Here is a 114,497-nt window from a genome sequence, read left to right as displayed (position 1 = left end):
CCGGCCGCGCCGGCCCCGGGGGTCGGGCCCGGTGCGCGCCTCGCCGACCTGGGGCTCGCCCTCGTGGCCTCGGTGGCGCTCGTGGCGCCGGTCGCACTGCCCGACGCGGTGGCGGACGCACCGGCCGTCGCCGTCGCCCTCCTGGCGGCGGCGACGTCGGTGCCGGCCGCGCGGCGCTCGAGCACCGCACCGGCCCCGTGGGTCGCCCTGGCCGTGCTCGCGCTCCTGCCGACGCCGGCCGTCCGGGACGGCGCCCTGCGCCCGGCCGCGTGGGTGCTGGTGGCGGCCCTGCTCCTCGTCCTCGCCCGGGCGGCCCGCGTCCGCGGTGACGCCGACGGCCCCGTCCCGGACGACGCCGCCCCGGACCACGCCGCCCCCGACCGCCCGGCGCGCCTCACGAGCCGCGTGTCCCGCGGCGCCCTCTCCCGGACGCTCGCCGCCGCCGCGGGGGCCCTCGTCCTGCTCGGTCCCTGGGTGTCGGCCGTCACGAGCGCGGCGGGCAGCGGCGTCGCCGGCACGCCGCCGGACGTCCGGGCGGTCGAGCTGCCCGCCGCCGCGGGGGCCGTCCTCGCGGGTGCGGCCTGGGCGTCCGTGCGCCCGCGGCGGGGACCGGGGCGCCGCTCGCCGAACGTCGGCTCCGCGGCGGCAGCGCCGAGGGTCGTCCCGAGCCCGCCCGCCCTGGCCGTGGTCCTCGTCGCGGTCCCCGTCCTGCTCGCCGTGGACGGCACCGCCGCAGGAGCCGCCCGCGCCGTGGCAGTCCTCGCCGCCGGCGCGGCGCTCGCGTGGGTGGACCGCACCCGGGGTGACGCCGTGACGGGCACCGCCGTGGCGGTCGTCGCCGGGGTGACCGCGGCGCTGCGGGACGGGCCGGAACCTGCCGACGTCCCGCTCGTCGCCGTGGGGCTCCTCACCGTGGCGCTCGGCGCGCGGTGGCTGACCCGCGACGAGCGCCGGGGGTCCTGGTCGGCCCTCGGTGCACCCGTCGCCGTGGCCCTGGGCGTGCCTGTCGTGACGCTCCTGGTCGCGCCGACACCGGCACGCTCCCTGACCGCCCTGGTCCTGGCCCTGGCCGCCACCGTCGTCGGCGCCGCCCGGCGCCTGCAGGCGCCGCTCCTCCTGGGCGCGGTCGCCGCGCTCACCACCGCTGCGGTGCTGCTCACCCCCGTGGCGTCGGGTGCGCTCGCACGCGTGGACGGCTGGGTGCTGCTCGGTGTCGGCGGTGCCGCGGTCCTCGGGCTCGGCCTCACCTACGAGCGGCGCGTACGGGAGGCCCGGGAGGCGGTGCGGGTGGTCGCGGCGATGCGCTGACGGGCGGTCGGCCCGTCACGCCCCCAGCGAGGCCAGCAGGCTCGCGGCGTCGGGGCTGCGGTCGAGCAGCTCGCCGACGTGCGCGCGGGTGCCGCGCAGCGGGTCGCGCATGGGGACCCGCTGGAGGGTGTCCGCACCGGCCACGTCGAACACGACCGAGTCCCAGCTGGCCGCGGAGATCTCCCCCGCGTACCGCGCGACCGCCTCGCCGCGGAAGTAGGCGCGGGTGTCGTGCGGCGGGTGCACGACCGCGTCCGCCGCCTCCTGCGGCGTCACGAGCAGCTCGACGGCGCCCGCGCTCACCAGCCGCTGGTACAGCCCGCGCTCGGGGCGCACGTCCGACCACTGCAGGTCCACGGCGGACAGCCGCGGGTGGTCCCAGTCGAGGTGGTCGCGCCGGCGCATGCCCTCGAGCAGGCGCAGCTTGGCCAGCCACTCCACCTCGCGGGCGCAGGACGCCGGGTCCGTGCCCAGCCGCTCCAGCAGCGACGCCCAGCGCCGCAGCACGTCCGCGGTCTGGTCGTCGCCGACGCCCCCGGTCGCGTCGAGAGCGGCCTGCACAGCGGCGAGGTACTCGGCCTGCACCTCGAGCGCGGTGAGCCGTCGGCCGTCCGCCAGCTCGAGGCGCTCGGAGAGCGTGAGGTCGTGGCTCACCGCGTGCACGGCGGAGACCGGGTCGCGCAGCGCGAGCGCGTCGACCGCCCGCACGACGTCGTTCGGGACCGCGCCGGCCTCCGCCTGCTCCACCAGCCACAGCACGAGCGACGTCGTGCCGAGGCGCACGTACGTCGCCACCTCGAGCATGGTCGCGTCGCCGATGATGACGTGCAGGCGCCGCCAGCGGGCCGGGTCGGCGTGCGGCTCGTCGCGCGTGTTGACGATCGGCCGGCGCAGGGTGGTCTCGAGGCCCACCTCGGCCTCCATGTAGTCGGCGCGCTGGGAGAGCTGGAATCCCGGGGTCTCCCCGCGCTGACCGATGCCGACCCGTCCGGCGCCGGTGTACACCTGCCGCGTCACGAGGAACGGCGTGATCCGTGCCGCCAGGTCGGCGAACGGCACGGCGCGGTCGACCAGGTAGTTCTCGTGGGTGCCGTAGGTCGCGCCCTTGCCGTCGACGTTGTTCTTGTAGAGGGCGACGTCCGGCAGGGCCGGGCTGGACGCCAGCGCCCGCACCGAGTGCAGCATGACGAGCTCCCCCGCCCGGTCCCACCGCACCGCGTCGAGCGGGTTCGTCACCTCGGGCGTCGAGTACTCCGGGTGCGCGTGGTCCACGTACAGGCGTGCACCGTTGGTGAGGATCACGTTCGCGGCGCCGGGGTCCTCGTACTCCTCCACGGTCGTGCGGGGCATCTCCTGCGGGCCGTCGCCCGAGGGCGCCGGCACGTCGGGCACGTCCGTGAGCAGCGACGGGTGCGCCGCGGCGCGCTGCAGGTGGAACCCGCGCGCGTCGTGCAGCGGGTCCTCGTCGTCGTAGTCCCACCGGGCCCGTGCGCGTCCGGCCTCGCGCGCCGCGGCGTGCACGGCGACGACGTGGCTGGACAGCAGCATCGGGTTGGCCATCGGCCGTCCCGGCTGCAGGACGCCGTACTCGGTCTCGATGCCCATCACGCGCCGCACGGTCACGCGACCACCCTAGGCGGACCGGCCGACGGGGGGCCGGTCCGCCCACGGACCGTCAGAGGTACTGGCCGGTGCTGGTGACGTTCTCGATCGTGCGGGACGTGTCGACGCCCTTCTTGCCCTGGACGATCGTGCGGATGAACACGATGCGCTCCCCCTTCTTGCCGGAGATGCGCGCCCAGTCGTCGGGGTTCGTCGTGTTCGGGAGGTCCTCGTTCTCCTTGAACTCGTCGACGCACGCGCTGAGCAGGTGGTCGACCCGGATGCCGCGCTGCCCGGTCGCGAGGAGGTCCTTGATGGCGGTCTTCTTCGCGCGGTCCACGACGTTCTGGATCATCGCGCCGGAGTTGAAGTCCTTGAAGTACAGGACCTCCTTGTCCCCGCTCGCGTACGTGACCTCCAGGAAGCGGTTCTCGTCGCTCTCGGAGTACATCCGCTCGACGACCCGCGCGATCATCGCCTCGACCGCCGCCGAGGCGGACCCGCCGTGCTCGGCCAGGTCGTCGGGGTGGATCGGCAGGTCCGCGGTGAGGTACTTCGCGAAGATCTCCCGCGCGCCCTCGGCGTCCGGGCGCTCGATCTTGATCTTCACGTCGAGGCGACCGGGGCGCAGGATCGCCGGGTCGATCATGTCCTCGCGGTTCGAGGCGCCGATGACGATGACGTTGTCGAGCCGCTCGACACCGTCGATCTCCGACAGCAGCTGCGGCACGATCGTCGTCTCGACGTCGCTGGAGACGCCGGTGCCGCGGGTGCGGAACAGCGACTCCATCTCGTCGAAGAACACCACGACCGGGTGCCCCTGCGACGCCTTCTCGCGAGCGCGGGCGAAGATGAGGCGGATGTGCCGCTCGGTCTCCCCCACGTACTTGTTGAGCAGCTCGGGGCCCTTGACGTTGAGGAAGAAGCTCCGGGCGTCGGCGACGTCCTCGCCGCGCGCGGCCGCCGCGGTGGCCGCCAGCGAGTGCGCGACGGCCTTCGCGATGAGCGTCTTCCCGCACCCGGGCGGGCCGTACAGCAGCACGCCCTTGGGCGGCTTCAGCCCGTGCTCCCGGAACAGGTCGGGGTGCAGGAACGGCAGCTCGACCGCGTCGCGGATCGCCTCGATCTGCGGCCCCAGGCCGCCGATGTCCCCGTAGTCGATGTCGGGGACCTCCTCGAGCACGAGGTCCTCGACCTCGGCGCGCGGGATGACCTCGAAGACGAAGCCGCTGCGCGAGTCGATCGTCAGGGCGTCCCCGACGCGGGCGTGCGCGTCGCGGACCTGCCCGGCGAACCGGACGACGCGCTCCTCGTCGCCGCGGCCCACCACGAGGGCACGGTCCTCGCCGAGCATCTCCTTGATCGTGACGAGCTCGCCGACCTGCTCGTACCCGCCGGCCTCGACGACCGTGAGCGCCTCGTTGAGCATGACCTCCTGGCCCGGGCGCAGCCGCTGGACGTCGAGCGTCGGGCTCGCGCCCACGTGCATCTTGCGGCCCGCCGAGATCACGTCGACGGTCCCGTCCTCGCGCGCCGACAGGAACGTCGCGTAGGTGCCGGGCGGCTTGGCGAGGTCGTCGACCTGGCGCTTGAGCTCGAGGATCTGCTCGCGCGCGGCGACGAGCGCCTCGCTCAGGCGTTCGTTCTTCGCGGCCAGCACCGCCAGCTCGCGGTGCAGGTCGTGTCCAGGGGCAGCCGGTTCGGTCATGGTGGTCGGCCCTCCGTTCCGCGTCGCGCTGCGTCCTTCCGGTCCGCGTGCACGCCGCTGTGCCTGCTGGTCCGACGACCCTAACCGCCGCTGTCAACCGTGGCGCCGCCCGGGCGGGGTGCGCGCACGCCGTCCCGGAGGGTGGGACGGCGGCGACCGCGGGCGTGGTGTCAGGTGTCCGTCGGGTCGTCCGGGACGACGTCCGTGGCGGCGCCGGACGCCTCCGCCGCGCTCGCGTCGGCGGCCAGGTCCTCGGGCGCGACGTGCAGGTCGCGGCGCACCCGGCGGACCTTCTTGTCGGACACCTCGCGCTCGCCGAGCGCCTCGGGCGACCAGAGCTCGGTGTCGGCCGCGGGGGCACCGTCGTCGGCGACCGGGTAGGAGCCCTTCGCCGGGCGGCGCTTGCGCTGCGGCGGCTCGACGCCGTCCGCGAGGCGGCGCGTGGTGAGCAGGAACCCGGTGTGCCCGATCATCCGGTGCTGCGGACGCACCGCCAGGCCCTCGAGGTGCCAGCCGCGGACCATCGACTCCCACGCCTCGGGCTCGGTGTAGCGCCCGTCGGCGCGCACGTCCTCGGCGAGCCGGGACAGCTGGGTCGTCGTCGCGACGTAGCAGACGAGCACGCCACCGGGCGCGAGGGCGACGGCGACGGCGTCGAGGTTCTCCCACGGCGCGAGCATGTCGAGCACGACGCGGTCGACGGTGCCCGGTGCCGCGAGCCCGGGCAGCATGTCCGCGAGGTCGCCGACCGTGAGCGTCCACGCCGGGTGCGGGCCGCCGAAGAACGCCTCGACGTTGCCCCGTGCGATCGCCGCGAAGTCCTCGCGCCGCTCGATCGACAGCACGCGCCCGCCGTCGCCGACGGCGCGCAGCAGCGACAGCGTGAGACCGCCGGAGCCGACCCCCGCCTCGACGACGGTGGCGCCCGGGTACACGTCGCCCATCGTGACGACCTGCCCCGCGTCCTTCGGGTAGACGACGGCCGCGCCGCGCGGCATCGACAGCACGTAGTCCGACAGCAGCGGGCGCAGCGCCAGGTACTCGACGCCCGACGTGTTGCGCACGACGACGCCCTCGGGGGCGCCGATGAGCTCGTCGTGGCGGAAGTAGCCCTTGTGGGTGTGGAACGTGCCGTCGGGCTGGAGCGTGATGGTGTGCAGCCGCCCCCGCGGGTCGGTGAGCTGGACGCGCTCGCCGACGCGGAACGGTCCGCGGCGCTGGTCGGCCCCGGTGGGTGCGGGCACGGGCGCGTCGTCGTGGGTCACGGGGGGCGAGTCTAGGTGGCCCGGCGCACGCGACCGCACCGGTGCGCGGCGGCGTCCGCCACGCGACGGCCGGCCGGTGGCTCCGTCAGGAGCGCAGCGCGGCCAGCACGTCGGCCGTGCGCACGAGCGCGACGACCTCGCCGTCCACGACGGCGGCGACCACGGGCGCGTGCTCGGTGGCCGCGCCGAGCGCCTGCAGGAACGGCTCGCCGACGAGGCTGCCGTCCACGACGGCACCGACGGGCAGCGGCGAGCACACGGCCCCCACGGTCGTGGCGTCGGCGAGCGCGTCCGGGACGCGGACGTCGGCCTCGTGGTCGACGTACGCCGCCGGGCGCCGGTCCGGTCCGACCACGACCACCTCCTGCGCCCCGGCGCGGCGCGCGGCGGCGCGCGCGTCCGCGAGCGAGGACTGCGCGCCCACGGCGACGGCGGGACGTCCGACCAGGCGCACGCTCAGCGCCTCCACGACGCGGCCGGTGCGGGCGCCGCGGATCGCGGCCGACGCGCCGGCCCACAGGAACGCCCCGAGCAGCGCCGACCAGCCGACCGACCAGAGGCTGGGCTCGCGGCCCTCCAGGAACGGCCGGGCCAGGGCGACGGCCGGCACCCCGACCGCGACGACGCGACCGACCCACCCCGCGACGACGGCACCCCGGTGCCGGTCGCCGGTCCCGGCCCAGACGGCCGCCTCGAGGACGCGACCGCCGTCCAGAGGCAGGCCCGGCACGAGGTTGAACGCGCCCACGAAGGCGTTCGTGGTGGCGCCCGCCAGCAGGAGCGCCGTGAGCACGGTGCCGTCGCCGCCCATGAGCACCTCGAGCACGCGTCCGTCCGCGTCGGCGAGCGCCGGCAGCAGGTGCCCGCCGGTGCTGACGTGGGCCGCGAGCAGGAAGCCGCCGGCGAGCACGAGGTTCGAGACGGGGCCGACGACGGCGACGAGGGCGGCGGTCGCCGCGGTGGGGGCGGCGGCGCCGAACGTCGTGTGCCCGCCCATGAGCGTGAGGACGAACGCCTGCGGCTGCTGCCCCCGGGCGCGGGCGACGAGCCCGTGCGCGAGCTCGTGCACGAGCACCGACGCGAACAGCAGCACCACCGACACGGCCGCGACGGCGTACGTGGCCGAGCGGGGCAGGCCCGTCAGGCCCTGCACCGCGGGGGCGTACAGGAACGTCAGGACGGCGACGGCGACGAGCCAGCTGGGCGCGAGGACGACCGGTGCGCCGGCGACGTGCCCGAGGACCCAGCCGGACGGGCGCGCGGGACGCGGGGTGCTCACGGCGTCAGCCTACGGTCGGGGCCCCGGGCGCCCGCGTGCAGCGGGCGGACGGGGCTGTCGGTGCCGGCGCCTACCCTCGTGCCCGTGGCCGTCGACACCGAGACCTCCCCCGCCCCCGCTCCCGCCGAGGCGGCCGCCGTCGACGTCCGGGCGGCCACCGACCCGCACGAGCCGGACGCCCGCCCGTCGGTCCCCGGGCTCTCGCCGTCGCGGGCGAACGACTTCCTGCAGTGCCCGCTGCTGTTCCGCTTCCGCGTCGTCGACCGGCTGCCGGAGCCGCCCTCGCTCGCCGCGGCGCGCGGCACGCTGGTGCACGCCGTGCTCGAGGCGCTGTTCGAGCTGCCGGCGGCCGAGCGCACGCCGGAGGTCGCGCACGCGCTGGTCCCGGTGCACTGGGAGGTGCTGACCGCGGAGTCCGAGGCGTACGCGTCGCTGACGTCGACCGACGAGGAGCGCGCCGAGCTCGTGGCCTCGGCCGAGCGCCTGCTCACGACGTACTTCACGCTCGAGGACCCGACCCGGCTGGAGCCGCGGGCCCGCGAGCTGCGCGTCGAGGTGGAGCTCGACGACGGTCCGCGCCTGCGCGGGGTGATCGACCGTGTCGACGTCGCGCCGAACGGCTGGGTGCGCGTCGTCGACTACAAGACGGGCCGCTCGCCCCGGCCGGGCTTCGAGAGCAGCGCGCTGTTCCAGATGCGCTTCTACGCCTACGTCGTGTGGCGCACGCGCGGGGTCCTGCCGAAGCGGCTGCAGCTCGCCTACCTCGGCGACGGCGTGGTGGTCGCGCACGAGCCGACCGAGCCGGAGATGCACACGCTCGAGTCGCGCGTGCGCTCGATCTGGAGCGGTATCGAGGAGACGGCGCGCACGGGCGACTGGCGCACGCGGCGCTCGCGGCTGTGCGACTGGTGCGCGTTCCGCGACCGGTGCCCCGAGTTCGGCGGCACGCCGCCGCCGGTGCCGGCCGGTGCCGTCGAGCGCTCGATCGGCGTCGTGCCGCTGGAGCAGGGCACGCCCTGACGCGCCGCGGCCTCGGGGCGTCGTCGAGGACCCGTCAGGGCGCGCGCAGGTCCAGCGTCTCCCCCGCGGCCACGCGGGACAGCACGCCCAGGTCGACGCGGTCCAGCGAGGCGGTCCGCGTCACGCCGGGCGGCGGCGAGATCGGGGCCACCGCCTGCACGGCGACGACCCGCGCGCCCGAGGCGACGGCCGACGCGATGCCCGACGGCGAGTCCTCGACGGCGACGGCCCGTGCCGGGTCGACGCCGAGCAGGCGCGCCGCGGTCAGGTAGGGCTCGGGGTCGGGCTTCGGGCGGCGCACGCGGTCCCCGGCGACGACGACGTCGAACACGCCCACGGCCGCCGCGAACGGCTCGGCGAGCACGCTGAACGACGACGTCACGAGCGCCTGCGGCACCCCCGCCTCACGCAGCGCCTCGACGAGCTCGCGCGCACCCGGCTGCCAGGGGATGCCGGCCGCGACTGCCGCGCCGACCGCGCTGTTGAGGGCGTGCGCGATCTCCTCGACCTCGAGCGCCACGCCGCGCGCCTGCAGCGCGGCCGCGCACACCGCCATGGAGCTGCCGACCATCCCGACGGCGTCCGCGTGCGTCCACACGCCCCCGTGCGCCTCGACCAGCTCGACCTCCGCGGCCATCCAGTGCGGCTCGGTGTCGATCAGGGTGCCGTCCATGTCCCACAGGACCGCCGCGGGCGCGGCGCCGGGCAGGGACGACGGGGCGGCGGGAGCGTGCTCGGTGCTGGTCAGCGGGGCCTCCGGGACGGCGCGGACGACGCGGCCGCGAGGGTGCGGCCGGGCGCGGGGACCCGCCCAGGCTAGCCGTCGGTCGGGGACCACCCGGCCCCGGGGTCTGCGCTGCCGCGAGACCCCGCCGAGCGGTGCCCGCGGGCCCCGCCCCGGGCGCCCGCCGCACCTCGTCGGGCAGCGCGCCCTAGGCTGGGCCGGTGACCGAACCGACCGGAGCCGACCTGCCGGCGCGCGAGACCGTGCTGCTGGCGGCCTTCGAGGGCTGGAACGACGCCGGTGGCGCCGCCACGGCCGCGCTGGAGCACCTGCACGACGTCTGGGACGCCGACCAGGTCGACGAGCTGGACCCCGAGGAGTACCACGACTTCCAGGTGAACAGGCCGGTCGTCGGGCCCGGCCCCGACGGCACGCGCGAGATCACCTGGCCCACCACGGCCGTCGCCGTCGCGTCGACGCCCCGCACGGGCCGCCGTGTCGTCCTCGTGCACGGCATCGAGCCGTCGATGCGCTGGCGCCGCTACTGCGGCGAGCTCCTCGACATCGCCGAGGGCCTCGGCGTGCGGACCATCGTCACGGTGGGCGCGCTGCTCGCGGACGTGCCGCACACGCGGCCGATCCCGGTAAACGCGACGAGCGAGGACCCCGAGGTCCGCGAGCTGCTCGGCCTGGAGCCGAACACGTACGAGGGTCCGACGGGCATCGTCGGCGTGCTGCAGCACGAGGCCGCCTCGCGCGGCCTGCAGGCGCTGTCGCTGTGGGCGGCGGTCCCCCACTACGTGGCCGCACCGCCGTCCCCGAAGGCCACGCTCGCGATCCTGCACCGCATCGAGTCGCTGCTCGGCGAGCCGGTCCCGCTGGCCGACCTGCCGGACGACGCGGTGGCCTGGCAGCACGGCGTCGACGAGCTGGCCGGCGACGACAGCGAGATCGGCGAGTACGTGCGCCAGCTCGAGGAGGCGAAGGACACCGCCGAGCTGCCCGAGGCGAGCGGCGAGGCGATCGCGCAGGAGTTCGAGCGCTACCTGCGGCGCCGGGACAAGGGCACCGGGGGCTGAGCCGCCGGCGGCCTCAGAGCCGCACGCCGAGCAGCGCGTCGACGGTCCGAGCCACGACGCCGGGGGCCCCCTCCTCGACGGGTCCGCCGCCCTCGAGCGCGTCCTGCGCCCACGCGTCGACGGCGGCCAGCGCCGTGGGCGTGTCCAGGTCGTCCGCGACCGCGGCACGCACGGCCGCGAGCACGGGGGCTGCGTCCGGGCCGCCGTTGCCCGACAGCGCCCGGCGCCACCGCGCGAGGCGCTCCTGGGCAGCGGCCAGGTCGGCCGACGTCCACTCCCAGTCGTCCCGGTAGCGGTGGGCGAGCACGGCCAGCCGCACCGCCATGGGGTCCACGCCCTCGGCGACGAGACGGGAGACCAGCACCAGGTTGCCCAGGGACTTGCTCATCTTCTGCCCCTGGAAGCCCACCATCCCGGTGTGCAGGTGCACGCGCGCGGCCGCGCCGCCGTCGAGGACCCGCAGGTGGGAGTCGCTGCACTCGTGGTGCGGGAAGACGAGGTCGGACCCGCCGCCCTGCACGTCGAACGGCACGCCGAGCCCGTCCGCCGCGATGACCGCGCACTCGATGTGCCAGCCGGGCCGTCCGCGGCCCAGCCCCGGCGCGTCCCAGGCGGGCTCGCCGGCGCGCTCGGCCCGCCACAGCAGCGGGTCGAGCGGGGACCGCTTGCCCGGCCGGTCGGGGTCGCCGCCGCGCTCGGCGCTCAGCGCCCGCATCGTCGCCTCGTCCAGCCCGGCGACGCTGCCGAACGCCGGGTCGACCGAGAGGTCCGCGTAGACGTCGTCACCCTCGGCCTCCGGCGTGGGCACGCGGTACGCCGCACCCGCCTCGAGCATGCGACGCACGCCGTCGGCGATCTGGGGCACCGTCTCCACGACCCCCCGGTACACGTCGGGGGGCACCACGCCGAGCGCGGTCATGTCGGAGCGGAACAGCGCGCTCTGGTCCTGCGCGAGCTCGCGCCAGTCGACGCCCGTGGCGGTCGCGCGCTCGAGCAGGGGGTCGTCGACGTCGGTCACGTTCGACGCGTAGGTCACCGACCGGCCGGAGTCGAGCCACGCGCGCACGAGAACGTCGAACGCGATGTAGGTCGCGGCGTGCCCGAGGTGGGTGGCGTCGTACGGCGTGATGCCGCAGACGTACAGGGTCGCCTCCGGGCCGGGTGCGGCCTCGACGAGACGTCCGCTCGACGTGTCCCGGACGAGGACCGGACCGCCCTCCCCGGGCAGCTGCGGGATCTGGGGGGCGGGCCAGGTGAGCACGCCGGAAGCCTAACCGGCGCCCGCCGGGCCCCGGCCGCGCGTCAGGCGTTGGCGGGCGCGCTCACGGGCTCGAGCACGCCGGTCAGCAGGAGCAGCACGACGACGAGCGCCAGGCCGATCCGGTAGTAGACGAACGGCGTGTAGCTGAACGTGGAGACGATCTTGAGGAACGCGATGATGACGACGTACCCGACGACGAACGCGACGAGCGTCGCGACGAACGTCACACCGAATCCGGGGGTGCCGGCCTGGCCGAAGTCCCCGACGCTCTTGGCCAGCTGGTAGAGCCCGGACCCGAACACCGCGGGGATCGCCAGCAGGAACGAGTACCGCGCCGCCGCCTCCCGGGTGTACCCCATGAGCAGGCCGCCCGTGATCGTGCCGCCCGACCGCGAGACGCCCGGCACGAGCGCGAGCGCCTGCCAGAAGCCGAACGCGAGCGCGTGCCGCGGCGTCAGCTCCTCCAGCGGGCGCTGCTTGGCGCCCCGACGGTCGGCCCAGCCGAGCAGCAGGGCGAACACGACGAGCGTGAGCGCCACGAGCCAGAGGTTGCGGAACGGCCGCTCGATCGCGTCCTGGAACGCCAGGCCGAGGACCACGATCGGCAGCGTGCCCAGCGTGATGAACCAGGCCATCAGGGCGTCGTGGTCGGCGGGCCGGCCCGCGGGCATGCCGAGGCGGGACCGCAGGTCCGTGCCGTACGCGCCGCGGACCGCCGCCCACCAGGCCAGCACGATGCGCTTGATGTCGCGGCGGAAGTACAGGAGGACGGCCGCCTCGGTGCCGAGCTGCGTGATCGCGGTGAAGGCGGCACCGGGGTCGCCCGCGCCGAGGAGCTCGCCGACGATCCGCAGGTGTGCGCTGGAGGAGACCGGGAGGAACTCGGTGAGCCCCTGGACCAGACCGAGGAGGATGCCGTCGCCCGTACCGATGCCCGTCGCCACGAGCGGCAACACTAGCGGCGGCCGGCAGGTGCGCCGGCCGCTCCGCCGCGCGCACCGAGCCCGCACGCGGCCGTCACGCGGCACGCACGACCGGGCGACGCGGCCCCCGGCGGCCCGCGGCTAGGGTGGCGCCCCATGGAGCACCGTCGGCTGGGCCGCACCGGGCTGCGCGTGTCCCGGCTCGGCCTCGGGACGATGACGTGGAGCCGCGACACGGACGACCACGAGGCGGCGGAGCAGCTGCGGGACTTCGTCGACGCCGGCGGCACGCTCGTCGACACGTCGGCGTCCTACGCGGACGGCGGCTCCGAGCAGCTGCTGGGTGCGCTCCTCGGTGACGTCGTCGACCGCGACGACGTCCTGCTGTGCACGAAGGCCGGCGTGCGGCGCACCTCGGCCGGCGCGACCGTCGACGCCTCGCGGGGCGCCCTGCTCGACTCGCTCGACGCCTCGCTGCGTCGCCTGCGGACCGACCGGGTCGACCTGTGGCTCGTCACGCCCGACCCGCGCACCCCGCTGGAGGAGACGGCGTCGGCGCTGCGGTACGCGGTCGCCACGGGCCGCGCCCGGTACGTGGGACTGTCCAACCACGCCGGGTGGCAGGTGGCGCGCGTCGGGACGCTGCTGGAGCCCGAGCCGGGCCTGGCCGCCGTCGAGGCCGAGTACTCGCTGCTGCAGCGGGGCGTCGAGCGGGAGGTGCTGCCGGCGTGCGAGTCGCTCGGCGCGGGGCTGCTGGCCTGGTCACCGCTCGGGCGCGGCGTCCTGACGGGCAAGTACCGCCGGACGATCCCGTCGGACTCCCGGGCGGCGTCCGCGCACCTGGCGGGCTTCGTGCAGCCGTACCTCACGGCCGACGCGTCGGGCGTGGTGGACGCGGTCGTCACCGCCGCGTCCGGCCTGGAGCGGGCGCCGCTGGAGGTGGCGCTCGCGTGGCTCGCAGGCCGGCCGGGTGTCGCGAGCGCGATCGTGGGCGCGCGGACGGCCGTGCAGCTGCGCGCCGCGCTGACGGCCGAGGACCTCGAGCTGCCGGTCGAGATCGTCTCGGCGCTCGACGAGATCACCGCCCCTGCGGTGGGCTACCCCGAGCGGCCCGGGGTCCGCTGAGCCGCCCTCAGGCGTCCGCGTCCGCGAGCTCGTCGTCGTCGAGGTCGACGTCCGACTCGTCGTCGAGGTCGTCCTCGTCGAGGTCGTCGTCGTCCTCCTCGGCCAGGTAGAACGGGGTCGCCTCGCCGTGCACGGTGCCGAGCGCGTCGTCGTAGACCTCGAAGGCGTCGGCGAGCACGTCGTACGCGTCGTCGACGGCCGGGTCGTCGTCCCCGTGCTTGGAGACGACGGCGGTGTAGTGCGCCTCCAGGGCGGCCACCAGACGGTCGAGAGCGGCTCGCGGGTCCACGGTCATGCGACGACCGTAGCGCCGCGCGAGGCACAATGGCAGCGGACCACGGTCCCGCGCTGCGGGCGGGGTCCCGACGGGGAGGACGACACGGACGGGGTGAGGCGTATGGCGCAGCGGCGCGCACCGGCTGGGCGCAAGGACTGGGTGACCCAGGGCGGTCAGTGGGAGTACCGGGTCCTGACGATCCCGCGGACGACGTCCACCGGCGACGCCCGACGCCTGCTCACCGACGAGGCCGAGTACGGCCGGTGGGAGCTCGCGCGCACCCGCCTGTACGCCGGCGGGGAGCGCCGCGTGTGGCTGCGGCGCAAGATCATCCGCGTGCGGTCCACGCTCGCGTCCTCGGCGGGCTGACCGCCGCACCGCACGCCGCACCGCACGAGTGCTCCGCACCCGCCGATCGGCGGGTGCGGGGCATTCGTGCGTGCTGCGGGCGACCGGCGTCAGCAGGTCGCGAGCAGCCGGTCCAGCACCCGCGTGCCGAACCGCAGCGCGTCGACGGGCACGCGCTCGTCGACGCCGTGGAACATGCCGGCGAAGTCGAGGTCCGCCGGCAGGCGCAGCGGCGCGAACCCGTAGCCGGTGATGCCCAGACGGGACAGCGACTTGTTGTCCGTGCCGCCGGAGAGCATGTACGGCAGCACGTGCGCCTCGGGGTCCTCAGCGGTGACGGCCGCGACCATCGCGTCGACGAGGTCGCCCTCGAACGGCACCTCGAGCCCCGTGTCCCGCACGATGTCCTCCACGCGCACGTGCGGCCCGGCCAGCGCGGCGACCTGGGCGTCGAACTCCTCCGACCGCCCGGGCAGGAAGCGGCCGTCGATCGCGGCCGTCGCGGCGCCGGGCACCACGTTCTCCTTGTAGCCGGCGGCCAGCCGGGTGGGGTTCGTGCTGTGCCGCAGCGTCGCGCCGACGAACCGGCTCGCCGGCCCCAGCGCGTCGACGAGCGCGTCCAGCGACGCGGGGTCCTCCGGGTCGAAGCGCAGGCCCGTGAGGTCGGCGACGCCCTCGAGCAGCGCCCGCACCGTCGGCGTGAGCTGCACGGGCCACGGGTGCCGGCCGATCCGGGCGACCGCCTCGGCGAGGTGCACCACCGCGTTGTCGGTGTGCACCTGGCTGCCGTGCCCGGCGCGTCCGGAGGCGACCAGGCGCAACCAGCCCAGCCCCTTCTCCGCGGTCTGCAGCAGGTAGACGCGCTGCCCGGCGACGTCCACGGAGAACCCGCCGACCTCGCTGATCGCCTCGGTGGCACCGGCGAACAGCTCCGGCCGGTGGTCGACGGCCCAGCCGGCGCCCAGGCGGCCGCCGGCCTCCTCGTCGGCGAACATCGCGACGACCAGGTCGCGCGCGGGGCGGCGTCCCTCGCGGACCATCTGGCGGACGACCGCCAGGATCATCGCGTCCATGTCCTTCATGTCCACGGCGCCGCGGCCCCACACGAGGCCGTCGCGGACCTCGGCCGCGAACGGGTCGACGCTCCAGTCGGGCGCGTGCGCGGGGACGACGTCGAGGTGCCCGTGCAGGACCAGGGCCGGCCGGCTGCTGTCGGCGCCCTCGACGCGGACGACGACGCTCGCGCGCCCCGGCTCGCTCTCGAACAGCTCGGGCTCGAGGCCGACGTCCTGCAGCAGCCCGACGACGTACTCGGCCGCGGCGCGCTCCCCCGGTCCGGTGCCGTCGCCCGGGTTGGACGTGTCGAAGCGGATGAGGTCGCGGCAGAGGTCGACGACCTCGTCCTGCGCCGTGGGCACGGCCGGCGTCGCGTCGGTCATCACGCGTCCGCCCGGTCGAGCCCGCGGCGGACGAGCAGCGGCGTGATCTCCGGGTCGCGCCCGCGCAGGTCGCGGAAGGCCTGCAGCGGGTCGACCGAGCCGCCCCGCCCGAGCAGACGCGCGCGGAAGGTGTCCCCGTTCTCGCGGCGCAGGCCGCCGTTCTCGGCGAACCACTCGACGGTGTCGGCGTCGAGGACCTCCGACCAGATGTAGGCGTAGTAGCCCGCGGAGTAGCCGCTGCCGAACACGTGGTTGAAGTACGACGTGCGGTAGCGCGGCGGGACGGGGGCGAACGCGACGCCCGCGGCCTCCAGCGCCGCGGCCTCGAACGCCTCGACCTGCGCCGGGTCGGTCGGCACCTCCTCGGGCGTGAGGCGGTACCAGGCCTGGTCGAGCAGCGCGGCCGCCAGGTACTCGGTGGTGGCGAAGCCCTCGCCGTCCTGCCGGGCGTCGAGCAGCGTGCGGACCCACTCGGCCGGCATCGGCTCGCCCGTCTCGTGGTGCACGGCGTACTGCGCGAGGACCTCCGGGTCCCACGCCCACATCTCGTTCACCTGCGACGGGTACTCGACGAAGTCGCGCGGCACGTTCGTGCCGGCCTGCGACGGGTAGCGCACCCGGGCGAGCAGGCCGTGCAGCGCGTGGCCGAACTCGTGGAAGAGCGTGACGACCTCGTCCCACGTGAGCAGCGTGGGCTGGCCCGCGGGCGGCTTGGGCACGTTGAGGTTGTTCACGACCACCGGCAGCTCGCCGCGCAGGTCGGACTGGTCGACGAGCGTGTTCATCCACGCGCCGCCCCGCTTCGACGGGCGCGTCCAGAAGTCCCCGAGGAACAGGCCCATGCCGGAGCCGTCCGCGTCGAACACCTCGAACACGCGCACGTCCGGGTGGTAGCCGACGAGGTCGTGGCGCTCGGCGAACGTGAGCCCGTACAGGCGGTTCGCCGCGAAGAACACGCCCTCGGTGAGCACGCGGTCCAGCTCGAGGTACGGGCGCAGCGCCGACTCGTCGAGCTGGCGCTTGTCCTGGCGGACCCGCTCGGCGTAGTACGACCAGTCCCAGGCCTCGAGGGTCGCGCCGGGGTGGTCGGCCTGCAGGGCGGCCTCGAGCTCGGCGGCCTCGGCGCGGGCGTTGGCGACCGCGGCGGGCGCGAGCCGCGTGAGCATGTCGGCGACGGCCTGGGCGGAGCCGGCGGTCGCGTCCTCGGCGACGTAGGCGGCGTGGTGCTCGTACCCGAGCAGGCGGGCGCGCTCGGCGCGCAGCCGGACGAGCGCGAGCAGCGTCTCGCGGGTGTCGTTCTCGTCGCCCGTCGCGCCACGCGTCACGGACGCGCGGTGGACCCGCTCGCGCAGGCCGCGGTCGCGCAGCGTCGCGAGCACGGACTGCTGCGTGGGCAGCTGGAGCTCGATCAGCCACGCGCCCTCGTGGCCGCGCTGGGCCGCGGCCTGTGCGGCGGCGTCGCGGGCGTCCTGGGGCATGCCGTCGAGCTCCGCCTCGTCCGTGACGAGCACCGCGGCGGCGTTGGCCCCCGCGAGGAGCTTGCGGCCGAACGCGGCGTCGAGGCTCGTGATCTCCGCGTTGATCGCGCGCAGCCGCTCCTGGTCGGCCTCGGGCAGGCCCACGCCGGCGCGGGCGAAGGCGCGCCGGGTGCGGTGCAGCAGCCACGCCGTGTCCGGCGCGAGCTCGGTGCCCTCGAGCGACGCGGCGAGCGCCTCGACACGCGCGTGCAGGCGGGCGTCCAGCCAGATCGCGTCCTGGTGTGCGGCGTACAGGGGCGCGAGCTCCTCCTCGATCGCCTGCAGCCCCGGCGTCGAGTCGGAACCCGCCTGGTTGTAGAAGGCGGAGGCGACGCGGTGCAGCAGGTGGCCGGAGCGCTCGAGCGGGACGAGCGTGTTCTCGATCGTGGGCTCGGCCGGGTCGGCGGCGACCGCCTCCACCTCGCGCCGCTGCTCGGCCATGCCGGCGAGCAGCGCGGGGAGGTAGTGCTCCTCGCGCACCTCGCGGAAGTCCGGCAGCCCGTACGGCAGCTGCGAGGGACGGGCGAACGGGTTGGTCGGGTCGAGGGCGGTCGCGTCGGCGGCGGAGGTCATGCGCCCATCGTCACAGATGCCGGGCGGGGGGCGTGCGCACCGAGCACCGTGGCGAGCGGCGTCGCGGGCAGCGCGTGGGCGTCGGCGACGGCGCTGCTGAGCAGCGCGCCCGCGTGCGTCGTCAGGCCGGCCGCGAGCGCCGGGTCGTCCGAGACCGCCGCCCTCCAGCCCCGGTCCGCGAGCGCGGCCAGGTACGGCAGGGTGACGGCCGTCAGGGCGCGCGTCGAGGTGACGGGGACGGCGCCGGGCATGTTGGCGACGCAGTAGAAGACGGACCCGTGCACCCGGTACGTCGGGTCGTCGTGCGTCGTGGGGTGCGTGCCCTCGAAGCAGCCGCCCTGGTCGACGGCGACGTCGACGAGCACCGAGCCGGGGCGCATGGCGGCGACGAGGTCGTCGCTCACGAGCCGCGGCGCGCGCGCACCGGGCAGCAGGACGGCACCGACGACGAGGTCGGCGGTGAGCAGCTCCTGCTCCACGGCCCACGCCGAGGACGCGAGCGTGCGGACGCGCCCGCCGAAGCGGGCGTCGAGCTCGCGCAGGCGCGGCACCGACAGGTCGAGGACCGTGACGTCGGCGCGCATGCCCACGGCGATCTCGGTCGCGTGCGTGCCGACCGTCCCGCCGCCGAGGACCACGACCTTCGCGGGGGCGGTGCCCGGGACGCCGCCGAGCAGGACGCCCCGCCCGCCGCCCTCACCGGCCATGAGGTGGTAGGCGCCGACCTGCGTCGCGAGCCGACCGGCGACCTCGCTCATGGGGGCGAGCAGCGGCAGCGTGCCGTCGGGCGCCTGGACGGTCTCGTACGCGACGGCGGTCGTGCCGGCCGCGAGGAGGGCGTCCGTGGCGGGCCGGTCGGCGGCCAGGTGCAGGTAGGTGAACAGGACGAGGTCGTCGCGCAGGTACCCGTACTCGGCGGGCACGGGCTCCTTGACCTTGCAGACGAGCGGGGCCGACCACGCCTCGGCGGCGGTCGCGACGACACGTGCGCCGGCCCGCTCGTAGTCGGCGTCGGGCAGGTGCGAGCCGGCACCGGCGCCGGTCTCGACGAGCACCTCGTGCCCGGCCCGCACGAGCCGGTCGACGCCGGCGGGGGTCACCGCCACGCGGTGCTCGCGGTTCTTCGTCTCCCGGGGGACGCCGATCTGCATGGCGGGTCTCCTCCTTGTGCGGGCGCGGGTGGCGCGGCAGTGCGGCGTCGGGGGTGTGACGCCGCTCACCCCAGTCTGCCGGTGCCGTGCGCCCCGCGGGGGCCGACGGCGCGCACCGCGCCTACCGTGGCGGCCATGACCCGGACGTCCCGCCCCGGCGAGCCCTCCCCCGCGGTGCACCGCAAGGCGCGGGCGGACGCCCCGGCCGGCTTCTTCGCGTGCGAGGCCGCGGGCCTGGAGTGGCTGCGCGTCCCGGGCGGGGCCCGGGTCGTCGAGGTGCTCGACGTGGCGGACGACCACCTCGACCTGGTGCGGCTGGGGTCGGTGCGGCCGGACCCGGCCGCCGCGCGGGCGTTCGGCGCCGCCCTCGCCCGGACGCACGACGCGGGGGCGGCGGCCTTCGGTGCACCACCGCGCGGATGGTCCGGGGACGGCTTCTTCGGCCCGCTCGACGCCCCGCTGCCGATGCCGTGGGGTGCGCACACGTCCTGGGGCGCCTTCCTCGCGGAGTGCCGGCTGGAGCCGGCGGCGTCGGCGCTGCGCGCGGCGGGACGCACCGCACCGCAGGACGACGCCGCGTTCGCGCGCCTCGCGGAGCGGCTGCGCGCCGGCGCGTGGGACGACGACGACCCGCCGGCGCGGCTGCACGGGGACCTGTGGTCCGGCAACCTCGTCTGGACGCCCGACGGCGTGACGCTCATCGACCCCGCGGCGCACGGCGGCCACCGCGAGACGGACCTGGCGATGCTCGCACTGTTCGGGCTGCCCCACCTGGACGAGGTGCTCGCCGGCTACCAGGAGGTGCATCCGCTGACCCGCGGGTGGCGCCACCGCGTGACCCTGCACCAGCTGTACCCGCTCGCGGTGCACGCGCTGCTCTTCGGCGGCGGGTACGTGCCGCAGACCCTCGCCCTCGTGCACCGGTGGGCGGGCACCTGAGGGACCCGACGCTCAGGGAGGGCTCAGGAGCGCGGGCTAGCCTCGACGGGTCCCCGGACGACGCCCCCGGTCGTCCGGGGCGCAGACCCAGGAGGTCCCCATCCGCCCCATCGTGCTCGTCCACGGCACCCGTACGTCCTCGGCGATCTGGCAGGCCCAGGTCGCCGCGCTGCGCCAGGGCGGCCACACCGCCCACGCGATCGACCTGCCCGGCCACGGCGCGCGCAGCGGGGAGCGGTTCACCCTCGAGGGCGCGCTCGCGGCGATCGACGACGCGGTCAGCGCGTGCACCGTGCCGCCGCTGCTGGTCGGCCTCTCCCTCGGCGGGTACGCCTCGCTCGCGTACGCCGGGCGGCACGAGGGCAAGCTCGCGGGCGTCGTCCTCGCCGGCTGCTCGACGGAGATCAAGGGCAAGCCGCTGGGCCTGTACCGGCACGCGTCGACGCACGTGACCCGGTGGCTCGGGCTGGGGCAGGGCACGTGGCACGTCGTGGCCGACATGCTCGCCGCGCTGGCGGGCTACTCGCCGCTGCGGGACCTGCGCCGCCTCCTCGTGCCGGTGTGGGTGGTCAACGGCCGGCGCGACCCGCTGCGCCTCGACGAGCGGCGGTACCTGCGCGCGCTGCCCGGCGTCCGCCTCACCGTGGTGCCGCGCGCCGGTCACGACGTCAACAGCCACGCCCCGGCCGCCTTCAACCGCGTCCTGCTCGACGCGCTGCACGAGCTCGCGTCCCGCGTCCCCACCCCGGTCCCCGCCTGACCGGCCCCTCCTCACCCCGCGGCGGATAGGGTCGCGGCGGGCGTGGAGAGGAGCGTGCCGGTGGAGCGGATCGCGGTGCTGTCGGACGTGCACGGCAACATGACGGCGTTCGACACGGTGCTGCGCGACATCGACGCACGCGGCATCGGCACGGTGCTCAACCTGGGCGACGTCGTCGGCAAGGGACCCCGGGGCTCCGCCGCCGTCGCGCGCAGCCGCGAGCGCTGCGCGGTGACGGTGCGGGGCAACTGGGACGACTTCCTGCCCCACCCCGACACGGTCCGCGACGAGGCGCTGACGTGGTGGCACGACGAGCTGACGGCCGAGGACAGGGCGTGGCTGCGGGGCCTGCCGCTCGTGCACCACCTGGACCTCAGCGGTCGGCGCATCCGGCTCCTGCACGCCTCGGCGCGCTCGGTGCACGTGCGCGTGCACTTCCACCACACCGTCGAGGAGTTCGACGGCGCGTTCGCCACGACCGAGCTGACCGGCGACGGGCCGGCGCCGCAGATGGTCGGGTACGGCGACGTGCACGACACGTACGTCGAGACGCAGGACGGGCGCACCCTGTTCAACGTGGGCAGCGTCGGCAACCCCCTCGACGAGCCGACGGCGTCGTACGTGGTGCTCGAGGGCGAGCCGGGCGGGGACCGGTCGGCGCCGTTCGCGCTGCAGGTGGTGCGCGTGCCCTACGACGTGGAGGCGGAGATCGCCGTCGCGCGCGACCTGCGCATGCCGCAGCGCGAGGCGTACGCCGTGGAGCTGCGCACCGCCGTGTACCGCGGCCTGCACGCCGAGCGGGGACTGCGCGCGGACGACGTCTGAGGGACGAGGCGGCCGCCGCTGCTCAGCGGTCCGCGGCGCCCAGGAACGTGCGCAGCGCCGAGACGAAGGCCTCGGGCTGCTCGGAGTGCACCCAGTGCCCCGCACCCTTGAGCGTCACGAGGGTCGTGCGCGGGAACAGCCGGCGCATCGCAGGGCCGTGCTCGGGCCGCACGTAGTCGGACCGGTCCCCCGCGACCCACAGCACCGGGTGGTCGAAGACGGCGTCGCCCGTGTCGGGGAACCCGCCGATCGTCGCCAGCTCGCGGCGCAGCAGGTCGAGGTTGGCCTGCCACCGGAAGCCCGCGCCGTCGGCGCGCAGGTTCTGCAGCAGGAAGCCCCGCACGCGCGGGTCGTCCACGCGCTCCGCGAGCCGCTCGTCCGCCTCGGCGCGGCGGGTCAGCGTGGCCAGGTCGAGCGCGGCGAGGCTGTCGAGCAGGTGGGCGAACTCCCCCAGGGAACCGCCCGACGCGGGGGCGATGTCCGCGACGACGAGCCGGTCCACCAGCTCGGGGTGGCGCAGCGCCAGCAGCATCGCGACCTTGCCGCCCATCGAGTGGCCGACGACGTGCACGGGGCCGTCGGCGGCGAACCCCTCGCGCAGGTGGGCCGCGACCAGGTCCGCCGTCTCGCCGTAGTCGAACCGCTCGGTCCAGGCCGAGCGGCCGTGGTTCGGCAGGTCGACCAGCAGCGACCGGTACGCCGGCACGAGCGCCTTGGCGACCTGCGTGAAGTTGCGCCCCTGCCCGAAGAGCCCGTGCAGGAACACGACCGGCGCCCCGGCGTCCCCGACGGTGGTCGTGCTGACGGTGCCGGACGCGGTGCTGCTCACGGGCACCGAGCCTAGGCGCTGCCGAGGGCGGATCCGCCGTCGGCAGCGCGGTCCGCGAACCCGCGCCCCACAGGCGCAGGGTGGGGGCATGAGCACCTCCACCGCCACCCGCCCCTACGACGACGAGCTGCTCGCGCGGCTCGCGTACGAGCGCATCGTCGTCCTGAGCACCGCGCTCGACGAGCACAACGGCCACCGCATCGCGGCCCAGCTGCTCCTGCTGTCCGCCGAGGACCCCCGCACCGACGTCACGCTGTGGATCAGCTCGCCGGGCGGCTCGGTGCCGGCGATGCTCGCGATCCACGACGTCATGCGCCTGATCCCGAACGACGTGCGCACGGTCGCGGCGGGCATGGCCGCCAGCGCCGGGCAGTTCCTGCTGTCGGCCGGCACGCCGGGCAAGCGGTTCGCGCTGCCGCACGCACGCGTCCTGCTGCACCAGGGGTCGGCCGGCATCGGCGGGTCCGCCGTCGACGTCGAGCTGCAGGCCGACGACCTGCGGGCCACCCGCGACACGGTGCTCGGCCTCGTCGCGCAGCACACGGGCCAGCCGGTCGAGCGGATCCGCGAGGACTCGCTGCGGGACCGCTGGTTCAGCGCCCAGGAGGCGCTGGACTACGGGTTCGTCGACGCGGTCGTCGGCTCGCTCGCCGACGTCCGTCCCGCGGCGGTCGCACCGCGCGTGGGGGTGCGGCCGTGAGCACCTACACGATCCCCTACGTGACCGAGCGCCGCGCCGGCGTGGAGCGCACCTCGGACGTGTTCAGCCGGCTGCTGTCCGAGCGCATCGTCTACCTCGGCACCGAGATCGACGACGGCGTCGCGAACGTCCTCGTCGCGCAGCTGCTGCACCTGGAGTCGGAGAGCGAGCTGCCGATCCAGCTGTACGTCAACTCCCCCGGGGGGTCGCCGTCGGCGATGCTCGCGGTCTACGACGCGATGCAGTACGTGCGGGCGCCGGTCGCCACCACGTGCGTCGGGCAGGCGGCCGGTCCGGCGGCGGTGCTGCTCGCCGGGGGCGCCCCGGGGCGGCGCGCGATCCTCGCGCACGGGCGCGTGGTGCTGCACCAGCCCTCGACCCGCGGGCAGGGCACCATCCCGGACCTGATCCTCGCGGCGGACGAGGTCGTGCGCGTGCGCGGCCAGCTCGAGGAGGTGCTGTCGCGGCACACCGGCAGGGACGTCGCGACGCTGCGCCGCGACACCGACCGGGACCGCGTCCTCACCGCGGAGCAGGCCGTGGCGTACGGGCTGGTGGACGAGGTGCTGGCGACCCGTCCGCGCTGACCGGGCCGCGGCGTCAGGCGGCCAGCAGGTGCGCGCCCGGCGGGGCGCCCGCCGGGCGGGCGACGGTCACGGCGGGCTGCGGCGACGACGTCAGGGTGAGCACCGCCCGCCCGGCGCGGCCGGACGCCGCGGGCGCGCCCAGCGCGTCCACGATGCCCTGCGCCAGGTCCACCAGCGTGAGGCCGAGCGCGTCGGTCAGCGCGGCGAGCACCTCCGACGACGGCTCCTTCAGCCCGCGCTCGACCTCGGACAGGTACTGCGGCGACAGCCGCGCGCGCTCGGCGACGTCCGCCAGGCGCAGGCCCTGGCGCTCGCGCTCCGCACGCAGCAGGGCGCCGATGGTGCGGCGCCACGCGGTCGGGCGCCGACGGTGCGGGACGAGGGCGACGACGTCGTGCGGCATGGACCGACGCTAGCCGTGGGAACCGGGTGGCGGCGGGGCGCTCCGCTGAGGGCAGAACGGCGAGCGGCGCGGGGCGCAGCGGGGCGTACCGGCACGGTCCGGGCGCGGGCGACGTGACGTCCGTCCCACGACTCGGACAGGTGCTCAGGTCACCCGTCCAGGTGACGATGGGAGGGCGAGCGTTCGACCATCCGAGGACACCGCATGCACCCCGCACTCCCCCGCCCCGCCCGCCCCGCCCGCCTCCTGACCCTCGCCACGACCGTCGCGACCGCCCTGCTCGCGTCGGTCGCGCTGGCCGTACCGTCGCACGCGATGACGTCGCCCCCGTCCGACCGGCTCACGTCCGGGCAGCAGCTCGCCCCCGGCGCCGTCCTGCGCGCCGCCGGCAGCGAGCACGAGCTCGCCGTGCAGGCCGACGGCGACGTGACGCTGCGCCTGGCCGGGCGGGTGCTGTGGCACACGGGCACCACCGGCCACGCCGGCGCACGGCTCGTCCAGCAGCCCTCGGGCGCCCTGGAGGTCGTCGCGCCCGGTGGGGCGGTCGTCTGGAGCACCGGAACCGCCGCCGCGGGCGCGCGTTCCGTGCTGAAGCCCGAGGGCGTGCTCTACACCATCGACACGGCCCACCGCGTCGCGTGGAAGAGCACCGTGGACGGTCCCGCCCTGCGCACCACCGGCAGGGACCGCGTGCACAGCGGCGGCCTGCTGCTGCCCGGCGAGTCGATCACGAGCCCCGACGGGTCCGCGCGGCTCGTCATGGGCACCGACGGCACGCTCGCGGTCACCGCGGGCGGCCGCACGGTGTGGCAGGCCGTCACCGGGCGTCCCGGTGCGTCCGCGACCGTGACGCCCGGCGGCGAGCTGCGGGTCACGGCGCCCGACGGGACGCGCGCGTGGTCGTCCGGCACCGCGTCCGCCGGCGCGCGGCTGGTCGTCAAGGACCACGCGCGCGCCTACCTGATCGCGTCGACCGGCGAGGCGGTCTGGTCGACGCCGACGCCGACCACCGCGCCGACGACCGAGCGCGTCCCCGCCGTCGTGCACCTGCCGCTGCCCGAGCCGCTGCCCGGCCCGTCCACGTCGACCTCCGGCAGCACCCTCGACGGCGGCACCGGCCTGCGCACGTACCGGACCTACCTGTCGTCCGCGCCGCCCTACGTGGACCCGACCTCGCCGGTCGCCGAGGCGGCCCGGGCCGCCCGCGACGCGGGCCGCACCGCCGAGGCCGACCTGCTGGACAAGGGCGCCGCGCACGTCTCGTCCCGCTGGCTGAGCCCCGCCGACTCGACGGCGACCGTCCGCGCGTACGCCGCCGCCGCCCGCGCCGCGCTCCGCACCCCGGTCTTCGTGACCTACGCGATCCCCGACCGCGACTGCGGCAACCACTCCGCCGGCGGGTTCGCCACCGCGGCCGAGTACTCGGCGTGGGTGGACGCCGTCGCCGCCGGCCTGGTCGGTGCGCGCGCCGTCGTCGTCGTCGAGCCGGACGCGCTGCTGCACCTCGAGCGCTGCGGGGACCGCGACGAGCGGCTCGCGCTGCTGAAGCGGTCCGTGCGCGCCTACGCCGCCGCCGGTGCGGAGGTCTACCTGGACGCCGGCAGCAGCAACAGCTTCGGCTGGGGCACCGCCTCGCTGCAGGAGATGGCGCTGCGCCTGCGGGCCGCCGGCGTGGACCAGGGCGCCGGGTTCGCCGTCAACACCTCGAACTTCCAGCGCACCGAGCACGAGGTGGCCTACGGCACCTACCTGTCCGCGCTGCTCGGCGGCGCCGCGTTCGTCGTCGACACGTCCCGCAACGGCAACGGGCCGCTCGCCGGCCCGGAGGGCACCGTCTGGTGCAACCCGCCGGGGCGCGCGCTGGGCACCCCGCCGGGCGCGACGCGCACGGGTCCGCACGTCGCGAACCTGTGGGTCAAGACCGTCGGGCTCTCGGACGGCACGTGCAACGGCGGCCCCGCCGCCGGGCAGGTGTGGGAGGAGTACCTGATCGGGCTGGCGTCGGCCGCGGCCTGGTGACGCCGCGGGTGCCGGGTGACGCGGACGGCGTCACCCGGCCTCGGCGTCCGGTGCGACCCCGGCCACCGGGGTCGTGCGCGACCGGCCCGACCCGTCCTTGAGCACGACGTACGCGACGTCGACGTGCGGCTCGAGCGCGCTGAACTTGTCGTTCGGGGCGCCGATGACGAGCTGGAAGCCCAGCCCGCGCCACGCGCCGATCGCCCGGCCCGTGAACCGGGCGTCGGCCTTGATGAGGGCCTCGTCGAGGAACACCGGCGCGTAGCGGGGGCGCTCCGCGCCGGCGTCGCCGAGCTGGTAGCGCAGCGCGGCGCCGACGATGAACGCCACGAGCTCCTGCGACTCGCCGCCGGACTTCTCGCCGATGTGGTCGTACAGCGCGACGTGGTTGCCGTCGAGGTCGACCTTCTCCGCCGACAGGCGCACGTGCCTGCGCACGTCGACCAGGTCCGCGAAGTCGGGCGACGTGCGGCGGATGCGGTCGACGACCTTCGCCATGCGCGCGTAGCGGCGCTCCCGCTCCGCGTCGGTGGCCTCCGTGGCGAGCAGCTCGCGCAGGTCGCGCAGCTCCTTGCGGAAGCGGGCCACGACCGCGGACTGGGTGTCGCGGGCGTCGATGCGCAGCCGGTGGTCGTCGTCCGCGAACGGCAGGTCCGCGAGGATCTCGTTGACGGGGCCGATGCGCTCCTTGATCTCGCGCACGGACCGGGCGAGCGCGTTGTGCAGGTCCGTGAGGTCGTTGCCGGACAGACGCAGCAGGCTCTTGCGCCACTCCGCCTCGAGCTCGTGCAGCCCGTTCGTCTCGAGCTCGGTGAGGATGCGCTCGAAGTCCGCGTACGAGGTGTCCGGGTCGGTGCCGAGGTTGGGGTCGTGCCAGCGCTCGACGAACGTCTCGAAGGTCCGCCGCAGGGCGTCCCGCGCGTTCGCGACCGCCTGCTGCGCCGCCTGCCGGTCCGCCCGCAGCACGTCCGCGGCGCGCGCGACGACGGCGTCGAACGCGGCGAGGACGGCGACCGGGTCACCCTGGTCGCCCGCCGGCCGGGCGTCCGGCGCGTCGTCCAGGAGCGCGTCGAGGTAGGCGCGGTGCGCCGGGTCGAGGGTCGTGCCCGCCTGCTGCGCCGCGTCGAGCGCGAGCTGGGCGGCGTCGACCTCGTCCGTCGTGGCGGACCAGCGCCGCTCGAGCTCCTCGGCGTCGCCCTTGGTGCGCCCGAGCCGCTCGGTCAGGTCCTGCACGAGGACGTCGAGCTCCGCGGCACGTCCCTGCAGGCGCACCACCTCGGGGTTGCCGGCGGTGACCTCGGTGACGACACGGTCCCAGCGGGCCCGCTCGGCCTCGACGGCGTCGACGTCGACCTGCTCCCACGTCACCTCGAGGACCGTCGCGTACGCGCGCAGCGCGGCCTCGTGCCGGTCCATCCGGGCGCCCGCCTCGGCGACCTGCGCCTCCGCGAGGGCCAGCCGCTGCTCGGCGCGGGCGACCTGCTCCTCCAGGTGCGCCAGGCGGCGGGTGTTCGTGAAGCCGAGGACGTTCGCCCGTCCCTGGCCGCCGTGCGCGCCCCGCGTGCCCTCGGAGACCTGGCCCGTGCGCGTCAGCGCCTTCGCGTGCTGCGCGAGCTCGCCCGGGGTGTCGACGCACACGTACGCGTACCGCGACGCGAGCTCGCCCTTGAGCCAGCCGGTGAAGGGGCTCGTGCGGTAGTCGAGCCGGCCCGGGAGCGTGCGCGCGTCGACGCCGGCGTCGTCGCGCAGCCCCGTCGGGACGCCCTCGAAGCGGATCCGCCGCCCGACCGGCACCGTGTCGATCGCGCGCCGGAACGCCTGCAGGTGCGCCACGTCGATGAGCAGGAGCGTCGCGAACCCGCCCAGGGCGAGGTTGAACGCCTCCCGCCACGGCTCGTGCTCCGTGCGGACCTCGACGAGCTCGGCGACGAACGGCAGGTCGTCGACGGTGAGCCCGGCGGCGGCGGCGAGCGCGGCCCGCGCCCCGTGCAGGTCCTCGGGCAGGTTGTCGCGGCGCCGTGCGGCGGCGGCCACCTCGCCCCGCAGGGCCTCGAGGTCGGCGGCGGCCTCCTTGCGCTCCGACATCGCGTCGAACAGCGCCCGCCGGGCCGACTCCTTCGCGTCCGTGTCCTGCAGGGCGGCCTGCCCGCGCGCGACGAGGGCCTCGAACTCGGCCTGCGTCCCCACGCCCGTCCCGAGCGCACCGGTGAGCACCTCGTCGAGGCGACGACGGGCGCGGCCGACCTCCTCCAGCCGGGACCCGACCACGCGCAGCTCACGCTGGGCACGGGCCAGCTGGTCCCCGCCGGACGCCCAGAGCGTCTCCCGCACGCCGTCGAGCTCCGAGCGCGCGGCGTCGATGCGTGCGCTCGTCTCCAGGGCGAGCCGCTGGGCCTGCCCGTGCCGCCGCTGCAGGTCCGCCTCGACGTCGCGCACGAGTGCGAGCCGGCGCTCGTCGCGCCACAGCGCGGCCGGCGAGCCCGCGTCCTCGAACCGGCCGATCGCCTCGATGACGCGCAGCCGCTCGGCGCCCGCCTCGATCGCGGCGCGGTGCTCGCGGATCGGCTCCAGCGCCCGCACCTGCTGACGGGCCGTGACCATCTGCTCGCGGGTGCCGCTGAGCTTGTCGAACTGCTCGACCACGGCGTCCGCCGTCGCGAACGTGTCGGGCTCCTCGAGCACCATCGCCTTGTACAGCGCGTCCACGGTCGTGATCTGCTGACCGGCCTGGATGCGGCCGAGCAGCGCGACGGCCTTGCCGCCGTCCCCCGACGCGCCGATGCCGAGGGAGGTGTGCAGCCGGGCCGTGAACTCCCGGTCGGTGTCGAAGCACGCGAGCCCCGTCGCGGTGACCGCCGGGCGCGCGAGCCGCTGCGCGGCGGCCGCCTCCAGCTCCCGCAGGTCGAACGCTCCGTCGACGGTCGCGCGCACCGCGACGACGTCCTCCAGCGTGCGGGCCGCCGACGGCACGTACCAGGCCCGCACGGCGGTCAGCTCGGCCCCGGACTGGTCCGCCCACGTCATCGCGATCGCCGTCCACGTGTCCCGACCGTCGCCGCGCAGCACGCGCTCGCGCGTGCCGTCGTCCGTGCGGGACTCGTCGAGCTTGCCGCGCGCGTAGGACAGGATGTTGCGCTGGTCCTTGCCGCGCGGGCGCCCGACGACGCCGCCGTTCGAGGCGCCGTTGAACGGCGTCGTGTGCGGCATGAGCAGCGCGATGTACGCGTCCATGAGCGTGGACTTGCCGGAGCCGGACCCGCCGGACAGCAGCGTCGCCGTCGACGCGAGGCGCACGCGGTGGTGCCCGTCGTAGCCGCCCCAGTTCACCAGCTGCAGGTCGCGCGCGACCCACTGCTGCCCCGTCGACGCGGACGGGACGAGCCCGAACAGCGTGTCGACCATCGTCATCGGGCCACCTCCGTCTGCGCGCGCAGCCACGTGCGCAGCTCGCCGAGCCGCTCCGTGCTCAGCACGATCTCCACGAGCGGCGACACCCGGTACCGCCCCTCGGACTCCTCCTCGACGATGCCCTCCTTGGCCAGGCGCGCGACGGCGGCGCGGATCTCCCGCTGGTGCGCGGCGACGTTCGTGTCGTCGGCGTCGAAGTACGTCAGCGCGGTCTGCTCGATCTCCTCGACGTCCACCCGCACCGACGTCTGCCCGGCGCCCTGCCCACGCTGGTAGACCGTGCGCAGGTGCACCAGGACGAGGGTCTCGGCGCGGCTGTAGGCGTCGTCGCGCAGCAGCACCGGCACGTCGAGCTCCGCCGAGCGGACCTGCTGCTTGTACGCCACGCCGCGCTCGTGGTCGACGACGAGCCGGACGAACAGGTCGTGCAGGCGCGACTCGACGACCTGCTGGTTCTCCAGGAGCGTGCGCCACTGGGCGGGGCTGCGCTCGGCCAGCAGGAAGCGGCGCTGCAGCAGGCGCACGAGCACGCGCCGCACGTCCGCGTCGAGCGTGCCGGTGTCGCCCGCGAAGAGCTCGGCGGGGTCCTCCTCCATGGGCACGGGGGCGATGAACGCCGCCTCGCGCTCCTCGGCCGCGACGTCGCCGGACGCCTCCTCGACGTCCGTCACGTCCGTCGTCTCACTCATCGTCGTCCCCGATCCGCGTGGTCACCGCGCCGAACGCCAGGCGCCGCGCCGTCCCGTCGGGGCGGACCGCGTCGACGAACGCGACCTCCCCGGTCTCCGTCATGCCGTGCCGGTGCGCGATCTCCAGCAGCCCGAGCAGGTCCACCGGCCGGCGCGCGTCCGACGGCGCCGACCGGAACGCCGCGGCGACGTCGGCCGTCCCGTCCGCGCCCGCGGACGCGTGCAGGTGCGCCTCCAGCTCCGCGTAGTGCGGCCCGCCCCACGCGCGCGCCTCGTCGTGGGCGGCGACCGCGTCCAGCTCGTCGTCCCAGTCCGTCAGCGGTGCGGGCGGCTCCGGCGGCCGCGGGTCCCCGACGCTCTGGCGCAGGTGCTCGACCTCGGCGACGGGCAGGCGGCGCAGCGGCTCGACCGGCTGCCCGCGGCGCGCACCCGGCACCCACTCCTGCAGCCCGGCCATCACGTCGCGCAGCAGCGCGTCGACCTGCCGGTCGCGCAGCGGGTCGTGGTGACGCACCTGTGCGGTGATGACGTAGGACGCCTCACGCTGCGCGGCGAACACCTGGTCCAGGCCCTGCTCGATCCGACGGACGATCTCGCGCAGCTCCGTGCGCTGCTGCGCCGGCAGCCGACGTGTGAAGCGGTGCCGCAGGACGACGTCGATCTGCCCCGCGAGCGCGTCGAGGCGCTGCGGGTCGCCGATGAGCCGCAGGGCCCCCGCGAAGGCACGCCCCTCGGCGGTCGACTCCATGACGTGCTCGCCGCGCTCGAGGTACTCGCGCAGCACCGCCCCGGTGGGGCGCTCGTCCTGGCGCAGGGCCGTCACGACGTCGCGCTGCATGGCCTTGATGGACTCCGCGACGCGTGCGAAGTCCGCGGGCAGCTCGCGCACGAGGTGCAGGACGTTCTCCGCCTCCTCGAGCAGCGTCTCGTCGTCGACCGGGTCGACCGTGCCGGTGCGCTCGAGGCGGGCGAGCTCCTCGCGCAGCCGGGCGATCTCGGCGTCGAGGCGGGCGATGCGCACGAGCACGTCCGGGTCGGCGTCCTGGGCGAGCCGCTCGACCGCGTCGAGGAGCGTGCGCACGCGCGACTGCGACACGCGGGCGCGGGCGCCTCCGGCGCGGCCCGCGACCTCCAGCGCTCCGACGGCGTGCGCGGACAGCCGGTAGGCCTCGACGTCGTCGTCGAGCACCTGCCGCACCAGCCACCCCGCGTCCGCCCACTGCCGGCACAGGTCGCGGGCGGACCCGGCCGGCAGGTCGTCGCCGTGCCCCGCGGCGCGCAGCTGGTCCAGGGCGTCGGCGATCTCCGTGTGCGCGTCGGCGACGGGCACGGTGGGGCGCTCGGCCGTGAACAGGACCGACAGCAGGGACACCACGAGGGGCGCGTGCCGCTTGTGCAGCAGGTCCAGCATGGGGTTCCGGAACGCGCGCACGGCGCCCAGGTACGCCCCTTCGGCACGAGTGATCATCGGCGGACAGCGTAGGCGGCGCCGGGCACCCGCCAGGACCACGGTCCGGCTCTCGCCGGGGTCGCGCCGCGGGGCGAAAGCGCGCGAACGGGACCGATCAGGCGTCGTCCCGCACGACCGGCTGGCGCAGGATCGTCCGCAGCCGCTCGGGCGCGGTCCGGCGGGCGTCGCTGAGGTAGACCTCGTGGTGCCGGCCCGTCATCCGCAGGCCGTGGTCGGGCACGAAACGGTCGTGGATCTCGGCCAGCACCGGGCCCTCGGCGTCGTAGGGGCCGACGTGCAGCGTCTGGACGCACAGGCCCTCGTCGAGCCGCTCGAGGCGCAGGGCGTCCAGCACGGGTGCGCCGCCCTTCGCCGCGACCCTGGCGCGGGCGTCCTCGACGTGCTCCGCGGCGATCCAGTCGGGCACGAGGATCATCGCGGTCCAGCTCCAGCGGGACTTGTCGCGGGAGGTGGTGAACGCCGCCATGTCGTCGGACCACCACAGCGCCTCGAGCGGCATGACGACGTGGTCGCGCCCGAGCTCGCGCCGGCTGAGGAACTTGAGCGTGTACGCCACCGGGTAGAGCGTGCGCAGGGCGTCCTGGTACTCCGGCGCCGTGTTCGGGTCCCCGTGGCCGTCGACCATGAGGTACTGCAGCGGCGGGACGGTGACGAGGGCGATCTCGCCCCGCCGCGCACGGTAGGACGGGATCTCCCTCTTGAGGTCGACCGTCACGCCGCACCCCCCGCCGGGTCCACCGGTGCGCGCTGCACGATGACGACGGTCATGCGGGTGTCGGCCCACGACGTGTGCTGCTCGCCGGGCACCCACCGCACGAGCGACCCGGGGCCGACCGGCCGCTCGACGTCGTCGTCCCCGGCCACCCGCCCCTGCCCGGACACGACGAAGAACACCTGCTCACGACCCGCCGGGTGCCGCGGCAGCGAGGCGCCCGGTTCGAGGACGGCCAGGTCGACGCGGACGCGCTCGGCCGACGTCCCGGCGCTGAGCATGCGCATCGCGACACCGGGTGCCCCGTCGAGCGCGGCGAGTTCCCCCTGCTCCACCTCCATGCCCCGCAACCTAGCCGCGACGCGCGCGGCGCAGCACCCCCTACCGCCCGCGGGCCGTGCGCAGCGCCACGAGCCGGTCGGCCGCCGCGGCGAGGTCGAGCCCGTTGACCGCCACGACCCGGGCGAGCGGCTCGGCCGGCACCGCGGCGAGGCCGGAGACCGCCCCCGCCATGCCGGCCGCCATGGACGCCACCGTGTCGGCGTCCCCGCCCCCGCCGGCGCCGAGCACCGCCGCACGCCAGGGGTCGGCGTCGGCCCGCACGAGGCACGCGAACGCGGCGGGCACGGACTCCACCGCCGCGACCGACGTGCCGATCTCGGTGTCGAGCCTGCGCAGGAAGTCCTCGTCGTCGTCGACCGCCTCGGCCAGGTCGAGCGCCGCCTCGAGGGCCGCGGGCACGCCCGGCCCGGCGGCGGGTGAGCCGCGGCGCGCCGCGACCTCCGCCGCGGCGAGGCCGCGCGCGACGTGCGCCGCGAGACCGGCCGTCGGTGCGGCGAGCGCCGAGCTCACGACGGCGGCGACCGCGGTCGCGGCGGCGAGCGCCTCACTGGTGTGGTGCGACATCACGCACGTCTCCTCGACGGCGTCGACCAGCGCCCCGAGGTCGTCCGGCGGGACGACGACGCCGACCGGCGTGATGCGCATCGCCGCACCGTTCGTGCGTCCGCCGCGGCCGGTGGTGCGCGGGTCGGCGCCGGCGCGCAGCAGCGCGAGGGCGGCGGCGGTGCTGGGGCCGATGACGGCGGCGGCGCGGGCGCCGGCCGCGTCGACCCAGGCGAGCAGGTGGCGCGTCACCACCTCCGCCTGCGCCGCACCACCGGTCTCGACGAGCGCGTCGACGAGCATGAGCGTCTGCTCGGTGTCGTCCGTGACGGTGCCGGCCGGCACGCCGCGCTCGGTGCCGGGCAGCAGGCGGTCCACGCGGCCGTGCTCGGCGGCGATCCGCTCGCGCGTCCACCCCTCGACCGGCATGCCGAGCGCGTCCCCGAGGGCGACGCCTGCGAGGCAGGCGTGCGCGCGGTCGCGCAGCAGGTCTCCGTCCGGGTGGGTCACGGCACCGGCTCCCTGCGCGGCGCCGCGCGGGGCGGTCGGCCCGACGAGGAGGGGACGCGCCAGCCGGGCCGCTCGTCCCCCCGGTAGGCGAGCCACGAGCCGACCGCGACCGCGCTCCCGAGCAGCAGCCCCGCGACGACGTCGGACGGGTGGTGCACGCCGAGGAGCACCCGGTCCGCGGCGGTCACGGCCGCCACGGCAGCGGCGACGGTCGGCACCAGCACGCGCCCCCGGCGGCCCAGCAGCGGCCACGCGACGACCGTGAGCACGACGCCCGCGGTCGCGGCCATGTTCGCGTGCCCGGAGGGGAAGCTGAACCCGCCGGCGTGCGCGAGCGGGTCGTCGTGGACCGGCCGGGCCCGGTGCACGACGAGCTTGACGGCCGCCGTCGTGCCCCACGAGGCGAGCAGCGTGACCGCCCCCCACAGCGCACGCCCGGGCAGCTGCCGACGGCGCCACACCCAGGCGCACAGCGCGCACCCCGCGAGCACGAGCCAGACCGGCTGCGTCACCTCCTGCCACACGACCAGCGCGGCGTGCAGGGCGGGCGCGTCACGCGTGGCGTCCGTCGCCGCCGCCACGGCCCGCACGTCGAGGCGGTGCACGGTCGACGACTCGGCGCGCACGGCCCACGCGACGGCCGCCACGGGCACCGCGAGCACGGCAGCCGACGCCACGGCCTGCGCCGCCCGCCGCCACGCCGACCCGGCCTGCGGCGCGGTCGGCGTGTCCCCGTCCCCCGGCACCCGCCGCTCCCCCGTCATCCCGCGAGAGTAGGTCGGTCCTGCGCTACCGGCAGGTCCGCGGGCGGACGGCGCCGACGCGCGCCCCCGCGGCGAGCTCACGGCCGCGTGCGCGCCACCGTCCGCGCGATGCGCACCCCGGTACGCCGACCCGTGCACCAGCGTGCCGGCGAAGTCCTCGACGCCGGGCCAGGCGGGCGGCACCGGCGTGTGGTTGTACCCGGTCGCGACGACCACCACGTCGCTCGCGAGCGCGTCGCCGTCCGCGGTGCGCAGTCGCCGGCCGGTGCCCGACGGCTCGACCTGGACGACCTCGACACCCGTCCGCACGTCCAGCCCGTGGTGAGCCGCGTACCGCTCGAGGTAGCGCACCAGGTCGTCGCGGGCGACCCACCGGCCGTACGCCCGCGGGGATGGGCAGGCCGGGCAGGGCGGACCACCGCCGCGTGGTGTGCAGGTGGAGGCGGTCGTAGTGGCGCCGCCAGGACGCGGCGACGACCGGCTCCTTCTCCAGGACGAGCGCGTCGACGCCGCGGGCCCGCAGCGCGGCGGCCACCGCGAGACCGCCCGGCCCCACCCCGATCACCAGCACCTGAGCCGCCACCATCGCCGACCTCCTCGTCGGTCACGCTCCGGCGGGGCAGGCGCGCACCGGCTCCATGACGGCCGTGCCCGGCAGGACGCGGCTACGACGTGCCGACCGCCGCACTCCCCTCCATCATGAGCACGCCGGCACCGACGCCGGCAGGGCCGGCACCGAGGCCGGACGAGGCGGGACGGTCGACGATGACGAAGCTACGCACGATCGCCCTCGCGGCGGCCGCCCTCGGCGCCGTCGTGCTGCTCACCGCGGCCGTGGCGGAGGACCCCGCGCTGTGGGCCTCCTGGCCGGGCGCCGTCGTGCGGTACTGCGGGTTCTGCACCCTCGCCGTGGGGCTGTACGCGCTGGCGGGGCGCATCGACCGCCGGCCGGCGCGACGCTGAGGCGGTCCGGCCGCCGCTGTCGACCCCGCCGGCGGTCGGCGGTGCGGTGGTCGCGCGGCAGGAGGGCGACCCCGTGATCCGGGGGTACGTCGTCGGCACGGTGCTCGTCGCCGTCGTCGTGGACGTCCGGCCGGTGCGTGAGCTCCGGCGCGACAGGCAGGCCCGCGGACGCCGCTGACCACCGGGGCCCGCGACGAACGACGACGGCCCCGACCGTGTGGTCGGGGCCGTCGTCGTCGCTGTCTCAACGAGTGTCCGGAGGGGGACTTGAACCCCCACGCCCTATACGGGCACTAGCACCTCAAGCTAGCGCGTCTGCCATTCCGCCACCCGGACGAGTGGACCTCGGCGACCCTCGCGGGCCCCTCGGCGCGGCAGAAAACATAGCACGGCGCGGGCGTGATCCTCGCATCGGCCCCGGAGGCACGGCGCACGGGTGACGGGACGGCAGGCAGCCCGCGTGCGCCGCCGCGCCGGTGACGTGCGCCGGGGGCAGACTTCGGGTGAGGGACATCCACGACGGGCGGAGGCAGTGCATGGCCGACGTGACGAACGCCTCCCGCCCCCGGGCGGGCGCGGTGAGCCCCGTCGCGCGACGGGTGGCGGGCGGACGGCGGAACCCCCACGTCGTGGGCGCGGACGAGCCGGCGCCGCGGTGGCTGCGGCAGGCGGCGGGGGTGTCGTGGCGCCTGCTCGTCGTGGTCGCCGCCGTCGTGCTCGTCTTCTACGCCACCTCGCGCGTGCAGCTGCTGTTCATCGCCGTCTTCCTCGCCCTGGTGTTCACCGCGGTGCTGCGCCCCCTCGTCGACGGCATGTCCCGGGTCATGCCCCGGGGGCTGGCGACGGCGCTCGCCCTGCTCGCCGGGATCCTGTTCTTCCTCGGCATGCTCACGTACGTCGGGTTCTCGATCGCGACGCAGTGGAACGACCTGGCGCGGCAGTTCGAGACCGGCATCGACCAGATCACCGACTTCCTCGAGAGCGGCGCGCTGCCGTTCACCATCACGAACGACCAGATCGTCGAGTGGATCGACAACGGCGTCGCGTGGGTGCAGGAGCACGCCGGGGACATCGCCTCGCAGGCCGCCGCCAGCGCGGGCTCGGTGGTCGAGGGGTTCACCGCCCTGGCGCTGGCGACCTTCTGCACCGTGTTCTTCCTCGCCCGCGGCACGCAGATGTGGACGTGGTTCCTCAACCAGCTGCCCGTGCGGGTGCGCGAGACCTGGGTCACCGCCGGCGGGGCCGGTTGGTACACGTTCTCCGGGTACACGCGCGGCACGGTGATCATCGCCATCACCGACGGCGTCCTCGCGTTCGTGCTCCTGACGGTCCTGGGCGTGCCGCTCGCGGCGCCGCTGGCCGTGCTGGTGCTGATCGGCGCCTTCATCCCGCTCATCGGCGCGCCCGCGGCCATGGTCGTCGCGATGATCGTGGCGCTCGCCGCCAACGGGCTGTGGAGCGCGGTGTTCGTCGGGATCGGCATCGCGCTGATCGGCCAGCTCGAGGGGCACATCCTCCAGCCGCTCATCATGGGCAAGCAGGTGTCGCTGCACCCGGTCGTGGTCGCGCTGGCGGTCACGGCGGGCACGCTCACGGCGGGGATCCTCGGCGCCGTCATCGCCGTCCCCCTCGTGGCCGTCGCGTGGGCGATCTACTCCCGGCTGCGCACCCTCGACCCGCCGATGGACGAGGAGGACGCCGCCGACGAGACCGAGCCCGGGGACGAGGCGCCGGACGAGGACGCACCCGGCCCCCGCGGCACGCCCGTCACCTCCGGCTGACGGCCCCGCTCTCCACCCGGCCCGGTCCCACCGGTCCTGGTGCACGGCGGCCGGCGGCGTCACTGGAAGTCCCGCGACGCGGTGCGCACCTTCAGCGACAGCGGGCTCAGGTGCTCGGCCACGAGGTTCGTCGCACCGTCCGCCTTCTCCAGCCGCCCGCGCACGACCATGGCCTTCGCGGTGCGGGCCGTGCGCCGGAACCGCTGCCACAGCCCCGGCGAGCACACGACGTTCAGCAGACCCGTCTCGTCCTCGAGCGACAGGAACGTCACGCCCTGCGCCGTGCCGGGCCGCTGCCGGTGCGTCACGACGCCGGCGACGGCCACGCGACGCCCCTCCTCGGCGCGGAACACCTGCTCGACGCGCAGCACCCCCGCCTCGTCGAGGCCGTCGCGGACGAACTGCGTCGGGTAGGAGTCGACCGACACGCCCGTCGCCCACACGTCCGCGGTGGCGACCTCGACGTCCGCGAGCCCCGGCAGCGTCGGGGCGCGCACGCCGACGGCCACGCCGGGCAGCGTGTCCGGACCCTCCTGCGCCAGCGCCCCCGCCGCCCACAGCCCCGCCCGCCGGTCCACGCCCAGCCCGGCGAGCGCCCCGGCGGTCGCGAGCGCCTCGAGCTGCGCCGTGCTCAGCTGCACGCGCTGCACGAGGTCGTGCAGGTCCGCGAACGGCCCGTGCCCGGTGCGCTCCTCGACGAGCCGGCGCGCGAGGTCCTCGCCGATCGTCCGCACGGACGACAGCCCCTGCCGCACCGCGAGCGAGCGCGGACGGTCCGCGCCGGTGCCCGTGCGCACGCCCGGCCCCGCGACGGGGCCGGTGCCGCTGGGCGTCGGGACGAGCCGCGGCTCGCCGCCCGGCGGGGGCGGGCCGACCCGCTCGACGACCGCGAGCGCGTCGGACGCCTGCACGTCGGGCCGCAGCACCTCCACGCCGTGCCGGCGGGCGTCGGCCACCAGGCTCTGCGGGGAGTAGAAGCCCATCGGCTGCGCGGCGAGCAGGCCCGCGTAGAACGCGGCCGGGTGGTGCACCTTGAGCCACGCGCTGGCGTACACGAGGAACGCGAACGAGTACGCGTGCGACTCGGGGAACCCGAAGTCGGCGAACGCCTTGAGCTTGTCGAAGATCTCCTCGCGCACACCGGGCTCGATGCCGTTGCGCGCCATGCCGTCCATGAGCCGGCTGCGCAGCGCCTCCATGCGCTCCATCGACCGCTTCGAGCCCATCGCGCGGCGCAGCTGGTCGGCCTCGGCGGGCGTGAAGTCCGCGACGTCGATGGCCATCTGCATGAGCTGCTCCTGGAACAGCGGCACGCCGAGGGTCTTGCCGAGCGACTTCTCCAGCAGCGGGTGCAGGTAGCGCACGGGCTCGCGGCCCTTCACGCGCGCGATGTACGGGTGCACCGACCCGCCCTGGATGGGCCCGGGGCGGATGAGCGCGACCTCGACGACGATGTCGTAGAACCGCCGCGGCTGCAGGCGCGGCAGGGTGCCCATCTGCGCCCGCGACTCGACCTGGAAGACCCCGACCGTGTCGGCGGCGGACAGCAGGTCGTACACGTACGGGTCCTCGTACGGCAGCGCGTGCAGGTCGAGCACGACGCCCTCGTGCTTCTCGACCTCCGTGAAGCCCAGGCGCAGCGCGGTGAGCATGCCCAGGCCGAGCAGGTCGAACTTGACCAGCCCGGCGTCGGCGCAGTCCTCCTTGTCCCACTGCAGGACCGTGCGCCCCTCCATGCGCGCCCACTCCACGGGGCACACCTCGATCACGGGGCGGTCGCACATGACCATGCCGCCGGAGTGGATGCCCAGGTGCCGCGGCAGCCGCAGGAACCGCTCGGCGAGGTCGATGACGTGGTCGGGGATGTCCTCGCTCTCCGCCGCGGAGGGCGGCAGCACGTCCGGGACGACGTCGTGGCGGTCGGCGGTCGGCCGTCCGGGCACCTCCGGCGCCGGGCCGACGGGGCCGGCCTTCGTCAGGTGCCACCACGACGTCGGCCGCTCGGGGCCGCGCAGGCTCCCCCACCGCTCGATGGATCGGCTCCACGCGTCCTGCTGGCCCACGTCGTACCCGAGCGCGCGCGCCGCGTCCCGGACCGCCGAGCGCGGGCGGTAGGAGATGACGTTGGCCACCTGCGCGGCGTGCGTGCGCCCGTGCGTCGCGTAGACGTGCTGGATGACCTCCTCCCGGCGGGCGGACTCGATGTCGACGTCGATGTCCGGCGGGCCGTCGCGCTCGGGGGCGAGGAACCGCTCGAACAGCAGCCCGTGCCGCACCGGGTCGACCGCGGTGACCCGCAGCACGTAGCAGACCGCCGAGTTCGCCGCCGAGCCGCGTCCCTGCGCGAGGATCCCGTTGCGCCGGCAGAAGTCGACCAGGTCGTACACGACGAGGAAGTAGCCGGGGAAGCCGAGGTCCTCGATGACGCGCAGCTCGTGCTCGAGCTGCGCGTACGCACCGGGGACGCGCTCGGACCCCGGCGGGCCGTAGAGCTCGTGCGCGCCGCGGCGGACGAGCTCGCGCAGCCAGCTCGCCTCGGTGTGACCGGGCGGCACGGGGTACGGGGGCAGGCTCGGCGCGACGAGCGAGAGGTCGAACGCGCACTCGGCGGCCAGGTCGGCGGCCGTCGCCACCGCGTGCGGGTGGCGCCGGTGCAGGGCGAGCATCTCGGCGGCCGAGCGCAGGTGGGCGGTCGGCGCCGCGGGCAGCCAGCCGTCGAGGTCGTCGAGGGAGGACCTTGCGCGCACGGCCGCGAGCGCCTGCGCGAGGTCGGCGTCCCGCGGGGTCGCGTAGTGGACGTTGCCGGTCGCGACGAGCGGCAGGCCCGCGTCGGCCGCGAGCGCGGCCAGCGCGTCGGCGCGCTCGGCGTCCCACGCGTCGCCCGTGGCGGACGTCTCCACCGCCACGTTGTCCCGGCCGAACAGCGCGACGAGCCGGTCGAGCTCGCGGCGGGCCGCGTCGGGACCGCCGGGCGCGACGCCGCCGACGCCCGACGGGTCGCCGCCCGCGAGCGCGCGCCGGACCGCGCCCTTGCGGCAGCCGGTGAGCACGAGCCACTGCCCGGCGGCCGTGGCCGCGAGGTCCTCGAGCCGGTGGTCGGCGGCGCCCTTGCGTCCGGTGCGCAGGTGCGCCTCGCCGATCGCGCGGGACAGCGACCGGTACCCGTCGGGCCCGCGGGCGAGCACGAGCAGGTGGGTGGCGCGCGGGTCGGGCGTGCCGGTCGGGGCGTCGAGCACGGGCACCGGTGAGGTGCGGCGCTCGCGCGCGTGCCGGCGTCCGTCGGGGGCGGGCAGGTGCAGCTCGGCGCCGAAGACCGTCGGCAGGCCCACCGCGCGGGCCGCCTGCGCGAACCGCACGACGCCGTAGAGCCCGTCGTGGTCGGTCAGCGCGAGCGCGTGCAGGCCGAGCCGTGCGGCCTCGGCGGCGAGCTCCTCGGGCTGGCTCGCGCCGTCGAGGAAGCTGAACGCGGAGTGCGCGTGCAGCTCGGCGTAGCGCGGCGCACCGGTGCGGGCGGTCTCAGTCATAGTCGGCCTCGCACGTCCAGGCGCCGTCCGCCCACGTGAGCAGCACGGCACCGCCGTCCTCGAACGCGACCTGCACGTGCGCGCGCACCTGCGGGGGCCGGCCGGGGTGGTTCCACCAGCGGTCGGTGAGCAGCCACGGGCCGGCCCACCCGGCGACGGTGCGGGCGCCGGCGCCGGCCGGCGCGGACGCGGGCGGCCACCGCACCGCCACGGGCGGGCCGCTCAGGCTCCCCCGCCGGTCGACGACCACGGGCACGCCCGCCCCGTCGCGCACGTCGACGCGCACCGGCACGGTCAGCACCGTCGCCGGCGCCGGGTCGGGCAGCCGTCCCGGCCACGGCAGCGCGGCCTCGCGCGGCGGTGCGCTCTGCTCGCCCCACGGCCGCACGTGCACCTGGTCGTGCACGTCCCGCCCGCCCTGGAGCGTGGCGGTGAGCACCCCGGCGCCGCCGACGATGCTCTGCGCGCGCTCGAGCGCGCGGTGCGCGCGCAGGTCGCCGCCCGACGGCCCGCCCCACAGGCGGCTCTGCTCGGCGCCGGCGGGGGCGACGTCGAGCGCGGTGAGCACGAGCCGCACGAGCGCGACGGGCTGCTCGTCCTCGGGCTCGACGTCCGGCAGGTCCGCGACGGGGTCGGCGTCGAGCAGGTCGAGCAGGTCGCCGCGCGCCCCGGCGCTCCCCCGCGGGCGTGCGCCACCCCGACCCGGTCGCCCGGCGCCGACCGCGGCGCCCCGGTCGCGTGCGGTCGCGACCGCGCTCGCCGTGAGCCACCCGTCGAGCTGCCAGCGGATGCGGTCGGTGATGCGCGCGGCGGTCAGCCCGCCCCAGCCGCCGAGGTCGGTGCGCCACGTGCGCACGAGCTCGGTGCCGTCGTCGGTGCGCGCGCTGACCTGGAGGCGCCCGCACGTGACCGACCGCGCGACGAGCTCGTCGTGCAGCTGCTCGGCCAGGCGCCGGCCGGCGAACGTCGCCGCGTCGACGCGCTCGACGGGCGGGTCGAGCACGGCGGCGACCTCGAGGTCCGCCTCGGGACGCCGGCGTGCGGGTGGCCGCTCGTCGAGCCCGCGCGCGAGCGTGTGCGCCCACGAGCCGAGCCGGCCGAACCGCGCGTGCACGTCGCCCGGCGGCAGGGCGGCGAACGCCCCGAGCGTGCGCAGCCCGAGCCGGTGCAGCAGGTCGACGAGCGCGGACACCTCGACCGCCGCCTCGGGGGTCACGGTCGCGTGCACGAGCTCGGTCACACCGTGCGGGGCGAGGAACACCGGGGACGCCCCGGGCTCGACCACCGCCCCGGTGCGCGCCGCGAGGACGGCCGCGAGCAGCCCGTCCGCGGTGCCGACCCCGCACTCGTGGCCCGTGCCCCGCGCGACCGCGTCGACGAGCCGCTCCGCGAGCGTCTCCTCCGTGCCGTGGTAGCGCGTGGCACCGTCCGCCGGCAGCAGGAGCAGCCCGGGACGCACGACCTCGACACCCGCGACGACGGTCTCCGCGGCGGCGGCCACCGGCTCGAACAGCCGCACGTCCCGGGCGTCGTCGGCGTGCAGCAGCACGAGCCCGGGGCAGGCGGCCTGCGCCTGGCGGCGCCGCATGCCGCGGCGCACCCCCTCGGCGCGGGCGAGCGCCGACACGGCGGTGACGCGCCGGCCGTCGTGCACGGCGGCCGGCAGGTGCCCGGGCACCTCGTCCGCGGTCGTGGCGGCGACGACGGGCCAGTCGGGCACCCAGACGACCGTGGTCCTCGTGGCCATCAGCCCACCAGCCGCAGGCCGACGGGACGGTCCTGCACGGGGCGCGGGGCTCGCCCCGGCCCCGCGGGCACGCCGTCGCCCGGCGGCGGGAACGGCAGCACGACGTCCACGGCGTGCGGCACGGCGGCGCTCCCCCGGCCGGTGCGTCGCACGCGCAGCTCGCGCGTGCGCAGCCGGCCGTCACCCGCACCGACCCCCGTCCAGCGTGCGTGCTCGACGGCGAGCACGACCGCGGCGCCCGGCCACGCCACGGTCGGCAGCAGCACCGAGCCGCGCTCGCGCGCCCGCGCGGACAGCCGGCGCCGGTCGGCGTCGGTGAGCACGGCGGCCGGGCCGACGAGCACCACGTCGACGCCGTCCAGCAGGGCGCCGAGCACCGTCGCGCTGTCCGCTCCGGGCGCCGGCACGACCGCCAGGCGGGCGAGGTCGACGCCCGCCTGGGACGCCGCGAGCAGCCCGAGGTCCGGCTGGCCGACCGCCGCCGCCCAGGCACCGCCGGCACACGCGTGCGCGACCACGCCGAGGGCGAGGGACGTCGACCCGAGGACGGCCGTCGTCGCCCCGCGACGCAGCCCGTCGGGCAGCACGGTCGCCAGGGCCGGCGGGACGGGCAGCGGCGGGCGCTCGGTGGTGAGCAGCGACGTGCGCCGCTGCCCCTCCGGCGCGGCCACCGGCCGGTCGTCGGCGCCCCCTGCGCCGACGACCGACCGGCCCGGGACCCGGCCGGCCCCGGTCCCCCGTCCGGCTCCGGCCGGGTCGTCCACCGCGTGCACGGGCACGCGGTCGTCCGTGGCATCGTGGTCCCGGCCCGCGTCCGCGGCCCCGGCCCGCGGGAGCGGCACCGACCACGCCGCGTGCTGCGCCCGCACCGTCCGCGCCCCCGTGCGCTGCTCCGCGGCGGCGAGCGCCGCACGCGCCCGCTCGACCCGCTCCGCGGTGCTCGCACCCACCACGTCCACCTCCCGCACGCACCGGCCGCGTCGCGGCCTTTCGAACACGTGTTCGATCATGCCAGTAGACGCCGACACCGGCGGGGTGTCAATCCGCCGCCGGTGGGGGCGGCACCGGCCCGCTCGTCGTCCGGGTGCGGCGTGACCGGCACCGGGGCGAGGATGGGTCCGACCGCCCGGCGACCGGCGCCGGGCCGACCCGGAGGTCCGGCGTGACCGCCTCGCTCACCCGCCCCGTCGCCCCCGAGCCGTACGCGCTGCTGCCCGCCGCCCCGGGCTTCACCGTGACGAGCGAGGACTGGGTGCACGGCGAGCGCATCCCCGACGTGCACACCAACACCGAGGCCGGCGAGAACGTCTCGCCGCAGCTGTCGTGGTCCGGCTTCCCGGACGGGACCCGTGGCTTCGCCGTCAACGTGTTCGACCCCGACGCCCCCGGTGTCGCGGGGTGGTGGCACTGGACGGTGCTCGGCATCCCCGCGTCCGTGACGTCGCTCCCGCGCGGTGCCGGCACCGAGGACGGCGCCGGCCTGCCCGCCGGGGCGTTCCAGCTGCGCGGCGACGACGGCGTCGCGGCCTACCGCGGCAGCGCACCCCCGCCCGGCGACCAGGTGCACCGGTACTACGTCGCCGTGCACGCCCTGGACACCGACGACCTCGGTCTCACGCCGGACACCCCGCCCGGTGCGGCCAGCGCGGCGCTCGTGTTCCACACGCTCGCGCGCGGCGTCCTCATGGCGACGTACCAGCGCTGACCGCGGGCGTCGGCACGTCGGCGGCGGCGGTTAGCCTGCGTCGCATGACGACCACCACGCTCGGCTCGCTCACGTGGGAGCGCGCCGTCGACCGCCCGGACCTGCTCGCCGCCCCGACCGCCGCCGCGGTCGCCGCGTGGGCGGCCGCCCACCCCGCCGTCGCCGACGCCGTGCTCGTCGCGGCGATCGACCCCGGGCTCGCGGACACGGCGGCCATGACCGAGGCGTACGACCTGCCGCTCGCGGCGTCGGTCAACTGCGTGCTCGTCGCGGGTCGCCGCGCCGGCGAGGAGAAGGTCGCCGCGGCGCTCGTGCGCGCCACGACGCGCGCGGACGTCAACAACGCGGTCAAGCGCCTGCTCGACGTGCGCAAGGCCTCGTTCCTGCCGATGGACCGCGCGACCGCCGAGTCGGGCATGGAGTACGGCGGCATCACCCCGCTCGGCCTGCCGGCCGGCTACCGGGTCCTCGCCGACGCGTCCGTCGCCGCCGACGACCCGGCCCTGGACGGCACGGTGGTCATCGGCAGCGGCATCCGCGGCTCGAAGATCGCACTGCCGGGCGCGCTGCTCGTGCGCGCACCGGGCGTCGAGGTCGTCGAGGGGCTCGCGCTGGCCTGACGCCCGCCCGCGCGACCCTTGCGCCCGCCGTCAGGACCGCGATGCCCAGCGGCACACCACGCCCAGGCACGGCGGCCGGTACCCGTTCCCGCGTGCGACGTTGCCCCCGAGGTCGGTGGCGCCGGGCGCGTGGACGCCCCACCGCGCGTTGTGCCGCACGTCGTTCCCCCCGATCGCGACCAGCGGGTCGGCCGGGTCGAGGTGGATGCCGTCGCCGTTGAGGCGGAGCACGTTGCCCTCGATCCTCGACGCCTCCCTCCACGCGCCGCGGTGCGTGACCCCGGTCCCGTTGGCCTGGAACGTGCTGCCCTCGACCACGGAGGCCAGCAGCCCCAGCACGACCCCCGTGCCGTTGGCCGTGAACCGGCTCCCGCTCACGGTCAGCGTCCCCGTCTCGGCGTCGACCGCGACCTCCGACCCCACGAACTCGTCATCCCGGAGCGTCGCCATGGCCCCGTACGCCGCCCGGACGCCGACGGTGTTGGCGACGAAGGTGGAGCCGGACACGTCCGCGTCCGCCTCGACGGCCACGACCGCCAGCTCGTTGCGGACGAACCGCGAGCGCGTGACGGTGCCCCCGCCGCCGTCGAGCACGACCGCCGTCGCGTTGTCCGCGAAGGTCGTGCCGTTCACCCGGACGGTGCCGAACCACGCGGCCAGGACCGCCGTGCCGTTCCCCGCGAACCGCGACGCGGTGACGGTGGTCACCTTGCGGTGGTCTCCCGTGCCCGGCTCGCCCGACACGTCGAGCCCTTCGGCGTTGTCGCGGAAGGTCATGCGGTCGACCGCGAGCGGCCCCCGCGGGGCGCTCGTGACGACGACCGTGCCGACGCCGGTCGCCCAGCCGGCGACCGTCCCCCCGCGGACGGCGGCCGTGCCCGCGGTCGCGACCTCCACGCCGACGCCGTGCCCCGGCCCGCGGAGCGTGTGCCCGCCCAGGTCGAGACTCACGCCGGGGGCCAGCCGCAGGCCGGGGCCGTCCGCGCACGTGAGGTCCGCGGCCAGGACCGTGTCCCGGGTCAGCGTGTCGCCGCACGCCGGCGAGGCGGAGGACGCGGAGGCCGGTGGCGCCGCGAGCACGGCACCGAGAGCCAGGGCGAGGGCGGCGAGACCGGCACGAGCACGCATGGTTCCCCCCCAGGGCGTGCGCGGCCACGGTGCCGCGTCCCTCCGAGCCTGCTGCCAGGTGCCGCGCGGTGTCGACCCTCTCGCCCCGGTTTCGCCCGGTCCGCACCGCGCGCCCGCGGTCAGGCCGACGGGTCGGGCCGCACGCGCCGCAGCGCGGCGTCCAGCGCCCGGTGCGCGTCCTCGGGCGTGAGGCCGAGCTGCTCGGCGACCAGCGCGAGGGTGTCGGCCGCGGCGTCGAGGTCGGACGCGGCGGCGGACCGGGACACGCGCCGGCGCACGACCGTGCCGCGCCGGCCGGCGGTCTCGACCAGGCCGTCCCGGGCCAGCGCCTCGTAGACCCTGTTCACCGTGCCCCGCGCGAGGCCCAGGTCGGCCGCGAGGTGCCGGATCGGCGGCAGCGTGCTGCCCACCGGCAACCGCCCCGAGACGATGAGGCGCTCGATCTGCGCGCGCAGCTGCTCGAAGACGGGGACGGGCGAGGCCGGGTCGACCTGGACGATCACGGCGGACCGCCTCGGGCGCGCCGCACGCTCACGCCGCGGCGGCGCCGACGGGGGCCGCCGGCACGAAGGTGTGCGGCGGGCGGGGTCGCGCGCGGTACAGCTGGACGAGCGCGAGGACGAGCAGCACGGGCACGACGACGGCGAGCACCGCGGTCACCGCGGTCTGCCGCGCCTCCGCGGCGGCGCCGCTGAGCGCCCACGCGAGCCCGACGGCCCCTGCGGCGAGCTCGAGGCGGGCCAGGGCGCCGGAGGCGAAGGCGCGGATCCGGTCGTCCACCTGCGCGGCGACCGGCGACAGGAGCGGGCGCCGGCGGTCGACCACGGCGGCCCGGGCGACCTCGGCCGTGCCGACGAGCACGGCCCCGGCCGCCGCGCCGCCCAGCGCGGGCCCGACTCCCCCGGTGACGGCGGCCACGACGCCCACCACCAGTCCCCCGGCGGCGAGCAGACGTGCCGCCCGCACGGCCGCGCCACCGCGCGGGCGCGGGTGCGGCGCGAGGGAGGCCACGACCGGCCCGGGCGGCAGGGCGGACCGGTACACCTCGGCCGACAGCGCACCGGCGACGACCCCCGCGAGACCGCAGAGCAGGACGTCCCCGAGCGGGCTGCCGGGCGTGGTGCCGAGGCGGATCGCGTCCTGGGCGGTCAGCCCGTACGTCACGGCGAGCAGGACGCCGAACCACCCGCCGACGGTCCGGTGCGCGCGGTGGCGGTGCAGGTAGCGCCGGTAGACGTCCGCCACCGCGGGGTCGGGCAGCCGACCGCCGGCGAGCCAGGCGACGTCCCGGTCCTCGACGCGCACGCGGCGCGCGGCGACGAGCACGAGCGCGAGCACCAGCACCGGCAGGACGAGCACGCTCGCGACCCTCATGGGCACCTCGTCTCGACGGGCCGTTTGGCACAGTACGTTGTGCCAATGGTGGCACCCCCGACCCCCGCCGTCGAGGACCCGACGCTCACGTCCCTCGTCCCCCGCCCCTCGCGGTGGCGCGACGCGCTGCTCGTCGTGCTCGCCCTGACGGCGCTCGTCGCGGCCGGCTGGCTCGGCACCGCGAGCCGCCTGGAACTGCGCGGGCAGTCCGGCGCCGGCGAGCTCCTCCGCGACGGCCGGGTGGTCCAGGCGGTCGAGGTGAAGGGCTGGGTGGTCTCCGGCACGCGCGTCGTCTCCGCCGACGCGCCCGCCGGGACCCGCGTCGCGGGCGTGTGGGTCCTCGGCGCCGACGAGCCCGACCCGTTCGTGGAGGTCGCGGGGCTGCACGACGCCCTGGAGGCCCGGCAGGCGGCCGACGACCCGGGGACCCTGCCCCGCGCCGTCCCGTCCGCGGGGCTGCGCCTGCTCGTGCTCCTGGACGTCGAGGACTGCGCGCTGCTGGCCGACGACGCGCCGGCCGCACGGGATCACGACGGCGCCGTCGACGTCCGTTCGCCGCTGGGGTCGACGCACCGCGTGCACCTCGCCGCCTTCACCTGGCCGCGCGAGGACCTCGAGGCCGCGGGCGCCTGCGACTGACGGCGTCGCCCGGGTTCAGACGCGCGTCGCCCAGAACGCGACCGCCGCCGCGGCCGCCACGTTGAGCGAGTCGACCCCGCCGGCCATCGGGATCCGCACCACGCGGTCCGACGCGGCGACCGTCCGTGGCTTCAGCCCGTCCCCCTCCGCACCGAGCACGAGCGCGAGCCGCTCGGGCGGGTCGGCGACGAGCTCGTCGAGGGTGATCGCGTCGTCCGACAGCGCGAGCGACGCGACGACGAAGCCCAGCGGGCGCAGCGTGTCGACACCGTCGGGCCACGGGTCCACCCGCGTCCACGGGACCTGGAACACCGTGCCCATCGACACCCGCACCGAACGCCGGTACAGGGGGTCGGCGCAGCGGGGCGTCACGAGCACGGCGTCCACGCCCAGCGCGGCCGCGGAGCGGAACGCCGCCCCGACGTTCGTGTGGTCGACGAGGTCCTCGAGCACCGCGACGCGCCGGGCACCGCCGCCGTCACGAGCACCCGCCAGCACCTCGGCCACGGGCGGCAGGACGGGCCGGTGCATGGCCGCGAGCGCGCCCCGGTGCACGTGGAAGCCGGTGATGGCCTCGAGCACGGGTTCCTCGGCCACGTAGACGGGCACGTCGTCCCCCGGCACGTCGGCGAGCATCGCCGTGACGTCGTCCAGCCAGCGCGGCGCGAGCAGCACGGACCGCGGGCGGTGCCCGGCACGCAGGGCCCGGCCGAGCACCGTGGAGCTCTCGGCGATGTAGAGCCCGTTCTCGGGCTCCAGGCGCGTGCGCAGCGCGACGTCGGTCAGGGAGACGTAGTCGGCGAGGCGGGGGTCGTCGCGGTCGGTGACGGGTCGGACGTCGGGTCGTGCCACGGCTCCGATCCTCCCAGGGCCGTCGGGGTGCGCCGGACCGCGCGGCCGCCGAGCACGGCCATGACGAGGCCGACGGCGGCGACCACGGGCACCAGGACGAACGCCTGGTGGCTGCCGACCTGGTCGGCGACGGCACCGAGCGCGAACGGTGCGACGCCGACGGCCAGGGCCCCGGCGAGGGTCGCGTGCGACTGCGCGCGGTCCCGGCGTCCGGGCGACGCGGCGAGCAGCAGCGCCACGGACAGCGGGTACTGCGCGCCGTACCCGAAGCCGGCGACGACGAGCCCGGTGAGGGCGACGGCCGTGCTGGTCGCGGTCCACAGGACGGCCCACCCGCCGACGGAGATGACGAAGGACGCGGCGAGCAGCGTGGCCGGGGCGACCCGCAGCGACAGGGGGCCGATGACGAACCGCATGGCCGTCATGCCGGCGGCGAGCCCGGCCGTCGTCGCCGTGGCGATGCCGGCCCCCGCGGACGTGCGCTCGAGCACGAGGTCCGTCGCCCAGAACGTCGTCGCGAACTCCAGGGACGTCGCGGCGACGAGCGCGGCGAGGAAGAAGGTGCCGGCGTGCGACCGCGGCCCGCGCCGCGCAGCCGCGGCGTCGTCGGGTGCGGCGAGCGGCGCCGGCTCGGCGGGCTCCGCGGCGGCGGGGCCGGGCCGGTCCAGGGCGGGCGACCGCGGGAGGCGCGCGACGAGCAGCGCCGTCGCCACGCCGAGGACCGCGGTCACCACGACGCCGGCCCGCCAGCCCCAGCCGATCGCGACGCACGCGCCGACCGCGAGCGGACCGAGCAGCCCGATCCCGGACCCGACGCCGTTCGCCTCGGCCAGGGCCGCGGACGACGTCGGGCCGTGGTGCGCGGCGAGTGCCACCTGGGCGGTGGCGATGAGCAGGTTCCCGCCGACCGCGGTGACGAGCATGCCCAGCAGCGTCACGGGCAGCTCACGACCCAGCAGCAGCCCGGAGAGCCCCACCGCGACGACGAGGGCCGCGACGACGAGCGTCGTGCGACGCCCGAGCACCCGCGCGGCGCGCGGGATCAGCGGGGCGGCCACGAGCCCGCCGGCGGCCATCGCGGTGCCGTGCAGCCCGGCCTGCGCCGCGCTGACCCCGAGCTCGTCGCCGAGCAGCGGGACGCTCGGGTTGAAGCTGTAGAGCAGCCAGCCCCACACGACGAACGGCGCGTACAGACCGAGCGTCAGGCGGTCGCGCACGAGCCGCGGCGCGGCCGGCGTGCTCACCGGGGCACGACCACCGTGGTCTGCGTGTCACCACCCTCGGCGGGCAGGACGACCTCGTGGCGCACGCCGTCGACCTCGACGACGTAGCGGCCGGCGAGGCCGCGCAGCTGGACGGCGCCGTCGTCGTCGGCCGTGACGTCGGTCGGCCGCAGCCACCACTCGCCCTTGACCATGCCGTGCAGCGCCTCGTAGGACGGCTTGGGCGTGCCGTCGGCGCGCACGAGCCCGCCCGGGGCGTTGAGCCACATCCCGTGATCGGACAGGCCCCAGTAGGTGATGGCGTCGACCTGGGGGTGCGCGAGCAGCGTGCGGTAGTGCTCCTCGACCTCGCGCGCCTGGCGCTCCTCGCCCTCGGGCGTCGACGGCCACTCGTCGACCTGGTGGTCGTTGAGGTCGTCGTAGTGCGCCGGCATGAGGTCGCCGGACAGGATCGTGGTCTCGGTGAAGTGCATCCGCAGGCCGAAGCGGGAGAACCTCTCGAGGACGTCGAGCGTCTTGTCCCGGCCCCACGCGCCCTGGTGCATGTGGCTCTGCAGGCCGAGCGCGTCGATCCGCACGCCCGCGGCGAGCGCCTCCTCGACGAGGTGCTCGTAGTCGGCCGACATGTCGAAGTCGTTGAGCAGCAGCACCGCGTTCGGGTTGGCGGCGCGCGCCTCGTCGAACGCGAGCTGGATCATGCCGATGCGTCCCACGGTCTTCGCCACGCCGGTGACCGCGTTGTCGTCCTTGGTGAAGACCGGCATGATCACGACCTCGTTGATGGCGTCCCAGACGTCCACGAGACCCGCGAACTCGCCGGCGTCGCGCTGCACCCGGGCGCGCAGCAGCCGCAGCACCTCGTCGTCGGGCAGCGGCTTGAGCCAGTCCGGCTGCACGGTGTGCCAGACGAGGGGGTGCCCCTTCACGATGACGCCGTGGTCGCGGTAGTGCTCGGCCGCGGCGCGCAGGGCGGCCGTCCGCGGGCTGCCCTGGGTCGGCTCGAAGGTCCCCCAGTAGAACGGCAGCGTCGCGAGGTTGAAGACGTCGCGCCACAGCTCGTCGAACCGGGCGAGCAGCTCGTCCTGCCCCGGGGCGAGGGCACGCCCCCCGGGCAGCGCGGCGGCGGCGCGCTCCACCTCGTCGAAGCCGATGTTGCCGAACCAGAACGCGTGGTCCTGCTGCTCGGCCCGCACCGCGGCACCGGCGAGCGGGCGTCCCGACGGGTCGGTGAGGCGGACCGTCAGGCTCCGGACGCGGTGCGCGAGCGCGGGGTCGTCGACGACGGGGGCGTCGGCGCGGGCGGGCAGGGCGGGCGTGGTCGACAACGGGCTCCTCCTCGAACTCATCGAATCGTTCCGGGTGCAGCATCGCGTGCGTCTACATCGTTGTCCAAACGGGCAGGCGGTCCGCTGCGGGGCCTGGTGAGCACGCCCTAGTCCAGCGGGGCGGCCGCCGCGGCGAACTGGCTCTCGTACAGCCGCGCGTACGCGCCGTCGGCCGCGAGCAGCTCCTCGTGGGTGCCCTTCTCCACGATCCGCCCGTGCTCCATCACGAGGATGACGTCGGCGTCGCGGATCGTGGAGAGCCGGTGCGCGATGACGAACGACGTCCGTCCCGTCCGCAGCGTCCCCATCGCCTGCTGGACGAGCACCTCGGTGCGGGTGTCGACCGACGACGTCGCCTCGTCGAGGATGAGGATCGCCGGGTCGGCGAGGAACGCGCGCGCGATCGTCAGCAGCTGCTTCTCCCCCGCCGACACCGCACCCCCCTCGTCGTCGATGACCGTGTCGTAGCCGTCGGGCAGGGTCCGCACGAACCGGTCCACGTGGGTCGCCACGGCCGCCTCGACGACCTGCTCGCGCGTGGCCCCGTCGACGCCGTACGCGATGTTGTCCGCGATGGTCCCCTCGAACAGCCACGTGTCCTGCAGGACCATGCCCATCTGGCGGCGCAGGTCGTCGCGCGTGAGGGTCCTCGTGTCGACGCCGTCGAGGGTGATGCGGCCGGAGTCGACCTCGTAGAACCGCATGACGAGGTTCACCAGGGTCGTCTTGCCGGCGCCCGTGGGCCCGACGATCGCGACGGTCTGGCCGGGCTCGGCGACGACGCTCAGGTGCTCGATGAGCGGCGTGTCGGGCTCGTAGCGGAACGACACGTCCTCGAACGCGACGCGGCCGCGCACGGGCGGCTCGACGCGCGCCGGCGTCGCCGGGTCGGGCTCCTGCTCGTCGGCGTCGAGCAGCTCGAAGACGCGCTCGGCGGACGCGACCCCCGACTGCAGGAGGTTCGCCATCGAGGCGATCTGCGTCAACGGCTGGGTGAACTGGCGGCTGTACTGGATGAACGCCTGCACCTCGCCGAGCGTCATCGCCCCCGACGCGACCCGCAGACCGCCGACCACGGCGATCACGAGGTAGTTGAGGTTGGCGAGGAACCCGAGCGCGGGCTGGATGATCCCGGAGATGAACTGCGCCCGGAAGCTCGACTCGTAGAGCTGCTCGTTGCGCTCCGCGAACGTCCGCGCGGCCTCCGGCTGACGCCCGAACACCGTCACGAGCGCGTGCCCGGTGAACATCTCCTCGATGTGGGCGTTCAGCTGCCCCGTCGACGCCCACTGCTGCACGAACTGCGGCTGCGAGCGCTTCGCGATGGCCCCGGCGACGGCGACCGAGAGCGGCACCGTGACGAGCGCGACGACCGCGAGCAGCGGCGACAGCCAGAACATCATGCCGAGCACGCCCACCACGGTGAGCAGCGACGTGACGAGCTGGGACAGCGTCTGCTGCATCGTCTGCGCGACGTTGTCGATGTCGTTGGTCACGCGGCTGAGCAGCTCGCCGCGCGGCTGCCGGTCGTAGTACGACAGCGGCAGCCGGGAGAGCTTCTCCTCCACGTGCGAGCGCATGCGCCGCACGGTGCGCTGCACCGCGAGCGCCGTGAGGCGGCCCTGCAGCCACCCGAGCACGAACGACGCCACGTACACGACGAGCACGACCAGCAGGATCGCGCCGAGCCGCCCGAAGTCGACGCCCTCGCCGGGCACGACCCGCTCCATGCCCGACACCATGTCGGCCAGCTGGTCCTGGCCGGACGCCCGCAGCGCGTCGACGGCCTCCTGCTGCGTCGCCCCGGCGGGCACGACCTGCCCGAGCGCCCGGGAGACCACGCCGTCGAAGAGCACGTTCGTCGCGTCCCCGAGGAGCTTGGGGCCGGCGACGGCGGCGGCCACCGACAGCGCCCCGAGGACGAGCACCGCCACGAGCCGCGCACGCTCGGGCCGCAGCACGACGAGCAGGCGCCGCAGCGACCCGCGGAAGTCGAGCGACTTCTGCCCGGGCATCCCGAGCCCCATGCCCATCGGGCCGCCGCGCGGACCCGCGGGACGCGGTGGGGCACCTCCCGGCGGAGCGGCCGCGGGGGCGCCCGAGGGCGCCGCACCCGCCGTCGTCCGCTGGCCGGGTCCCGCCGTCATGCCGCCTCCTGGGCGCTCAGCTGCGAGTGGACGATCTCCTGGTACGTCGCGTTCGACGCCAGCAGCCCCTCGTGCGTGCCGTCGCCGACGACGCGCCCCTCGTCGAGGACGAGGATCCGGTCCGCGTGGCGGATGGTCGCGACGCGCTGCGCGACGACGATCACCGTCGCGTCGCGCGTCTCGGGCACGAGCGCGGCGCGCAGCGCGGCGTCGGTCGCGTAGTCCAGCGCCGAGAACGAGTCGTCGAACAGGTAGAGGGACGGACGCCGCACCAGGGCCCGCGCGATCGCGAGCCGCTGCCGCTGCCCGCCGGAGAGGTTCGTGCCGCCCTGCGCGACGGGTGCGTCGAGGCCCTCGGGCAGCGCCTCCACGAACGACCGCGCCTGGGCGACGGTCAGCGCGTGCCACAGCTCGTCGTCGTCGGCGTCGGGCCGGCCGAACTGCAGGTTGCTGCGCACCGTGCCGGAGAACAGGTACGGGCGCTGCGGCACCAGCCCGATGCGGGCCCACAGCGCCTCCGGCTCGGCCTCGCGCACGTCGACACCGTCCACCAGCACCTGCCCGCCCGTCACGTCGTACAGCCGCGGCACGAGGTGGAGCAGCGTCGTCTTGCCGGCGCCGGTCGAGCCGATGATCGCGGTCGTGCGGCCGGGCTGGGCTGTGAAGGAGACCCCCTGCAGCACCGCGTGCTCGGCGCCGGGGTACCGGAACTCGACGTCGCGCAGCTCGAGGAGGCCGGTGCGCGGGCCGGGGGCGCCGTCGGCGGAGGCGGCGCCCCGTGTGGTGGCGAACGGCACGGGGTCTGCGGGCGGGACGACGCTCGGGCTGGTGTCCAGCACCTCGGTGATCCGCTCGGCGGAGACGACGGCCCGCGGCACCATCACCGTCATCATCGAGGCCATCATCACGGCCATGAGCACGAACATGATGTAGCTGAGGAACGCGACGAGCGACCCGATCTGCATGTCGCCCGCGTCGACCCGGCGGGCGCCGAACCAGACGACGGCGACGCTCGAGGCGTTCATCACGAGCATCACCGCGGGGAACAGCAGGGCCATGAGCAGGCCGGTGCGCAGCGACGCCTCGTACAGCAGGTCGTTGGCCACCTCGAACCGGTCGCGCTCGCGCCGCTCGCGCACGAACGCCCGGACGACGCGCACACCCGTCAGCTGCTCGCGCATCACGCGGTTGATCCCGTCGATCCGCTCCTGCACCCGCCGGAACCACGGCACCATCCGGCGCACGACGAGCGCCACGACGCCGACCAGCACGGGCACGACGACCAGGAGCAGACCCGACAGGACGACGTCCTCGCGCAGCGACATCACGACCCCGCCGACGAGCATGAGCGGCGCCATCACGAGGAACACGAACGTCATCAGCACGAGCATCTGCACCTGCTGCACGTCGTTCGTCGTGCGGGTGATGAGGGTCGGCGCGCCGAAGCGTCCCATCTCCTGCTGCGAGAACGCCTGCACGCGGTCGAACAGGCGCGCCCGCACGTCCCGCCCGAAGGCCATGGCCGCCCGCGCGCCGAACCACACGGCGCCGACCGCGGCGACCACCTGCACGAGGCTCACGGCGAGCATCACGCCGCCGATCCGCCAGATCACCGCGGTGTCGCCCCGGGCCACGCCGTCGTCGATGATGTCGGCGTTCAGGCTGGGCAACCACAGGGTCGCGAGCACCTGGACGAGCTGGAGCACCAGCACCGCGAGCACGGCACCCCGGTAGGGACGCAGCTGCTCGCGCAGCAGCCGCATGAGCACCCTGCGCACCTCCTCGCGTGGACCGCGTCACACGCTCCCACGGGACGAGCGCGGGGCCAACCGCCTTTCCCGGCCGTCCGCTCTCAGCGGACGAGCGCGCTGCTCAGGCACCTGCGGGAACCCCACCGCCCGGGGCCGCGGGGCCGTCGCCGGACCCGGACCCGGACCCCTGGGGCCGGTCGACGCCCGGTCGCTGACCCCGCTCGGCGTCCGGGTCGAACCGCAGACCGGTCAGCGTGCCGGCGCTCGTGGCGTCCGCGGTCGCGGCCGCGGACTCCCGCCGCGCCTCCTCGAGCGCCTCCCCCGGGTCCTTCAGGGTGACCGGGGGCAGGTCGTCGGCGGCGAGCGGCGAGTCCCCCGCGGGGCGGGTGCGGTAGCGGTCGCCGTCGCCCTCGCCGCCCCCGGCGAACCCCTTGGACAACCAGCCGAGCGCGCCGCTGAGCTCCGCCGGCAGGAACCAGAGCTTGTTCGACGGGCTGGAGGCGACCTTGGGCAGCATCTGCAGGTACTGGTACGCCAGCAGCTTCGGGTCGGCGTCCCCGCGGTGGACCGCGTCGAACACCTGCAGGATGGCCCGCGACTCGCCCTCGGCCCGCAGGATCGCCGACTGCGCCTCGCCCTCCGCCCGCAGGATCGCGGCCTGCTTCTCGCCCTCCGCCGTGAGGATCTGGGACTGCTTCACCCCCTCCGCGGTCAGGATCGCGGCACGGCGGTCCCGCTCCGCGCGCATCTGCTGCTCCATCGACCCCTGCACCGACGCGGGCGGGTCGATCGCCTTGAGCTCCACGCGGTTGACGCGGATGCCCCACTTGCCGGTCGCCTCGTCGAGCACCCCGCGCAGCTGGCCGTTGATCTGGTCGCGGCTGGTCAGGGTCTGCTCGAGGTCCATCGACCCGATGACGTTGCGCAGGGTCGTCACCGTCAGCTGCTCGATGCCGGTGATGTAGTTCGCGATCTCGTAGACCGCGTCCTTGGGGCTCGTGACCTGGAAGTAGATGACGGTGTCGATGCTGACGACGAGGTTGTCCGACGTGATGACCGGCTGCGGCGGGAACGACACCACCTGCTCACGCAGGTCGACGCTCGCCCGGACCCGGTCGACGAACGGGATGAGCAGGTGCAGGCCCGCGTCGAGCGTCTTGTTGTAGCGACCGAGCCGCTCGACGATCATCGCGACGGCCTGCGGCACGATCCGCACGGCCCGCACCAGGGCGACCACCACGAAGACGAGGACGAGAGCGAGGACCACGACGAGGGCGATCTGCCCCGGGTCGATGTCGGACATGGCACCCTCCGCGGGCTGCCGCCGGCGACGGCGGCGGACGCGACCCGGCCTTCCCGGGTCCGTGGTCAGGCGGGAGCGGCGCCGGCGGCCGGCGGGCCGTCGGTGCGCGGTGCGGGCGCCGACGCGGCGACGACGGCCGTGGCCCCGTCGATGCGGACGACCGTGACGGGGGTGCCGGCGGGCAGGGCGGTGCCGTCGGCGGTGCGCGCGGTCCAGACCTCGCCGGCGAGCTTCACGCGGCCGCTCGCCGCGTCGACGTCGGCCACCACGACAGCGGCACGGCCGACGAGCGCCGCGGCGTTCGTCTCCGGGAGGTCGACGCGCCCGCGCAGGTGGCGCAGCAGCCACGGCCGCAGCACGAGCAGCAGCACCACGGCGGTCACGGCCGCGACGAGGAGCTGCACCGCCACGGGCGCGCCGAGCGCGTACGCGAGGCCCCCGGCGAGCGCCCCGACCGCCAGCATGCCGAGGACGAGCTCGAGCGACAGCATCTCGAGCACGCCGAGCAGGAGCGCCCCGCCGACCCACCACAGCCAGCCCATGCCGCCACCCCTGCCGCGTCGCCCGTCGTCGGACCCAGCACGATCGTAGGCCGTGGGCGTCCGCGCGGCTCCGGGAGCGCGCAGGGGTGGGCGGAAGGGCTGGGCAGCGGGGCTGCCTCGCGGGGCCTCAGTGGCGGGCGCTCGCCCCCGCGGTGACGGCGTGCGCCGACCAGCGGCCGTCGCCGTGCTCGAGGCGCAGCGGGACGTCGAACGTGCCCGAGAGGTTGTCGGCCGTGAGCACGTCCTCGATGGGACCGGCGGCGAAGACCTTGCCCGCGCGCAGCAGCAGCAGGTGCGTGAAGCCCGGCGGGATCTCCTCGACGTGGTGCGTGACGAGGACGAGCGCGGGCGACCGCGGGTCGCGGGCGAGCTCGGCGAGCGCCGCGACGAGCTCCTCGCGGCCACCGAGGTCCAGGCCCGCCGCGGGCTCGTCGAGCAGCAGGAGCTCGGGGTCGCTCATGAGCGAGCGCGCGATCTGGACGCGCTTGCGCTCGCCCTCGGAGAGCGTGCCGAAGAACCGCTCCGCGAGGTGCGCGACGCCGAACGCCGCGAGCAGGTCGTTCGCGCGCGCCTCGTCGAGCTCCTCGTACGCCTCGCGCCAGCGGCCGGTGACGCCGTAGGCGGCCGTCAGCACGACGTCCTTCACCGTCTCGCCCGACGGGATGCGGTCGGCGAGCGCGGCGCTCGACAGGCCGATGCGCGGGCGCAGCTCGAACACGTCCGTCGCACCGAGGCGCGCACCCAGCAACGTCGCCGTGCCACGGGTCGGGTGCATGCGGCCCGAGGCGACCTGCAGCAGCGTCGTCTTCCCGGCACCGTTGCGTCCCAGGACGACCCAGCGCTCGCCCTCGCTCACCTGCCAGGTCAGGTCGTCGAGGATCGTCGTCGTCCCCCGGCGGATCGTCACGGCCTGCAGGTCGAGCACGCTGGTCATGTCCACAGACCCTAACGTCGCTCGCGTCCGCCCGGGGCCATCGGGCGGGGCGCGGCGGTCACGTCGCGGACGTCACAGCTCGATCGAGTACATCGTCGAGGAGTGGACCACCTCGTACCCGAGCCGGGCGTACAGGCCGTGGGCGCCCGACGGGTTCTCGGTGTCGACGCCCAGCTCGGCGTACTCGATGCCGTCCGCCGCGAACGCGCGCATCGCGGTCGCGAGGAGCGCCACCGCGACCGCGCGTCCCCGCCACGCGCCGCGGACCCCGAGCAGCTCGGTGTAGCCCGAGCTGTAGCCCGCCACGGCCCAGTCCTGCTCGTACCGGCCGGACAGCGTGTAGCCCACGACCTCGCCGTCGTCCGCGACGGCGACGAACGACCACGACGGCGCGAACATCGCCCGGTGCTGCTGCCACTGCTCGGGGGTGCGCGGCTCGCTGCCCCAGTGGTCCGCGAACGCCTCGTTGTGCGCGAGCCGCACCGCGTCGTCGAGCTCCTCCGACCAGGGCACCACGCGCACGCCCTCGACCGCCGGGACGTCGGGGAGCGCCGCCTGCAGCGGACGACGCATCTCCGTGTAGTACCGCACGGGCGTGAAGCCGGCCGCCTGGTAGAGCCGGGCCGACGCCGGCGCCGTGTCCTCGAGGTACGCGGCGATCCGGGCGGGCAGCTCCTTGCCCGACGCCGCGAGCACCTGCCGCGCGCGTCCCTCCAGCCACGCCACGAGCGCCCGGCCGATGCCCCGCCCCCGCCAGAGCGGGTGCACGCCGCCCGAGACGAACGCCCGCACGACGCGGGTGTCCCCGGGCGCGGAGTCCACCTGCGCCCAGGCCCGCATGACCCCGTCGGCGTCGAGCCCGACGAGCGTGTCCCGGTCGAGGTCGCGCCACTGCGCGGACAGCTCCTCGGCCAGCTCCTCCGCGGAGGTGCGGAACGGCTGCCCGTCGGCCTCCTCGACCAGCTGCACGAGCCGCTCGAGCTCGGGCGCGTCGGCGACGGTCAGCGGGCGCCACGCCAGACCCAGCGCCGGGTCGGGAGGGTCGAGCCGGGCGGGTGCGGCGACGCGCTGGGCGAGGGGCGCCGGAGCGGGCGCCGTCGACGTGTCGGTCATGGGCACAGCCTCCCGGCCGGAGCACCGCCGTGGCCAGCGCTTTGCGGCCCGTGCCGAGCCGGCGCGGTCCGCCGGGCCGGTCGGCCGGTCGGGTCAGCCGTGCCGGTCAGGCGTCGATGCGCGAGCGGTCGAGCGCGTGCGCGCCGGCCACGATGAAGTCCTTGCGCGGCGCCACGTCCGACCCCATGAGCAGCTCGAAGATCTCCTCGGCCCGCTGGGCCGCCTCGACCGTCACGCGGCGCAGGGTCCTGTGCCGGGGGTCCATCGTGGTCTCCGCGAGCTGGTCGGCGTCCATCTCGCCGAGGCCCTTGTACCGCTGGATGTCGTCCTTGTAGCGACGGCCCGAGCGGTCGAGCTTCTTGAGGGTCGCCGCGAGCTCGGCCTCCGAGTACGTGTAGACGTACTCGTTCTTCCGTGAGCCGCCACCGATGATCTCGATGCGGTGCAGCGGCGGCACCGCGGCGTACACGCGCCCGGCCTCGACGAGCGGCCGCATGTACCGGAAGAACAGGGTCAGCAGGAGCGTGCGGATGTGGGCGCCGTCGACGTCGGCGTCGGTCATCAGGACGACCTTGCCGTACCGCGCCGCCTCCAGGTCGAAGGTCCGCCCGGAGCCGGCCCCGATCACCTGGATGATCGCCGCGCACTCGGCGTTCTTCAGCATGTCCCCGACGGACGCCTTCTGGACGTTGAGGATCTTGCCGCGGATGGGCAGGAGCGCCTGGTAGTCCGAGCTGCGGGCCAGCTTGGCGGTGCCGAGCGCGCTGTCGCCCTCGACGATGAACAGCTCGCTGCGCTCGACGTCGTCGATGCGGCAGTCCGCCAGCTTCGCGGGCAGCGAGGACGACTCCAGGGCCGTCTTGCGGCGGGAGATCTCCTTCTGCTTGCGCGCGGAGATGCGTGCGCGCATCTCCCCCACGACCTTGTCGAGCAGCGCGGCGGAGTGCGCCTTGTGCTCGCGCTTGGTGGACGTCAGCACGGACGTCAGCTCCTGCTCGACCACGCGCGCGACGATCCCGCGCACGGGCGCCGTGCCCAGCACCTCCTTGGTCTGCCCCTCGAACTGCGGCTCGGCGAGGCGGACGGTCACGACGGCGGTGAGGCCCGCCAGCACGTCCTCCTTCTCGATGCGCTCGGAGGAGTCCTTCGAGGAGACCTTCAGGCGCCTCGCGTTCGCGGTCACCTGCGCGCGCAGCGTCTTGAGCAGCGCCGCCTCGAACCCGGCGAGGTGGGTGCCGCCCTTGGGCGTCGCGATGATGTTGACGAAGCTGCGGACCTCGGTGCCGTAGCCCGTGCCCCAGCGCAGCGCGACGTCGACCTCGCAGGTGCGCGAGACCTCCTGCGGGGTCATGTGCCCGCGGTCGTCGAGCACCGGGACGGTCTCGGTGAACGTCCCGCTGCCGGTGAGGTGCCACACGTCCGTCACCGGGGCGTCCGGAGCCAGGTGGTCGGCGAAGTCGACGACGCCGCCCTCGTGCAGGAACGTCTCCTCGTGCGGGCCGTGCTCGCCGGGCGTGCCGGGGATGCCCCGCTCGTCGCGGACGGTCAGCGCCAGGCCGGGCACGAGGAAGCTCGTCTGCCGCGCGCGGGTCACCAGCTCGTCGTACGAGAACACGGCCGACGACAGGAAGATCTGCCGGTCCGCCCAGTAGCGCACGCGGGTCCCGGTGCGCGCCTTGGCCACCTTGCCCACGACGGCCAGCTCGGAGCCGGAGACGAACGGCTCGAACGGGGAGTCGGGGCTGACGCCCGCGCTGTCGTCGAACACCCCGGGCTCGCCGCGGTGGAAGCTCATGCGGTGCGTACGCCCGTGGCGGTCGACCTCGACGTCGAGGCGGGCGGACAGCGCGTTGACGACCGAGGCGCCGACGCCGTGCAGGCCGCCCGAGGCGGCGTACGAGCCGCCGCCGAACTTGCCGCCCGCGTGGAGCTTGGTGAACACGACCTCGACGCCGGTCAGGCCCGTCTTCGGCTCCACGTCGACCGGGATGCCGCGTCCGTTGTCGCGCACCTCCACCGACTGGTCGGCGTGCAGCACGATCTCGATCCGGTCGCCGTGGCCGCCCAGTGCCTCGTCGACCGAGTTGTCGATGATCTCCCAGAGGCAGTGCATGAGCCCGCGGCTGTCGGTCGTGCCGATGTACATGCCCGGGCGCTTGCGGACCGCCTCCAGCCCCTCGAGCACCGACAGGTGCCGAGCGGTGTAGCCGGGGGTCGAGGAGGTCGTCGTCACGCGGCGATGGTAGCCGGGGGGGCCGACAGCACCCGCGTCGCCATGCCGCTGCGCACGCGCACGCAGGCGGACGAGTGGTGCAGGTCACGATCGTGTGACGTCGGATCACGATCTTGTACGCAGAGAGCGAACCTCGCGCTCTCGGCGGCATGCATCCGGGGTCCTGATGGTTGTATGGAAACGTGACAGGGACGACCATCGACAACACGGCCCCGCTGACGGCTGCCGACCGCTGCGACCGCTGCGGCGCGCAGGCGTACGTCCGCGTCGTGCTCCCGGTCGGCGAGCTGCTGTTCTGCGCGCACCACGCGCGTGAGCACGCACCGAAGTTCGCCGCCGTCGCGACGCATGTCCAGGACGAGACCGACCGCCTCCACGCCGAGTACGGCGCGGGAGCCAAGGCACTGTCCTGAGCCAGAGCGCCACGGCGCACCACCGACCCCACGAGGGCCCGGACCGGAAGGTCCGGGCCCTCGTGCCGTTCCGGGACCCGAGAGGGTGCCGGACCGGGCACCCGCCGGCCGGCCGCTGCCCGGCCACGGCGCCGTGGCTGTCCCTCCCAGGCCCGTGCGCGCCCCTCTCGCGGCACCCGCGCCGGTGAAGGCACGGCGGCCGGCACCACGACGACGGCCCCGCCACCGCAGCGCGGTGACGGGGCCGTCGTGGTCGCCGGGTCGGCGCCCGGTCAGTCGAGGTAGTCGCGCAGGACCTGCGAGCGCGACGGGTGACGCAGCTTCGACATCGTCTTGGACTCGATCTGGCGGATGCGCTCACGCGTGACGCCGTAGACCTTGCCGATCTCGTCCAGCGTCTTCGGCTGCCCGTCCGTGAGCCCGAAGCGCATCGAGACCACACCCGCCTCACGCTCGGAGAGCGTGTCGAGGACCTGGTGCAGCTGCTCCTGCAGGAGCGTGAAGCTCACCGCGTCCGCGGGCACGACCGCCTCGGAGTCCTCGATGAGGTCGCCGAACTCGCTGTCGCCGTCCTCGCCGAGCGGCGTGTGCAGCGAGATCGGCTCGCGGCCGTACTTCTGGACCTCGACGACCTTCTCCGGGGTCATGTCGAGCTCCTTCGCCAGCTCCTCCGGCGTGGGCTCGCGGCCCAGGTCCTGGAGCATCTGGCGCTGCACGCGGGCGAGCTTGTTGATGACCTCGACCATGTGGACGGGGATGCGGATGGTCCGCGCCTGGTCCGCCATCGCACGGGTGATCGCCTGCCGGATCCACCACGTGGCGTACGTCGAGAACTTGTAGCCCTTGGTGTAGTCGAACTTCTCGACGGCGCGGATCAGACCGAGGTTGCCCTCCTGGATGAGGTCCAGGAACAGCATCCCGCGGCCGGTGTAGCGCTTGGCCAGGGACACGACGAGTCGCAGGTTCGCCTCGAGCAGGTGGTTCTTGGCGCGACGGCCGTCCTGCGCGATCCACTGCAGCTCGCGGCGCAGCTTCGGCTCGATGTTCGGCGTGTTCGCGAGCTTCTCCTCGGCGAACAGACCGGCCTCGATGCGCTTGGCGAGCTCGACCTCCTGCTCGGCGTTGAGGAGGGCGACCTTGCCGATCTGCTTGAGGTAGTCCTTGACCGGGTCGGCGGTCGCGCCCGCGGTGACGACCTGCTGCGCGGGCGCGTCGTCGTCGTCGGCGTCGGAGTAGACGAAGCCGATGTCCTCGGTCGTCTCCTCCTTCGCCGCGGGCGCCTTCTCCGTCGACTCCTCGACCGTCTCGGTCTCGGTCTCGTCCGACTCCGTGGCCTCGGCGTCCGGCGTCTCGACGTCGATCTCCTCGACCTCGTCGATCACGACGTCCGCGTCGTCGATGTCCTCGACCTCGTCGACCGCCTCGTCGTCGGCGGGCGCACCCTTCTTCGGGGCCGCCTTCGCGGGCGCGGCCGCAGCCGCCTTCGGACCGGTCGACTTCGCGGCCGGCTTGGCCGTCGACTTCGTGGCCTTCGGCTTCGTGGCCGTGGCGGTGCCCGACTCGGCACGCGTGCCCTCGGCGACGGAGGCGCGGGCGGCCGGGCGGGACTTGGCGCTCGTCGCGGCGACCGCGCGACCGGCGGTGCCGAGGTCGTTCACCGTCACGCCGGCGGTGCCGAGCCCGCGCACGACGGCGCGCAGGCGCTTGGCGCCCTCGACGCCGGCGGCCTCGCAGGCGGCACGCACGGAGTCGGTGTCGACGCTGCCGTGGGTGTGCCCACGCCTCACCAGCTCCTGCAGCGCCGGGTGCTGGAACTCGCGCGGGAGTGCGGGGTGCGGGGTCTGGGACGTCACGAAGGACCTTTCGTCAGCACGGCGACCGGATCCGAGAGGAAGGGCCCGCAGGACCGGAAGACAGACGGATATTGTACCGACCACCTGCCAGGCGCAGCGCGCGCGTCTCGGCACGGCACGCGGTGCGCGCCGGATGTCGTGGGGATTCAGGTGTGCCAACGCCGGCCGGGCCGGGAAGATTCCCGGCGCCGCCTGGTGCGGGTCAGCGGGCCGCCGGCTTCACCGTGAGGACCGGGCAGGGCGCGTCGAACAGGACGCGCTGCGCGTTCGCCCCGAGGATCAGCTTGCCGACCGGGCTGCGCCGGCGCAGCCCGAGGACGACGAGCTGGGCGCCGACCTCCTCCGCGGTCGCGATGAGGTCGTCGGCCACGTCGCCGCCCGCCAGGAGGCGCACCTCGTGCTCGACGCCCGCGTCCGCGAGCTCCTGGCGCACGCCCGCGAGCGCGTCCTCGGTCTCCGCCCGACGCTCGGGCGCCTCGTCGGGGCGGACGCTCGCCACCACGACGACCGGTGTGGAGCGCAGCCGCGCCTCGTCGACCGCCGCATCGAGCGCCGCACGCCCCTCCGGGGTCGCCAGGTAGCCGACCACGATCCCCATCGCGCACCCTCCCTCACGGACCACGCTGGCCTCGGGCGCGACGCTACCGGAGCCGGGGCCGGCCCACGACCGGCGGGCGTCACACGTGTCGACGCACCCACCCGGGCGGGAGGCCCGCCTCGAGCGTCCGCGCGAGCAGGAGGGCCAGGCGGTAGCCCTCGTCCGCGACCAGCGCGCGCTCCAGGAGGAGCGACGCCCGCGCCCCGTCGCCGCGCCACCACGCCAGGAGCCCGAGCAGGGTGAGCGCCGGGGACTGCGTCGTCGTCCGCCCGTGGGCGACGAGCTGCTCGAGCACGGCCTCGTGCCGGCGCGTCGCCGGCGGCGGCGGGACACCGGCGCCCGGGTCGACGACCTTCGCCATCGCCGCGCCGAGGAGGCGGTCGTCGACGGCCGCGGCGCACGGCCCCGCGAGCGAGCGCTCCGCGAGCCGACCGGTGCCGGGCACCAGCGTGACCAGGACCGCGTCGCGGACGCGTCGGTCCGACAGCCCCGCCTCCACGCGGCCGAGACGGCTGAACGTCGTGCGGGCGTCGGGCACGGGTCGCCCGGCACCGTGGAGGACCGGTCCCTCCGGGCCCGGCGGGGACGGTGCGAGGCCCCCCAGGGCGACCTCGTCGCGCCACGCCCGCAGGGACGCCAGCCGCCAGGCCGCCAGCGCGTCGTCCCCGCCACCGGCGGCGCGCAGCCGCGCCGCCTCCCACCGTGCGCGCACCCGCCCCACGGACCGGCGCGCCTCGGCCGGCGCGGGCGGGATGCGCGCGACGTCCTCGCGACGCTCGGCGACGACGGATCCCGCGAGGACCATCTCGGCCCCGACGCGGGTGCCGCGCAGGTCGTCGAGGGGTCTGCCGCCCGGAGGGCAGCAGTCCGCGCTGCACGCGAGGCACCGGTAGGCGCCGTTCGCGACCAGGAGGGCGTCGACGGGACCGACCGGGACGTCGCAGGCCTCGAGCAGGTGGGCTGCGGCGCGGCGGGCGAGCTCCTCCCCCTCCTCGCGGTCGGTGTAGGCCACGAGCAGGACGCGGTCCGCGCCGTCCCGCCCGAGGTGCTCGGCGAGGGCGCGTGCCAGGCGAGGTCCGTCGTCGGCCGGTGCGAGGTCGTCGAGGTCGACGCGCACGACCAGCCCGAGCCGTCCGCGGGGGCCGCGCAGGCCGACGGCGACCGCGCTCTCGTGCGGGCGGAACCCGAGCCGGTGGGGGACGTAGGCGAGGAGCTCTCGGGGGTCCTCGAGGCGGAGCGTCGTGTGATCCATGCGGCCAGCGCACCGCACCGGCGGGCGGTGCGGAGGTCGTGCCGGCCCTGGCTGTGGGCCGCGGTCCGGCGGGCGCGGGTGTGGTCGGCTCGGGGGCCGCGGCTAGCCTGTGCGCCGTGCCGCACCCGACGCCCCGGTGGGCCGCCCGCGCGGCGGCCTCGTCCCTCGTCGCCGTCGGCCTCCTCACCGGCTGCGACGGGGAGCCGTCCCCCTCGCCGTCCACGTCGACCGCGCAGCCGACGGCCGCGCCGTCACCCTCCGAGAGCCTGCTCACCGACGAGATCGGCCGGCACAGCGCGGTCGGACGTCTCGCCGACGACTTCCCGGCCGACCTGGTCCCGGTGCCCGCCGGGGCGGAGGTCCTCGTGTCGTCCGCCGTCCCCGGCGCGGACGGCACCCTGCAGATCAGCCTCAACGTGCGGACCGAGCAGGACCCGGCGGGACTGCTCGAGGCGGTGCGCGGGCCGCTCCTCGCCGCCGGGTTCGTCGAGGCGGCACCCGTCGCGCCGGAGCCGGGCCTGGCGGCCCAGGTGACGTTCTCCCGGTCCGACGGCGCGGAGCTGCTCGTCGTCGGCGTGCTCGACCGCGAAGGCGTCCGGACGATGACGCTGGGCGGGACCGTCCGCGCGCCCGCACCCTGACCCGGCGCCTAGGGTGGGCGGCGTGACCGATGCGCCCCCGCACCCGGACCTCGTGGACCTGCGAGCCGGGGTCGACGCCGCGCTGGCCCGGCACGTCCTGCGCCTGCGGACGGTCGTCGCCGCCGTCTCCGCGGACGGTGCGCCCCTCGTCGACGCCGTGGAGCGGATGGTCGCCGGCGGGAAGCGGCTGCGCGCCGCGTTCTGCTACTGGTCGTGGCGAGCGCACGGCGGCACGCCGGGGAGCACCGAGGAGGCCGCGGTGATGCGGGTGGGGGCGGCGCTCGAGCTGTTCCAGGCCGCGGCCCTGTTCCACGACGACGTCATGGACGACTCCGACACGCGCCGGGGCCAGCCCGCGGCGCACCGTGCGTTCGCGGCGCACCACGCCGCCCGAGGACTGCTCGGCGACGGGGAGCGCTTCGGCGCCGCCGCCGCGATCCTGCTCGGCGACCTGGCGCTGGTCGCGAGCGAGCAGGAGTGGGCGGAGGCCGAGCGCGACCTCCCCCCCGTGGCGGCACGGGCGGCACGGGAGGTGTTCGACCTGATGCGCACCGAGGTCACGGTCGGGCAGTACCTCGACGTCCTCGCGCAGGCCCTGCCCTGGGGCGACGACGCCGGCGACGAGCGGCGTGCGCGCGAGGTGCTGCGGGCCAAGTCCGCCCGCTACAGCGTGGAGCACCCCCTCGTGCTCGGGGCCGCCCTCGCGGGCGCCGACGCCGCGGCCCTCGACGGCTGCCGGGCGGTCGGCCTGCCCCTCGGCGAGGCGTTCCAGCTCCGCGACGACCTGCTCGGCGTGTTCGGCGACCCGGCGGCCACCGGCAAGCCCGCCGGCGACGACCTGCGCGAGGGCAAGCGCACGGTGCTCGTCGCCCGCGCCCTGGGCCGCGCCCGGGCCGCCGGGGACGAGGCCACGGTGGCGGCCCTGACCGGCGGGCTCGGCGACCGCGGGCTCGACGACGCGCACGTGCGCACGCTGGCCGGCACGATCGCCGCGACGGGCGCGCCGGACGAGGTGGAGCGCCTCATCGAGGAGCTGACCGCGCGCGCCTTCGCGGCCGTCGACGAGCAGGGCTGGCCGGAGCCGGCGCGCAGCCAGGTCCTGGCGCTCGCGCGCGCCGCCGTCGACCGCCGCGCCTGACCGGCCCGAGCGCTAGAGCAGCGCCTGCGCGATCCGTCGCACCTCGGTCTTGCGACCTTCCCGCAGCGCGGCGACCGGCGTCGCGCCCAGCGCCTCCTCGTGGGTGAACAGCCACACGACGGCGGCCTCCTCGTCGAAGCCGGTGTCCGCCAGGACCGTGAGCGTGCCCTGGAGGGCGGCGAGAACGGTCCACGCGGGGGCGTCCTCCGCGCGGCCAGGAGCCGCCGGGTTGGCGAGGTGCCCCGGGACGAGGAACGCCTCGGGGACGCTGAGCACGGGCGGGTCGCCGCGACGCACTCCGACGATGCGGCGCTCCTGCAGCATCCGCCGGACCTTGCCGGCGTCCGTGCCCAGGCGCTCGGCGAGGTCGGGGACGGTCAGCCAGGCGTCGACGAGGTCGTCAGGGTGCGGTGCGCTCACCCGGTCAGCCTACGACCCGGGGCGCCACACGCCTGTAATTCGCCCAGCGCGCTTTCCCTCCCCCTCCCCATCCTCTAGCGTCGTGTTCTGTCACACCAGTCACACGCGCCACAGGAGCCTCCTGTCGCCACATCCGGGGGGGAACCCGATGCCCGCAGACGCACGACGCCGTACGCACCCGGTGGCCCGAGTCGCCACCGGCACCGGCGCGACGCTCGCGCTCGCCACGGTCGCGCTCGCCGCCACCGGCACGGCCGGCCACGCCGCCGACAGCTACACCGTCCGGGACGGGGACACGCTCTCCGCCATCGCGAAGCGCTCCGGCACCTCCGTGCGGGCCATCGCCGCCGACAACGCCCTCGCGGACCCGTCGCGCATCCGCGCCGGGCAGGTCCTGCGCCTGCCCTCCGCCACCGCCGCCGCGCCCGGGGCGAGCGTCACCGCCGCTCCTGCGAGCGGCACCTACACCGTGCGCACGGGCGACACCGTCTCCGCGATCGCCGCGCGGCACGGGACCAGCGTCCAGGCCGTCGTCGCCGCGAACGGCCTCGACTCGCGTGCGTTCATCCGCGCCGGGCAGACCCTCGTGCTCCCCGGCGCCGGCGGCGCCGCACCGGCTGCCCCCGCCCCGGCCGCAGCCGCCGCGACGGGCGGCACCTACACCGTCCGCAGCGGCGACACCGTCTCCGCGATCGCCGCACGGCACGGCACCACCGTCCAGGCCGTCGTCGCCGCGAACGGCCTCGACTCCCGCGCCTTCATCCGCGCGGGGCAGACCCTCGTGCTCCCCGGCGCCGCCGCACCCGCCGCGGCCGCCGCACCCGCCGCCGTCACCTCCGGGCTCGTCGGCAACACCTTCGCCGGCCGGACCTACCCCGAGCACGTCGTGGCCTCCGCGAACCAGAACAAGGCGAACCTCCTGGCCGCCGGCGTGCCGTCCCGGGACGCGATGCAGGCGAAGGTCGCGGCCACGGCGCGGTCGATGGGCGTCGACCCGGCCCTCGCGCAGGCGATCGCGTTCCAGGAGTCGGGCTTCAACCACAGCGCCGTCTCCCCCGCGAACGCGATCGGGACGATGCAGGTCATCCCGTCCTCCGGCGAGTGGGCCTCGCAGATGGTGGGCCGCCCGCTCAACCTGCTGCACCCGGACGACAACGTCGTGGCCGGCGTGGCCATCCTGCGCTCGCTCGTGCGCTCCTCGCCGGACCTGCCCACCGCGATCGCGTCGTACTACCAGGGCGCCTCGTCGGTGAAGCGCAACGGCATGTACGCGGACACCCGCCGCTACGTCGCCAACGTGCAGACCCTGATGACGCGTTTCCGCTGACGGCACGGCTCCCCGGATCCTGCGGCACCCGCCCGTAGACTTCCGCGCGTGGGAGCCACCGTCACCGATCCGCTCGTCGGCCGTCTGGTCGACGGCCGGTACGAGGTCGTCTCGCGCATCGCGCGCGGAGGCATGGCGACGGTGTACCTGGCCGTCGACCGCCGGCTCGACCGCGAGGTCGCGCTCAAGGTCATGCACCCCCACCTCGCGGAGGGGGCCTCGGGCAGCGCCTTCGTCGCACGCTTCCGCCGGGAGGCCCGCACCGCCGCCCGTCTGACGCACCCCGGGCTCGTCGGCGTCTACGACCAGGGTGTCGACGGCGACACGAGCTACCTGACGATGGAGTACGTCTCCGGCACGAACCTGCGCCGCCGCATCGCCGAGCAGGGCTCGCTGACGGTGCGCGAGTCGCTGCGGGTGCTCGAGTCCGTCCTCGACGCGCTCGCCGCGGCGCACCGCGCCGGGCTGGTGCACCGCGACGTCAAGCCCGAGAACGTCCTGCTCATGAGCGAGGACGACCGGGTGCGGCTCGGGGACTTCGGGCTCGCACGCGCCGTCAGCGAGGTCACGTCCACGACCACGGGCACGGTGCTCGGGACCGTGGCGTACCTCGCGCCCGAGCTCGTCACGCACGGCGCGAACGACGCCCGCACCGACGTCTACGCGTGCGGCGTCCTGCTGTTCGAGATGCTCACGGGGCGGCAGCCGTTCACCGGCGAGACGCCCATCCAGGTCGCCTTCCAGCACGTGAACGCCGACGTGCCGGCCCCGTCCTCGCTGGTCGACTGGCTGCCGTCGGAGGTCGACGAGCTCGTCGGCGCGCTCGCGGCGCGCGACCCCGACGACCGCCCGGTCGACGCGACGGCGGCCTGCCAGCTGCTCCGCCGCACGCGCGCCGGGCTCGACGACGCCACGCTCGACCGGCGCGCGGACGTCGCCCCCACGGCAGCGCCCCTGCTGTCCCCCTCCGCGCACGAGGACGACGACCTCACCACCGCGACCGGAGCCGTGACGACCCGGTTCGACGTGTCCGACCGGGCCGGCGGCACCGTCGCCCTCCCCCTCGGTCTCGGCGGTGCCGCCACCGTGACCTCCCCAGGCCCGGGAGGCGACGACGCCCCCGCCCGTCGCCGCCGGTGGCTCTGGCCGGTGGTCGTCGCCGGTGTGCTGGCCCTGCTGGGCGTCGGCTCCTGGTGGTACCTCGAGCACGGCCCCGGGGCGTACACCGAGGTGCCCGTCGTCGACGGGGCCGCGGAGGCCGCAGCCGTCTCCGCGCTCGAGGGCGCCGGGCTGCGCCACGAGCGCGCCGAGGCCTTCCACGACACCGTCCCGGCGGGCTCGGTCGTCTCGACCGACCCGGCCGGCGGCGACCCGGTGCGCAAGGACGGCAGCGTCACGTACACGGTGTCGAAGGGCGTGGACCTCGTCGACGTGCCCGACGGGCTGGTCGGCGCCGAGCAGGCGGCGGCGGAGGCCGCGCTCGAGGGGGCCGAGCTCGCCGCCGAGTACGGCGACCCGGAGCACAGCGACGACGTCCCGCGCGGCTCCGTGCTGCGGGCGACGCTGCCCGACGGCACGCCGGTCGAGGCGGGCACTCGGGCGAAGCGCGGCAGCGGGGTCGTCCTCGTGCTGTCCGACGGGCCCGCGCCCGTCACCGTGACGTCGGTGGTCGGCATCACCGTCGAGGCCGCGACGGAGCAGCTCGCCGCGGACGCGCTGACGGTGGAGCCGACGGAGGCGTTCTCGGACACCGTGCCGGCCGGGCAGATCATCGAGCAGGTCCCGCCGGGCGGCGCGACCGCGCACCGCGGGGACAGCGTGCGCGTCACGGTGTCGAAGGGACCGGAGACGGTTGCCATGCCCGACCTGACCGGCAAGCAGTTCGACGCCGCGCAGAAGGACCTCGAGGCCCTGGGTCTGACCGCGCGCCGCGAGAACGTCCTCGGCGGGCTCTTCGGCACGGTGCGGCAGCAGAGCGTCCCCGCCGGTGAGCAGGTGCGCAAGGGCACCGAGATCACGCTCACCGTCGTCTGACCCTGGCCGCCACCCGCGGCCGGTCAGCCCCCGGCGGGCGTCGCTGCCTTTGCGGCTGCACCCGAGCACGACGAAGGCCCCGACCCTGAGGTCGGGGCCTTCGTCGTGGGACGGGGAGCGGCGCGGGTCAGGCCCTGCGGAGCAGCTCCACGACCTGGAACGCCATCTCCAGCGACTGCTGGTGGTTCAGGCGTGGGTCGACCAGCGTCTCGTAGCGGCGCGCGAGCCCCGCGTCGTCGATCTCCTCCGAGCCGCCGAGCACCTCGGTGACGTCGTCGCCCGTGAGCTCGACGTGCAGCCCGCCGGGCACCGTCCCGAGAGCCCGGTGCACCTCGAAGAAGCCGGCCACCTCGTCCATGACGTCGCTGAAGCGGCGCGTCTTGTAGCCGGTCGCGGACGTGATGCCGTTCCCGTGCATCGGGTCGCACACCCACGTGACGGGACGGCCGTCGGCCGTCACCTTCTCCACGAGGGCCGGCAGCAGCTCCCGGACCTTCCCGGCGCCCATGCGCGTGACGAACGTCAGCCGCCCCGGCTCACCGGTCGGGTTGAGGCGGTCCATGAGCGCGATCGCGTCGTCGCCGGTGCTCGTCGGGCCGAGCTTCACGCCGATGGGGTTCTGCACCCGCGCGAAGTAGTCGACGTGCGCCCCGTCGAGCTGCCGGGTCCGCTCCCCGATCCACAGGAAGTGGGCCGAGCAGTCGTACGGCAGGCCGGTGCGCGAGTCGACGCGGGTCAGCGGCCGCTCGTAGTCGAGGAGCAGGCCCTCGTGGCACGCGAAGAAGTCGACCGTGCGCAGCGCGTCGAAGTCCGCTCCGCAGGCGGCCATGAACCGGATGGCGCGGTCGATCTCCGCCGCGATCTCCTCGTAGCGGGCGTACGCCGGGTTCGTCGTGAAGCCCCGGTTCCACTCGTGCACGCGCAGCAGCGACGCGAAGCCACCCGTCGTGAACGCCCGGATGAGGTTCAGCGTCGAGGCCGACGTGTGGTACGCCTCGAGCAGCCGCTGCGGGTCCGGCGTGCGGGCCTCGGGCGTGAAGTCGTACCCGTTGATGATGTCGCCGCGGAACGCCGGCAGCGTCACGTCGCCGCGCGTCTCGTCGTCGGAGGACCGGGGCTTGGCGTACTGCCCCGCCATCCGGCCCATCTTCACCACGGGCAGGCTCGCGCCGTACGTGAGCACGACCGCCATCTGCAGGATCGTCTTGATCTTGTTGCGGATGTTGTCCGCCGTGGAGTCCGCGAACGTCTCCGCGCAGTCACCGCCCTGCAGGACGAACGCCTCCCCGCGGCCGGCGGCCGCAAGCTGCGCCCGCAGCGCGTCCGCCTCGCCGGCGAACACGAGCGGGGGCAGCGTCGCGAGCCGGTCGCGGACGCGCCGCAGCTCGGCCTGGTCCGGCCAGCGCGGCTGCTGGAGCGCCGTCAGCCCCTCCCAGGCGTCGAGACCCTCGACGACGCGCGGGTCCGGCTCGACGCTCATGAGTGGCTCGCCGGGACGAGGGGCTGGCCGATGTCCTCGAGCAGCGCGCCGAACCAGGGCTGGGAGACGTCGAACGCCTTGCCCCCCGCGATCCGCGGGAACTCGATGGCCCGCAGCCGGTCGCCCTGCTCCTCGTCGTGACCGATGACGCCCGACTCGGCGCGCAGCGCGCACTCGACGGCCAGGTCGGTCATCGACTTGATGAGGCGCAGGTCCTCGGCGTTCGGGGCGGCCGCGCGCGAGTAGTAGCCGGACTTCTGCACCATGACCTTCTCGGCGCCGAGCTTGGCGGCGAACTGCTTCGCGAACCACTGGCCCGGGTTGATGGTGTCCAGCTTCACGTGGCCGAACGGGTCCCGCTGCACGGTCTCGCCGGCCGACTCCAGCTGCTCGACGATCTCGTGCATGCCCGCACCCTCCGACAGGAAGATGTTGACGTTGCCCTGCTCGTCCATGATCGTGCGCAGGCGGTCGGCCTCGGCGTCGATGTCGAGCGCGAGCTCGGGCAGGAAGACGGCGTGCACGTCCCAGCGCTCGCGCGTCAGGCCGATGCCGGGGACCCACTCCTGCTGGTCGAGCCACTTGCGGTACTCGGCGGCCGCGGCGGCGGTGAGCCACCCGCAGTGCCGGCCCATGACCTCGTGGACGATGAGCATGCGCGGCCCCGAGCGGTGCTCGCCGATGATGTTGGCCGCGAAGCCGGCGGCCTCCTCGGCCGCGGTCCACGCGCCGAGCGACTGGCGGATCGGCACGACGTCGTTGTCGATCGTCTTGGGCAGGCCGACGACCGTGAGCTCGTAGCCGTTCTCGTGCAGGTACGCCGCCAGGTCGGCCGCCGTGGTGTTCGTGTCGTCGCCGCCGATCGTGTGCAGCACGTCGACGCCGTCCGCCTTGAGCTGCTCGGCCGCGACCCGCAGCGGGTCCTCGCCCTCCTGCACGAGGCCGCGCTTGACGCAGTCGGCCGCGTTGGTGAGCTTCACGCGGGAGTTGCCGATGGGCGAGCCGCCGAAGCGGTGCAGCACGCCGGCCTTCGCGCGGACCTCGGGCGTCACGACGACCTTCTCGCCGAGCAGGAGGCCGTGGTAGCCGTGCTGGTAGGCGATGATCTCGACCTCGGGGGCGATCTCCGTATAGCGCTCGATGAGCCCCCCGACGGCGGAGGACAGGCAGGGAGCGAAACCGCCGGCGGTCAGGAGGGCGACGCGACGGACCGACATGGGAGGCACCTCTCGTAGGACGAGCACGGAACTGCGGCACCCGCGTCGGCGGGCCTCGCCCAGCGTGCCTCCCGGTCCGGCCGGGGCGCGGGACCGAGGTCCGGGCGCGGCGGCGGGGGGACGTGCTGCACGGTGGACGCACCGGCGAGGTGCGCGCGACCCCGGCACGCGGCCGGGACCGGCGTCATCCTACTGACGTCGCGCCGCCCTCCTCGGGCGGGCCCGGAACCTGGACATCGGGACGGGGGCGTCCGCCGGGGGCGTCGGGCAGGCGCGCCGCGTCGACGGCGTCGGGCTTGCCGGTCGCGATGCGGGCCTTCTGCGTCGCCGCGTACACGTCGACGTACTCCTGCCCGGACAGGCTCATGATCGCGTACATGATCTCGTCGGTGACCGACCGCAGGATGAACCGGTCGTTCTCCATGCCGCGGTAGCGGCTGAAGTCGAGCGGCTCGCCGATGACGACGCCGATCCGCATGACCTTGGGGATCTTCTGCCCCAGCGGCTGCGCGACGTCCGTGCCGACCATCGCCACGGGCACGACGGGCGCGCCGGACTCGAGCGCGAGCCGGGCGATGCCGGTCTTGCCGCGGTACAGGCGGCCGTCGGGGCTGCGGGTGCCCTCGGGGTAGATCCCGAACAGGCCGCCGTCGCGCAGCCGCTTCAGGCCGGTCCGCAGGGCCGCCTCGCTCGCCTTGCCGCCGCCGCGGTCCACGGGGATGGTCCCGACCCCGCGCATGAACCCGGCCGTCAGGCGGCCCTTGAGCCCGCGCCCGGTGAAGTACTCCTGCTTGCCGATGAACACGATCTCGCGCTCCAGGACGAGCGGGAGGAAGAACGAGTCGATGACGGCGAGGTGGTTGCTCGCGAGGATGGCGGGCCCGTCGGCGGGCACGTGCTCGGCGCCGCGCACCCAGGGGCGGTACACCAGGCGCAGCAGCGGCCCGACGAACACCCGCTTCATCAACCAGTAGAACAACGTGTCTCCTCGTCCCGACGCCCGCGCCGACGCCGCGTGGGCCCGTGGTCACGGGCGCCGTGCCGACCTGCCGCCGACCCGCGGGGGCCGGCACGTCGGGTCCGACTCTAGAGTGCTCCCATGGCCGCACGCCCCGACGACGCTGCCGGTGCCGACGACACGTCCCCCGCCGACGGGGCCGCGCGCGGCGACCGTGCGCCCGCCGGGGGCGCCGGCGACGGGGGGCACGACGTGCCCGCCGCACCCGGCGGGGCCCAGCCGGTCCCCCCGGACGACGACGCCGTCTGGGCGTCGATCGTGGCGCGTCTGCAGGACGTCGACCGCGCCGGTGACGAGGGCGGCACGGGCGCGACCGGCCGCGTGGTGCGGCCCGTCGCGGAGGACCCGCCCGCGCCCGACGCGACCGCCGCCCCGTCCGGCACGCCCGACGCCCCGCGCCTGAGCGGCCGCGACTGGGACGGCACGGAGCAGTACGACGCGGCCGAGGACGTGGTGGACGAGGCGGAGCACTTCGTCCCGCCGGACCCGGGCCCGGTGCTCGGGGGCGACCCCCTCCTCACGATGGCGTGGGCCGCCGCCGCCGGGGTGCCGCTGTTCCTCCTCGTCGCCGTGGTGCTGTGGCGGGACGCGCCGTCGCTGCTCATGCGCGCGGCGGTCGGCCTGTTCGTCGTGGCCGTCGGCGTCCTGGTGTGGCGCATGCCGCACCGCCGGGACCCCTCCGACGACGACCCGGGTGCCGTGGTCTGACGCCGTGGTCCGACGGGCTGCGGGTCAGACCCGCGCGAGGTCCGCCGCGCCGACCATCCCGGCGTCGTTGCCCATCGAGGCGATGAGGATCGACGCCTCCGGGCGGTAGCCCCGTGCCGACAGCTGCTCGGCGAACGCGTTGCGCGCGGGCGCGAGCAGCAGGTCGCCGGCGGCGCTCACGCCTCCGCCGAGCACGAAGATCTCCGGGTCGAGCAGCGCCGCCACGGTGGCCGCGCCCTCCCCCACCCAGCGCGCGACGTCGGCGAGCAGGTCGACCGCGAGCGGGTCGCCCTCCTGCGCGCACTGCGTGACGAGCGGGCCGGTGATCTTCTCCGGCCGGCCACCGGCCAGCTCGATCAGGCGCACCGCGCGCTCGGGCTGCGTGATCGCGGCGGCCTGCGCGTCGCGGACCAGCGCCGTGCCCGACACGTACTGCTCCCAGCAGCCCTCGTGGCCGCAGCCGCAGTAGTGCCCGCCCGGGACGACCCGCATGTGCCCGATCTCGGCCGCGACGCCCCAGGCGCCGCGCACCAGGCGGCCATGCGTGACGATCGCGCCGCCCAGCCCCGTGCCGAGCGTGAGCATGACCATGTCCTGCACGTCGCGCGCCACGCCGTAGCGGAACTCGGCCCAGCCGGCCGCGTTCGCGTCGTTCTCGACGACGATCCGCAGGGACGGGTCCCCGATGAGCTCGCCCACCTTGTCGCGCAGCGGGTAGTCCCGCCACGCGATGTTGGGGGCGAACAGCACGCCCGAGCGGTCGGAGGCGACGAACCCGGCCGCGGCGAGACCCATCTCGTGCACCTCGTAGGAGCCCGAGAGCTCGCGGTACACGTCGGCGATCGCCGCGTCGATGCTCGCGACGTCGTCGGGGTCCGTGTCGCGCCGCGTCTGGGCGACGATGACGCCGTCGTCGTCCACGACCCCGGCCGCGATCTTCGTCCCGCCGATGTCGACACCGATCGCGTGCATGTCCTGGTCCGCTCCTGCCGTCGTCCGCACCCGCGACCTCCGCGCGCGCCCGGACCACGCTAGCGGTCCGTGGTGGCAGCGCGTGCACGCGCCCGTCGGGACGGGGGCGGCGAGGCCCTCCGGCGGACGGGCGACGCGACCCGGTCGGGTGCTGCGGTCCAGGGCCGCAGGTCCCATATGCTCGTCGCACCCGTCGCCCCCTGCCACTGGAGTCAGCATGGACGAGGTCCACACGCCCCTGCTCGTCGAGACCGACGCCGCGGACAACCTCAACGACCTGCTCGCCGCGCGGGTCCGCGCCACGCCGGACCGGACGCTCATCGAGCGCCACACCGCGTCGGGCGCCTGGGAGCCGGTCACGGCGCGCGAGTACGACGCGCACATCGTCGCGGTCGCGAAGGGACTCGTCGCGCGCGGCGTCGAGCCGGGCGACCGCGTCGGCATCATGTCCCGCACCCGCTACGAGTGGTCGCTGCTGGACTGGGCGGCCTGGGCCGCCGGCGCCGTGCCGGTGCCCCTGTACGAGACGTCCTCGGCCGAGCAGGTCGAGTGGATCCTCACCGACGCGGACGTCAGCCTGCTCGTCGTCGAGACGCCCGCGCACGCCGCCGTCGCGGCGGAGGTCCGTGAGCGCACGCCGTCGCTGCGCGAGGTCCTCGTGATCGACGAGGGTGCGGTCGAGGCGCTGGTGGCGGCCGGCGTCGACGTGGCCGACGAGGAGATCGCGCGGCGGCGGGGGCTCGCCGCGCGGGACGACGTCGCGACGATCATCTACACCTCGGGCACGACGGGCCGGCCCAAGGGCGTCGAGCTGACGCACGGCAACTTCTCGCAGCTGACGACGAACGCCGTCGAGAAGCTCGGCGAGGTCGTGCAGACGCCGGGGGCGCGCACCTTCCTGTTCATGCCGCTCGCGCACGTGTTCGCGCGCTTCGTGCACGTGCTGACGATCCCGGCCGGTGCCGTGCTCGGCCACTGGCCGGACACGAAGACGCTCGTCGAGGGCATCGGCACGTTCCGGCCCACGTTCATCCTGTCCGTGCCGCGCGTGTTCGAGAAGGTCTACAACTCGGCCGAGCAGAAGGCGGCGGCCGGCGGCAAGGGCGCGATCTTCCAGCGCGCCGCCAAGACCGCCATCGTCTACTCGCGGGCCCTGGACACGCCGTCCGGCCCGAGCCCCTGGCTGCGTCTGCAGCACAAGGTCGCCGACGTCCTCGTGCTGTCGAAGCTGCGCAAGGTGCTCGGCGGCCAGGTCGAGTGGGCGATCTCGGGCGGCGCGCCCCTCGGTGAGCGGCTGGGCCACTTCTACCGGGGCGTCGGCCTCAAGGTGCTCGAGGGCTACGGGCTGACCGAGACCACGGCACCCGCGACCGTGAACCTGCCGAGCATGACGAAGATCGGCACCGTCGGCCCGCCCCTGCCGGGGACGTCGCTGCGGATCGCGCCGGACGGCGAGATCGAGATCAAGGGCATCCAGCTGTTCCGTGGCTACCACAACAACGCGGCGGCGACCGCGGAGGCCATGCACGACGGCTGGTTCCGCACGGGCGACCTCGGCACGCTGGACGAGGACGGCTGCCTGCGGATCACGGGCCGCAAGAAGGAGATCATCGTCACCGCGGGCGGCAAGAACGTCGCGCCCGCCGTGCTCGAGGACCGCCTGCGCGCGCACCCGCTCGTGAGCCAGGTCGTCGTCGTCGGCGACCAGCGGCCCTTCATCGGTGCGCTCCTCACGCTCGACCCCGAGGGCGTCCCCGGCTGGCTCGCCGCCCACGGCAAGCCGCCGATGTCGCTCGCCGAGGCGGCCGAGGACCCCGACGTCCTCGCCTCGCTGGACAAGGCCGTGGAGCGGACGAACCGCGCCGTCTCGCGCGCGGAGTCGATCCGCAAGTACCGGATCCTCGACCGCGACCTGACGATCGCCGACGGCTACCTCACGCCCAAGCTGAGCGTGCGCCGCGCGGAGGTCCTGAAGGACTTCGCGGCCGACGTCGAGGCGCTCTACGAGGGAGCGGGCGAGCACTGACCCCGCCCACGCCTCCACGCGGCGCCCCCCGCCCCGCCCGGGCGGGGGGCGCCGCCGCGTGGAGGCGTCAGCCCCGGCGCACCCGGTCGACCAGGACCGCGGAGGGCAGCACCCAGGCCCCGGCCGCCTCGACGTCGCGGGCGACCTCGCGGTCGCTGGTGACGACGACGAGCACGCGGCCCGCCGGTTCGGCGGTCACGAGCCGGCGCAGCAGGTCGTCCGCGATCTCCCCGGACGAGAACAGGACGCGCACCCCCCGCTGGAGCGGCGGGGCGGTGTGCCCCTCCGCCCCGTCGAAGCAGCACGTGACCTCCGCCCCCGTCCGCGCGGCGAGCCGCGCCAGCGCGTCGACGAGGACGCGCCGCTGGTCCGCGAGCGGGAGCGCCGGCCAGCCGGTCTTGCTCACGTTGTAGCCGTCGACCAGCAGGTGCGCACGCGGCATCCGGAGCAGGTCGTCGAGCAGCGCCGGGTCGTCCACCGCGCGCCCGCGGGAGGTCGGACGCACCGCCGGCGCGGTGGGTGCCGACGCCACGAGGTCGGCCGGCGTGCGGTCGACGGGCGGCAGCGCCAGCTCGGCGCGCAGGCCCGCCGCCGCGTCGACGAGCGTGTCGAGCAGCAGCCGGGTGCGCGCGTCGGCGAGGGCACGCCCGGTCCGCACCTCGTCGCGGGCCACGGCGCGCTCGGCGGCGGCGGCACGCTGCGCCTCCTGCGCGCGGGCGGCCTCGGCCTCGGCCGCCCGCCGCTCCTGCTCCGCCCGGGCGACGTCCGCGGCCGCCTCCTCGGCCAGCCGGCGCGCGTCGCTGCGGGCCCGGTCGGCGTCCGAGCGCAGGCGCCGCAGCTCGCGGCGCAGCGCGACGAGCTCCTCGCGCGCCGACCGCTCGGCCTCCCGGGCGAGACCGAGTGCGGTCCTCAGCTGCTCCACCTCGCGCCGCAGCCCCTCGCCGCCGGCCGCCGCGTCGTCACCGGCGCCGGAGCCGTCCTCGCCCGCGACGGGGACCAGGTGCCGCCACGGGCGGCCCTGCAGCCACGCCGCGGCCGCGGACCCGAGGCCCACCCGCTCCTCGTCCTCCTCGCTCGCCTCCTCCGGCTCCTCCGCCGACCAGACGCGGGCCACGCGCGCCCGGAAGGCGGCGTCCTCGCACAGCGCGGTCCACAGCGGCACGGCGCCCGCGGTCGCTCGGCGGCGGGGTGCGAACCGCCGGACGGACTGCAGCGCGGGAGGCACCTCGACCGGTTCGGTCCGCCCCAGGACGTCGGCGGCGACGCGCACGAGCAGACCGCGCAAGGGGGCCGGGACGTCGCCGTCCTCGCCGGCCGCGCCCGACGTCGCGGGTGCGGGGCGGGACCGCGCCCGTGCGGCAGGTGACCCGCCGGACGCGTCATCGGCGGGGAGCATCGGACCAGCCTAGGGTCGGCGCGGCGGGCCTGCCGTGTCGGACCCCCTGGGTACCGTCCCCGCCATGTCGAGCGTGCGCCGTCTGCGTCCCGTGTGGGCCGAGGACCCGGGGGCGGCGCCGCCCCCTCCGGGGCACCCGGTCCCGGGTGTCGCAGTCCAGCCGGGCCTCGACGAGCTCGGCACGCCGCTGTCGGACGTGACGTTCGTCGTCGTGGACCTCGAGACGACCGGCGGGCGCGCCGGGGAGGACGCGATCACGGAGATCGGCGCCGTGAAGGTCCGCGGTGGCGAGGTGCTCGGCGAGTTCCAGACCCTCGTCGACCCCGGCGGGCCGGTGCCCCCCTTCATCCAGGTCCTCACCGGGATCACGACGTCGATGCTCGTCGGCGCACCCCGCATCGAGGAGGCCCTGCCGAGCTTCCTGGAGTTCGCCCGCGGCGCCGTGCTCGTCGCGCACAACGCCCCCTTCGACGTCGGCTTCCTGCGGGCGGCGGCAGCGCGGTGCGAGCGGGCGTGGCCCGGCTTCCAGGTCGTCGACACGGTGCGGCTCGCGCGCCGGGTGGTCCTGCGCGACGAGGCCCCGAACCACAAGCTGTCGACGCTCGCCGCGCTGTTCCACGCCGACGTCACCCCGAACCACCGGGCCCTGTCCGACGCACGCGCGACGGTCGACGTGCTGCACGCGCTGCTCGGCCGCCTCGCGCCGCTGGGCGTCACCTACCTCGAGGACCTCGCGGGGGCGGCGGACCCGGTGCCCTCGGACGTGCGGCGCCGCCGGTCGCTGGCGGACGCCCTGCCGGACGCGCCCGGGGTGTACCTCTTCCGCGGACCGCGCGACGAGGTGCTGTACGTCGGGACGTCGACGACCTCCCTGCGCCGCCGCGTGCGGACCTACTTCACGTCGGGCGAGAAGCGCGCCCGCATGACCGAGATGGTCCGGCTGGCCGTGCGGGTCGACCCCGTGGTGTGCGCCACGCCCCTCGAGGCGCGCGTGCGCGAGCTGCGGCTCATCGCCGAGCACGCGCCCCGCTACAACCGCCGTTCCCGCGCGCCGGAGCGGATGCCGTGGGTCCGGCTCACCGACGAGCCGTACCCTCGCCTGTCCGTCGTGCGGGACGTCCGCAGCGGCACGGCCCACATCGGTCCCTTCGCCTCCCAGGCGACGGCGCAGCAGGCCGTCGAGGCGCTGCAGGAGACGTTCGCCGTCCGCCGGTGCACGGGCCGCCTCCCGCTCGTCCCCGCGGCCGGTGCGCACGCGTGCGTCCTCGCCGAGCTCGGTCGCTGCGGGGCGCCCTGCACCGGACGCCAGGACCACACGGCGTACGGCCTCGTCGCCGAGGAGGTGCGGGCCGCGATGACCGGCGACCCGGCCGCCGTCGTGGCGGCCCACGCGGCCCGGATCCGCACGCTGGTGACGCAGGAGCGCTTCGAGGAGGCCGCGACCGTGCGGGACCGCCTGCTCGCGTTCACCCGCGGCGCCGCACGCGCCCAGCGGCACCGTCCCCTGGCGGAGTGCGCCGAGCTGGTCGCCGCACGGCGCACGGACGACGGCGGCTGGGAGCTCGTCCTGGTCCGGCACGGACGGCTGGCCGGCACCGCGCGGGTCGACCGCCGCACCGACCCCCGTCCCGTCGTCGACACCCTGCGCACGACGGGCGAGCACGTGCCGGCGCCGACCGCGCCGGCCACGGCGGCCCACCCCGAGGAGACCGACCTCGTCCTCGCGTGGCTCGAGCAGCCGGGGGTGCGCCTCGTCGAGGTCGACGGCACGTGGGCGTCGCCGGCGCGGTCCGCCCAATCGGTGCGTGACGCCGTGGCGGCGGTCGCCGTCGACCTCGTGACCCCGCGGCCGCCCCTGCTCGACGAGGTCTCCCCCGCCGCGACGCCCGCCACGGGTGGGGCGCGCGACGGCGCCGTCCCGCCCGTGCGCGACGGACGCCGCACGGCATGATGGCTGCCATGCTCACCGCCATCGTGCACATCGACTGCGACGCCGACCGGATCCCGGAGGCGGCCGCCCAGATCGCCGAGATCGAGGGGGTCAGCGAGGTCTACTCCGTCACCGGCGGGGTCGACCTCATCGCGCTCGTGCGGGTGCGCGAGCACGAGCGGCTCGCGGACGTCATCGCGGACCACGTCAGCAAGGTGCCGGGCGTGCTGCGCACCGAGACGTACATCGCGTTCCGCGCGTACTCGCGGCACGACCTCGAGCAGGCGTTCGCCCTCGGCCTCGAGGACTGAGCCCTCAGCCGGCGGCGGCCGCCCGCCACCGCTCGAGGACGTCGGCGGCGCGACCGTCGTCCACCGCGCGCTCCGCGATCGCCCGCGCCGAGAGGAGCCGCTCCACGAGCGAGCCCTCGGCGGTGCCGGGCAGCGTCCCGTCGGCGACGAGGGCCGCCGCGGCGTTCAGCAGGACCGTCTCGCGCACGGGCCCGGGCGCGCCGGCCACGAGCGCCCGGACCACCTCCGCGTTGGCCCGCGCGTCCCCGCCGCGCAGCTGCGCCACCGTCACGGGTGCGACGCCGGCCGCCTCCCAGTCGACGAGCTCCTCGCGCACGGCACCGTCGCGGACCTCCCAGAACCGCGTGGGCCCCGTCGACGCGACCTCGTCCAGGCCGTCCGACTCGCCGCGGAAGACGAGGGCGTCCCGGCGCCGCCGTGCGAGCACACCGGCCATGAGCGGCGCCATGGCCGCGTCCCCCACGCCGATGGCGCTCGCCGTGGGCTGCGCGGGGTTGGTGAGCGGGCCGAGGAAGTTGAAGGCCGTGGGGATGCCGAGGTCGCGCCGAGGCACGCCGGCGTGGCGCATCGACGGGTGGAAGGCGCCGGCGAAGCAGAACGTGATGCCCACCTCCGCGGCGAGCGCGGCGACACGCTCGGGCGGCAGGTCGAGCCGGATGCCGAGCTCCTCGAGCACGTCGGCGGTGCCCGTCGACGAGGACGCCGCGCGGTTCCCGTGCTTGACCACCGTGAGGCCGGCGCCGGCGACGACGAGCGACGCCATCGTCGAGATGTTCACCGTGTGGAGGCGGTCGCCGCCCGTCCCGACCACGTCGACCGACCGGCCCGGCACCTCGAAGCGGCGCGCGTGCGCGAGCATCGTCGCGACGAGCCCGTCCAGCTCCTCGGCCGTCTCCCCCTTCGCCCGCAGGGCGACGAGGAAGCCGGCGACCTGCGACGGGGACGCCTCGCCGCTCATGATGCGGTCCATCGCCCACGCCGTCGCGGCGGCGTCGAGGTCCTGCCCCCGCACCAGCGAGGTGAGCAGGTCGGGCCAGGTCGTCGCGGCGCTCATCGAGCGACGGCGCGCTCGCGCACGAGCCGCGCGACGGCGTCGTGCAGGACGACCGGGTCCAGCGGGCGGCTCACGACCGCGTCGGCATGCGACCAGGACGCGAGCCACGCGTCCTGGGGGCGTCCGGTGAGCACGAGCACGGGCGGGCAGTCGTAGACCTCGTCCTTGAGCTGCCGGCACAGGCCCATGCCGCCGACCTTGTCCGCCTCCCCGTCGAGCACGAGCAGGTCCAGCGACCCCGCCTCGGCAGCGGCGACGGCCGCGGCGGCGGTGGCGACCTCGACCCACTCGAGGTCCGGCTCGCCGCGGCCGAGCCGGCGCCCGACGGCCAGGCGCACCTGCGCCCGGGCCTCCACGTCGTCGCTGTACAGCAGGATGCGCGGCGCGCGCGCGGCGTTCTCCGACCCTGCGGTGCTCATGGCCCGGCCCCTCACTCCTCGTCGACGTGCTCGGGAGGATCTTGGCACGAGGACCCCCGCGGACGGGGAGGGTCGCGGTAGCGTGCGGCGCGGCGGTCGAGGTACCCGCAGGACGTCGCCGGCGGCCGCGGACCCGGACGAGGTGACGGTGTGACATATACCCACCCGCCGCACCCGGGCCCTACGACCCACGCACGCGCGGCGTCAGCCATAATGGCGACGTGTCGACCGCAACGGCTGCCTCGCGCCCCGCGCCCCATGTGACCGTGAACCGCCCGAACCCGGTGTCGGTCGGCACGATCGTGTGGCTGGCCAGCGAGCTCATGTTCTTCGCCGGCCTCTTCGCCATGTACTTCACGATCCGGCAGGCGGTGCCCGAGGAGTTCGCGCTCCAGACGGAGAAGCTGAACCTGCCCTTCGCGCTGGCGAACACGACGGTCCTGGTGCTGTCGTCGGTGACGTGCCAGATGGGCGTGTGGGCCGCCGAGCGGCTCCAGCCCGTCCGCAGCGGCTCGCTGCTCCAGTTCTGGCGCTGGGGCATGAACGAGTGGATCACGCTCACCTACGTCATGGGCGCGATCTTCATCGGCGGCCAGGTCTACGAGTACGCCGAGCTGGTCCACGAGGGCCTGACGATCTCGTCGTCGCCCTACGGCTCCGTCTTCTACATGACGACCGGCTTCCACGGCCTGCACGTCGTCGGCGGCCTGCTCGCCTTCCTGTTCCTGCTCGGCCGCTCGTTCACCGCGAAGCGGTTCACGCAGCACGAGGAGACGACCGCGATCGTCACCTCCTACTACTGGCACTTCGTCGACGTGGTCTGGATCGCGCTGTTCGCGGTCATCTACCTGGTCCGATGACGACGGCGGCGTCGTCGCCGCCACTGCCCCACCCCGCACATCCCCCGACAGCGAGACGAGGACCGATCCGTGAAGGCACTCGCAGCCCGCAGGCACGACCGGCGCGCGCCGGTGGTGCTCCTCCTGCTGGCGCTGCTGCTCACCGGCGCCCTGTACGCCGTGCTGGCGCCGACCTCCGCCGACGCCGCCGCCCCGACGGCGACGGCCGACCAGGTCGAGCTCGGTGAGAAGCTGTTCCAGGCCAACTGCGCGACCTGCCACGGGCCGGACGCGACCGGCACGGACGAGTACCCGTCCCTCGTGGGCGTCGGTGCCGCCTCGGTCGACTTCCAGGTCGGCACCGGCCGCATGCCCGCGCAGATGAACGGGCCGCAGGTCCAGGCCAAGCCGGTCCAGTTCGACGAGGAGCAGATCGCCGCCCTCGCCGCCTACGTGGCGTCGCTGGGCCCCGGCCCGTCGGTCCCCACGGCCGAGCAGGTCGACCCCGCCCTCGGCGACCCGGCCAGCGGCCAGTCGCTGTTCCGCACGAACTGCGCCATGTGCCACAACGCCGTCGGCGCCGGCGGTGCGCTCACGCAGGGCAAGTACGCGCCCAACCTGTGGTCGACCAGCCCGACGCACGTGTACGAGGCCATGGTGACCGGGCCGCAGTCGATGCCCGTCTTCAACGACGCGACGCTCACGCCGGACGAGAAGCGCGACATCATCGCGTTCCTCGAGCTGCAGGGCGACGGCTCCCCGGGCGGCATCGACCTGGGCAGCCTCGGGCCGGTCAGCGAGGGCCTGTGGGCCTGGGTCGTCGGCATGGGCCTCCTCATCGGCGCAGCAGTCTGGATTGGAGCACGGTCCTCGTGAGCACCCCCCACGGTCACGGCCAGGACGGCGGGCACGAGTCCCCCGACTTCGCGGGATCGGACCTCGTCCTGCGCGAGGGCGACGCCACCCCCGAGAAGTTCCAGAACCCGGGCTTCGGCCCGCACCGCCCCCGCAAGGGCGACGTCGACCCGGCCGCGAACAAGAAGTCGGAGCGCCAGGTCGTCGCGCTCTTCGCGATCTCCATCCTGGGCACGATCGGCTTCATCGCCGCCTACTTCGCGCTGCGTCCGGGCGACACCGTGACGTCGATGCGGAACTCGAACCTCGCGCTCGGGCTCGGGCTGGCCTTCGCCCTGCTCGGCATCGGGCTCGCGGCCGTCCACTGGGCCAAGACGCTCATGAACGACCACGAGAAGTTCGAGCACCGGCACGCCCAGCGCAGCACCGACACCGTCCGTGCCGAGGCCGTGCAGGCCCTCAAGGACGGCGCCGAGGACTCGGCGATCGGTCGGCGCGGCCTGCTCAAGGGCGCACTCGTCTCGTCGCTCGCGCTGTTCCCGCTCACCATCGCCCTCCCGCTCATCGGCGAGGTCGGCGAGGACTGGAACATCAACAAGTTCAAGCGGACCCTGTGGGCACGCGGCAAGCGGATCGTGCTCGACCCCACCGGCCAGCCCATCCGGGCCGCCGACATCACCATCGGGTCCGTCGTGCACGTCATCCCCGAGGACCTCGACGAGTCCGAGGCGCCGCTGGACGAGAAGGCCAAGGCCATCGTCCTGCTCATCCGCCTCGACCCGCGGGACATCGTGTCCGAGCAGGGTGAGGGCTGGTCCTACGACGGGATCGTCGCCTTCTCGAAGGTCTGCACGCACGTCGGCTGCCCCGTGGCGCTCTACGAGCAGCAGACGCACCACCTGCTCTGCCCGTGCCACCAGAGCACGTTCGACGTGGCCGACGGCGCCAAGGTCGTCTTCGGTCCCGCCTCTCGGCCGCTGCCCCAGCTGCCGATCACCGTCGACGACGAGGGCTACCTGGTCGCGCAGAGCGACTTCCACGAGCCCGTCGGTCCGAGCTTCTGGGAGCGACTGCGATGAGCACCACCACCTCCGCACCCTCGCGCGGCGCACGCGCCGCCGCAGGGACCGCGGACTACCTGGACCAGCGGACCGGCATCGGCACCGCGGTCAAGGAGTTCGCGCGCAAGATCTTCCCCGACCACTGGTCGTTCCTGCTGGGCGAGATCGCCCTGTACAGCTTCATCACGCTGCTCATCTCGGGCGTGTTCCTGACGATGTTCTTCGTCCCGAGCATGACCGAGGTGCACTACCACGGCCCGTGGCCGGCGCTGGACGGCGTCGAGATGTCCGAGGCCTTCGCCTCGACGCTGCGGCTCTCGTTCGAGGTCAGCGGCGGTCTGCTCATGCGGCAGATCCACCACTGGGCGGCCCTGATCTTCGTCGCGTCGATCGTGACGCACATGATGCGCGTGTTCTTCACGGGTGCCTTCCGCAAGCCGCGCGAGATCAACTGGCTGGTCGGGTTCATCCTCCTGATCCTCAGCCTCGCCGCCGGCTTCTCGGGCTACTCGCTCCCGGACGACGTGCTCTCCGGCAACGGCCTGCGCATCACCGACGGGGTCGTGCGCTCGATCCCGATCATCGGCAGCTACCTGTCGTACTTCATCTTCGGCGGCGAGTTCCCCGGGCACGACATCATCCCGCGCCTGTTCACGGTGCACATCCTGCTCGTGCCGGGCCTGATCCTCGCCCTCATCGCGCTGCACCTGTTCCTGGTCGTGCTGCACAAGCACACGCAGTACCCCGGGTCCGGCCGCACGAACGCGAACGTCGTCGGGTACCCGCTGTTCCCGATCTACGTCGCGAAGGCGGGCGGCTACTTCTTCATCGTGTTCGGGATCATCGCGCTGATGGGCGCGACGATGTCCATCAACCCGGTGTGGAACTACGGCCCGTACGACCCGTCCCCCGTGTCCGCCGGCGCCCAGCCGGACTGGTACATGCTCTTCCTCGAGGGATCGCTGCGCCTCATGCCCGGCGGCGGCACGGAGTTCGTCATCGGGGGCGACAACGGCTTCACCGTCTCGCTGAACGTCCTCGTGCCCGCGGTGGTCGTGCCCGGCGTGCTGTTCATGCTGCTGGCGCTCTACCCGTTCGTCGAGGCGTGGGCGACCGGTGACAAGCGCGAGCACCACGTGCTGGACCGTCCGCGCAACCGGCCGTTCCGCACGGCGTTCGGCTCCGCCCTGCTCATGGCGTTCTTCATCCTGGTGCTGGCCGGGTCGAACGACCTCATCGCCACGCACTTCCACCTGTCGATCAACGACATCACGTGGGTGTTCCGGATCCTGTTCTTCGTCGGCCCGTGGGCGACGTTCGTGATCACGAAGCGCATCTGCCTCGCGCTGCAGCGCAAGGACCGCGAGCTCGTGCTCCACGGCCACGAGACCGGTCAGATCGTGCGCTTCGCGTCCGGCGAGTACATCGAGGTGCACAAGCCCCTCGACGCGCACGAGCGGTGGCTGCGGGTGCAGCACGACGCGGTGCGTCCGCTGGAGATCGAGCCCGCCGAGGACTCGCGCGGCGTGCGCCGGCCGGGCTACCGCAAGGACCGGCTGCGCCAGCGGGTCTCCCGGATGTTCTACGAGGACCGCGTGGAGCCGGTGACCCCGGCCGAGCTGGAGTCCGCGCACGCCCACGGCGGCGGGGACCACGACTCGCTCGGCTCGGTGCACCAGGAGCACGCCCAGGTCGGCGCGTCCGCGCCCGCCGGGGAGCCGGCCCCCACCGGCGGTGGCTCGCGCCTGGTCGCCCCGGTGGACGAGACTGGCGACGACGTGCGGAAGAAGTGACCCCGTACGGCCGTTGACCAGGTCGGACATGTCGCACGCGGTGTCCCCCCACCACGGTGGGGAGGCACCGCGTCGGCATACCAGGACGCCGCAGCACGCGGCTGCGGCCCGACGCAGGAAGGCATCAGATGGCTGACTACACGCTCCCGGACCTGCCCTACGACTACGCGGCGCTCGAGCCGCACATCTCCGGGCGGATCATGGAGCTGCACCACGACAAGCACCACGCCACCTACGTCGCCGGCGCCAACACCGCGCTGGAGAAGCTCGCCGCCGCGCGCGAGGCCGACGACCTGGCGGCGGTCAACCTGCACGAGAAGAACCTCGCCTTCAACCTCGGCGGGCACGTCAACCACTCGGTGTTCTGGCAGAACCTCTCCCCCGAGGGCGGCGACCGCCCCACGGGCGAGCTGGCGGCCGCGATCGACGAGTTCTTCGGCTCGTTCGACGCGTTCCAGAAGCACTTCGCAGCGAACGCCGTCGGCATCCAGGGCTCCGGCTGGTCGGTGCTGGCCTGGGACTCGGTCGGCCAGAAGCTCGCGATCTTCCAGCTGTACGACCAGCAGAGCAACTTCCCGCTCGGCGTCGTCCCCGTCGTCATGCTCGACATGTGGGAGCACGCGTTCTACCTCGACTACGTCAACGTCAAGGCGGACTACGTCAAGGCGTGGTGGAACGTGGTGAACTGGGCCGACGCGGAGCAGCGCTTCACGCGCGCCCGTACCCAGACGGCCGGGCTCATCGTCCCGACGGTCTGAGCCGACCGCAGTCCGTCCGACGGCCGCGTCCCCTTCCGGGGGCGCGGCCGTCGCCGTTCCGTGCCCTCGGGGCGCCCGTCCCGGCCCTTCGGCGGCCGCGGCCACGGCACTGGCCCCCGGGGGACCGGCTCACCTCACGGGGCGCGCGCCACGGCGAGGCCGAGGTGCTCGTCGGGGGCACGGGCGCCATCGGGGAGGAGGTCGTTCCGCGCGTAGAACCGCCGCGCCCTCGGGTTGTGCTCGGCGACCCACACCTGGGCCGGCACGTGGCGCGGCAGCACCACCACGTCGAGCAGCGCCTGACCGACGCCGGTCCCGTGGTGCGCCGCGAGGACGTAGAGCAGGTACAGCTCACGGTCCCGCACGGGCGGGTGCTCCCCCACCCGCCGGCCCAGGTCCGCGAAGGCGATCCCCACGACCGTGCCGGCCACCTCGGCGACGGTGACGACACCCTCGCCGGTGAGCGCCAGCCGCGCCACGTCCCCGTCCTCCGCTGCAGCGTGTCCGACCGCCGGTGGTCCGCCGGCAGCAGCGGGGCGTACGTCTCGACCCAGGACGCGTGGTGCACGGCCGCCCCACGCCCCCGAGGCGGCCCCGTGACGACGACGGCCCGCCACGACGAGTCGTGACGGGCCGTGCGTACGGGGGTGAGCGCCTCAGTGGGCGTGCTGCCCCCGGGAGAACTCGAACACCCAGCCGACGAGGCCGATGGCCCCGAGCAGCAGCGCCGGGACCATGAGCCACCAACCCACCGCCATGGCGAGGAACGCGACGGACGCCGCGAGGCCGATCACGAGCGGCCACCACGACCAGGGGCTGAAGACACCCTGGTTGCCCGCGCCCTGCTCGATCTCGCCGAGCTCGTCGTCCTCCGGTCGGGCGTCGATACGACGCGCCAGGAGGGCGAAGTACCCGCCGATCATGCCGACCAGGCCGCCGACGAGCGGGATGCCGACCGTGCCGACCGCCTCGCCGCCGCTCCAGAAGGCGTAGATCAGGCCGACGGGGACGAAGAACATGATGCCGTAGAGGAAGAGCCTCGCCTCGAACTTCACCGCTCGTCCTCCCGTCGCTCCTGGATGTCCTCCGGGCGGTCCTCGACGACGGTCGCCGACGAACGCTCCTCCTCACCGGTGCCGCTGGCCACGCGCTGCTCCGCCTGCTCGCGCTGCCCGGTGCGCTGCGAGGTCCAGTCGAGCGGACCGGCGTCGGCCGGCTCCACCTGGTCCATGGCGGCCACCTCGGGGTGGTGCAGGTCGAACGCGGGGCGCTCCGAGCGGATGCGCGGCAGCGACGTGAAGTTGTGCCGCGGCGGGGGGCAGCTGGTCGCCCACTCGAGCGAGCCGCCGTAGCCCCACGGGTCGTCGACCATGACCTTGGGGGCACGGCGCCAGGTGACGTAGACGTTCCAGAGGAACGGCAGCGTCGAGGCGGCGAGGATGACGGACCCCACGGTCGAGAGCTGGTTCATCCACGTGAACCCGTCCGCGGGCGAGTAGTCCGCGTACCGGCGCGGCATGCCGACCACGCCCAGCCAGTGCTGGACGAGGAACGTCATGTGGAAGCCGATGAACAGCAGCCAGAAGTGGAGCTTGCCCAGGCGCTCGTCGAGCATCCGCCCGGTGAACTTCGGCCACCAGAAGTAGAAGCCGGCGAACATCGCGAAGACGACGGTCCCGAACACCACGTAGTGGAAGTGCGCCACCACGAAGTAGGTGTCGGACAGGTGGAAGTCGAGGGCCGGGCTGGACAGGATGATGCCGGTCAGGCCGCCGAAGAGGAACGTGACGAGGAAGCCGATCGACCACAGCATCGGCGTCTCGAACGTGAGCTTGCCGCGCCACATCGTGCCGATCCAGTTGAAGAACTTCACTCCGGTCGGCACGGCGATGAGCATCGTCATGAACGAGAAGAACGGCAGCAGCACGGACCCCGTGACGTACATGTGGTGCGCCCACACCGTCACCGACAGCGCGGCGATCGCGATGGTCGCGTAGACGAGGCCCTTGTAGCCGAAGATCGGCTTGCGGCTGAACACCGGCAGGATCTCGGTCACGATGCCGAAGAACGGCAGCGCGATGATGTACACCTCGGGGTGCCCGAAGAACCAGAACAGGTGCTGCCACAGCAGCGCCCCGCCGTTCTCGGGGTTGAAGATCTGCGCGTCCAGACGCCGGTCGGCGCCGAGCGCGAACAGGGCCGCGGCCAGCGGCGGGAACGCCATGAGCACGAGCAGCGACGTCACCAGGATGTTCCAGGTGAAGATCGGCATCCGGAACATGGTCATGCCCGGCGCGCGCATCGTGACGATCGTGGTGATGAAGTTGACGGCACCGAGGATCGTGCCGAAACCGGTCAGCGCGAGGCCGAAGACCCACAGGTCACCGCCGACGCCGGGTGAGTACACGGTGCTCGACAGCGGTGTGTAGGCGAACCACCCGAAGGACGCCGCGCCCTGCGGCGTCAGGAAGCCCGCGGCGGCGATGAGGCCGCCGAAGAGGTAGAGCCAGTACGCGAACATGTTGAGCCGCGGGAACGCCACGTCGGGCGCGCCGATCTGCAGCGGCATCACGATGTTGGCGAAGCCGGCGAACAGGGGCGTCGCGAACAGCAGCAGCATGATCGTGCCGTGCATCGTGAACGCCTGGTTGTACTGCTCCTTGGACTGGAACAGGTCCATGCCCGGCGTGAACAGCTCGGCGCGGATGAGCAGCGCCAGGATCCCGCCGATCGCGAACCACACGAACGACGTGATCAGGTACATGTAGCCGATCGTCTTGTGGTCGGTGGAGGTGATCCACCGGACGACCGTGCGGCCGAGGGTCTGACGACGCGGCGCCAGGCCCGGGATCCGCTCTGCCTGGGCGACCATCAGTTCTCGTCCTCCCCCGCGACCTCGTTGAGGTCGTGCTGACGGCTGTAATCGAGGCTCAGCGCGCCGGTCTGGCCCTTCTCGCGGAGCTCGTCCATGTGGGCGTCGTACTCCTCCTGCGAGACGACCGCGACGTTGAAGAGCATCGACGAGTGCTCCTCGCCGCAGAGCTCCGCGCACTTGCCGCGGTAGAAGCCCTCACGCGTCGGCGTGACCTGGAACGTGTTCGTCACGCCCGGGATCATGTCCATCTTGTAGAGGAACTCGGGGATCCAGAACGAGTGGTTCACGTCCCGCGCCTCGACGATGAACTCCACGCGCTGGTCGACGGGCAGGTAGAGCGTGACCTGGCGGTCCAGCGTCTCCTCGTCCTCACCGATGCCGCGCGCGTGCTGGCCCGTCTCGTAGACGTCGTCGTCCAGGTAGTTGAAGTCCCAGCTCCACTGCTTGCCGATGACCTGGATGTTCACGTCGGGCTCGGCGGAGGTGTCCTGCATCGCCATGGTGTCGCGGTTCGTGTAGTAGAACAGCACGCCCACCATGATCACGGGCAGGATGATGTACATGACCTCGAGGGGCACGTGGTAGCGCAGCTGCACGGGCAGCGTGTCGTCGTCCTTGCGCTTCCGGTAGACGGCGACGCACCAGAGGATCAGGCCCCAGGTGATGATGCCGACGATCAGCGCGGCGATCCACGAACCGACCCACAGCTGGACCACGCGACCGGTCTGGTCCGTGACCTCGTGGTCGGAGTCGCCGGGGAGCCAGCCACGCTGGACCGTCTCGGAGCAGCCGCTGAGCACCAGCACGACGGCCGAGGCCAGCAGGGCCGCGGTCACGCGCCGGGCGCGGCGGGGGGAATCCGGGTGCACGGGGGGCCTTCCACTCGCGTCCCTGCCGACCGCGCCCCGTACCGGCGCGCGGTCGTGCGGGACCTTCGTCCTCGACCCGAGCAGCCTAGCGCGCCGTCGGCGGGGTGACGTGCCGCGGCGCTCCTTTGGCGACGGGGTGTCAGCACCGTCACACGTCGCCCCCGGGCGCGGCGGCACTAGCGTGCGCGACGTGGAGCCCTCCGACGCCCCGACCCGCGCCGTCCTCGACGTCGCCGGCCACGCCCCCCTGCGCCCGCGCGCACGCGCCGCGCTGCTCGAGGCGCTGGACCAGGGGTGGGCCGACCCGCGCCGTCTCTACGCGGAGGCACGGCAGGCGCGGCTGCTGCTGGACGGCGCCCGCGAGGCGATCGCCGCGGCGGTCGGCGCCCGGACCGAGGAGGTCGACCTCTTCGGCACCCACACCGCGGCGCTGCACGCCGCCGTGCGCGCGGTCGCGCGAGGCCGCCGCCGCCACGGCGCCGACGTGGTCGTCGGTGCCGTCGAGCGGGCCGCCGTGCACGCCGCGGCGGCGTTCGTCGCCGGACGCGGCGACGGTGCCGTGCGGACGGTGCCGGTCGACGGCAGCGGCCGCGTGGACCCCGACGCCTTCGTCGCCCGGGTCGGGACGGGGACGGCCCTCGCGGCGCTGCAGCACGCCAACGGCGAGGTGGGCACGCTGCAGCCCGTCGGCGTCGTGCACGAGGCGGTGCGCCGCCACGGCGTCCCGCTGCTCGTGGACGCCGGCGCCAGCCTGGGGCACGTCGAGGTCGGCCCGGCGTGGGACCTCCTCGCCGCCGACGCCGGCGACTGGGGTGCGCCGCCCCTCGGCGTGCTCGTGACGCGCGCCGGCGTCCGCCGCTCGCCCGACTGGCCGGAGGACGAGGACCGGTGGTCCCCCGGCGGCGTGGCCGTCCCGCTGGCCCTCGCCGCGGCGGTCGCGCTGCAGGACGCCGCGGCGGACCGCGTCCGGGCCGACCGGCACCGTCGCGCGCTCGTCGACGTCGTGCGCGCACGGGTCGCCGCCGAGGTCCCGGACGTGGCGGTCGTCGGCGACCCCGACGACCGGCTCCCCCACGTCGTGACGTTCTCCTGCCTCTACGTCGACGGGGAGGCGCTCGTCACGCGTCTCGACCGCCTGGGGCTGGGCGTGGGGTCCGGCTCGGCCTGCACGTCGAGCGCGCTCGAGCCGAGCCACGTCCTCGCGGCGATGGGCGTCCTCACGCACGGCAACGTGCGCGTGTCGCTCCCGGTCGACGTCCGCGCCGAGGACGTGCACCGGCTGTGCGACGTGCTGCCGGCCGTGGTGGCGCAGGTGCGCACCGACGCAGGCGCGGCGGGGCTGTGAGGCGGTCGTGAGCGGGTCGGGGAGCACGGGGCCAGAGCCGGGCGGGCCGACCGAGGTCGACGCGCGGAGACTGCGCTGCCCCGCGCCGGTGCTGCGGGCCGCGGCGGCCTCGCGCACGCTCCCCCCGGGGTCGCTGCTGCGGGTGCGGGCGACCGACCCGGCCGCCGCGGTCGACCTGCCCGCGTGGGCCCGGATGCGCGGCCACGCCCTCGTGTCCGTCGAGCGGGGCGAGGACGACGTCGTCGTCCTCGTGCGCCTCGCCGGCTGACCACGGCATCTCCGAGCCCCCGACGCGGACGGGCCCGCGACCGGTGCGGTCGCGGGCCCGTGCGTCGACGCGGGTGCCGAGGGTCAGGCGAACGAGCCGCCGCAGGCGCAGGAGCTGCCCGCGTTCGGGTTGTCGATCGTGAAGCCCTGCTTCTCGATCGTGTCCGCGAAGTCGATCGTCGCGCCCTCGAGGTAGGGGACGCTCATGCGGTCCACGACGACCTCGACGCCGTCGTAGTCCTTGGTCGCGTCGCCGTCGAGCAGGCGCTCGTCGAAGTACAGCTGGTAGATCAGCCCGGAGCACCCGCCGGGCTGCACGGCCACGCGCAGGCGCAGGTCGTCGCGACCCTCCTGCTCGAGCAGCGTGCGCACCTTGTCGGCCGCCACGTCCGTGAGCTGGACGCCGTGGGTCGCGGTCTGCGTGGTCTCGCTCATGTCACTCCCGGTTCAGCCAGAGACGGTCCTCGACGGTGCGCAACACCGCCGACCGGGCCGTTGTTCCCGCCCAGCGTACGCCCGTGGGCCGGACGCGTCCGTGACGTCCGACGCGCCACGTCACGCCGGGGACCACGTGCGCGCGACACGGGCCGTGCGCGCGGCCAGCGTGCCCGCCGGGTCCGCGAGCGCGGCGGCGACCTGCTCGGGACGGTCCGAGACGGCGTACGCCGCGGTGACGCCGGCCTCGGACAGCTCGCGCCGCCCGACCAGCACCTCGCCCGAGACGACGACCGTGGGCACCGCGGCGGGCAGCGCGCGCGCGGCGACCTCGGCCACCACCTTGCCGTGCAGCGACTGCCAGTCCGTGCGCCCCTCCCCCGTCACGACGACGTCGTGCGCCGCGATCCGGGCGGACAGGTCCACCGCGTCCGCGACGAGGGCGGCGCCGGGGATCAGGCGCCCGCCGAGCAGCGCGAGCGCGAACCCCGTGCCTCCCGCGGCGCCGGCGCCGGGCAGGCCGGTCCAGCGGTGCGCCGGCGCGGGACGACCGGGCGCGGGCGCGAGCAGGTCGGCCCGTCCCGCCGCGGTCCCGAGCGCGGCCACGGCGGCGTGCGCGAACGACCCGAGCGCACGCTCGAGGTCCTGGGCCTGCTCGGGGGTCGCGCCCTTCTGCGGCGCGAAGCCGGCCGAGGCGCCCTGCAGGCCGAGCAGCGGCACGTCGACGTCGACCGCGGCGACGAGGTCCACGCCGCGCAGCGCGTCGCGCAGCGCGGGCAGGAACGCGAGGTCCTGCGCGCGCAGCTGCCCGAGCCCGCCCCCGCCGGCACGCAGGGCGGGCGGGACCCGGTCCGCGGCGCCCGGTCCCAGCAGTGCGTCCGCGAGCGCCGCCAGCAGGCCGGCGCCGGCGTCGTTGGTCGCCGAGCCGCCCAGTCCGACGACGACGCGGCGGGCACCGGCGTCGATCGCGGCCGCGACCAGCTCGCCCGCGCCGGCGCTCGTCGTGCGGGTGGGGTCGCGCCGCGCGGGCGGCACGAGGCCCAGGCCGAGGGCGTGGGCGGACTCGACGTACGCCGTCGCGCCCACCCGGAGCACCGCGGCCGGCGCCGGGTCCCCGAGCGGGCCCGTGACCGTCACGGCGTCGAGACCGCCGCCGAGGCTCGCCCGCAGAGTCGCGACGAACCCGGGGCCGCCGTCGGCGAGCGGGCAGGTCGTCACCTCGTCGTGCGGGGCTCCCGTGCGCCAGCCGGCGGCGAGGGCGTCGGCCGCGTGCGCCGCGGTGAGCGAGGTGCCGAAGCAGTCGGGGGCGAGGAGGACGCGCACGGGGTGATCGTGGCACGGCCGGTCGACGCGGGTGGGCGTCCCCAGGACGTGCCTCCACGCGCGCGGACGGCTGTGGGATCATGCCGCCGTGAGCCTGACCCTGCCCGCGACCGGCACGTTCACCGAGCCCGCACCGTCCACGCTGCTGCTGCTGGGACGGGGCGCGGACCTCGCCTCCGAGCGCGGCGTGGAGTGCGCCGGCGCACTGCCGGACCCCAGCGACCCGACCCTGGTGGAGCGCGCCCGCGTCGCGCGCGCCGCCCTCGGCGACCGGGCGTTCGTCCTCGGTCACCACTACCAGCGCGACGAGGTCATCGCCTTCGCCGACGTCACGGGCGACTCCTTCAAGCTCGCGCGCGAGGCGGCGGCCCGGCCGGACGCCGAGTTCGTCGTGTTCTGCGGCGTGCACTTCATGGCCGAGTCGGCCGACATCCTCACGTCCGACGCGCAGCAGGTCGTCCTGCCGGACCTCGCCGCGGGCTGCTCGATGGCGGACATGGCCGCCATCGACCAGGTCGAGGACGCCTGGGACGTCCTCGTCGACGCCGGGGTCGCCGACGACACGGTGCCCGTGACGTACATGAACTCGACCGCCGCCATCAAGGCGTTCACGGGCCGCCACGGCGGCACGGTGTGCACGTCGTCCAACGCGCAGGTCGCGCTGCGCTGGGCGTTCGAGCGGGTCGGCGGCCTCGAGGGCCGCGGCAAGGTCCTGTTCATGCCGGACCAGCACCTCGGCCGCAACACCGCGGTGCTCCAGCTGGGTCTCTCCCTCGACGACTGCGTCGTCTACGACCCCCGCAGGCCGGGCGGGGGGCTCACCACCCAGGAGCTGCGCGACGCGCGGATGATCCTGTGGCGCGGGCACTGCTCCGTGCACGGGCGCTTCTCGGCGCGCAACGTCGAGGACGTGCGCGCAGCGGTGCCGGACGTCACGGTCCTCGTCCACCCCGAGTGCCGGCACGAGGTCGTCACGGCGGCCGACATGGTGGGGTCGACGGAGTACATCATCAAGGCGCTCGACGCCGCCGAGCCCGGCTCGTCCTGGGCGATCGGCACGGAGCTCAACCTCGTCCGGCGGCTCGCGAACGCCCACCCCGAGCTCTCGGTGCACTACCTCGACTCGACGGTGTGCTTCTGCTCGACCATGAACCGGATCGACCTGCCGCACCTCGTGTGGGCGCTCGAGGAGCTCGTGGCGGGCCGGGTGCCGAACCGCATCGTCGTCGACCCGGACGACGCGCACTGGGCCCGTGTGGCCCTCGACCAGATGCTGGCCCTGCCGGGCCACTGACGTGCGCCGGGGGCACCGGCGGCCCCCGCGTCAGGAGCGAGAGGACGGGCCGCGCATGAGCACGCAGGGGCCGCTGCGGGTCGGGGTCCTGGTCTTCGACGGGGCCGAGGAGCTCGACGTCGTCGGGCCCTGGGAGGTGCTGGCGTCGTGGGCCGCCCACAGCGCCCTGCGTCCCGAGGTGCTGACGTTCTCGCTGGACGGCGGCGGTGTGCGGTGCGCGAAGGGCCTGAGCATCGTCCCCGACACGAGCGCGGCCGCCGTCGGGCCCCTGCACGTCCTGGTGTACCCGGGCGGCCGGGGCGCCCGGACGCTGATGGCGGACGAGGAGCACCTCGCGTGGGTACGGCACATGCGGGCGACGACCCCGCTGCTCGCCAGCGTGTGCACGGGCGCGCTCGTCTACGCGGCGGCCGGCGTGCTCGCGGGCCGGCCCGCCACGACGCACTGGGCGTCCCTCGACGCGCTGGTGGAGGCCGACCCGAGCGTGCTCGTCGACACCGAGGCACGGTTCGTGGACGACGGCGACGTCGTCACGTCGGCCGGGGTCTCCGCCGGCATCGACATGGCGCTGCACCTGGTCGCGCGGCTCGAGTCCGCGGAGACGGCGCGCGGCGTGCGGCGGGGCATCCAGTACGACCCGGCCCCGCCCGTCTGAACCCGGTCGGACGCCGCCGGGACGCTGCGGCGGGGCGCGGTTACCCGCGGGTACGGTCGGGCTCGTGACCCGCACCGTCCAGCTCGCCCTCGCCACCGCTCGGCCCCGCCGCGCCGTCCTCGGACGCCACGTCCTCGAGCCCTCCGTCACCCGCATGCGGGTGCGGCTGAGCGACCTCGACCTGTACCGGCACGTCAACAACGGCGTCTACCTGCAGATGATGGACGTCGCACGCTCGAACTACCTCGCGGACCTCGGCGCGTTCGGCCTGCTCGCGGAGCGCGGGTGGTACCCCGTCGTCGCGGCCTCCACCGTCAAGTACCGCCGTTCCCTGACCTGGGGGCAGCGGTTCACCATCACCACCCGCGTGCTCGGGTGGGACGAGCGCGTCGTGTACCTCGAGCAGGTCTTCGCCCGGGGCGAGGAGCACGTCGCGCGCGGCTGGGTCGCGGGACGGTTCCTCGCCCGCAGCGGCGCCCGCGTGGCCGCTCCGGACGTGGTGGCGCTGCTCGACGCGGAGCAGGTCGCGAGCCCTCCGCTGCCGGACGAGGTCGCCGCCTGGGCGCGGGCGGTCGACGTCGCGCACCGCTGAGCCGCGGGGCACCGCCCGCGACACGCACGGCCCCGCGGGGCGGCGGCACGTCGCGGGCGGCGGGCGTCAGGCGCCGGGCGCGAGCGACGCGAGCAGCAGCGCCTCGGCCAGCACGACGCGCTCGAGCTCGCCGAGGTGGACCGACTCGTTGGCGCCGTGCGCACGCGAGTCGGGGTCCTCGACGCCGGTCACCAGGATCGCGGCGTCGGGGTAGACGTCGAGCAGGTCGCTGATGAACGGGATCGAGCCGCCGACGCCGACGTCGACGGACGGCGTCCCCCAGGCCTCCCCGAGCGCCCACCGCGCGGTGCGCGCCGCCGTGGAGTCGCCGGCCGCCCGGAAGGCGCGGCCGAGCTCGCCGTCCCGCACCGTGACGTGCGCGCCGAACGGTGCGTGCGCGACGAGGTGCGCCTTGACCGCCTCCAGGGCGGCGGCCGGGTCCTGCCCCGGCGCCAGCCGGACGGAGAGCTTGGCGGACGCCCGCGGCGTGATCGTGTTGGAGGCGCTGGCCACCCGCGGCGCGTCGATCCCGATGACGCCGATCGCCGGGCGCGTCCACAGGCGGGCCGTCAGCGGCCCGGTGCCCGCGAGCCGCACGCCGGGCAGGACGCCCGCGTCGGCGCGCAGCGCGTCCTCGTCCATGTCCACGGCCGGGTCGTCGGCCCGGACGAGCCCCTCCACGGCCACGTCGCCGTGCTCGTCGTGCAGGGTCGCCAGGAGGCGCGCGAGCAGCGTCGGCGCGTCGAGGACCGGGCCGCCGAACATGCCCGAGTGCACCGCGTGGTCGAGCACGGCGACCTCGACCACGAGGTCCGCGAGGCCGCGCAGCGAGGTCGTGAGCGCCGGCACCCCGACCTTCCAGTTGCTGGAGTCGGCGACGACGATGACGTCGGCCGCGAGCAGCTCGCGGTGGGTGCGCAGGAAGTCGACGAACGTCGGCGACCCGATCTCCTCCTCCCCCTCGACGAAGACCGTCACGCCGACGCCGAGCTCGTCCGCGAGGACCCGCAGCGCGCCGACGTGGGCCATGACCCCGGCCTTGTCGTCCGCGGCACCGCGGCCGAACAGCCGGTCGCCCTGCCGCGTCGGCTCGAAGGGCGCCGTCCGCCACTCGGCCGCGTCGCCCGGGGGCTGGACGTCGTGGTGCGCGTAGAGCAGGACAGTCGGGGCGCCGGCGGGCGCCGGCCGCCGTGCCACGACGGCGGGGGCGCCCGACGTCCCGTCGGCACGCGGCACGCGCAGCACCTGGACCTCGGGCACGCCCGCACCGCGGAGCAGCTCGGCGACGGCCGCCGCCGACGCCTCGACGTGCGCCTGGTCGAACTCGGGGTTGGACACGCTGGGGATCCGCACGAGGGCCTCGAGGTCGGCGCGCACGCCGTCGAAGAGGTCCGCGGTGCGCGCGCGCAGGGCGTCGACGCGGGCGGCGGGCAGCGGGGAGGGGGTACCGGTGGGTGCGGGGCTGGACGTCACGCCCAGGCACGCTACTCGACTACCCTGGGCGGGTGTTCGGACGCAAGCAGGACCCCCCGCTGACCACCCCGGCGCCGACGCCGGAGCAGACCCCGGCCGACGAGGTGCGGACCGGCAAGGGCCGTCCGACGCCCACCCGCAAGGCGGCGGAGGCGCGCAACCGGCGACCGCTGGTCCCCGAGGACCGGCGCGCCGCCGCCCGCTCGGCCAAGCAGAAGGTGCGCGAGCAGCGCGAGCTCGAGTACCAGGCCATGCGCACGGGCGACGAGCGGCACATGCCGCTGCGCGACCGGGGCCCGGTCCGGCGCTACGTCCGCGACTACGTCGACGCGCGCTGGAACCTGGGCGAGTTCTTCCTGCCGACGGCCGCGGTGTTCCTCGTGCTGCAGATGGTCACCGCCACCTCCGCGCCGACCGTCGCGTTCGCCTCGCTCGTGATCCTCTACGTCTTCATCCTCGCGATGATCGTGGACGCGTGGCTCATGTGGCGGGGGCTGAAGCGACGTCTGCGCGCGCAGTTCGACGCGTCCCAGATCCCGACCGGCATGGCGATGTACGCGGTGCTGCGCGCCTTCCAGGTGCGGCCCTCGCGGCTCCCGAAGCCGCAGGTCAAGCACGGGCAGCGCCCCGCCTGACCGCTCACGCCGGCACGTCCGGCGTCCCGGCCGTCAGCGCGCGACGGGCTCGGCGGGCACCTGCGGAGTGCCGCTCGGGGGCGGCACCGGCACCGTCAGGCGCGGCAGCAGCACGTGCACGAGCGGGCCGATCGCCAGCGCGTAGGCGAGCGTGCCCAGGCCGAGCGTGCCGCCGAGCGCCCAGCCGACCGCGACCACGACGACCTCGATGGACCCGCGCACGAGCCGCAGCGGCCAGCCGGTCCGCGCGACGATGCCGGTCATGAGCCCGTCGCGCGGCCCCGGGCCGAGCCGGGCGCCCACGTAGAGGGACGTCGCGAGCGCGTTCGTGAGGACACCCAGGGCGACGAGGCCCGCCGCGGCCGGCAGCGGCAGCGGATCCGGCAGGTGCGCCGCCAGCGCGAGGAACGGGTCGAGCAGCGCCCCGATGACCACGACGTTCGCCACGGTGCCGATGCCCGGGCGCTGGCGCAGCGGCACCCAGCACGCGAACACGAGGAACGACAGGGCCACGGTGACCGTGCCGAAGGACCAGCCCGTCACCCGCACGACGCCCTGCGACAGCACGTCCCAGGGCATCGAGCCGAGCTCGGCGCGGACCAGCATGACGATCGACGCGGCGTAGAGCACCAGCCCGCCGAGCAGCTGGACGGTACGGCGCACGGCGGTCCGTGGGCGGGGGGCGTCGGTCACCACGCGCGACCTCCGAAGGGAACGTGCCGCGACGGCGGCGGTGGACGGTGACCGAGCCCGTCGGCACGGACGGCGCGCGCGAGCGCGACGGCCAGGGCGACGACCCCGAGGACGGCGAGGACGAGGAACAGGGCCATGCTGCGAGAGTGGCCTGCCACTGGCCTTGTTCTCCATAGCCACTTCGAGGATAGTGGCTGCATGAGTGTGGTCTCGCCGGTCGACCGCCGCGTCAACGGTCCCCGCCTGCAGTCGCTGCTGGGGGCGTGGGAGCACCGCGGCCCCGCCTACCAGGCGCTCGCCGACGGTGTGCGCGGCCTCGTGCGCACCGGCGCGCTCCCCCTGGGCACCCGCCTGCCCGGCGAGCGCGAGGTCGCCGAGGCCCTCGGCGTGTCCCGCACGACGGTGACCGCCGCGTACGACCTGCTGCGGGACGAGGGCTTCCTCGTCAGCCGCCGCGGGTCCGGCACGGTCACGACGCTGCCGCCCGGCACCGGCGACCGGGCCCCGGCGACGCTGGGGACCGTCGACGACGCCCTCGTCGACCTGTCCGCCGCCGCACCGACGGCACCGCCCCAGCTGGCCGAGGCGTGCGCGGCGGCGCTCGACCAGCTGCCCCGGCACCTCGACCACACCGGCTACCTGCCGCTCGGGCTGCCGGCGCTGCGCCAGGCGATCGCGGACCGCTACACGGCCCGCGGGGTGCCGACGCACCCGGACCAGGTGCTCGTGACCACGGGGGCGCAGCAGGCCATCCACCTCCTCATGGCGACCCTCGCAGGGCCGGGCGACCGCGTGGTGGTCGAGCACCCGACGTACCCGCACGCCATCGACGCCGCGCGGGGCGTCGGTGCCCGGCCCGTGCCGGTCCCCGTGACGGAGGACGGCCTCGACGTCGAGCTGCTGGCGTCCACGGTGCGCCAGACCTCGCCCCGGCTGGCGTACCTGGTGCCCGACCACCACAACCCGACCGGGACGAGCCTCGACCCCGAGGGCCGTGCGCGGGTGCGGGACCTCGCGCGGCGCACGCGCACCGTGGTGGTCGGCGACGAGACCCTGACCGACCTCGCCCTCGACGGCCCGGCCCCCGCGCCGTTCGCCGGCGGGCCCGGCGACGACCTCGTCGTCTGCGTCGGCTCGGCCTCGAAGTCCTTCTGGGGCGGCCTGCGCGTGGGCTGGGTGCGCGCGCACCCGGACCTGGTCGGGCGGCTGGCGCAGCGGCGGGCGCACGTGGACATCGGCTCGTCCGTGCTGGACCAGCTCGTCACGACGACGCTCCTCGACCGCGCGGAGGAGGTGCTCGCCGCCCGGGTCGTGGCGGTGCGCGAGCAGCGCGCGACGCTGCTGGCCGCGCTGGGCGAGCGGCTGCCGCAGTGGCGGGTGCCTGTGCCGGCCGGCGGCCTGTCAACCTGGGTCGACCTCGGGGCACCGGTGTCGACGGCGCTCAGCGCCGTGGCGCACGCGCACGGCGTCCGGATCGTGCCGGGAACGGCCTTCGGCGTCGACGGCACGTTCGAGGACCGCCTCCGGGTGCCCTTCTCGCAGCCGCCGGCGCAGCTGCGACGCGCGGTCGACGGGCTCGCGGCCGCGTGGGCCGTCCTCGACCCCGCCGCCACGGGCGGCGCGGCCCGGACGGCGCCCGCGCTCGTCTGACGCCCTCAGACGGGCGGCAGCGGCAGCGGAGCGCCCTCGTCCCGGCCGTCGTGCTCGAGCACCACCGTGCGGACGTCCTGCGCGGCCAGCCCGCGCCAGTGCTCCCCCAGCCACTGCTCGGCGTCGAACCGCGCGAGGAACACGGGGCTCGTGGGGCGGTCCAGCTCGCCTCCCGCCGCGGCGAGCAGCCGCCAGCGCCAGCGCGGCCGCACGGTCACGGGCGCACCGCCGCGCGGGCCGCGTCGGACGCGAGGGCGCGGGCGATGCGCGCGGCGTACGCCGGACCCTCGTAGATCAGGCCGGTGTACCCCTGCACGAGCGTCGCCCCCACGGCGAGGTACTCCTGCGCGTCGGCCGGCGTGCTGATCCCGCCGACGCCGATCACCACGGCCTCCTCACCGAGGCGGGTGCGCAGCCGCGCCACGACGTCGAGCCCGCGCGCGAGCACCGGCGGCCCCGAGAGGCCCCCGGGCCCCAGGTCGTGGGCGATCGTGGTGTTCACGGCGACGACGCCGTCCAGGCCGAGCTCGGCGACCAGGTCGGCGACCGCGTCGACGTCCTCGTCGGACAGGTCGGGCGCGATCTTGACGAGCACCGGCACGGGCGCGCGGCCGGCCGCCGTGGTGGCCTCGTCCGCCGCGACGCGGGTGGCCTCGAGCACCGGCCGCAGCGCGTCGACGGCCTGCAGGTCCCGCAGGCCCGGCGTGTTGGGCGAGGACACGTTGACGACGAGGTAGTCGGCGTACGGCGCGAGGCGCCCCGCGCTGGTGGCGTAGTCGGCCGCGGCGAGCTCGGGCGGCGTCACCTTGGTCTTCCCGATGTTGACGCCGACCACCAGCCGCCGTCCGGCCGGTGTCGCCCGCAGCCGGCGCAGCCGCTGCGCGACGACGGCGGACCCCTCGTTGTTGAACCCCATCCGGTTGCGCAACGCACGCCGGTCGAGGACCCGCCACAGCCGCGGCCGCTCGTTGCCGGGCTGGGCCTGCGCGGTCACGGTGCCGACCTCGACGAACCCGAAGCCGAGCATCGTCATGCCGCGGACGCCGTGCGCGTCCTTGTCGAAGCCGGCGGCGAGGCCGAAGCGCGACGGGAAGCGCCGACCCCAGACCTCGACCGCGCCCCGGGACGGCGGCGCGAGCACCGCGGCGACCGCGTGGGAGACGCCGGGGACGGCCGCGACGGCGCGGATCAGCCCGAACGCGAGGCGGTGCGCCTGCTCGGGGTCCAGGCGGCGCAGGACGAGGTCGAAGAGCAGGCGGTACACGCGACCAACCTAGTCGAGCGCGCGGTCGCCGCCGTGGCGGTCCGGCCCGCGGGCGTCGCGCGCCCGTCCCGTGCGCCACAGCCAGGCGACCCCGAGGAACGGCAGCACGAGCGGGACGTAGCCGTAGCCCCTGCCGAACCCCGACCACACCGTCTCGTCCGGGAAGTCGCCCACGTCGACGAGCGACAGCGTCCCGACGACGAGCACGCCGACCGCCTCGACCAGCACGGTCGCCCACGCGAGCCGTCGCCGGTCCGTGGCGAGCGCGACCGTCGCGACGACGTAGACGAGGCCCGCCACGAGCGAGAGCACGTACGCCAGCGGCGCCTCGGCCAGCTTCGTCGTCACCTGGTAGAGGCCGCGTGCCGTCGCCGCGAGCGCGAGGACGCCGTAGACCGCGACGAGCAGCCGTCCCGGCCCGGCGCCCGTGGCCCGGCCCCGTCGCGACGCGGTCGCGCTCATGCGGCCCCCCAGATCTGCAGCAGCCGGTACTCCAGGAACGCGACCGTCAGCGTCGCGACGAGCAGCACGACCGAGCTCCACCGGGTCCGCTCGGCGAAGGCCCAGGCGGCCGCGATGGGCAGCACGATCAGCTGGGTGACGACGTACCCCCAGAACAGTGCGCCGTCGACGTCCCCGGCCCCCGTCGCGAGCAGGATCCCGGCGACCACGGCCTGCAGCACGAGCAGACCCTCGACGACGGCGCCGGCCCAGAGCTGGCGCAGGACGACGGCGCGGTCGCGGACGACGAACCAGCCCGCCCACGCCGCGAGCGCGGCGCACGTGGCGACCACGAGCCAGAAGAGGGGGACGAGCACGGTGCCCCACCGTACCCGCGGGCGGTCGGCGCACACGCACGTGCGGCGCCCGGACCGCCTCGTCCGGCCCGCCGTCTACCATCGACGCGTGATCTCGCTGACCAGCCAGGACCCCGCCCGCCTCGCCGTCGACGCCCTCGTGGTCGCCGCCGGTACCCGTGACGGCGCCGTCGAGCTGCTCGACGGCGGTGCCCTCCCGGCGGACCTGCGCGCGGCCCTCCTGCGGGACGCGCGCACGCTCGCCCTCACGGGCGCCCCCGACGAGGTGCGGCGCGTACCCGCTCCGGGCCTCGCCGCCTCGGTGCTCGTCCTGACCGGGGTCGGGCCGGCGGACGCGCTGGGGCCGGAGACGCTCCGTCGCGCCGCGGGCGCCGCCACGCGGGAGCTCGCCGGCACGTCGTCGGTGGCGCTCGCGCTCCCGGCCGACCGTCCCGAGGAGGTGGCGGCCGTCGCGGAGGGCGCGCTGCTCGGCGCCTACACCTACACGCGGTACCGCACCGGCGACGGCCCCGAGGCGGCGCAGCCCGTGGCCCGGCTGCAGGTCGTCACGCCGCGGGCGAAGGACAAGGCCGCGACCGAGGCGCTCGCCCGCGCCGAGGTGGTCGCCGCGGCCGTGCACGGCACGCGCGACCTCGTCAACGCCGCGCCGAACGACCTCTACCCGGCCGCCTTCGCCGACCTCGCGAAGGCCGCCGTGAAGGAGGCGGGCGTGCGCGGCCTGAAGATCTCGGTGCTCGACGACAAGGCGCTCGCCGCCGGCGGGTACGGCGGCCTGGTGGGCGTCGGCCAGGGCTCGGCGCGCGGCCCGCGGCTCGTCCGCGTCGCGTGGGCGCCGTCGCGTCCGCGGGCCACGGTCGCGCTGGTGGGCAAGGGCATCACGTTCGACTCCGGCGGCATCTCCATCAAGCCGGCGGCCGGCATGGAGGCCATGAAGTCCGACATGGCCGGCGCCGCCGCCGTCCTGCACACGGTGCTCGCGGCCGCGCGGCTCGGCCTGCCCGTCGCCGTGACCGGCTGGCTCTGCCTCGCGGAGAACATGCCGTCCGGGACGGCGCAGCGTCCCTCCGACGTGCTGACCATCCGCGGCGGCAAGACCGTCGAGGTGCTCAACACCGACGCCGAGGGCCGGCTGGTCATGGCCGACGGGCTCGTCGCGGCGGTCGAGGAGGGTCCCGACGCGGTCATCGACATCGCGACCCTCACGGGTGCCCAGATGGTCGCGCTCGGCCACCGCGTGTCGGCGGTCATGGGCACGGACGACGTGCGTGCCGAGGTGGTGAGCGCCGCGCAGGACGCGGGCGAGCAGTTCTGGCCGATGCCCCTGCCGGCGGACCTGCGTGCGGGCCTGAAGTCGAAGGTCGCCGACATCGCGAACATCGGCGACCGCTTCGGCGGCATGCTGACCGCGGGCCTCTTCCTGCAGGAGTTCGTGGGGTCGACGCCGTGGGCGCACCTCGACATCGCCGGGCCGGCGTTCAACGAGCGCGCGGCGCACGGCTACACGCCCGTGGGCGGTACCGGCGTCGGCGTGCGCACCCTGCTGCGGCTGCTCGAGCAGCGCGCCTGACGGCGCACGCCCGGACGTGCCGGCGCCCCGGTCGCACCTCGCGGCCGGGGCGCCGTCGTCCGTCCTGGGGACCGCGGCTCAGCCGCGCTCGGCGGCGCGCCGCTGACGCTCGATGCGCTGCCGGGCGTTCCAGTCCCGCACCCGCTGCGGGTAGCCGGTGCGCTGCACGTCGTACACGGGGATGCCGAGCTCGCGCGCGAGCGCCGCGGCCGTCCGCTCGTCGGGCACCTTGCGGCGGGTCCACTCGCCGTCCGTCGCGACGAGCATGACGGTGGTCTGCGTGACGTTCGTCCGCGGCTCGACGTAGGCCTCGACGCCCACGCGCGTCGCGACGAACTCCGCCAGGTAGGCCAGGGTGGCCGCGCGGGCCTCCTTCTCGGGCACCGCGTCCGGCGCGGCCGCGGACGCGCTGCGCCGGCGGCGGGAGAACAGACCCATGACCGGCAGACTACCGAGCGCGCCTGGACGCCACCTGGACTCCCCCGACCCGGGCTCGGGACCGCCGAGACATGGGACGACTGTCGCCCGACTCACACGCCGCACCGGTGTCGGCGGGTTCGTGCCCGGTCAGCGGGGATGCCAAGATGGGGCGGCAGCCCGATCCCACAGCCTGCGAGGAGTAGCACGTGGCCGACACCGGCACCGCTTTCGACATCGTCGTCCTGGGCGGAGGCAGCGGCGGCTACGCAGCCGCGCTGCGCGCCGCCGAGCTCGGCAAGACCGTGGCCCTCGTCGAGGCCAGCAAGGTGGGCGGCACCTGCCTCCACAACGGCTGCATCCCGACCAAGGCGCTGCTGCACGCGGCGGAGGTCGCGGACAACGCCCGCGAGGGCGAGGCCTTCGGCGTGCACACGCACCTCGAGCGCATCGACATGAACGGCGTGAACAAGTACAAGGACGCGGTCATCGCGCGCCTGTACAAGGGGCTGCAGGGCCTGATCAAGTCCCGCAAGATCGAGGTCGTCGAGGGCTGGGGCAAGCTCACCGGCCCGAACACGGTCCAGGTCGGCGACCGCACCCTCACCGGTGAGCACATCGTGCTGGGTACCGGCTCCTACGCCCGCTCGCTGCCCGGTCTGGAGATCGGCGGGCGCGTCATGACGTCCGACCAGGCGCTCCAGCTCGACTTCGTGCCGAAGTCGGCCATCATCCTCGGCGGCGGCGTCATCGGCTCCGAATTCGCCAGCGTCTGGAAGTCGTTCGGCGCGGACGTCACCATCATCGAGGCGCTCCCCCACCTCGTCCCGAACGAGGACGAGGCGCTGTCGAAGGCGTTCGAGCGCGCGTTCCGCAAGCGCGGCATCAAGTTCAACCTCGGCGTCCGCTTCTCCGGCGTGACCCAGGACGACGACGGCGTGCACGTCACGCTCGAGGACGGCAAGACGTTCGACGCCGACCTTTTGCTCGTCGCCGTCGGGCGCGGGCCGAGCACGTCCGACCTCGGCTTCGAGGAGCAGGGCATCACGCTCGACCGCGGCTTCGTCATCACCGACGAGCGCCTGCACACCGGCGTCGGCAACATCTACGCCGTCGGGGACATCGTCCCCGGCCTGCAGCTCGCGCACCGCGGCTTCCAGCAGGGCATCTTCGTGGCCGAGGAGATCGCGGGCCTCAACCCGCCGGTCATCGTCGAGTCGGGCATCCCCCGCGTGACCTACTCCGAGCCCGAGGTCGCGTCGGTCGGCCTGACCGAGGCCAAGGCCGTCGAGGTCCACGGCGCCGAGAACGTCGAGACGCTCGAGTACAACCTGGGCGGGAACGGCAAGAGCCAGATCCTCGCCACCCAGGGCTTCGTCAAGCTCGTCCGCCAGAAGGACGGGCCGGTCGTCGGTGTGCACATGATCGGTGCGCGCGTCGGCGAGCTCATCGGCGAGGGCCAGCTCATCGTGAACTGGGAGGCGTACCCGGAGGACGTCGCCGCCCTGGTCCACGCCCACCCGACGCAGAACGAGGCGCTCGGCGAGGCCTTCCTGGCCCTCGCCGGCAAGCCGCTGCACGCCCACAACTGACCTGGATCGAAGGAGATACGAGCGGTCATGTCCGAGAACGTGCAGCTCCCCGCCCTCGGTGAGTCCGTCACCGAGGGGACCGTCACCCGCTGGCTGAAGCAGGTCGGCGACACCATCGAGGTCGACGAGCCGCTGCTCGAGATCTCGACCGACAAGGTCGACACCGAGATCCCCTCGCCCGTCGCGGGCGTGCTCGAGCAGATCCTCGTCCAGGAGGACGAGACCGTCGAGGTCGGCGCCACGCTGGCCGTCATCGGCTCGGGCGACGGCGCCGGCGCGTCCGGTGAGGCACCCCAGCAGGCCGAGCAGGCCGCGCAGGACGAGCCCGCGCAGCAGTCGCAGGTCGAGGAGACCGCGGCGGAGACGTCGGCCGTGCAGAGCGTCGAGGAGCACGAGGACGCCCCGGCGCCGTCGGAGTCCTCGCAGCCCTCCGGCGACGCGCAGCCGTCGGCCGGTGCGCAGCCGTCGGCCGGTGCGCAGGGTGGCGAGGAGGTCCGCCTCCCCGCGCTCGGCGAGTCCGTCACCGAGGGCACCGTCACCCGCTGGCTGAAGCAGGTCGGCGACACCGTCGAGGTCGACGAGCCCCTGCTCGAGATCTCGACCGACAAGGTCGACACGGAGATCCCCTCGCCGGTCGCCGGCACGCTGCAGGAGATCCGCGTGCAGGAGGACGAGACCGTCGAGGTCGGCGCCGTCCTCGCGGTCGTCGGCTCCGGCGCCGCGGCGCCGGCCGCGCCCGCTCAGCCGGCGCAGCCCGAGCAGGCGCAGCCCGAGCAGGCGCAGACGGCGCCCGAGCCCAAGCCGGCCGCCACCCCGGAGCCCGCGCAGCAGGAGCCGGCGCAGGCGCAGGCGGCCCCGCAGCCGGGCGGCTACGAGTCCCCGGCGCCCGAGGTCGAGTCCGCCCAGGCGGCGGGCCAGACCCCGGCGGCGCAGGAGGCGGCGGCGCAGCAGCCGACGTCGCAGCAGTCGCAGCAGTCCTCGGGCGCCACGGCCGGTGGCTCGTACCTCACGCCGCTCGTCCGCAAGCTCGCGGCCGAGAAGGGCGTCGACGTCGCCTCCCTGACGGGGACCGGCGTCGGGGGGCGCATCCGCAAGGAGGACGTCCTCGAGGCCGCCCGCAAGGCCGAGGAGGCCCGCAAGGCCGAGGAGGCCGCGAAGGCCGCCCCCGCGCCCGCGGCCGCCGCCCCGGCCGCCGCCCCCGCGGCGGCGAAGGCCGCGCCGCCCGCCGTGTCGCCGCTGCGCGGCACGACGGAGAAGGCGAGCCGACTGCGCCAGATCATCGCCGAGCGGATGGTCGAGGCCCTGCACACGCAGGCGCAGCTGACCACGGTCGTCGAGGTCGACGTCACGAGGATCGCGCGCCTGCGGGCGCGGGCGAAGGCGGACTTCGCCAAGCGCGAGGGCGTCAACCTCACGTTCCTGCCGTTCTTCGTCCAGGCTGCGGTCGAGGCGCTGAAGACCTACCCCAAGGTCAACGGCGTGCTCGAGGGCACCACCATCACGTACCACGGCCAGGAGAACGTCGGCATCGCGGTCGACACCGAGCGCGGCCTGGTCGTCCCGGTGATCCGTGAGGCCGGCGACCTGAACCTCGCGGGCATCGCCCGGAAGATCAACGACCTCGCCACCCGGACGCGGTCGAACAAGATCACGCCGGACGAGCTGAGCGGCGCCACGTTCACGGTCACGAACACCGGCTCGGGCGGCGCGATCATCGACACGCCGATCGTCCCGGGCGGCACGTCCGCGATCCTCGGCACGGGCGCGATCGTCAAGCGCCCCGTCGTGGTCAAGGACGCGGACGGCGAGGAGGTCATCGCCATCCGGTCGATGTGCTACCTCTGCCTCTCCTACGACCACCGCCTGGTGGACGGCGCCGACGCGTCGCGCTACCTCACGGCGGTGAAGAACCGTCTCGAGGAGGGCGCGTTCGAGGCCGAGCTCGGCCTCTGACCGCCAGGTCGTCAGCACGCGGGCCGCGCACCCCTCGGGGTGCGCGGCCCGCGCCGTACCGGGAGGGTGTGCACGTGAGCGGTGGCATGCGCGTCGTGGTGGCGGGGTCCTCGGGGCTGATCGGGACGGCGCTCGTGCGTCACCTGACGGACCGGGGGCACGAGGTGCGCCGGCTCGTGCGGCGCTCGCCCCGGGGTGGGGACGAGATCGGCTGGGACCCCGTCGCGGGGACCATCGACGCGGACGCGGTCGCCGCCGCCGACGCCATGGTCGACCTGGCGGGTGTGAACGTCGGCAGCAGGCCGCTCACGCCGGCGCGCAAGCGCGAGGTCGTGGCGTCGCGCGTGCAGACGGCCGGGCTGCTGGCGCGAACGCTGGCGGCGCGCGACGACGGGCCGCGCGTGCTGCTGCAGGCCTCGGGCATCGGCGCCTACGGGGACCGCGGGGACACGGTGCTCACCGAGCAGGAGCCGCTCGGGCGCACCTTCTTCTCCGACGTGGTCCGGCGCTGGGAGGACGCGACGCGCCCGGCGGAGGACGCCGGGGTGCGGGTCGTGCACCTGCGCACCGGCGTGGTGCTCAGCCCCGAGGGCGGCGCGCTCGGCCGGCTGCTGCTGCCGCTGCGTGCCGGCGTCGCGACCCGGCTGGGTGACGGCCGCCAGTTCTGGAGCTGGATCAGCCTGCCCGACGAGGTCGCGGCCATCGAGCACCTGCTCACCGCTCCGGTGCACGGTCCGGCGAACCTGGTCGCCCGGGCGGACCGGCACGCGGTCCTGCTCGACGCGCTGCGCCGCGCGTTCGGTGCGCGGCTCACGGTGCCCGTGCCGGCTGCGGCCGTGCGCGTCGCGCTGGGGGACTTCTCGAGCGAGGTGCTGGGGTCGATCCGGGCCGACCCGCACGTGCTGCGCGAGTCGGGCTTCGTGCCGCAGCACGGCACGCCCGACGAGGTCGCCCGCTGGGTCAGGACGGGCCGGCCGGCTCCCTGACGTCCCAGACGCGCCAGCCCTGGTCGGTGCGGCGCAGCACGAGCTCGACCGTGCGCTCGCCGGTCTCCGCGACCGGCGTCCGCTCCCCCGACGTCGCGACCCGGGTGTGCGCGGCGACCGACGACCGGACCGCCACCACGCGGTCGCCGTCGCCGGTCCCGCCCGCCGGCACCACGGACGCGACCTGCACGGCGAGGCCCTCGCTGCGCGCACCGGCGAGCCGGTCGAGCAGCTCGAGGTCGCGCGCCAGCGCCGGCGAGCCGGGCACGTGCACGTCGTCGAGCGCGCCGGGTGACGCGGCGGCGAGCGCCTCCGCCCGGCGCCGGGTGAGGTCGACCGCGGCCGCGAGCACCTCCTCCTGCAGGTCGGTGGGCAGCGGACCGGTCGTCGAGGCGACCGGCGACGCACTGGCGGGCACGACGCCGGGACCGGCGTCCCCACGCTCTGCGAGGGTCGGACGCATCACGAGCACGCCCCCGGCCACGAGCACGAGGCCGACGGCGACGACGACCGGGACCCGGCGACCCCGGCGAGGACGCCGCTCGCGCCGTGCGGGCGGCGCGCCCGCGGGCGCCCGCGGCAGGGACCGGCCGCCGGCGAGCGCCACCTGCGCGCCGGCGAGCGCCTCCGGGGCCGGGATGTGCACGGGCTGCGGCGAGGCGGCGGCGAAGGCCGCGGCGACGAGGTCCTGCGCCGTCGGCACGGCGGCGCGGGCGACGTCCTCGAGCGCCGGACGCAGCCGCACGAGGTCCGGCAGGCCGGCGGCGAGCTGCGCCTCGACGGGTGCGAGCACGCCGAGCACCGTGGCGACGAGCCGCCGCACGTCGCCGTCCGGGCTGCCGCTGCCGGTGAGCGCGCCGCGCACGTCCACCAGGACGGGGAAGCCGTCGGGCCGCACGACCACGCGGTCGGCGGCGACCGCGGCGTGCGCGAGCCCCGCCGCGTGCAGCGCGCCGAGCGCCTCGGCCACGGGGACCGCGACGGTGACGGCCTCGCCGTCGGTCAGGGGTGGGCGTGCGGCGCGCAGCTCGGCGAGCGTGGGACCCGGCACGTGCTCGACGAGGACGGCGACCCGACCGGCGTCGAGCGGCACGACGTCGAGCACCCGGGCCAGGTGCGGGTGCTCGACGCCCCGCAGCAGGCCCGCGAGGTGGCGGAGGCGGTCGTCGGCGGGGACGCGCACGACCTGCACCTCGACGGGCGTGCCCGCGTCGTCGCCGACGGGCTGGGCGACCCACCACGCGCCGTCGGTCCCGACGGCGGCGCCCACGGCGTGGCCGCGGTCGGCCAGCAGGCGGACGACGTCGTCGGGGACCAGGGCGGGGTGCACCGCACCATCCAAGCGGGCCGCGCTCGGGCGCGTCCCGCTCCGTCCACAGGCCCGGTCAGGCGAGCACGACGGTCGTGCCCTCGTCCGCCGCACGCCGGGCGGCGTCGAGGACCCGCGCGGTCCGCACGGCGTCCTGCGGGTCGACGGGCACGGGCCCGTCCTCGCGCAGCCAGCGCCGCACGGCGCGGTACACGTCGGCGTGGCCGCCCGGTGCGCGCGGCACGGGCGTGCGCTCGGCGCCCCGCACCAGCCAGCCCTCGTGCTCGGGCTCCTCGGTGCGCCGCGCGTGATCCTGCGCGTCGTCCAGGGCGGCGAACGGCGTCGGCTCGCCCTCGAAGCTCGTCACCAGGTACGCGCCGCGGTCGCCCAGCACGCGCGTGCGGGGGCCGGGTGCACCGACCAGCCCGCCCGCCTGCAGGTGCGAGAGGACGACGTGGCCGTCGGCGTCGGGCGCGTGCTCGAGCGCCAGGAACACGTCGTCGACGGCCGGCGTGGTGAGCGCGCGGAGCTCGGCGTGCACGCGCCGCACCGGCCCGAACAGCTGCACCGCGGAGTCGACGAGGTGCGCGCCGAGGTCGAGCAGCAGGCCGCCGGCGTCGGGGTCCTGCTCCTTCCACCGGTGCTGCGGCTCGGGGCGGAACCTCTCCCACCGCCGCTCGAAGCGGTGCACCCGGCCGAGCTCGCCGGCGTCGAGCAGCGCGCGCAGGGTGAGCTGCTCGGGGTCCCACCGCCGGTTCTGGAAGACCGTGAGCCGCCCGTCGCGCTCCTGCGCGAGCCGGACGAGCGCCTGCGCGTCCCGCTCGGTCGTCGCGAGGGGCTTGTCGACGAGCACGGGCACCCCCGCCTCGAGCGTCGCGCGCACGTGGGCGACGTGGTCGCCGGTCGGGCTGGCGACGACGACGAGGTCGAGGTCCTCCGGCCGCGCGAGGAGCGCGTCGACGTCGGGCACGACGCGCGCCGCGGGCCAGTCCTCCCGGACGGCGTCCGCGCGGCTGCGGGTGACGACGGCGACGACCTCGTCCCCCGTCTCGCGCAGGAGCCGGGCGTGGATGCCGCGCCCGGCGCCGCCGTAGCCGATGAGTCCGACCCGCAGAGGCTCCATGGCCGTCACTCTAGGCACCGGCCGCGTGCGCGCCGGTCTCCCGGCGCCGGGAGAGCGCGCTCGGCCACCACGTGCGCGGCCCCAGGTCGTGCACGAGCCCGGGCACCAGGAGGCTGCGCACCACGAACGTGTCGAGCAGCACGCCGAACGCGACGATGAAGGCGATCTGCGCGAGGAACAGCAGCGGGATCACGACGAGGGCGGCGAACGTGGTGGCGAGGACGAGGCCGGCCGACGTGATGACGCCTCCGGTGACGGCGAGCCCGCGCACGATGCCCGCCCGCGTGCCGTGCGCGAGCGACTCCTCCCGCACCCGCGTCATGAGGAAGATCGTGTAGTCGACGCCCAGGGCGACGAGGAAGACGAACCCGTACAGCGGTACGGCGGGGTCGGCGTCGGGCAGGTCGAGCAGGTCGAACACGAGGGCCGCGACCCCGAGCGCCGCTGCGAAGGACGCGACGTTGGCGGCCATGAGCAGCAGGCCGGCGGCGACGGACCGCAGCAGCACGACGAGGATGAGCAGGATCACCGCGAGGACGACGGGCACGATGACCCGCAGGTCCCGCTCCCCCGCGAGCTGGGTGTCGAGCGTCTCGGCGGCCGCACCGCCGACGAGCGCGTCGGGCGCGACCTCCTGCACGGCGGCCCGCAGGTCCGCGACGACGTCGACGGCCTCCTGGCTGTCCGACGGCGCCTCCGTGACGACGTCGACGCGGGCGACCCCGTCGACGACGACGGGTGGTGCGTCCCCGGCCGGCGCACCGGCGGGCGCGCCCGTGTACGGCGCGGCGGAGGCCACGCCGGGCACGTCCCGCGCGGCGGCCACGACGTCGTCGACCTCGGAC

General features: G+C 75.5%; 105 protein-coding genes, 1 tRNA gene and 1 pseudogene (2 of these 107 cut by a window edge). 41 read left to right on the top strand and 66 right to left on the bottom strand.

The features are described from left to right. Positions 1-1,308 carry the end of an SCO7613 C-terminal domain-containing membrane protein gene (locus tag FB586_RS13330; protein WP_136519829.1) on the top strand. It extends 3,273 nt beyond the left edge of the window, so the window shows 1,308 of its 4,581 coding nt (coding positions 3,274-4,581); its start codon lies beyond the left edge, outside the window; it ends in the stop codon at positions 1,306-1,308. A 15-nt stretch (positions 1,309-1,323) separates the two neighbouring features. Here the strand turns inward: FB586_RS13330 and dop are convergent, their stop codons facing one another. The 4 genes from dop to FB586_RS13310 form a co-directional block, all read right to left on the bottom strand. Continuing rightward, positions 1,324-2,931, bottom strand: a complete 1,608-nt coding sequence (gene dop / locus FB586_RS13325) for a depupylase/deamidase Dop (protein ID WP_136519828.1) — start codon at positions 2,929-2,931, stop codon at positions 1,324-1,326. 52 nt (positions 2,932-2,983) lie between these two features. Beyond that, a complete protein-coding gene (gene arc, locus FB586_RS13320) occupies positions 2,984-4,618 on the bottom strand; it encodes a proteasome ATPase (protein WP_136519827.1) in 1,635 nt (544 codons plus the stop codon). Between the two features lie 170 nt (positions 4,619-4,788). After that, positions 4,789-5,883 (bottom strand): tRNA (adenine-N1)-methyltransferase, encoded by a 1,095-nt coding sequence (locus tag FB586_RS13315; protein WP_136519826.1) that lies wholly within the window; start codon positions 5,881-5,883, stop codon positions 4,789-4,791. Between the two features lie 85 nt (positions 5,884-5,968). Beyond that, positions 5,969-7,162: a site-2 protease family protein gene (locus FB586_RS13310; RefSeq protein ID WP_136519825.1), complete on the bottom strand. Its 1,194-nt coding sequence runs from the start codon at positions 7,160-7,162 to the stop codon at positions 5,969-5,971. Positions 7,163-7,246: 84 nt separating this feature from the next. Here FB586_RS13310 and FB586_RS13305 point away from each other — a divergent pair, with 84 nt between their 5' ends. Continuing rightward, complete coding sequence (locus tag FB586_RS13305) at positions 7,247-8,182, top strand: RecB family exonuclease (RefSeq protein ID WP_136519824.1); 936 nt, start codon at positions 7,247-7,249, stop codon at positions 8,180-8,182. Between the two features lie 34 nt (positions 8,183-8,216). On the opposite strand, the gene FB586_RS13300 is transcribed toward FB586_RS13305, so the two are convergent. Then, positions 8,217-8,855 carry an HAD family hydrolase gene (locus FB586_RS13300; RefSeq protein ID WP_136519823.1) on the bottom strand — a complete coding sequence of 213 codons (639 nt, stop codon included), beginning with the start codon at positions 8,853-8,855 and terminating at the stop codon, positions 8,217-8,219. A 272-nt stretch (positions 8,856-9,127) separates the two neighbouring features. On the opposite strand from FB586_RS13300, the gene FB586_RS13295 reads away from it, so the two are divergent. Next, a complete protein-coding gene (locus tag FB586_RS13295; RefSeq protein WP_136519822.1) occupies positions 9,128-9,985 on the top strand; it encodes a PAC2 family protein in 858 nt (285 codons plus the stop codon). A gap of 13 nt (positions 9,986-9,998) precedes the next feature. Here the strand turns inward: FB586_RS13295 and mshC are convergent, their stop codons facing one another. Beyond that, positions 9,999-11,246, bottom strand: coding sequence for a cysteine--1-D-myo-inosityl 2-amino-2-deoxy-alpha-D-glucopyranoside ligase (mshC, locus tag FB586_RS13290; RefSeq protein WP_136519821.1), 1,248 nt, complete (start codon positions 11,244-11,246; stop codon positions 9,999-10,001). A gap of 41 nt (positions 11,247-11,287) precedes the next feature. Next, complete coding sequence (locus FB586_RS13285; RefSeq protein ID WP_136519820.1) at positions 11,288-12,190, bottom strand: undecaprenyl-diphosphate phosphatase; 903 nt, start codon at positions 12,188-12,190, stop codon at positions 11,288-11,290. 135 nt (positions 12,191-12,325) lie between these two features. On the opposite strand from FB586_RS13285, the gene FB586_RS13280 reads away from it, so the two are divergent. Continuing rightward, a complete protein-coding gene (locus FB586_RS13280) occupies positions 12,326-13,294 on the top strand; it encodes an aldo/keto reductase (protein WP_136519819.1) in 969 nt (322 codons plus the stop codon). Between the two features lie 7 nt (positions 13,295-13,301). On the opposite strand, the gene FB586_RS13275 is transcribed toward FB586_RS13280, so the two are convergent. After that, the gene (locus tag FB586_RS13275) at positions 13,302-13,589 is read right to left on the bottom strand and encodes a primosomal protein (protein ID WP_136519818.1); all 288 of its coding nucleotides are present in this window, start codon (positions 13,587-13,589) and stop codon (positions 13,302-13,304) included. 102 nt (positions 13,590-13,691) lie between these two features. Between FB586_RS13275 and FB586_RS13270 the strand changes: the two genes are divergently transcribed. Next, entirely contained in the window at positions 13,692-13,940 is a 249-nt protein-coding gene (locus FB586_RS13270; RefSeq protein ID WP_136519817.1) for a DUF5703 family protein, read from the top strand. Between the two features lie 89 nt (positions 13,941-14,029). Here the strand turns inward: FB586_RS13270 and FB586_RS13265 are convergent, their stop codons facing one another. Genes FB586_RS13265 through ald form a run of 3 tightly spaced genes read right to left on the bottom strand, consistent with a single transcriptional unit; the run spans position 14,030 to position 18,599 of the window. Then, on the bottom strand, positions 14,030-15,358 hold the full coding sequence (locus tag FB586_RS13265; protein WP_136519816.1) for a M20/M25/M40 family metallo-hydrolase: 1,329 nt from the start codon (positions 15,356-15,358) through the stop codon (positions 14,030-14,032). Then, entirely contained in the window at positions 15,358-17,448 is a 2,091-nt protein-coding gene (locus tag FB586_RS13260; RefSeq protein WP_136519815.1) for a M3 family metallopeptidase, read from the bottom strand. The genes FB586_RS13265 and FB586_RS13260 overlap by 1 nt, the downstream gene beginning before the upstream one ends. Then, a complete protein-coding gene (gene ald, locus FB586_RS13255) occupies positions 17,445-18,599 on the bottom strand; it encodes an alanine dehydrogenase (RefSeq protein WP_136519814.1) in 1,155 nt (384 codons plus the stop codon). The genes FB586_RS13260 and ald overlap by 4 nt, the downstream gene beginning before the upstream one ends. A 135-nt stretch (positions 18,600-18,734) precedes the next feature. Here ald and FB586_RS13250 point away from each other — a divergent pair, with 135 nt between their 5' ends. The 3 genes from FB586_RS13250 to FB586_RS13240 all read left to right on the top strand — a co-directional run bounded on the left by FB586_RS13250 (position 18,735) and on the right by FB586_RS13240 (position 21,123). Then, on the top strand, positions 18,735-19,538 hold the full coding sequence (locus tag FB586_RS13250; protein WP_136519813.1) for a fructosamine kinase family protein: 804 nt from the start codon (positions 18,735-18,737) through the stop codon (positions 19,536-19,538). Positions 19,539-19,650: 112 nt separating this feature from the next. Beyond that, complete coding sequence (locus FB586_RS13245; RefSeq protein WP_136519812.1) at positions 19,651-20,298, top strand: alpha/beta fold hydrolase; 648 nt, start codon at positions 19,651-19,653, stop codon at positions 20,296-20,298. 42 nt (positions 20,299-20,340) lie between these two features. Beyond that, the gene (locus FB586_RS13240; protein WP_281276676.1) at positions 20,341-21,123 is read left to right on the top strand and encodes a metallophosphoesterase family protein; all 783 of its coding nucleotides are present in this window, start codon (positions 20,341-20,343) and stop codon (positions 21,121-21,123) included. 22 nt (positions 21,124-21,145) lie between these two features. Here the strand turns inward: FB586_RS13240 and FB586_RS13235 are convergent, their stop codons facing one another. Then, positions 21,146-21,952, bottom strand: a complete 807-nt coding sequence (locus FB586_RS13235; protein ID WP_246036756.1) for an alpha/beta fold hydrolase — start codon at positions 21,950-21,952, stop codon at positions 21,146-21,148. An 88-nt stretch (positions 21,953-22,040) separates the two neighbouring features. Between FB586_RS13235 and FB586_RS13230 the strand changes: the two genes are divergently transcribed. Together FB586_RS13230 and FB586_RS13225 are read left to right on the top strand one after the other, a co-directional pair. Next, a complete protein-coding gene (locus FB586_RS13230; RefSeq protein ID WP_136519810.1) occupies positions 22,041-22,652 on the top strand; it encodes a ClpP family protease in 612 nt (203 codons plus the stop codon). After that, entirely contained in the window at positions 22,649-23,239 is a 591-nt protein-coding gene (locus FB586_RS13225) for a ClpP family protease (protein ID WP_136519809.1), read from the top strand. The genes FB586_RS13230 and FB586_RS13225 overlap by 4 nt, the downstream gene beginning before the upstream one ends. Before the next feature lie 13 nt (positions 23,240-23,252). On the opposite strand, the gene FB586_RS13220 is transcribed toward FB586_RS13225, so the two are convergent. Continuing rightward, on the bottom strand, positions 23,253-23,642 hold the full coding sequence (locus FB586_RS13220; RefSeq protein WP_136519808.1) for a helix-turn-helix domain-containing protein: 390 nt from the start codon (positions 23,640-23,642) through the stop codon (positions 23,253-23,255). Between the two features lie 204 nt (positions 23,643-23,846). Between FB586_RS13220 and FB586_RS13215 the strand changes: the two genes are divergently transcribed. Further along, positions 23,847-25,661 carry a glycoside hydrolase family 6 protein gene (locus FB586_RS13215; protein ID WP_136519807.1) on the top strand — a complete coding sequence of 605 codons (1,815 nt, stop codon included), beginning with the start codon at positions 23,847-23,849 and terminating at the stop codon, positions 25,659-25,661. A 30-nt stretch (positions 25,662-25,691) separates the two neighbouring features. Here the strand turns inward: FB586_RS13215 and FB586_RS13210 are convergent, their stop codons facing one another. From FB586_RS13210 to FB586_RS20050, 8 genes and pseudogenes are all read right to left on the bottom strand, one after another. Continuing rightward, on the bottom strand, positions 25,692-29,069 hold the full coding sequence (locus FB586_RS13210) for an ATP-binding protein (protein ID WP_136519806.1): 3,378 nt from the start codon (positions 29,067-29,069) through the stop codon (positions 25,692-25,694). Further along, a complete protein-coding gene (locus tag FB586_RS13205) occupies positions 29,066-29,758 on the bottom strand; it encodes a DUF4194 domain-containing protein (RefSeq protein ID WP_136519805.1) in 693 nt (230 codons plus the stop codon). Before FB586_RS13205 ends, FB586_RS13210 begins: the two co-directional genes overlap by 4 nt. Then, positions 29,751-31,226 carry a DUF3375 domain-containing protein gene (locus FB586_RS13200; RefSeq protein ID WP_136519804.1) on the bottom strand — a complete coding sequence of 492 codons (1,476 nt, stop codon included), beginning with the start codon at positions 31,224-31,226 and terminating at the stop codon, positions 29,751-29,753. Before FB586_RS13200 ends, FB586_RS13205 begins: the two co-directional genes overlap by 8 nt. Before the next feature lie 97 nt (positions 31,227-31,323). After that, on the bottom strand, positions 31,324-31,944 hold the full coding sequence (locus tag FB586_RS13195) for a GyrI-like domain-containing protein (protein ID WP_136519803.1): 621 nt from the start codon (positions 31,942-31,944) through the stop codon (positions 31,324-31,326). Then, positions 31,941-32,282: a cupin domain-containing protein gene (locus tag FB586_RS13190; RefSeq protein WP_136519802.1), complete on the bottom strand. Its 342-nt coding sequence runs from the start codon at positions 32,280-32,282 to the stop codon at positions 31,941-31,943. Before FB586_RS13190 ends, FB586_RS13195 begins: the two co-directional genes overlap by 4 nt. Positions 32,283-32,322: 40 nt before the next feature. Next, the gene (locus FB586_RS13185; protein WP_136519801.1) at positions 32,323-33,336 is read right to left on the bottom strand and encodes an ADP-ribosylglycohydrolase family protein; all 1,014 of its coding nucleotides are present in this window, start codon (positions 33,334-33,336) and stop codon (positions 32,323-32,325) included. Beyond that, a complete protein-coding gene (locus tag FB586_RS13180; RefSeq protein ID WP_246036755.1) occupies positions 33,333-34,451 on the bottom strand; it encodes a phosphatase PAP2 family protein in 1,119 nt (372 codons plus the stop codon). The genes FB586_RS13185 and FB586_RS13180 overlap by 4 nt, the downstream gene beginning before the upstream one ends. Before the next feature lie 154 nt (positions 34,452-34,605). Beyond that, positions 34,606-34,686 (bottom strand): annotated as a pseudogene (locus tag FB586_RS20050) (hypothetical protein); the annotation flags it as partial. Between the two features lie 179 nt (positions 34,687-34,865). Here FB586_RS20050 and FB586_RS13170 point away from each other — a divergent pair. After that, the gene (locus FB586_RS13170; RefSeq protein WP_136519800.1) at positions 34,866-35,063 is read left to right on the top strand and encodes a hypothetical protein; all 198 of its coding nucleotides are present in this window, start codon (positions 34,866-34,868) and stop codon (positions 35,061-35,063) included. 252 nt (positions 35,064-35,315) lie between these two features. Here FB586_RS13170 and FB586_RS13165 read toward each other — a convergent pair. Then, positions 35,316-35,399, bottom strand: a tRNA-Leu gene (locus tag FB586_RS13165). A 200-nt stretch (positions 35,400-35,599) separates the two neighbouring features. On the opposite strand from FB586_RS13165, the gene FB586_RS13160 reads away from it, so the two are divergent. Continuing rightward, positions 35,600-36,844 carry an AI-2E family transporter gene (locus FB586_RS13160; RefSeq protein WP_136519799.1) on the top strand — a complete coding sequence of 415 codons (1,245 nt, stop codon included), beginning with the start codon at positions 35,600-35,602 and terminating at the stop codon, positions 36,842-36,844. Positions 36,845-36,903: 59 nt separating this feature from the next. Here FB586_RS13160 and dnaE read toward each other — a convergent pair whose 3' ends face one another. Genes dnaE through imuA' form a run of 3 tightly spaced genes read right to left on the bottom strand, consistent with a single transcriptional unit; the run spans position 36,904 to position 43,065 of the window. After that, complete coding sequence (gene dnaE / locus FB586_RS13155; RefSeq protein ID WP_136519798.1) at positions 36,904-40,368, bottom strand: DNA polymerase III subunit alpha; 3,465 nt, start codon at positions 40,366-40,368, stop codon at positions 36,904-36,906. Then, positions 40,361-42,115 carry a DNA polymerase Y family protein gene (locus tag FB586_RS13150; protein WP_136519797.1) on the bottom strand — a complete coding sequence of 585 codons (1,755 nt, stop codon included), beginning with the start codon at positions 42,113-42,115 and terminating at the stop codon, positions 40,361-40,363. Before FB586_RS13150 ends, dnaE begins: the two co-directional genes overlap by 8 nt. Beyond that, positions 42,115-43,065 (bottom strand): DnaE2-dependent mutagenesis accessory factor ImuA', encoded by a 951-nt coding sequence (imuA', locus tag FB586_RS19740; protein WP_187697876.1) that lies wholly within the window; start codon positions 43,063-43,065, stop codon positions 42,115-42,117. The genes FB586_RS13150 and imuA' overlap by 1 nt, the downstream gene beginning before the upstream one ends. Positions 43,066-43,277: 212 nt before the next feature. On the opposite strand from imuA', the gene FB586_RS13140 reads away from it, so the two are divergent. Both FB586_RS13140 and FB586_RS13135 read left to right on the top strand, forming a co-directional pair. Continuing rightward, complete coding sequence (locus FB586_RS13140) at positions 43,278-43,820, top strand: YbhB/YbcL family Raf kinase inhibitor-like protein (protein ID WP_136519796.1); 543 nt, start codon at positions 43,278-43,280, stop codon at positions 43,818-43,820. Between the two features lie 44 nt (positions 43,821-43,864). Continuing rightward, complete coding sequence (locus FB586_RS13135) at positions 43,865-44,440, top strand: YbaK/EbsC family protein (RefSeq protein WP_136519795.1); 576 nt, start codon at positions 43,865-43,867, stop codon at positions 44,438-44,440. A 30-nt stretch (positions 44,441-44,470) separates the two neighbouring features. Here FB586_RS13135 and FB586_RS13130 read toward each other — a convergent pair whose 3' ends face one another. From FB586_RS13130 to FB586_RS13120, 3 genes are all read right to left on the bottom strand, one after another. After that, complete coding sequence (locus tag FB586_RS13130) at positions 44,471-45,568, bottom strand: right-handed parallel beta-helix repeat-containing protein (protein WP_136519794.1); 1,098 nt, start codon at positions 45,566-45,568, stop codon at positions 44,471-44,473. Positions 45,569-45,687: 119 nt separating this feature from the next. Beyond that, positions 45,688-46,071 carry a GntR family transcriptional regulator gene (locus FB586_RS13125; protein WP_136519793.1) on the bottom strand — a complete coding sequence of 128 codons (384 nt, stop codon included), beginning with the start codon at positions 46,069-46,071 and terminating at the stop codon, positions 45,688-45,690. Positions 46,072-46,099: 28 nt separating this feature from the next. Further along, entirely contained in the window at positions 46,100-46,942 is an 843-nt protein-coding gene (locus tag FB586_RS13120) for a hypothetical protein (protein ID WP_136519792.1), read from the bottom strand. Between the two features lie 45 nt (positions 46,943-46,987). On the opposite strand from FB586_RS13120, the gene FB586_RS13115 reads away from it, so the two are divergent. Beyond that, positions 46,988-47,581 carry a hypothetical protein gene (locus tag FB586_RS13115; protein ID WP_136519791.1) on the top strand — a complete coding sequence of 198 codons (594 nt, stop codon included), beginning with the start codon at positions 46,988-46,990 and terminating at the stop codon, positions 47,579-47,581. A gap of 15 nt (positions 47,582-47,596) precedes the next feature. On the opposite strand, the gene FB586_RS13110 is transcribed toward FB586_RS13115, so the two are convergent. From FB586_RS13110 to FB586_RS13065, 10 genes are all read right to left on the bottom strand, one after another. Continuing rightward, the gene (locus tag FB586_RS13110; RefSeq protein ID WP_136519790.1) at positions 47,597-48,433 is read right to left on the bottom strand and encodes a TrmH family RNA methyltransferase; all 837 of its coding nucleotides are present in this window, start codon (positions 48,431-48,433) and stop codon (positions 47,597-47,599) included. Next, the gene (locus FB586_RS13105) at positions 48,364-49,677 is read right to left on the bottom strand and encodes an MFS transporter (protein WP_136519789.1); all 1,314 of its coding nucleotides are present in this window, start codon (positions 49,675-49,677) and stop codon (positions 48,364-48,366) included. Before FB586_RS13105 ends, FB586_RS13110 begins: the two co-directional genes overlap by 70 nt. Next, positions 49,674-50,981, bottom strand: coding sequence for an endo-1,4-beta-xylanase (locus tag FB586_RS13100; protein WP_246036754.1), 1,308 nt, complete (start codon positions 50,979-50,981; stop codon positions 49,674-49,676). Before FB586_RS13100 ends, FB586_RS13105 begins: the two co-directional genes overlap by 4 nt. Before the next feature lie 107 nt (positions 50,982-51,088). After that, positions 51,089-53,128: an ABC transporter ATP-binding protein gene (locus FB586_RS13095; RefSeq protein WP_136519787.1), complete on the bottom strand. Its 2,040-nt coding sequence runs from the start codon at positions 53,126-53,128 to the stop codon at positions 51,089-51,091. Further along, a complete protein-coding gene (locus tag FB586_RS13090; protein WP_136519786.1) occupies positions 53,125-54,897 on the bottom strand; it encodes an ABC transporter ATP-binding protein in 1,773 nt (590 codons plus the stop codon). Before FB586_RS13090 ends, FB586_RS13095 begins: the two co-directional genes overlap by 4 nt. A gap of 103 nt (positions 54,898-55,000) precedes the next feature. Continuing rightward, positions 55,001-56,182, bottom strand: a complete 1,182-nt coding sequence (locus FB586_RS13085) for an SPFH domain-containing protein (protein ID WP_246036753.1) — start codon at positions 56,180-56,182, stop codon at positions 55,001-55,003. A gap of 65 nt (positions 56,183-56,247) precedes the next feature. Continuing rightward, positions 56,248-56,724 carry an NfeD family protein gene (locus tag FB586_RS13080; RefSeq protein WP_136519785.1) on the bottom strand — a complete coding sequence of 159 codons (477 nt, stop codon included), beginning with the start codon at positions 56,722-56,724 and terminating at the stop codon, positions 56,248-56,250. A gap of 127 nt (positions 56,725-56,851) precedes the next feature. Continuing rightward, positions 56,852-57,658 (bottom strand): ABC transporter ATP-binding protein, encoded by an 807-nt coding sequence (locus FB586_RS13075; RefSeq protein WP_136519784.1) that lies wholly within the window; start codon positions 57,656-57,658, stop codon positions 56,852-56,854. Between the two features lie 72 nt (positions 57,659-57,730). Beyond that, positions 57,731-58,771, bottom strand: coding sequence for a GNAT family N-acetyltransferase (locus tag FB586_RS13070; protein WP_136519783.1), 1,041 nt, complete (start codon positions 58,769-58,771; stop codon positions 57,731-57,733). A gap of 106 nt (positions 58,772-58,877) precedes the next feature. Further along, positions 58,878-61,004 (bottom strand): DNA gyrase/topoisomerase IV subunit B, encoded by a 2,127-nt coding sequence (locus FB586_RS13065; RefSeq protein WP_136519782.1) that lies wholly within the window; start codon positions 61,002-61,004, stop codon positions 58,878-58,880. 182 nt (positions 61,005-61,186) lie between these two features. Between FB586_RS13065 and FB586_RS13060 the strand changes: the two genes are divergently transcribed. Further along, positions 61,187-61,417, top strand: a complete 231-nt coding sequence (locus FB586_RS13060) for a DUF7455 domain-containing protein (RefSeq protein ID WP_246036752.1) — start codon at positions 61,187-61,189, stop codon at positions 61,415-61,417. Positions 61,418-61,689: 272 nt separating this feature from the next. Here the strand turns inward: FB586_RS13060 and FB586_RS13055 are convergent, their stop codons facing one another. The 3 genes from FB586_RS13055 to FB586_RS13045 form a co-directional block, all read right to left on the bottom strand. After that, entirely contained in the window at positions 61,690-63,270 is a 1,581-nt protein-coding gene (locus FB586_RS13055) for an RNA polymerase sigma factor (protein ID WP_136519780.1), read from the bottom strand. 202 nt (positions 63,271-63,472) lie between these two features. Beyond that, a complete protein-coding gene (locus FB586_RS13050; RefSeq protein ID WP_136519779.1) occupies positions 63,473-63,868 on the bottom strand; it encodes a universal stress protein in 396 nt (131 codons plus the stop codon). 79 nt (positions 63,869-63,947) lie between these two features. Continuing rightward, complete coding sequence (locus tag FB586_RS13045; RefSeq protein ID WP_136519778.1) at positions 63,948-65,120, bottom strand: DUF4192 domain-containing protein; 1,173 nt, start codon at positions 65,118-65,120, stop codon at positions 63,948-63,950. Positions 65,121-65,236: 116 nt separating this feature from the next. On the opposite strand from FB586_RS13045, the gene FB586_RS13040 reads away from it, so the two are divergent. Both FB586_RS13040 and FB586_RS13035 read left to right on the top strand, forming a co-directional pair. Continuing rightward, positions 65,237-65,761, top strand: a complete 525-nt coding sequence (locus FB586_RS13040) for a hypothetical protein (RefSeq protein ID WP_136519777.1) — start codon at positions 65,237-65,239, stop codon at positions 65,759-65,761. 22 nt (positions 65,762-65,783) lie between these two features. Further along, the gene (locus tag FB586_RS13035) at positions 65,784-66,899 is read left to right on the top strand and encodes a polyprenyl synthetase family protein (RefSeq protein WP_136519776.1); all 1,116 of its coding nucleotides are present in this window, start codon (positions 65,784-65,786) and stop codon (positions 66,897-66,899) included. Positions 66,900-66,911: 12 nt separating this feature from the next. On the opposite strand, the gene FB586_RS13030 is transcribed toward FB586_RS13035, so the two are convergent. After that, positions 66,912-67,319 carry an Rv2175c family DNA-binding protein gene (locus FB586_RS13030; RefSeq protein WP_136519775.1) on the bottom strand — a complete coding sequence of 136 codons (408 nt, stop codon included), beginning with the start codon at positions 67,317-67,319 and terminating at the stop codon, positions 66,912-66,914. A 181-nt stretch (positions 67,320-67,500) separates the two neighbouring features. On the opposite strand from FB586_RS13030, the gene FB586_RS13025 reads away from it, so the two are divergent. Next, entirely contained in the window at positions 67,501-68,646 is a 1,146-nt protein-coding gene (locus FB586_RS13025; RefSeq protein ID WP_246036751.1) for a LysM peptidoglycan-binding domain-containing protein, read from the top strand. Positions 68,647-68,694: 48 nt separating this feature from the next. Then, positions 68,695-70,680: a Stk1 family PASTA domain-containing Ser/Thr kinase gene (gene pknB / locus FB586_RS13020; protein WP_136519773.1), complete on the top strand. Its 1,986-nt coding sequence runs from the start codon at positions 68,695-68,697 to the stop codon at positions 70,678-70,680. A gap of 127 nt (positions 70,681-70,807) precedes the next feature. Here pknB and FB586_RS13015 read toward each other — a convergent pair whose 3' ends face one another. The 3 genes from FB586_RS13015 to FB586_RS13005 all read right to left on the bottom strand — a co-directional run bounded on the left by FB586_RS13015 (position 70,808) and on the right by FB586_RS13005 (position 74,356). Next, positions 70,808-72,160, bottom strand: coding sequence for a class II 3-deoxy-7-phosphoheptulonate synthase (locus FB586_RS13015; RefSeq protein ID WP_136519772.1), 1,353 nt, complete (start codon positions 72,158-72,160; stop codon positions 70,808-70,810). Continuing rightward, positions 72,157-73,377 (bottom strand): pyrophosphate--fructose-6-phosphate 1-phosphotransferase, encoded by a 1,221-nt coding sequence (locus FB586_RS13010; RefSeq protein WP_136519771.1) that lies wholly within the window; start codon positions 73,375-73,377, stop codon positions 72,157-72,159. The genes FB586_RS13015 and FB586_RS13010 overlap by 4 nt, the downstream gene beginning before the upstream one ends. A gap of 184 nt (positions 73,378-73,561) precedes the next feature. Next, positions 73,562-74,356: a lysophospholipid acyltransferase family protein gene (locus tag FB586_RS13005; protein WP_246036750.1), complete on the bottom strand. Its 795-nt coding sequence runs from the start codon at positions 74,354-74,356 to the stop codon at positions 73,562-73,564. A gap of 120 nt (positions 74,357-74,476) precedes the next feature. On the opposite strand from FB586_RS13005, the gene FB586_RS12995 reads away from it, so the two are divergent. After that, entirely contained in the window at positions 74,477-75,103 is a 627-nt protein-coding gene (locus FB586_RS12995) for a hypothetical protein (protein WP_168800559.1), read from the top strand. 24 nt (positions 75,104-75,127) lie between these two features. On the opposite strand, the gene FB586_RS12990 is transcribed toward FB586_RS12995, so the two are convergent. Then, positions 75,128-76,075, bottom strand: a complete 948-nt coding sequence (locus FB586_RS12990; protein WP_136519768.1) for an ROK family glucokinase — start codon at positions 76,073-76,075, stop codon at positions 75,128-75,130. Between the two features lie 217 nt (positions 76,076-76,292). On the opposite strand from FB586_RS12990, the gene FB586_RS12985 reads away from it, so the two are divergent. Further along, entirely contained in the window at positions 76,293-78,101 is a 1,809-nt protein-coding gene (locus FB586_RS12985) for an AMP-dependent synthetase/ligase (protein ID WP_136519767.1), read from the top strand. A gap of 67 nt (positions 78,102-78,168) precedes the next feature. On the opposite strand, the gene FB586_RS12980 is transcribed toward FB586_RS12985, so the two are convergent. Further along, a complete protein-coding gene (locus FB586_RS12980) occupies positions 78,169-79,497 on the bottom strand; it encodes an NYN domain-containing protein (protein ID WP_136519766.1) in 1,329 nt (442 codons plus the stop codon). Positions 79,498-79,561: 64 nt separating this feature from the next. Between FB586_RS12980 and FB586_RS12975 the strand changes: the two genes are divergently transcribed. Then, complete coding sequence (locus FB586_RS12975) at positions 79,562-81,448, top strand: DEDD exonuclease domain-containing protein (RefSeq protein ID WP_136519765.1); 1,887 nt, start codon at positions 79,562-79,564, stop codon at positions 81,446-81,448. Positions 81,449-81,456: 8 nt separating this feature from the next. After that, positions 81,457-81,738 carry an Lrp/AsnC family transcriptional regulator gene (locus tag FB586_RS12970; RefSeq protein WP_136519764.1) on the top strand — a complete coding sequence of 94 codons (282 nt, stop codon included), beginning with the start codon at positions 81,457-81,459 and terminating at the stop codon, positions 81,736-81,738. A gap of 4 nt (positions 81,739-81,742) precedes the next feature. Here FB586_RS12970 and trpD read toward each other — a convergent pair whose 3' ends face one another. Both trpD and FB586_RS12960 read right to left on the bottom strand, forming a co-directional pair. After that, a complete protein-coding gene (gene trpD, locus FB586_RS12965) occupies positions 81,743-82,792 on the bottom strand; it encodes an anthranilate phosphoribosyltransferase (RefSeq protein ID WP_136519763.1) in 1,050 nt (349 codons plus the stop codon). After that, a complete protein-coding gene (locus FB586_RS12960; protein WP_136519762.1) occupies positions 82,789-83,211 on the bottom strand; it encodes a response regulator in 423 nt (140 codons plus the stop codon). Before FB586_RS12960 ends, trpD begins: the two co-directional genes overlap by 4 nt. A 221-nt stretch (positions 83,212-83,432) precedes the next feature. Here FB586_RS12960 and ctaE point away from each other — a divergent pair, with 221 nt between their 5' ends. The 5 genes from ctaE to FB586_RS12935 all read left to right on the top strand — a co-directional run bounded on the left by ctaE (position 83,433) and on the right by FB586_RS12935 (position 88,517). Then, entirely contained in the window at positions 83,433-84,071 is a 639-nt protein-coding gene (gene ctaE, locus FB586_RS12955; protein ID WP_136519761.1) for an aa3-type cytochrome oxidase subunit III, read from the top strand. Between the two features lie 69 nt (positions 84,072-84,140). Then, a complete protein-coding gene (gene qcrC, locus FB586_RS12950) occupies positions 84,141-84,926 on the top strand; it encodes a cytochrome bc1 complex diheme cytochrome c subunit (protein ID WP_136519760.1) in 786 nt (261 codons plus the stop codon). Positions 84,927-84,994: 68 nt separating this feature from the next. Further along, a complete protein-coding gene (qcrA, locus tag FB586_RS12945; RefSeq protein WP_168800576.1) occupies positions 84,995-85,984 on the top strand; it encodes a cytochrome bc1 complex Rieske iron-sulfur subunit in 990 nt (329 codons plus the stop codon). Then, complete coding sequence (qcrB, locus tag FB586_RS12940; protein WP_136519758.1) at positions 85,981-87,759, top strand: cytochrome bc1 complex cytochrome b subunit; 1,779 nt, start codon at positions 85,981-85,983, stop codon at positions 87,757-87,759. Before qcrA ends, qcrB begins: the two co-directional genes overlap by 4 nt. 128 nt (positions 87,760-87,887) lie before the next feature. Continuing rightward, positions 87,888-88,517: a superoxide dismutase gene (locus FB586_RS12935; protein ID WP_136519757.1), complete on the top strand. Its 630-nt coding sequence runs from the start codon at positions 87,888-87,890 to the stop codon at positions 88,515-88,517. A 134-nt stretch (positions 88,518-88,651) separates the two neighbouring features. Here FB586_RS12935 and FB586_RS12930 read toward each other — a convergent pair whose 3' ends face one another. The 4 genes from FB586_RS12930 to ctaC form a co-directional block, all read right to left on the bottom strand. Next, positions 88,652-88,996, bottom strand: coding sequence for a GNAT family N-acetyltransferase (locus FB586_RS12930; protein ID WP_246036749.1), 345 nt, complete (start codon positions 88,994-88,996; stop codon positions 88,652-88,654). 177 nt (positions 88,997-89,173) lie between these two features. Beyond that, positions 89,174-89,572 (bottom strand): cytochrome c oxidase subunit 4, encoded by a 399-nt coding sequence (locus FB586_RS12925; protein ID WP_136519756.1) that lies wholly within the window; start codon positions 89,570-89,572, stop codon positions 89,174-89,176. After that, entirely contained in the window at positions 89,569-91,389 is a 1,821-nt protein-coding gene (gene ctaD / locus FB586_RS12920; RefSeq protein WP_136519755.1) for an aa3-type cytochrome oxidase subunit I, read from the bottom strand. Before ctaD ends, FB586_RS12925 begins: the two co-directional genes overlap by 4 nt. Then, entirely contained in the window at positions 91,389-92,261 is an 873-nt protein-coding gene (gene ctaC, locus FB586_RS12915; RefSeq protein ID WP_136519754.1) for an aa3-type cytochrome oxidase subunit II, read from the bottom strand. The genes ctaD and ctaC overlap by 1 nt, the downstream gene beginning before the upstream one ends. A 181-nt stretch (positions 92,262-92,442) precedes the next feature. Between ctaC and FB586_RS12910 the strand changes: the two genes are divergently transcribed. Together FB586_RS12910 and FB586_RS12905 are read left to right on the top strand one after the other, a co-directional pair. Then, a complete protein-coding gene (locus FB586_RS12910) occupies positions 92,443-93,606 on the top strand; it encodes a cysteine desulfurase family protein (protein ID WP_370741082.1) in 1,164 nt (387 codons plus the stop codon). A 7-nt stretch (positions 93,607-93,613) separates the two neighbouring features. Further along, positions 93,614-93,874, top strand: a complete 261-nt coding sequence (locus FB586_RS12905; RefSeq protein WP_136519752.1) for a sulfurtransferase TusA family protein — start codon at positions 93,614-93,616, stop codon at positions 93,872-93,874. Positions 93,875-93,957: 83 nt separating this feature from the next. Here FB586_RS12905 and erpA read toward each other — a convergent pair whose 3' ends face one another. Both erpA and FB586_RS12895 read right to left on the bottom strand, forming a co-directional pair. Beyond that, positions 93,958-94,308, bottom strand: a complete 351-nt coding sequence (gene erpA / locus FB586_RS12900) for an iron-sulfur cluster insertion protein ErpA (protein ID WP_136519751.1) — start codon at positions 94,306-94,308, stop codon at positions 93,958-93,960. A 120-nt stretch (positions 94,309-94,428) separates the two neighbouring features. Further along, entirely contained in the window at positions 94,429-95,631 is a 1,203-nt protein-coding gene (locus tag FB586_RS12895) for a glycerate kinase family protein (RefSeq protein ID WP_136519750.1), read from the bottom strand. 88 nt (positions 95,632-95,719) lie between these two features. Between FB586_RS12895 and nadA the strand changes: the two genes are divergently transcribed. From nadA to FB586_RS12880, 3 genes are all read left to right on the top strand, one after another. Further along, the gene (gene nadA, locus FB586_RS12890) at positions 95,720-96,925 is read left to right on the top strand and encodes a quinolinate synthase NadA (protein WP_136519749.1); all 1,206 of its coding nucleotides are present in this window, start codon (positions 95,720-95,722) and stop codon (positions 96,923-96,925) included. Between the two features lie 55 nt (positions 96,926-96,980). Continuing rightward, positions 96,981-97,580, top strand: a complete 600-nt coding sequence (locus tag FB586_RS12885) for a DJ-1/PfpI family protein (RefSeq protein WP_136519748.1) — start codon at positions 96,981-96,983, stop codon at positions 97,578-97,580. Between the two features lie 64 nt (positions 97,581-97,644). Further along, complete coding sequence (locus tag FB586_RS12880; protein WP_136519747.1) at positions 97,645-98,172, top strand: acyl-CoA thioesterase; 528 nt, start codon at positions 97,645-97,647, stop codon at positions 98,170-98,172. Between the two features lie 66 nt (positions 98,173-98,238). On the opposite strand, the gene FB586_RS12875 is transcribed toward FB586_RS12880, so the two are convergent. After that, on the bottom strand, positions 98,239-99,645 hold the full coding sequence (locus tag FB586_RS12875; RefSeq protein ID WP_136519746.1) for a dipeptidase: 1,407 nt from the start codon (positions 99,643-99,645) through the stop codon (positions 98,239-98,241). A gap of 32 nt (positions 99,646-99,677) precedes the next feature. Between FB586_RS12875 and FB586_RS12870 the strand changes: the two genes are divergently transcribed. Beyond that, entirely contained in the window at positions 99,678-100,280 is a 603-nt protein-coding gene (locus tag FB586_RS12870; protein ID WP_136519745.1) for a DUF3043 domain-containing protein, read from the top strand. Between the two features lie 33 nt (positions 100,281-100,313). Here FB586_RS12870 and yczE read toward each other — a convergent pair whose 3' ends face one another. Both yczE and FB586_RS19450 read right to left on the bottom strand, forming a co-directional pair. Further along, on the bottom strand, positions 100,314-100,943 hold the full coding sequence (gene yczE, locus FB586_RS12865; RefSeq protein WP_306419164.1) for a membrane protein YczE: 630 nt from the start codon (positions 100,941-100,943) through the stop codon (positions 100,314-100,316). Positions 100,944-100,969: 26 nt separating this feature from the next. Further along, on the bottom strand, positions 100,970-101,110 hold the full coding sequence (locus tag FB586_RS19450) for a hypothetical protein (protein ID WP_168800558.1): 141 nt from the start codon (positions 101,108-101,110) through the stop codon (positions 100,970-100,972). Positions 101,111-101,171: 61 nt separating this feature from the next. On the opposite strand from FB586_RS19450, the gene yczR reads away from it, so the two are divergent. Continuing rightward, complete coding sequence (gene yczR, locus FB586_RS12860; RefSeq protein ID WP_136519743.1) at positions 101,172-102,623, top strand: MocR-like transcription factor YczR; 1,452 nt, start codon at positions 101,172-101,174, stop codon at positions 102,621-102,623. 5 nt (positions 102,624-102,628) lie between these two features. On the opposite strand, the gene FB586_RS12855 is transcribed toward yczR, so the two are convergent. Genes FB586_RS12855 through FB586_RS12840 form a run of 4 tightly spaced genes read right to left on the bottom strand, consistent with a single transcriptional unit; the run spans position 102,629 to position 104,705 of the window. Further along, positions 102,629-102,841, bottom strand: coding sequence for a hypothetical protein (locus FB586_RS12855; RefSeq protein ID WP_136519742.1), 213 nt, complete (start codon positions 102,839-102,841; stop codon positions 102,629-102,631). After that, complete coding sequence (locus tag FB586_RS12850; protein ID WP_136519741.1) at positions 102,838-103,887, bottom strand: quinone-dependent dihydroorotate dehydrogenase; 1,050 nt, start codon at positions 103,885-103,887, stop codon at positions 102,838-102,840. Before FB586_RS12850 ends, FB586_RS12855 begins: the two co-directional genes overlap by 4 nt. A 9-nt stretch (positions 103,888-103,896) precedes the next feature. Further along, on the bottom strand, positions 103,897-104,349 hold the full coding sequence (locus FB586_RS12845; RefSeq protein WP_136519740.1) for a hypothetical protein: 453 nt from the start codon (positions 104,347-104,349) through the stop codon (positions 103,897-103,899). Beyond that, positions 104,346-104,705, bottom strand: a complete 360-nt coding sequence (locus FB586_RS12840; protein ID WP_136519739.1) for a hypothetical protein — start codon at positions 104,703-104,705, stop codon at positions 104,346-104,348. The genes FB586_RS12845 and FB586_RS12840 overlap by 4 nt, the downstream gene beginning before the upstream one ends. Before the next feature lie 88 nt (positions 104,706-104,793). Here FB586_RS12840 and FB586_RS12835 point away from each other — a divergent pair, with 88 nt between their 5' ends. After that, a complete protein-coding gene (locus FB586_RS12835) occupies positions 104,794-106,272 on the top strand; it encodes a leucyl aminopeptidase (protein ID WP_136519738.1) in 1,479 nt (492 codons plus the stop codon). Positions 106,273-106,350: 78 nt separating this feature from the next. Here the strand turns inward: FB586_RS12835 and FB586_RS12830 are convergent, their stop codons facing one another. Then, a complete protein-coding gene (locus tag FB586_RS12830) occupies positions 106,351-106,710 on the bottom strand; it encodes an oxidoreductase (protein ID WP_136519737.1) in 360 nt (119 codons plus the stop codon). A gap of 188 nt (positions 106,711-106,898) precedes the next feature. Between FB586_RS12830 and lpdA the strand changes: the two genes are divergently transcribed. From lpdA to FB586_RS12815, 3 genes are all read left to right on the top strand, one after another. Continuing rightward, positions 106,899-108,281, top strand: coding sequence for a dihydrolipoyl dehydrogenase (gene lpdA / locus FB586_RS12825; protein ID WP_136519736.1), 1,383 nt, complete (start codon positions 106,899-106,901; stop codon positions 108,279-108,281). A gap of 27 nt (positions 108,282-108,308) precedes the next feature. Beyond that, on the top strand, positions 108,309-110,234 hold the full coding sequence (sucB, locus tag FB586_RS12820; protein ID WP_136519735.1) for a 2-oxoglutarate dehydrogenase, E2 component, dihydrolipoamide succinyltransferase: 1,926 nt from the start codon (positions 108,309-108,311) through the stop codon (positions 110,232-110,234). A 74-nt stretch (positions 110,235-110,308) separates the two neighbouring features. Next, complete coding sequence (locus tag FB586_RS12815) at positions 110,309-111,220, top strand: TIGR01777 family oxidoreductase (protein ID WP_246036747.1); 912 nt, start codon at positions 110,309-110,311, stop codon at positions 111,218-111,220. Here FB586_RS12815 and FB586_RS12810 read toward each other — a convergent pair. The 3 genes in view from FB586_RS12810 to FB586_RS12800 are tightly spaced (at most 55 nt apart) and all read right to left on the bottom strand, a layout consistent with a single transcriptional unit that may run on beyond the window. Continuing rightward, on the bottom strand, positions 111,195-112,550 hold the full coding sequence (locus FB586_RS12810) for a hypothetical protein (RefSeq protein WP_136519734.1): 1,356 nt from the start codon (positions 112,548-112,550) through the stop codon (positions 111,195-111,197). The two genes, FB586_RS12815 and FB586_RS12810, sit on opposite strands and share 26 nt — an antisense overlap. 55 nt (positions 112,551-112,605) lie before the next feature. Then, positions 112,606-113,652, bottom strand: a complete 1,047-nt coding sequence (locus FB586_RS12805; protein ID WP_136519733.1) for a Gfo/Idh/MocA family protein — start codon at positions 113,650-113,652, stop codon at positions 112,606-112,608. A gap of 10 nt (positions 113,653-113,662) precedes the next feature. Then, positions 113,663-114,497, bottom strand: partial view of an MMPL family transporter gene (locus FB586_RS12800; protein ID WP_136519732.1) — the 3' end only. The gene runs 1,418 nt beyond the window's last position; the window shows 835 of its 2,253 coding nt (coding positions 1,419-2,253); its start codon lies beyond the right edge, outside the window — the gene reads right to left on this strand; its stop codon occupies positions 113,663-113,665.

The organism is Cellulomonas telluris, from assembly GCF_004886325.1.
GTDB lineage: Bacteria > Actinomycetota > Actinomycetes > Actinomycetales > Cellulomonadaceae > Cellulomonas > Cellulomonas telluris.
This window is presented reverse-complemented; position numbering and strand designations above follow the sequence as displayed.

Excerpts from the sequence above, each read along its gene's own strand:
- FB586_RS13270 (WP_136519817.1), top strand. The coding sequence starts at position 13,692 with ATGGCGCAGCGGCGCGCACCGGCTGGGCGCAAGGACTGGGTGACCCAG.
- FB586_RS13210 (WP_136519806.1), bottom strand. The coding sequence starts at position 29,069 with ATGACGATGGTCGACACGCTGTTCGGGCTCGTCCCGTCCGCGTCGACG.
- FB586_RS13280 (WP_136519819.1), top strand. The coding sequence starts at position 12,326 with ATGGAGCACCGTCGGCTGGGCCGCACCGGGCTGCGCGTGTCCCGGCTC.
- FB586_RS13010 (WP_136519771.1), bottom strand. The coding sequence starts at position 73,377 with ATGTCGGTCCGTCGCGTCGCCCTCCTGACCGCCGGCGGTTTCGCTCCC.
- FB586_RS12975 (WP_136519765.1), top strand. The coding sequence starts at position 79,562 with ATGTCGAGCGTGCGCCGTCTGCGTCCCGTGTGGGCCGAGGACCCGGGG.
- FB586_RS13135 (WP_136519795.1), top strand. The coding sequence starts at position 43,865 with ATGACGACCACCACGCTCGGCTCGCTCACGTGGGAGCGCGCCGTCGAC.
- FB586_RS13230 (WP_136519810.1), top strand. The coding sequence starts at position 22,041 with ATGAGCACCTCCACCGCCACCCGCCCCTACGACGACGAGCTGCTCGCG.
- FB586_RS13095 (WP_136519787.1), bottom strand. The coding sequence starts at position 53,128 with ATGACGGCGGGACCCGGCCAGCGGACGACGGCGGGTGCGGCGCCCTCG.
- FB586_RS13275 (WP_136519818.1), bottom strand. The coding sequence starts at position 13,589 with ATGACCGTGGACCCGCGAGCCGCTCTCGACCGTCTGGTGGCCGCCCTG.
- ctaD (WP_136519755.1), bottom strand. The coding sequence starts at position 91,389 with ATGGTCGCCCAGGCAGAGCGGATCCCGGGCCTGGCGCCGCGTCGTCAG.
- FB586_RS13260 (WP_136519815.1), bottom strand. The coding sequence starts at position 17,448 with ATGACCTCCGCCGCCGACGCGACCGCCCTCGACCCGACCAACCCGTTC.
- FB586_RS19450 (WP_168800558.1), bottom strand. The coding sequence starts at position 101,110 with ATGGCCCTGTTCCTCGTCCTCGCCGTCCTCGGGGTCGTCGCCCTGGCC.
- FB586_RS13205 (WP_136519805.1), bottom strand. The coding sequence starts at position 29,758 with ATGAGTGAGACGACGGACGTGACGGACGTCGAGGAGGCGTCCGGCGAC.
- FB586_RS13170 (WP_136519800.1), top strand. The coding sequence starts at position 34,866 with ATGACGAAGCTACGCACGATCGCCCTCGCGGCGGCCGCCCTCGGCGCC.
- FB586_RS12985 (WP_136519767.1), top strand. The coding sequence starts at position 76,293 with ATGGACGAGGTCCACACGCCCCTGCTCGTCGAGACCGACGCCGCGGAC.
- FB586_RS12990 (WP_136519768.1), bottom strand. The coding sequence starts at position 76,075 with ATGCACGCGATCGGTGTCGACATCGGCGGGACGAAGATCGCGGCCGGG.
- sucB (WP_136519735.1), top strand. The coding sequence starts at position 108,309 with ATGTCCGAGAACGTGCAGCTCCCCGCCCTCGGTGAGTCCGTCACCGAG.
- FB586_RS13050 (WP_136519779.1), bottom strand. The coding sequence starts at position 63,868 with ATGGGGATCGTGGTCGGCTACCTGGCGACCCCGGAGGGGCGTGCGGCG.
- FB586_RS13085 (WP_246036753.1), bottom strand. The coding sequence starts at position 56,182 with ATGTCCGACATCGACCCGGGGCAGATCGCCCTCGTCGTGGTCCTCGCT.
- FB586_RS13300 (WP_136519823.1), bottom strand. The coding sequence starts at position 8,855 with ATGGACGGCACCCTGATCGACACCGAGCCGCACTGGATGGCCGCGGAG.
- FB586_RS13190 (WP_136519802.1), bottom strand. The coding sequence starts at position 32,282 with ATGGAGGTGGAGCAGGGGGAACTCGCCGCGCTCGACGGGGCACCCGGT.
- FB586_RS13115 (WP_136519791.1), top strand. The coding sequence starts at position 46,988 with ATGGTGGCACCCCCGACCCCCGCCGTCGAGGACCCGACGCTCACGTCC.
- FB586_RS12935 (WP_136519757.1), top strand. The coding sequence starts at position 87,888 with ATGGCTGACTACACGCTCCCGGACCTGCCCTACGACTACGCGGCGCTC.
- FB586_RS13150 (WP_136519797.1), bottom strand. The coding sequence starts at position 42,115 with ATGGCCACGAGGACCACGGTCGTCTGGGTGCCCGACTGGCCCGTCGTC.
- FB586_RS13015 (WP_136519772.1), bottom strand. The coding sequence starts at position 72,160 with ATGAGCGTCGAGCCGGACCCGCGCGTCGTCGAGGGTCTCGACGCCTGG.
- qcrB (WP_136519758.1), top strand. The coding sequence starts at position 85,981 with ATGAGCACCACCACCTCCGCACCCTCGCGCGGCGCACGCGCCGCCGCA.
- FB586_RS13200 (WP_136519804.1), bottom strand. The coding sequence starts at position 31,226 with ATGATCACTCGTGCCGAAGGGGCGTACCTGGGCGCCGTGCGCGCGTTC.
- FB586_RS13120 (WP_136519792.1), bottom strand. The coding sequence starts at position 46,942 with ATGAGGGTCGCGAGCGTGCTCGTCCTGCCGGTGCTGGTGCTCGCGCTC.
- trpD (WP_136519763.1), bottom strand. The coding sequence starts at position 82,792 with ATGAGCGCCGCGACGACCTGGCCCGACCTGCTCACCTCGCTGGTGCGG.
- FB586_RS13070 (WP_136519783.1), bottom strand. The coding sequence starts at position 58,771 with ATGACCGACACGTCGACGGCGCCCGCTCCGGCGCCCCTCGCCCAGCGC.
- FB586_RS12960 (WP_136519762.1), bottom strand. The coding sequence starts at position 83,211 with ATGAGCACCGCAGGGTCGGAGAACGCCGCGCGCGCGCCGCGCATCCTG.
- FB586_RS12830 (WP_136519737.1), bottom strand. The coding sequence starts at position 106,710 with ATGGGTCTGTTCTCCCGCCGCCGGCGCAGCGCGTCCGCGGCCGCGCCG.
- dnaE (WP_136519798.1), bottom strand. The coding sequence starts at position 40,368 with ATGACTGAGACCGCCCGCACCGGTGCGCCGCGCTACGCCGAGCTGCAC.
- FB586_RS13080 (WP_136519785.1), bottom strand. The coding sequence starts at position 56,724 with ATGGGCTGGCTGTGGTGGGTCGGCGGGGCGCTCCTGCTCGGCGTGCTC.
- FB586_RS13220 (WP_136519808.1), bottom strand. The coding sequence starts at position 23,642 with ATGCCGCACGACGTCGTCGCCCTCGTCCCGCACCGTCGGCGCCCGACC.
- FB586_RS12885 (WP_136519748.1), top strand. The coding sequence starts at position 96,981 with ATGAGCACGCAGGGGCCGCTGCGGGTCGGGGTCCTGGTCTTCGACGGG.
- erpA (WP_136519751.1), bottom strand. The coding sequence starts at position 94,308 with ATGAGCGAGACCACGCAGACCGCGACCCACGGCGTCCAGCTCACGGAC.
- FB586_RS12980 (WP_136519766.1), bottom strand. The coding sequence starts at position 79,497 with ATGCTCCCCGCCGATGACGCGTCCGGCGGGTCACCTGCCGCACGGGCG.
- FB586_RS13265 (WP_136519816.1), bottom strand. The coding sequence starts at position 15,358 with ATGACCGACGCGACGCCGGCCGTGCCCACGGCGCAGGACGAGGTCGTC.
- FB586_RS13130 (WP_136519794.1), bottom strand. The coding sequence starts at position 45,568 with ATGCGTGCTCGTGCCGGTCTCGCCGCCCTCGCCCTGGCTCTCGGTGCC.
- yczR (WP_136519743.1), top strand. The coding sequence starts at position 101,172 with ATGAGTGTGGTCTCGCCGGTCGACCGCCGCGTCAACGGTCCCCGCCTG.
- FB586_RS13160 (WP_136519799.1), top strand. The coding sequence starts at position 35,600 with ATGGCCGACGTGACGAACGCCTCCCGCCCCCGGGCGGGCGCGGTGAGC.
- FB586_RS12845 (WP_136519740.1), bottom strand. The coding sequence starts at position 104,349 with ATGAGCGCGACCGCGTCGCGACGGGGCCGGGCCACGGGCGCCGGGCCG.
- FB586_RS13045 (WP_136519778.1), bottom strand. The coding sequence starts at position 65,120 with ATGGATCACACGACGCTCCGCCTCGAGGACCCCCGAGAGCTCCTCGCC.
- FB586_RS13075 (WP_136519784.1), bottom strand. The coding sequence starts at position 57,658 with ATGACCAGCGTGCTCGACCTGCAGGCCGTGACGATCCGCCGGGGGACG.
- FB586_RS12995 (WP_168800559.1), top strand. The coding sequence starts at position 74,477 with ATGGCCGCACGCCCCGACGACGCTGCCGGTGCCGACGACACGTCCCCC.
- FB586_RS13250 (WP_136519813.1), top strand. The coding sequence starts at position 18,735 with ATGACCCGGACGTCCCGCCCCGGCGAGCCCTCCCCCGCGGTGCACCGC.
- FB586_RS13215 (WP_136519807.1), top strand. The coding sequence starts at position 23,847 with ATGCACCCCGCACTCCCCCGCCCCGCCCGCCCCGCCCGCCTCCTGACC.
- arc (WP_136519827.1), bottom strand. The coding sequence starts at position 4,618 with ATGACCGAACCGGCTGCCCCTGGACACGACCTGCACCGCGAGCTGGCG.
- FB586_RS12805 (WP_136519733.1), bottom strand. The coding sequence starts at position 113,652 with ATGGAGCCTCTGCGGGTCGGACTCATCGGCTACGGCGGCGCCGGGCGC.
- FB586_RS12970 (WP_136519764.1), top strand. The coding sequence starts at position 81,457 with ATGCTCACCGCCATCGTGCACATCGACTGCGACGCCGACCGGATCCCG.
- ald (WP_136519814.1), bottom strand. The coding sequence starts at position 18,599 with ATGCAGATCGGCGTCCCCCGGGAGACGAAGAACCGCGAGCACCGCGTG.